The 115,343-nt window shown below is 32.5% G+C and carries 95 protein-coding genes, 2 tRNA genes, 1 pseudogene and 1 riboswitch (1 of these 99 running past the window's edge); of the genes and pseudogenes, 47 read left to right on the top strand and 51 right to left on the bottom strand.

What is annotated here, in order from left to right:
* Positions 1-333, bottom strand: the start of a protein-coding gene (locus tag OS188_RS10535; RefSeq protein ID WP_267148801.1) for an ATP-grasp fold amidoligase family protein. Its footprint begins 450 nt before the window's first position; only the first 333 of its 783 coding nucleotides appear in the window; it begins with the start codon at positions 331-333; its stop codon lies beyond the left edge, outside the window.
* 256 nt (positions 334-589) lie between these two features.
* On the opposite strand from OS188_RS10535, the gene OS188_RS10530 reads away from it, so the two are divergent.
* From OS188_RS10530 to OS188_RS10495, 8 genes are all read left to right on the top strand, one after another.
* Positions 590-1,681: a glycosyltransferase gene (locus tag OS188_RS10530; RefSeq protein WP_267148800.1), complete on the top strand. Its 1,092-nt coding sequence runs from the start codon at positions 590-592 to the stop codon at positions 1,679-1,681.
* 5 nt (positions 1,682-1,686) lie between these two features.
* The gene (locus OS188_RS10525; protein ID WP_267148799.1) at positions 1,687-2,892 is read left to right on the top strand and encodes a DegT/DnrJ/EryC1/StrS family aminotransferase; all 1,206 of its coding nucleotides are present in this window, start codon (positions 1,687-1,689) and stop codon (positions 2,890-2,892) included.
* A complete protein-coding gene (locus tag OS188_RS10520; RefSeq protein WP_267148798.1) occupies positions 2,889-3,479 on the top strand; it encodes a sugar transferase in 591 nt (196 codons plus the stop codon). Before OS188_RS10525 ends, OS188_RS10520 begins: the two co-directional genes overlap by 4 nt.
* A complete protein-coding gene (locus OS188_RS10515) occupies positions 3,476-4,468 on the top strand; it encodes a polysaccharide deacetylase family protein (protein WP_267148797.1) in 993 nt (330 codons plus the stop codon). Before OS188_RS10520 ends, OS188_RS10515 begins: the two co-directional genes overlap by 4 nt.
* A 395-nt stretch (positions 4,469-4,863) precedes the next feature.
* Positions 4,864-5,985: a DegT/DnrJ/EryC1/StrS family aminotransferase gene (locus OS188_RS10510; protein WP_267148796.1), complete on the top strand. Its 1,122-nt coding sequence runs from the start codon at positions 4,864-4,866 to the stop codon at positions 5,983-5,985.
* Positions 5,978-7,876, top strand: a complete 1,899-nt coding sequence (locus tag OS188_RS10505) for a polysaccharide biosynthesis protein (RefSeq protein WP_267148795.1) — start codon at positions 5,978-5,980, stop codon at positions 7,874-7,876. The genes OS188_RS10510 and OS188_RS10505 overlap by 8 nt, the downstream gene beginning before the upstream one ends.
* A gap of 20 nt (positions 7,877-7,896) precedes the next feature.
* Positions 7,897-8,688, top strand: a complete 792-nt coding sequence (locus OS188_RS10500; RefSeq protein ID WP_267148794.1) for a polysaccharide biosynthesis/export family protein — start codon at positions 7,897-7,899, stop codon at positions 8,686-8,688.
* Positions 8,689-8,713: 25 nt separating this feature from the next.
* The gene (locus tag OS188_RS10495) at positions 8,714-11,068 is read left to right on the top strand and encodes a GumC family protein (protein ID WP_267148793.1); all 2,355 of its coding nucleotides are present in this window, start codon (positions 8,714-8,716) and stop codon (positions 11,066-11,068) included.
* Positions 11,069-11,070: 2 nt separating this feature from the next.
* Here OS188_RS10495 and OS188_RS10490 read toward each other — a convergent pair whose 3' ends face one another.
* A complete protein-coding gene (locus tag OS188_RS10490; protein WP_267148792.1) occupies positions 11,071-12,243 on the bottom strand; it encodes a proline dehydrogenase family protein in 1,173 nt (390 codons plus the stop codon).
* Positions 12,244-12,336: 93 nt separating this feature from the next.
* On the opposite strand from OS188_RS10490, the gene aroB reads away from it, so the two are divergent.
* Both aroB and OS188_RS10480 read left to right on the top strand, forming a co-directional pair.
* Positions 12,337-13,404 carry a 3-dehydroquinate synthase gene (gene aroB / locus OS188_RS10485; RefSeq protein ID WP_267148791.1) on the top strand — a complete coding sequence of 356 codons (1,068 nt, stop codon included), beginning with the start codon at positions 12,337-12,339 and terminating at the stop codon, positions 13,402-13,404.
* A gap of 84 nt (positions 13,405-13,488) precedes the next feature.
* Positions 13,489-13,791 carry a hypothetical protein gene (locus tag OS188_RS10480; RefSeq protein ID WP_267148790.1) on the top strand — a complete coding sequence of 101 codons (303 nt, stop codon included), beginning with the start codon at positions 13,489-13,491 and terminating at the stop codon, positions 13,789-13,791.
* Between the two features lie 211 nt (positions 13,792-14,002).
* On the opposite strand, the gene OS188_RS10475 is transcribed toward OS188_RS10480, so the two are convergent.
* From OS188_RS10475 to pabB, 3 genes are all read right to left on the bottom strand, one after another.
* The gene (locus tag OS188_RS10475) at positions 14,003-15,997 is read right to left on the bottom strand and encodes a protein-disulfide reductase DsbD family protein (protein ID WP_267148789.1); all 1,995 of its coding nucleotides are present in this window, start codon (positions 15,995-15,997) and stop codon (positions 14,003-14,005) included.
* Positions 15,987-17,309, bottom strand: a complete 1,323-nt coding sequence (gene tilS / locus OS188_RS10470) for a tRNA lysidine(34) synthetase TilS (protein WP_267148788.1) — start codon at positions 17,307-17,309, stop codon at positions 15,987-15,989. The genes OS188_RS10475 and tilS overlap by 11 nt, the downstream gene beginning before the upstream one ends.
* 111 nt (positions 17,310-17,420) lie before the next feature.
* Positions 17,421-18,710 (bottom strand): aminodeoxychorismate synthase component I, encoded by a 1,290-nt coding sequence (pabB, locus tag OS188_RS10465; protein ID WP_267148787.1) that lies wholly within the window; start codon positions 18,708-18,710, stop codon positions 17,421-17,423.
* Positions 18,711-18,964: 254 nt separating this feature from the next.
* Here pabB and OS188_RS10460 point away from each other — a divergent pair, with 254 nt between their 5' ends.
* Positions 18,965-20,323, top strand: a complete 1,359-nt coding sequence (locus tag OS188_RS10460; protein ID WP_267148786.1) for a DEAD/DEAH box helicase — start codon at positions 18,965-18,967, stop codon at positions 20,321-20,323.
* A gap of 336 nt (positions 20,324-20,659) precedes the next feature.
* Here the strand turns inward: OS188_RS10460 and OS188_RS10455 are convergent, their stop codons facing one another.
* From OS188_RS10455 to OS188_RS10420, 8 genes are all read right to left on the bottom strand, one after another.
* A complete protein-coding gene (locus tag OS188_RS10455) occupies positions 20,660-21,547 on the bottom strand; it encodes an arsenite methyltransferase (protein WP_267148785.1) in 888 nt (295 codons plus the stop codon).
* A 271-nt stretch (positions 21,548-21,818) separates the two neighbouring features.
* Complete coding sequence (locus OS188_RS10450; protein ID WP_267148784.1) at positions 21,819-22,328, bottom strand: GreA/GreB family elongation factor; 510 nt, start codon at positions 22,326-22,328, stop codon at positions 21,819-21,821.
* A 224-nt stretch (positions 22,329-22,552) separates the two neighbouring features.
* A complete protein-coding gene (locus OS188_RS10445; protein WP_267148783.1) occupies positions 22,553-22,951 on the bottom strand; it encodes a GlcG/HbpS family heme-binding protein in 399 nt (132 codons plus the stop codon).
* A 177-nt stretch (positions 22,952-23,128) separates the two neighbouring features.
* Positions 23,129-23,968 carry a helix-turn-helix domain-containing protein gene (locus tag OS188_RS10440; protein WP_267148782.1) on the bottom strand — a complete coding sequence of 280 codons (840 nt, stop codon included), beginning with the start codon at positions 23,966-23,968 and terminating at the stop codon, positions 23,129-23,131.
* Positions 23,969-24,671: 703 nt separating this feature from the next.
* On the bottom strand, positions 24,672-25,538 hold the full coding sequence (locus OS188_RS10435) for an RluA family pseudouridine synthase (RefSeq protein WP_416236535.1): 867 nt from the start codon (positions 25,536-25,538) through the stop codon (positions 24,672-24,674).
* A gap of 159 nt (positions 25,539-25,697) precedes the next feature.
* The gene (lpdA, locus tag OS188_RS10430) at positions 25,698-27,098 is read right to left on the bottom strand and encodes a dihydrolipoyl dehydrogenase (RefSeq protein WP_267148781.1); all 1,401 of its coding nucleotides are present in this window, start codon (positions 27,096-27,098) and stop codon (positions 25,698-25,700) included.
* A gap of 288 nt (positions 27,099-27,386) precedes the next feature.
* Entirely contained in the window at positions 27,387-28,157 is a 771-nt protein-coding gene (locus tag OS188_RS10425) for a LuxR C-terminal-related transcriptional regulator (protein WP_267148780.1), read from the bottom strand.
* A gap of 40 nt (positions 28,158-28,197) precedes the next feature.
* Positions 28,198-28,656 (bottom strand): Lrp/AsnC family transcriptional regulator, encoded by a 459-nt coding sequence (locus OS188_RS10420; RefSeq protein ID WP_267148779.1) that lies wholly within the window; start codon positions 28,654-28,656, stop codon positions 28,198-28,200.
* Positions 28,657-28,821: 165 nt separating this feature from the next.
* On the opposite strand from OS188_RS10420, the gene OS188_RS10415 reads away from it, so the two are divergent.
* Positions 28,822-30,021, top strand: a complete 1,200-nt coding sequence (locus OS188_RS10415; RefSeq protein ID WP_267148778.1) for an aminotransferase class I/II-fold pyridoxal phosphate-dependent enzyme — start codon at positions 28,822-28,824, stop codon at positions 30,019-30,021.
* A gap of 150 nt (positions 30,022-30,171) precedes the next feature.
* Here OS188_RS10415 and OS188_RS10410 read toward each other — a convergent pair whose 3' ends face one another.
* Entirely contained in the window at positions 30,172-30,942 is a 771-nt protein-coding gene (locus OS188_RS10410; protein WP_267148777.1) for a phage tail-like protein, read from the bottom strand.
* 347 nt (positions 30,943-31,289) lie between these two features.
* Here OS188_RS10410 and OS188_RS10405 point away from each other — a divergent pair, with 347 nt between their 5' ends.
* The 10 genes from OS188_RS10405 to ribB all read left to right on the top strand — a co-directional run bounded on the left by OS188_RS10405 (position 31,290) and on the right by ribB (position 41,727).
* Positions 31,290-32,756: a Na+/H+ antiporter NhaC family protein gene (locus OS188_RS10405; RefSeq protein WP_267148776.1), complete on the top strand. Its 1,467-nt coding sequence runs from the start codon at positions 31,290-31,292 to the stop codon at positions 32,754-32,756.
* Between the two features lie 140 nt (positions 32,757-32,896).
* Positions 32,897-33,535, top strand: a complete 639-nt coding sequence (locus OS188_RS10400) for a peroxiredoxin (protein ID WP_267148775.1) — start codon at positions 32,897-32,899, stop codon at positions 33,533-33,535.
* 123 nt (positions 33,536-33,658) lie between these two features.
* Positions 33,659-33,967: a thioredoxin family protein gene (locus OS188_RS10395; RefSeq protein ID WP_267148774.1), complete on the top strand. Its 309-nt coding sequence runs from the start codon at positions 33,659-33,661 to the stop codon at positions 33,965-33,967.
* 7 nt (positions 33,968-33,974) lie between these two features.
* The gene (locus OS188_RS10390) at positions 33,975-34,232 is read left to right on the top strand and encodes a DUF6952 family protein (RefSeq protein WP_267148773.1); all 258 of its coding nucleotides are present in this window, start codon (positions 33,975-33,977) and stop codon (positions 34,230-34,232) included.
* A 389-nt stretch (positions 34,233-34,621) separates the two neighbouring features.
* On the top strand, positions 34,622-35,128 hold the full coding sequence (gene tpx / locus OS188_RS10385; protein WP_267148772.1) for a thiol peroxidase: 507 nt from the start codon (positions 34,622-34,624) through the stop codon (positions 35,126-35,128).
* Entirely contained in the window at positions 35,121-35,489 is a 369-nt protein-coding gene (locus OS188_RS10380; RefSeq protein ID WP_267148771.1) for a diacylglycerol kinase family protein, read from the top strand. The genes tpx and OS188_RS10380 overlap by 8 nt, the downstream gene beginning before the upstream one ends.
* 103 nt (positions 35,490-35,592) lie before the next feature.
* Positions 35,593-37,959, top strand: coding sequence for a DNA translocase FtsK (locus OS188_RS10375; protein WP_267148770.1), 2,367 nt, complete (start codon positions 35,593-35,595; stop codon positions 37,957-37,959).
* Positions 37,960-38,018: 59 nt separating this feature from the next.
* Complete coding sequence (gene lolA1, locus OS188_RS10370; protein WP_267148769.1) at positions 38,019-38,657, top strand: outer membrane lipoprotein periplasmic chaperone LolA1; 639 nt, start codon at positions 38,019-38,021, stop codon at positions 38,655-38,657.
* Positions 38,658-38,664: 7 nt separating this feature from the next.
* Positions 38,665-40,536, top strand: coding sequence for an LptF/LptG family permease (locus OS188_RS10365; protein WP_267148768.1), 1,872 nt, complete (start codon positions 38,665-38,667; stop codon positions 40,534-40,536).
* A 48-nt stretch (positions 40,537-40,584) separates the two neighbouring features.
* Positions 40,585-41,727: a 3,4-dihydroxy-2-butanone-4-phosphate synthase gene (gene ribB, locus OS188_RS10360; RefSeq protein ID WP_416236533.1), complete on the top strand. Its 1,143-nt coding sequence runs from the start codon at positions 40,585-40,587 to the stop codon at positions 41,725-41,727.
* A 311-nt stretch (positions 41,728-42,038) separates the two neighbouring features.
* Here the strand turns inward: ribB and OS188_RS10355 are convergent, their stop codons facing one another.
* The 3 genes from OS188_RS10355 to OS188_RS10345 all read right to left on the bottom strand — a co-directional run bounded on the left by OS188_RS10355 (position 42,039) and on the right by OS188_RS10345 (position 45,202).
* Positions 42,039-42,791, bottom strand: coding sequence for a hypothetical protein (locus OS188_RS10355; RefSeq protein WP_267148766.1), 753 nt, complete (start codon positions 42,789-42,791; stop codon positions 42,039-42,041).
* A gap of 567 nt (positions 42,792-43,358) precedes the next feature.
* The gene (locus tag OS188_RS10350) at positions 43,359-44,552 is read right to left on the bottom strand and encodes a DegT/DnrJ/EryC1/StrS family aminotransferase (protein WP_267148765.1); all 1,194 of its coding nucleotides are present in this window, start codon (positions 44,550-44,552) and stop codon (positions 43,359-43,361) included.
* Positions 44,553-44,572: 20 nt separating this feature from the next.
* The gene (locus tag OS188_RS10345; protein WP_267148764.1) at positions 44,573-45,202 is read right to left on the bottom strand and encodes an NAD(P)H-dependent oxidoreductase; all 630 of its coding nucleotides are present in this window, start codon (positions 45,200-45,202) and stop codon (positions 44,573-44,575) included.
* Positions 45,203-45,382: 180 nt separating this feature from the next.
* On the opposite strand from OS188_RS10345, the gene OS188_RS10340 reads away from it, so the two are divergent.
* Positions 45,383-45,467 (top strand) — tRNA-Ser (locus tag OS188_RS10340).
* A gap of 88 nt (positions 45,468-45,555) precedes the next feature.
* Here the strand turns inward: OS188_RS10340 and OS188_RS10335 are convergent.
* Both OS188_RS10335 and OS188_RS10330 read right to left on the bottom strand, forming a co-directional pair.
* Positions 45,556-46,107 carry a restriction endonuclease gene (locus OS188_RS10335; protein WP_267148763.1) on the bottom strand — a complete coding sequence of 184 codons (552 nt, stop codon included), beginning with the start codon at positions 46,105-46,107 and terminating at the stop codon, positions 45,556-45,558.
* A 90-nt stretch (positions 46,108-46,197) separates the two neighbouring features.
* Entirely contained in the window at positions 46,198-46,839 is a 642-nt protein-coding gene (locus OS188_RS10330) for a DUF6266 family protein (RefSeq protein WP_267148762.1), read from the bottom strand.
* Positions 46,840-47,319: 480 nt separating this feature from the next.
* Here OS188_RS10330 and OS188_RS10325 point away from each other — a divergent pair, with 480 nt between their 5' ends.
* Complete coding sequence (locus OS188_RS10325; RefSeq protein WP_267148761.1) at positions 47,320-48,498, top strand: hypothetical protein; 1,179 nt, start codon at positions 47,320-47,322, stop codon at positions 48,496-48,498.
* Between the two features lie 1,156 nt (positions 48,499-49,654).
* On the opposite strand, the gene OS188_RS10320 is transcribed toward OS188_RS10325, so the two are convergent.
* The 12 genes and pseudogenes from OS188_RS10320 to OS188_RS10265 form a co-directional block, all read right to left on the bottom strand.
* Complete coding sequence (locus tag OS188_RS10320; protein WP_267148760.1) at positions 49,655-50,119, bottom strand: hypothetical protein; 465 nt, start codon at positions 50,117-50,119, stop codon at positions 49,655-49,657.
* Positions 50,119-50,490 (bottom strand): helix-turn-helix domain-containing protein, encoded by a 372-nt coding sequence (locus OS188_RS10315; RefSeq protein WP_267148759.1) that lies wholly within the window; start codon positions 50,488-50,490, stop codon positions 50,119-50,121. The genes OS188_RS10320 and OS188_RS10315 overlap by 1 nt, the downstream gene beginning before the upstream one ends.
* Before the next feature lie 2 nt (positions 50,491-50,492).
* Complete coding sequence (locus OS188_RS10310) at positions 50,493-51,017, bottom strand: hypothetical protein (RefSeq protein ID WP_267148758.1); 525 nt, start codon at positions 51,015-51,017, stop codon at positions 50,493-50,495.
* Between the two features lie 69 nt (positions 51,018-51,086).
* On the bottom strand, positions 51,087-52,043 hold the full coding sequence (locus OS188_RS10305) for a PDDEXK family nuclease (RefSeq protein ID WP_267148757.1): 957 nt from the start codon (positions 52,041-52,043) through the stop codon (positions 51,087-51,089).
* A gap of 58 nt (positions 52,044-52,101) precedes the next feature.
* Positions 52,102-55,209 (bottom strand): type I restriction endonuclease subunit R, encoded by a 3,108-nt coding sequence (locus OS188_RS10300; RefSeq protein WP_267148756.1) that lies wholly within the window; start codon positions 55,207-55,209, stop codon positions 52,102-52,104.
* Positions 55,196-56,308: an AAA family ATPase gene (locus OS188_RS10295; RefSeq protein WP_267148755.1), complete on the bottom strand. Its 1,113-nt coding sequence runs from the start codon at positions 56,306-56,308 to the stop codon at positions 55,196-55,198. The genes OS188_RS10300 and OS188_RS10295 overlap by 14 nt, the downstream gene beginning before the upstream one ends.
* A gap of 616 nt (positions 56,309-56,924) precedes the next feature.
* Positions 56,925-58,472: pseudogene (locus OS188_RS10290) on the bottom strand (type I restriction-modification system subunit M); the annotation flags it as partial.
* 168 nt (positions 58,473-58,640) lie between these two features.
* The gene (locus OS188_RS10285; protein WP_267148754.1) at positions 58,641-60,893 is read right to left on the bottom strand and encodes a DUF3987 domain-containing protein; all 2,253 of its coding nucleotides are present in this window, start codon (positions 60,891-60,893) and stop codon (positions 58,641-58,643) included.
* A gap of 25 nt (positions 60,894-60,918) precedes the next feature.
* Positions 60,919-61,203 carry a helix-turn-helix domain-containing protein gene (locus OS188_RS10280; protein WP_267148753.1) on the bottom strand — a complete coding sequence of 95 codons (285 nt, stop codon included), beginning with the start codon at positions 61,201-61,203 and terminating at the stop codon, positions 60,919-60,921.
* Positions 61,203-61,505 carry a helix-turn-helix domain-containing protein gene (locus tag OS188_RS10275; protein WP_267148752.1) on the bottom strand — a complete coding sequence of 101 codons (303 nt, stop codon included), beginning with the start codon at positions 61,503-61,505 and terminating at the stop codon, positions 61,203-61,205. Before OS188_RS10275 ends, OS188_RS10280 begins: the two co-directional genes overlap by 1 nt.
* 89 nt (positions 61,506-61,594) lie before the next feature.
* Positions 61,595-62,944, bottom strand: coding sequence for a hypothetical protein (locus OS188_RS10270; RefSeq protein ID WP_267148751.1), 1,350 nt, complete (start codon positions 62,942-62,944; stop codon positions 61,595-61,597).
* A 28-nt stretch (positions 62,945-62,972) separates the two neighbouring features.
* Positions 62,973-64,271: a tyrosine-type recombinase/integrase gene (locus OS188_RS10265; RefSeq protein WP_267148750.1), complete on the bottom strand. Its 1,299-nt coding sequence runs from the start codon at positions 64,269-64,271 to the stop codon at positions 62,973-62,975.
* Between the two features lie 422 nt (positions 64,272-64,693).
* Between OS188_RS10265 and OS188_RS10260 the strand changes: the two genes are divergently transcribed.
* Entirely contained in the window at positions 64,694-65,308 is a 615-nt protein-coding gene (locus tag OS188_RS10260; RefSeq protein ID WP_267148749.1) for a hypothetical protein, read from the top strand.
* Positions 65,309-65,666: 358 nt separating this feature from the next.
* Positions 65,667-65,711, top strand: a riboswitch (PreQ1 riboswitch).
* Positions 65,712-65,715: 4 nt separating this feature from the next.
* A complete protein-coding gene (locus tag OS188_RS10255) occupies positions 65,716-66,348 on the top strand; it encodes a 7-cyano-7-deazaguanine/7-aminomethyl-7-deazaguanine transporter (protein WP_267148748.1) in 633 nt (210 codons plus the stop codon).
* A gap of 129 nt (positions 66,349-66,477) precedes the next feature.
* On the opposite strand, the gene OS188_RS10250 is transcribed toward OS188_RS10255, so the two are convergent.
* Positions 66,478-68,247: an aminopeptidase P family protein gene (locus tag OS188_RS10250; protein WP_267148747.1), complete on the bottom strand. Its 1,770-nt coding sequence runs from the start codon at positions 68,245-68,247 to the stop codon at positions 66,478-66,480.
* A 254-nt stretch (positions 68,248-68,501) separates the two neighbouring features.
* On the opposite strand from OS188_RS10250, the gene OS188_RS10245 reads away from it, so the two are divergent.
* Both OS188_RS10245 and OS188_RS10240 read left to right on the top strand, forming a co-directional pair.
* The gene (locus tag OS188_RS10245) at positions 68,502-69,062 is read left to right on the top strand and encodes a hypothetical protein (RefSeq protein ID WP_267148746.1); all 561 of its coding nucleotides are present in this window, start codon (positions 68,502-68,504) and stop codon (positions 69,060-69,062) included.
* A 125-nt stretch (positions 69,063-69,187) separates the two neighbouring features.
* Positions 69,188-70,066, top strand: coding sequence for a retropepsin-like aspartic protease (locus OS188_RS10240; protein WP_267148745.1), 879 nt, complete (start codon positions 69,188-69,190; stop codon positions 70,064-70,066).
* A 237-nt stretch (positions 70,067-70,303) separates the two neighbouring features.
* On the opposite strand, the gene OS188_RS10235 is transcribed toward OS188_RS10240, so the two are convergent.
* Both OS188_RS10235 and pdxH read right to left on the bottom strand, forming a co-directional pair.
* The gene (locus tag OS188_RS10235; protein WP_267148744.1) at positions 70,304-70,798 is read right to left on the bottom strand and encodes a CAP domain-containing protein; all 495 of its coding nucleotides are present in this window, start codon (positions 70,796-70,798) and stop codon (positions 70,304-70,306) included.
* 166 nt (positions 70,799-70,964) lie between these two features.
* Positions 70,965-71,612, bottom strand: a complete 648-nt coding sequence (pdxH, locus tag OS188_RS10230) for a pyridoxamine 5'-phosphate oxidase (RefSeq protein ID WP_267148743.1) — start codon at positions 71,610-71,612, stop codon at positions 70,965-70,967.
* 85 nt (positions 71,613-71,697) lie between these two features.
* On the opposite strand from pdxH, the gene OS188_RS10225 reads away from it, so the two are divergent.
* On the top strand, positions 71,698-72,126 hold the full coding sequence (locus OS188_RS10225; RefSeq protein ID WP_267148742.1) for a hypothetical protein: 429 nt from the start codon (positions 71,698-71,700) through the stop codon (positions 72,124-72,126).
* Here OS188_RS10225 and OS188_RS10220 read toward each other — a convergent pair.
* The 5 genes from OS188_RS10220 to pyrR all read right to left on the bottom strand — a co-directional run bounded on the left by OS188_RS10220 (position 72,119) and on the right by pyrR (position 75,334).
* The gene (locus tag OS188_RS10220; protein WP_267148741.1) at positions 72,119-73,027 is read right to left on the bottom strand and encodes a ribonuclease Z; all 909 of its coding nucleotides are present in this window, start codon (positions 73,025-73,027) and stop codon (positions 72,119-72,121) included. The genes OS188_RS10225 and OS188_RS10220 overlap by 8 nt on opposite strands.
* 64 nt (positions 73,028-73,091) lie before the next feature.
* The gene (locus tag OS188_RS10215) at positions 73,092-73,424 is read right to left on the bottom strand and encodes a ribonuclease Z (RefSeq protein WP_267148740.1); all 333 of its coding nucleotides are present in this window, start codon (positions 73,422-73,424) and stop codon (positions 73,092-73,094) included.
* A gap of 12 nt (positions 73,425-73,436) precedes the next feature.
* Positions 73,437-74,366, bottom strand: a complete 930-nt coding sequence (locus OS188_RS10210; protein ID WP_267148739.1) for an aspartate carbamoyltransferase catalytic subunit — start codon at positions 74,364-74,366, stop codon at positions 73,437-73,439.
* Positions 74,367-74,445: 79 nt separating this feature from the next.
* Positions 74,446-74,796 (bottom strand): hypothetical protein, encoded by a 351-nt coding sequence (locus OS188_RS10205; RefSeq protein WP_267148738.1) that lies wholly within the window; start codon positions 74,794-74,796, stop codon positions 74,446-74,448.
* Complete coding sequence (gene pyrR / locus OS188_RS10200) at positions 74,789-75,334, bottom strand: bifunctional pyr operon transcriptional regulator/uracil phosphoribosyltransferase PyrR (RefSeq protein WP_267148737.1); 546 nt, start codon at positions 75,332-75,334, stop codon at positions 74,789-74,791. The genes OS188_RS10205 and pyrR overlap by 8 nt, the downstream gene beginning before the upstream one ends.
* A gap of 469 nt (positions 75,335-75,803) precedes the next feature.
* Between pyrR and OS188_RS10195 the strand changes: the two genes are divergently transcribed.
* Positions 75,804-76,238, top strand: a complete 435-nt coding sequence (locus tag OS188_RS10195; protein WP_267148736.1) for a hypothetical protein — start codon at positions 75,804-75,806, stop codon at positions 76,236-76,238.
* A gap of 433 nt (positions 76,239-76,671) precedes the next feature.
* Here OS188_RS10195 and rpsA read toward each other — a convergent pair whose 3' ends face one another.
* Both rpsA and OS188_RS10185 read right to left on the bottom strand, forming a co-directional pair.
* On the bottom strand, positions 76,672-78,528 hold the full coding sequence (rpsA, locus tag OS188_RS10190; protein ID WP_267148735.1) for a 30S ribosomal protein S1: 1,857 nt from the start codon (positions 78,526-78,528) through the stop codon (positions 76,672-76,674).
* Positions 78,529-78,755: 227 nt separating this feature from the next.
* On the bottom strand, positions 78,756-78,911 hold the full coding sequence (locus OS188_RS10185) for a (d)CMP kinase (RefSeq protein ID WP_323370454.1): 156 nt from the start codon (positions 78,909-78,911) through the stop codon (positions 78,756-78,758).
* A 96-nt stretch (positions 78,912-79,007) separates the two neighbouring features.
* Here OS188_RS10185 and OS188_RS10180 point away from each other — a divergent pair, with 96 nt between their 5' ends.
* On the top strand, positions 79,008-79,607 hold the full coding sequence (locus tag OS188_RS10180) for a hypothetical protein (RefSeq protein WP_267148734.1): 600 nt from the start codon (positions 79,008-79,010) through the stop codon (positions 79,605-79,607).
* A gap of 41 nt (positions 79,608-79,648) precedes the next feature.
* On the opposite strand, the gene cmk is transcribed toward OS188_RS10180, so the two are convergent.
* The 3 genes from cmk to lon form a co-directional block, all read right to left on the bottom strand.
* Complete coding sequence (cmk, locus tag OS188_RS10175) at positions 79,649-80,353, bottom strand: (d)CMP kinase (protein ID WP_267148733.1); 705 nt, start codon at positions 80,351-80,353, stop codon at positions 79,649-79,651.
* 109 nt (positions 80,354-80,462) lie between these two features.
* Complete coding sequence (gene porQ, locus OS188_RS10170) at positions 80,463-81,482, bottom strand: type IX secretion system protein PorQ (RefSeq protein WP_267148732.1); 1,020 nt, start codon at positions 81,480-81,482, stop codon at positions 80,463-80,465.
* Positions 81,483-81,600: 118 nt separating this feature from the next.
* A complete protein-coding gene (gene lon, locus OS188_RS10165; protein ID WP_267148731.1) occupies positions 81,601-84,051 on the bottom strand; it encodes an endopeptidase La in 2,451 nt (816 codons plus the stop codon).
* 293 nt (positions 84,052-84,344) lie between these two features.
* Here lon and OS188_RS10160 point away from each other — a divergent pair, with 293 nt between their 5' ends.
* Genes OS188_RS10160 through OS188_RS10145 form a run of 4 tightly spaced genes read left to right on the top strand, consistent with a single transcriptional unit; the run spans position 84,345 to position 87,341 of the window.
* Positions 84,345-84,905 (top strand): RNA polymerase sigma factor, encoded by a 561-nt coding sequence (locus tag OS188_RS10160; protein ID WP_267148730.1) that lies wholly within the window; start codon positions 84,345-84,347, stop codon positions 84,903-84,905.
* A gap of 29 nt (positions 84,906-84,934) precedes the next feature.
* Complete coding sequence (locus tag OS188_RS10155) at positions 84,935-85,498, top strand: hypothetical protein (protein WP_267148729.1); 564 nt, start codon at positions 84,935-84,937, stop codon at positions 85,496-85,498.
* Positions 85,476-86,582, top strand: a complete 1,107-nt coding sequence (locus tag OS188_RS10150; RefSeq protein ID WP_267148728.1) for a DUF4097 family beta strand repeat-containing protein — start codon at positions 85,476-85,478, stop codon at positions 86,580-86,582. Before OS188_RS10155 ends, OS188_RS10150 begins: the two co-directional genes overlap by 23 nt.
* A gap of 45 nt (positions 86,583-86,627) precedes the next feature.
* Positions 86,628-87,341, top strand: coding sequence for a head GIN domain-containing protein (locus OS188_RS10145; RefSeq protein ID WP_267148727.1), 714 nt, complete (start codon positions 86,628-86,630; stop codon positions 87,339-87,341).
* Between the two features lie 68 nt (positions 87,342-87,409).
* Here OS188_RS10145 and OS188_RS10140 read toward each other — a convergent pair whose 3' ends face one another.
* From OS188_RS10140 to OS188_RS10130, 3 genes are all read right to left on the bottom strand, one after another.
* Positions 87,410-88,417 (bottom strand): hypothetical protein, encoded by a 1,008-nt coding sequence (locus tag OS188_RS10140; RefSeq protein WP_267148726.1) that lies wholly within the window; start codon positions 88,415-88,417, stop codon positions 87,410-87,412.
* 30 nt (positions 88,418-88,447) lie between these two features.
* Positions 88,448-89,746 carry an MFS transporter gene (locus tag OS188_RS10135; protein WP_267148725.1) on the bottom strand — a complete coding sequence of 433 codons (1,299 nt, stop codon included), beginning with the start codon at positions 89,744-89,746 and terminating at the stop codon, positions 88,448-88,450.
* 79 nt (positions 89,747-89,825) lie between these two features.
* Positions 89,826-90,656 (bottom strand): M48 family metallopeptidase, encoded by an 831-nt coding sequence (locus tag OS188_RS10130; protein WP_267148724.1) that lies wholly within the window; start codon positions 90,654-90,656, stop codon positions 89,826-89,828.
* A gap of 152 nt (positions 90,657-90,808) precedes the next feature.
* Here OS188_RS10130 and msrB point away from each other — a divergent pair, with 152 nt between their 5' ends.
* Together msrB and lpdA (OS188_RS10120) are read left to right on the top strand one after the other, a co-directional pair.
* A complete protein-coding gene (gene msrB, locus OS188_RS10125; protein WP_267148723.1) occupies positions 90,809-91,285 on the top strand; it encodes a peptide-methionine (R)-S-oxide reductase MsrB in 477 nt (158 codons plus the stop codon).
* Positions 91,286-91,586: 301 nt separating this feature from the next.
* The gene (lpdA, locus tag OS188_RS10120; protein WP_267148722.1) at positions 91,587-92,963 is read left to right on the top strand and encodes a dihydrolipoyl dehydrogenase; all 1,377 of its coding nucleotides are present in this window, start codon (positions 91,587-91,589) and stop codon (positions 92,961-92,963) included.
* A 96-nt stretch (positions 92,964-93,059) separates the two neighbouring features.
* On the opposite strand, the gene aroQ is transcribed toward lpdA (OS188_RS10120), so the two are convergent.
* Positions 93,060-93,485: a type II 3-dehydroquinate dehydratase gene (gene aroQ / locus OS188_RS10115; RefSeq protein ID WP_267148721.1), complete on the bottom strand. Its 426-nt coding sequence runs from the start codon at positions 93,483-93,485 to the stop codon at positions 93,060-93,062.
* 124 nt (positions 93,486-93,609) lie between these two features.
* Here aroQ and OS188_RS10110 point away from each other — a divergent pair, with 124 nt between their 5' ends.
* The 9 genes from OS188_RS10110 to OS188_RS10070 all read left to right on the top strand — a co-directional run bounded on the left by OS188_RS10110 (position 93,610) and on the right by OS188_RS10070 (position 102,880).
* Positions 93,610-94,647 (top strand): M28 family peptidase, encoded by a 1,038-nt coding sequence (locus OS188_RS10110; protein WP_267148720.1) that lies wholly within the window; start codon positions 93,610-93,612, stop codon positions 94,645-94,647.
* Positions 94,648-94,739: 92 nt separating this feature from the next.
* The gene (locus OS188_RS10105) at positions 94,740-96,308 is read left to right on the top strand and encodes a M28 family peptidase (RefSeq protein ID WP_267148719.1); all 1,569 of its coding nucleotides are present in this window, start codon (positions 94,740-94,742) and stop codon (positions 96,306-96,308) included.
* A gap of 176 nt (positions 96,309-96,484) precedes the next feature.
* A complete protein-coding gene (locus tag OS188_RS10100) occupies positions 96,485-96,838 on the top strand; it encodes a hypothetical protein (RefSeq protein ID WP_267148718.1) in 354 nt (117 codons plus the stop codon).
* A gap of 102 nt (positions 96,839-96,940) precedes the next feature.
* Entirely contained in the window at positions 96,941-97,333 is a 393-nt protein-coding gene (locus OS188_RS10095) for a DoxX family protein (RefSeq protein ID WP_267148717.1), read from the top strand.
* A gap of 112 nt (positions 97,334-97,445) precedes the next feature.
* A complete protein-coding gene (locus OS188_RS10090) occupies positions 97,446-97,859 on the top strand; it encodes a sulfur reduction protein DsrE (RefSeq protein WP_267148716.1) in 414 nt (137 codons plus the stop codon).
* A gap of 4 nt (positions 97,860-97,863) precedes the next feature.
* Positions 97,864-99,516, top strand: a complete 1,653-nt coding sequence (locus OS188_RS10085; protein ID WP_267148715.1) for a bifunctional metallophosphatase/5'-nucleotidase — start codon at positions 97,864-97,866, stop codon at positions 99,514-99,516.
* A 10-nt stretch (positions 99,517-99,526) separates the two neighbouring features.
* Positions 99,527-100,114, top strand: a complete 588-nt coding sequence (locus OS188_RS10080) for a TlpA family protein disulfide reductase (RefSeq protein WP_267148714.1) — start codon at positions 99,527-99,529, stop codon at positions 100,112-100,114.
* Positions 100,115-100,387: 273 nt separating this feature from the next.
* A complete protein-coding gene (locus tag OS188_RS10075) occupies positions 100,388-102,373 on the top strand; it encodes a monovalent cation:proton antiporter family protein (RefSeq protein WP_267148713.1) in 1,986 nt (661 codons plus the stop codon).
* Positions 102,374-102,445: 72 nt separating this feature from the next.
* A complete protein-coding gene (locus OS188_RS10070; RefSeq protein ID WP_267148712.1) occupies positions 102,446-102,880 on the top strand; it encodes a TlpA family protein disulfide reductase in 435 nt (144 codons plus the stop codon).
* 106 nt (positions 102,881-102,986) lie between these two features.
* On the opposite strand, the gene OS188_RS10065 is transcribed toward OS188_RS10070, so the two are convergent.
* The 3 genes from OS188_RS10065 to OS188_RS10055 form a co-directional block, all read right to left on the bottom strand.
* A tRNA-His gene (locus OS188_RS10065) sits at positions 102,987-103,062 on the bottom strand.
* A 76-nt stretch (positions 103,063-103,138) separates the two neighbouring features.
* On the bottom strand, positions 103,139-103,864 hold the full coding sequence (bshB1, locus tag OS188_RS10060; protein ID WP_267148711.1) for a bacillithiol biosynthesis deacetylase BshB1: 726 nt from the start codon (positions 103,862-103,864) through the stop codon (positions 103,139-103,141).
* Between the two features lie 92 nt (positions 103,865-103,956).
* Positions 103,957-105,108 (bottom strand): trans-sulfuration enzyme family protein, encoded by a 1,152-nt coding sequence (locus OS188_RS10055; protein ID WP_267148710.1) that lies wholly within the window; start codon positions 105,106-105,108, stop codon positions 103,957-103,959.
* 628 nt (positions 105,109-105,736) lie between these two features.
* Between OS188_RS10055 and OS188_RS10050 the strand changes: the two genes are divergently transcribed.
* Positions 105,737-114,778, top strand: coding sequence for a DUF8693 domain-containing protein (locus OS188_RS10050; protein WP_267148709.1), 9,042 nt, complete (start codon positions 105,737-105,739; stop codon positions 114,776-114,778).
* The last annotated feature ends 565 nt before the right edge of the window (positions 114,779-115,343 follow it).

Raw genomic sequence — 115,343 nt, 5'->3', positions numbered from 1 at the left:
TTCTTTTCCAATATAATAATAATTTTTACTTAATAATTTTCTAAATTTTTTATGAAGCTTTTTCCAATTTACTTTAGTCTTATCCCTGATAATTTCACCTCCAGAGCTATCATGGTTTGTCTTAATAATAAATGGTTTATCCGGCAAATTTGCAGGAACTAAATCATTTATATCGTAACTTTTAAAAACTAGTGGAATTAAAAATTGCTTTCCTATTTTTTCGGTTACGTATTCTCTAACTCTAATTTTATCTGCACAAATAGTATGTATATCTCTCCTATCATTTAATTTTAACCAGTTAATTTTCTCATTTAATGTTTTTGGGTTTTCCAAGTTAAGTTCTTTATGGAATCTTTTCTTATAATTCTGCTTAATAAATTTTTTTTCATCGATATAATGAATTCTATAAAATTGATGCAAGGAAAACAATTTGTTAATTATAAAATTAACAACAAAAGAACGATGATACAAATATCTAGCAACTTTCAACATAGAGTTATTTTTATTACTTCTTCTAATTTATAATATTTTTCAAAATGCGGAAAGCATATGTTAATTATTATTATAAATTTGAGAATAAAATCTATGTATGGTTAAAAAAATCTGTTTAGTTGGAGGCGAAGATGTGCATAAAAGAATTCTTTTGTCTCAATATTTAATTGAAGCGGGATTTCAAGTCACCATTGTGGGAACAAGTAATCAAGATTTTCCTAAACCTATTAACTATGTTTCATATAATTTAGAAAGAAGCTTCTCTCCTATTTCAGATTTAAAAACTGTATTATGGTTGAAAGATTTTTTTAAAAACAACCATTTTGATCTAATTCATACCTACGATACCAAACCAGCGTTTTTAGTCCCACTTTCACAATTAAAAACAAAAACACCCATTACTAGAACAGTTACTGGTTTAGGTACAATTTTTATGTCAAAATCTTTATCTAGTGCCATTTTAAGGAAAGTATACGTCTTTCTACATACTATTGTCAAAAACCGAGTTTATACTACCATTTTTCAAAATGAAGACGACAAAGATCTCTTTTTAAAGTACAATCTTATTACAAATAACAATTGTAGCTTAATATTAAGTAGTGGGATAGAACTCAAACTCATCTCACAACGTGCGAAGCGTAATAACAAACCATTTACTTTTATTTGTGTAGCCAGGTTAGTTTATGAAAAAGGTATTATCAATCTCTTAGAGGCCGCTAGAATTATTAACAATAAAGGCTACTCCTTTAAGTATTTAATAGTGGGACCGCTTGAAGAAAATTCAAAAAAACTAAATAAAGATATTCTTAATCAGTACGAAGACATTGTAGACTTGTTGGGTGCTAGAAACGATGTTTTACAATTATTGGAAACCTCAGATGCTTTTGTATTACCTACTTTTAGGGAAGGTTTTTCAAGGGTTTTATTAGAAGCAGCAGCTGTGGGCATACCTATTGTTTCAACTAATGTTACTGGAGTTAGGGATTTTACTCGCCATCAAAAAGAAGCTATTTTGGTAGAACCTCAAAACTCTGAAGATTTGGCAAAAGCCATGATAGAAATAGCTACTAACACAAAATTAGCAGATAAATTAGTCGAAAATGCCTTAAATCACGTTAAACTGTTCAGTCTTGAAAATGTTTCTAAGCAATATATAGCTATATTTAACACAGCTATTAATCATACTTAAAAACAATGAAAATCCCTTTTTCTCCACCATATATCAACAAGGCTGTCATTCAAGAAGTTAACAGTGCTTTAGAATCTGGGTGGATAACTACTGGTCCAAAAGTAAAACGTCTAGAAGAATTAGTGTCTAAATATACCTTGGCTCCAAATACCTTATGTGTAAATTCGGCTACCTCTGGACTCATGTTAGCCCTAAAGTGGTATGGCATTGGTGCGGGCGACGAAGTTATTATACCTGCATACACATATGCTGCAACAGCTCTAGCGGTTATTCATGTAGGCGCGACACCTGTTATGGTAGATGTGTCAGACGATTTCAATATGTCTGTAAACCATATGGAAAATGCCATTACAAATAAGACTAAAGCTGTTATTCCCGTAGATATAGCAGGATGGCCTTGCGACTATTCAGAAATTCAATCAACACTAAACAGAAAAAAAAGTCTCTTTAACCCTAATCATGAAAACCAAAAAAAACTAGGAAGAATTTTAATAATTTCAGATTCCGCTCATTCCATTGGCGCTACTTATAAGAAGGAATACCTAGGAAGCATAACAGATCTAACTGTCTTTTCTTTTCACGCAGTAAAAAACGTAACAACTGCCGAGGGTGGTGCTGTATGCTTAAATTTACCGGAGCCATTTATCAATCAAGATGAGTATAATTATTTACGTTGTTTTTCTTTAAATGGACAAACCAAAGATGCTTTTACAAAGTCTAAAGCTGGTGGCTGGAGATACGATATTATTTATCTGGGTTTAAAAATTAATATGCCAGATATTTTAGCTGCTATTGGAGTTGCTCAATTGCCAGAGTACTTCGAGAAAACACTAGAAAATCGTATTGAAATTTATGAATTTTATCATAATTTCTTTAAAACAAAGTCTTGGGCCATATTACCACCGTATAAGAATGATGATAAAACATCTTCTTGTCATTTGTATGCCTTAAGAATTAAGAATATTTCTGAAACTACCAGAGACATCATTATTGATAAGATAAGTAAAGAAGGTGTAGCCGTTAATGTACATTTCCAGCCCTTACCAATGTTGACAATTTTTAAAGACATGGATTATGATATTTCACACTATCCAATAGCATATAATAATTATAAATCTGAAATCTCTCTTCCTATTTATCCCCAATTAACCAATAAAGAGTTGGAGTATATTATTATCACAGTAAATAATGCCGTTGAATCTACAATATGATAAAAAGAGTTTTTGATATTGCTTTTTCTTTTTTCGGATTGATTTTATTGTTACCTTTATTACTAATAATTGCTTTTCTAATAAAATTAGAATCTAAAGGGCCTCTTTTCTACTTACAAACCAGAGTTGGAAGGTACAACAAGGACTTTAAGATTTTTAAGTTTAGAACCATGTTTGTTGGTTCAGATAAAAAAGGCTTATTAACCCTTGGAGATAGAGACCCGAGAGTGACCAAAGTCGGATACTTTTTAAGAAAATATAAATTAGACGAACTCCCACAACTAATTAATGTTTTAATCGGCAATATGAGCTTTGTTGGCCCAAGACCAGAGGTACGTAAATATGTAGATTATTATTCTCAATCAGATTTAATAATTTTAAATGCAAAACCTGGAATAACGGATTATGCTTCTATTATTTATAGAGATGAAGCAGAACTTTTAAAAGAAGCCAACAACCCTGAACAGTTCTATATAGAGAACATTTTGCCAAAAAAAATAGAATTAAATAAGAAATATATTAATAGCCCAGGTCTGATAACGGACTTAAAAATTATTTTAAAAACAATTCAAATTATTATTTCATGATGGGTGTTTCTAATGGTTATTTTATAATTTCTTTAGATTTTGAGTTACATTGGGGGATTTTTGATAAACGAAGTGTATCTGAATACCAAGAAAACTTAGAAAATGTTAAACTAGTTATTCCAAGACTTTTAAAGTTAGCCGATATATATAATATTGAACTAACCTTTGCCACAGTAGGTTTTTTATTTGCTAAAAACAAAGAAGAACTCATACAAAACAATCCCAAATTATTACCCAGTTATTCTCAAACTAAGTTTAGTCCCTATGCAACTTTAGATAGTATTGGCATCAATGAAAAAGAGGACGAATTTCATTATGCTTCTTCACTAATCGATCAAATTCAAGAAGCTAAAAAGCATGAAATTGGCACTCATACCTATTCTCATTATTACTGTTTAGAAGACGGACAAACAAAAGAGCAGTTTGAAGCAGACCTTATAGCCGCTATAACTGTTGCAAAGAAAAAAGATATTACAATTAAAAGTATAGTTTTTCCTAGAAATCAAGTAAATCACACTTATTTAGATATTTGTAAAAAACATGGTATTATTACATATCGTGGTGTCGAAAAACATAAAATGTATAATACTTTAGAAAGAATTCATCATAAAAAGCAATCTACAAGAGCTTTAAGGCTCACGGATTCCTTTTTTAATATTTCTGGGTATAACACTTATAAAGTAAATCAACTATTGGATGCCAATTCCGGGCTAGTTAATTTACCGTCTAGTAGTTTTTTAAGACCATATAGCAAAAACATTAAATCTTTAGAATCTTTAAAAATTGCTAGAGTAAAAAAGGCCATGACATATTCTGCCAAAAATAACGAAGTATTTCACCTTTGGTGGCATCCTCATAATTTTGGTACTTATATGGATGAAAATTTTTTTACAATTGAAGCAATTTTCAAACACTACAAAGAGCTAAACAATAAATTTAATTACAAATCTATAACAATGTCAAAATTAGCCGATTATGTAAATAATTGAATTGTTATATCGCCAGAATTAAAAGTTAAAAAAAACCACAACTTAGGCTGTAAAATATTAAATACAAACATCTTTAACACCAAACATAATTCTAACCTTTAAAACTGTTTTTTTTGTATATTTAAGTATTGACAAATAGCACACTTGCACTAAATCGATTTCTATCCTTATTTAATTATAGCAGTTATATCTATTATTTTTTTTAAAACACTAAGTTTGTTTGAAGGAAGTAACTTTTATGTATTTTCTATTCTGAAATACAAAGAGGGGTTTCAGAATAATAAATCATTTGGATCTATTTAAAATCCAAAACGTGAAAATTAGTAATTTATCGTATTTATTTGATGTTAGCTATATAAACATAGATATTTACGATAGTTAAAAATGCATATAATTTGAATTCAAAAATATGGCTGTCTTCACCACACATGAGTGGACAAGAAGACAAATTTATAAGTGAAGCATTTGCAACAAATTGGATTGCACCATTAGGGCCAAATGTTAATGGTTTTGAACAAGATTTAGAAACCTATTTAGAACAAGAGGTTCATGTGGCAGCACTAACAACTGGAACAGCTGCAATACATTTAGCTTTAATACTTTTAAATGTAACAAGAAATGACGAAGTTATTTGTCAGACAAAAACCTTTGCCGCTTCAGTAAATCCAGTGTGTTATTTAGGAGCCAAACCTGTTTTTGTAGATAGTGAATTAGACACTTGGAATATGTGTCCCGTTTTATTAAAACAAGCAATAGAAGATAGAATTCAAAAAGGAAAAAAACCTAAAGCTATTATTGTAATTAATTTGTATGGCATGCCACATAAAGTTAAAGAAATAGAAAACATATCGAAAGAGTACCAAATTCCTATATTAGAGGATAGTGCCGAAGCTTTAGGTAGCAGCTATTTTAATAGAAAATGTGGGACCTTTGGAGATTTTTCAGTGTTATCTTTTAATGGTAACAAAATTATAACCACTTCGGGTGGAGGGGCTTTAGTATCTCATAGTAAAAACACTAAAAACAAGACTGTGTTTTTAGCAACCCAAGCAAAAGATCCAGGTATAGAATATGCCCACTCCTCTATTGGGTATAATTACAGAATGTCTAATGTTTTGGCCGGAATTGGAAGAGGTCAAATGCAAGTTTTAGATAACTATGTTAATTTAAGGCGAGCAAATCATCAATATTATTTTAAACACTTAAATTATATTGACGACATAAGTTTCTTAAACGAACCCGAGGGATATTTTTCAAATAGATGGCTCACGGTTATTGTTTTAAAAACGAATAAAATGCGTGAAGATTTACTTCGTGCTTTAAATAATAATAACATAGAAGCTAGACCATCATGGAAACCCATGCACTTACAAACTGTTTTTGAACAATTTCCTAGTTATTTAAATGGGGTTTCGGAAGACTTGTATAAAAATGGATTATGCTTGCCAAGCGGCTCAAATTTAACAACACAAGAATTAGATAAAATAGTGAAAATAATTAAACAATATTTTGGATAAATTTATTAACATACTAAGAAATTTCTCTCATCAATACGCCTCTAAGTGGTTGGTGTTGTTATTCGATTTATGTATTGTAATTTTTACTTTTTTCTTAGCCTATATCATTCGTTATAATTTTGAAATGGTATTTGATATTCCCGTTTTTTTAAAACAAATACCTTTTGTTGCAATAGCAGCCATAATCAGTTTTTTAATAGTTAACTCTCATAAGGGAGTTGTTCGGTTTACAGGAATAAGAGATGTTATTAATCTTATAATAGGTATTAATATCTTAGCCACTATCCTTATTGTAGCCACTTTTTTAAGTAGGGAATTTTGTTTTGATGAAGTTTTTGATATTCCAGGCTCTATTATATACATACACTTATTATTAAATATCTTCTTTTTAGTAGGAAGTAAGTTTTTTGTAAAATCTATATATAGAAGTATTGTTACGGATTACGAAGAACAAAAATCTGTATTAATTTATGGAGCCGGAAGCTCTGGAATGATTACTTACGATGCTGTTTCAAACGACCCAAAAAGTAATATTAAAGTTGTAGGATTCATTGACGATAATGAAGGTAAATCTGGAAAGAAAATTGACCTTTTAAATGTATATAGTCCGGATAAGATTACTAAAGAATTTATAGCTAAAAATGGAATTGATGAAGTTATTATATCCATTCAAAGTATAGATTCTAATAGGTTACTTCAAATTACCAGTAATTTGTTTGCTTTAAATCTTAAGGTAAAAATTGTTCCTGCTGTAAAAAACTGGATCGATGGAGACTTAAGTGTTGGTCAAATTAAGGATTTAAACTTAGAAGACCTACTTGGAAGAGAGCCTATTAATATAGACAACCCTCTGTTAGTAGAAGAGTATAACAACAGTGTTATTTTTGTTACTGGAGCAGCAGGTTCTATTGGGAGCGAACTAGTTAGAAAACTATCTCGTTACCAATTTAAAAAGCTTATCTTAATAGACAATGCCGAATCTAACTTATACGATATTCAACAAGAACTGATTAGAAATAATATTACTAATGTTGAAGCTATTGTTGCTGATATTAGAAATAAGGTTCGGATGAATATTATTTTCGATATGTATAAACCAGATATTCTCTTTCATGCTGCTGCTTATAAACATGTACCCTTAATGGAACAAAATCCATACGAGGCAGTAAGTGTTAATGTTAGAGGTACCAGAAATTTAATCGACTTATCTATTAAATATGGAGCGGGTAAATTTATTTTAATTTCCACAGATAAGGCCGTTAATCCAACCAATGTAATGGGAGCTACAAAACGAATAGCCGAAATGATTGTTTGTTGTCAGAATAAGATTAGTTCAGGAAAAACGAAATTTATAATTACCAGATTTGGAAACGTATTAGGCTCTAATGGCTCTGTTATTCCATTATTTAAAAAACAAATTGAATCTGGTGGACCTCTAACAGTAACCCATAAAGACATTATTCGTTATTTTATGACCATTCCAGAGGCTGCTCAACTTGTTCTTGAAGCTTCAGCAATGGGATTAGGCCAAGAAATATTTGTTTTCGACATGGGAAAACCAGTTAAAATATTTGATCTGGCAATAGATATGATTACACTATCAGGCTACAGATATCCTGAAGATATTGATATAAAAATTTCTGGATTAAGACCAGGTGAAAAAATTTATGAAGAATTATTAGTTGACGGAGAAAACACCAAGCCAACTTATAACGAAAAAATAATGATTGCTAAATGTAAATCCGTTAACATTCCAAATATGGAGCTAAATATAGACGAATTATGTAAATTAGGACCTAACACTCAAAATATTGAAATTGTTTCCCAAATAAAGAATATTGTCAAAGAATATAACCCTAATAATACTAAGTACGACGTTTTAAACATTTGACTCTAGCTAAATTTTTAAATATGAAAATAAAGTTTATAAAATTATTCCTGCAAAAAATATTTTTAATTGCAATCATAGCTGTTTGTTCTTCTTGTGGGGTTTCTAGTAAAGATATTATCTACTTTCAAGACGAACCCTTGACAAGCATAAACACAGTCAGTTTTAACCCTGAAACTGTTTTTAAACCAAACGACTTGCTTTCAATTTATGTATCTGGTCCAGATCCTGAAACCGTAAGACCTTTTAATTTGCCAATTATTACATCCACTAGATCTTCGGTCAATGTGCAAGGAGAAACTAGAATGCAAACCTATATAGTAGATTTAGATGGAAACATAGAGTTTCCATTTCTAGGAACTATTAAAGCTGGAGGCTTGACCAGAGCTCAGTTAACGACTTATTTAAAGGAAAGAATTTCGGAACTTGTAAACGACCCAATTATTAATGTTAGACTTACTAACTTTACAGTTACTATACTTGGAGAAGTTAACGCTCCTGGAACTTACACTGTAGAAGATGAGAAAATATCACTTTTAGAAGCTTTAGGAATGGCAGGCGATTTAACCATACACGGAAAAAGAGAAAATGTATTTTTAATCAGAGAGGAAAATGGCGTAAAACGATTTACAAAATTTGATTTAACGTCTATAAACGTTTTAAATCAACCTAACTTTTATTTAGAACAGAACGATGTTATTTATGTAGAGCCAAATCCTGCAAAAATACGTTCGGCTTCATATAATCAAAACTATATTGTTATTATATCTGCTGTAGGTACATTAGCCACCATAGCAGCCATCTTAACAAGATAATTACTTTGTAAAGAAATAGAAAGACATGAATCAAAATATAGATTTCAAAGAAATATTAATGCCTTACATGTATAAGTGGAAGTTTATAGCCCTATGTGTTATTGCTGCACTTACTCTGGGTTTTCTTTATTTACGTTATGCAGACTATCAATATCAAGCTACTGCTAAAATTAAAATTAAAGAGAACGAAAACAACAATAGACTACCAGAAATTTCTCAAATGCAAAATTATGGTCTCTTTAGAAGAGAGAGCAATAATGTTTTAGATGAAATTGAAGTTATGAAGTCTCGGGTAATTATTGAACAAGCAGTAAAAGAGTTAAAATTTAATATTCAATATTTTGTTGAAGGACGCATAAAAGCTTCAGAAGCATTTAGCAGTCCTCCTTTAAATATCAATTTTAGTGCGCCAGATTCTATAATTCACAATATAGACACCACTTTTAATATTAAAATACAATCTAAAAATGACTTCCTATTAAAAGGAATTAATTTTTCAGAAAAGTTTTCATTTAAAAATGATGAAGATGCAGAATTAGATGATGAAGGCACAGTTTACTCCTTTGGAGAAAGTATTCCTACAAGTTTTGGAGCTATTACAATTACACCTAGAATTGGAGAATCTGCTACAAAACCAGGGGCTAATATTAAAATAAAGATTACGCCTATATCTAAAGTGGTTTCCAAATACAAAAGCAACCTTATTATCTCTAACCATGAATTGTCAAGTATTATTACCTTATCCATAAATGATAATGTTGCCGAAAAAGCAACTTTATTCCTTGACAAGCTTATTGAGAAATATAATTTAGATGTACAAAATGATAAACAAATGGTTGTGGATGCCACTTCTGATTTTATTAATAACAGATTGGAAATTGTTACTGAAGAATTAGGAGATGTCGATATAAATGCTGAAAACATTCAAAAATCTAATAAACTAACCGATTTAGCCACTCAGTCTAACATCTATTTAGAGAGTGAAAGAGAAAATGAAAATAGATTAGTGGAAACTGCCATGCAGATTCAGTTAATAGACTATATGAATCAGCATATTAAAGAGGACGAAACAGACTCCAAGTTATTACCTGCTAACATAGGAATTGCAGACGGTTCTATAGAGCAACTAACACAACAATATAATAACTTAGTTTTAGAAAAGAATAGACTATTAAAAAACTCAAGCGACAAAAATCCAACAATTGTTAACTTAACAACTCAGATTAACCAACTAAAATCTAATTTAACTCAAAGCTTATCCAACATGAAGCACACTAACGAAATGAATTATTCGTCGTTAGCGGAAGAAAATAGAAGAATTAGTTCAAGAATATATTCAGCACCTAAAAAACAAAGACAGTTTAGAGATATTAAGCGTCAACAAGATATAAAAGAAGGTCTTTATTTATACTTATTAGAAAAACGTGAGGAGGCTGCCATTACACATGGTGTAACATCTCCAAATGCTAAAATAGTTGACAAAGCTTTTGCCTCTAACAAACCTGTTGCACCAAAACAACCTATTATACTATTAACTGCCATAATTTTAGGCTTTGGATTTCCAATTGTTTTAATTTATTTATTTAATTTACTGGATGACAAGGTCCATAATATAAACGATGTTAAAAAAGAAGTAACTATCCCCTTTATTGGAGACATTCCTAAAACAGGAAAGAAAAACAAACTTATTTCTAAAATAGATTATTCCCCAAAAGCAGAAGCTTTTAGAATGGTAAGAACAAACCTGAAGTTTTTACTCCAAAATATTGAAGATAGAGCAAGAGTTATTTTTATTACTTCAACTACAAGTCAAGAAGGTAAATCTCATACGGCAACTAACTTAGCTCTGTCCTTATCGTTTACAGAAAAGAAAGTACTCTTAATAGAAACTGATATTCGTGTTCCAAAAGCAACAAATTACTTAGATGTTGATAATACTTTTGGCTTAACTAACTTTATTGGTAACAACAAGGTAAAAGTAAATGAAATAATTTTTAAACATAAGGATAATCCGTATTTCGATATTATTCCTTCCGGAACTATTCCTCCAAATCCTGCAGAATTACTTATGAACAAACGCGTTAAAGAACTCTTTGATGAGGTATCAACACAATACGACTACGTTATAGTAGATACAGCTGCAGTTGGTCTAGTAACAGATACGCTTCTAATAAGTAAATTTGCAGATCTTTTTATTTATGTGGTAAAAGCCAATTATATTACCAAAAAGCAATTACAAATTGCACAGCGTATGCATACCGAAAAGAGGCTGCCTAATATGAATATTTTATTAAATAGTGTAGACCACAAGAAGGGTTATGGCTACGGTTATGGATATGGTACTAAACCAGTTAAAAAGAAATGGTGGAAAGTATTTTAACCTTAGCCTTTTCTTCTAGCCTTTTCCTTAGATAATAACATAAGCTCTCTTCCTGTTTGTCCTGCTACAGAAGTATTCTCTTCGGCGCGACGTATTAAGTAGGGTAGCACATCTTTTACAGGACCAAAAGGAACATATTTAGCAACATTATAACGCAAATTAGCAAGATTAAAGCTAATATGATCGCTCATACCGTAAAGTTGTCCAAACCATACTCTGTTGTCATCTTTAGCAATTCCTTTTTCTTTCATTAAATCCATTATAAGATAACTACTTGCTTCATTATGAGTTCCAGCAAAAAGAGAAATATAATCTAAATTATCTAAAATAAATTTAGCAGCATCATTAAAGTTCTCATCGGTTGCTGCTTTGCTTTCGCAGATGGGTGTTGGGTAGTTTTTTTTAATAGCACGCTCATTTTCCTTCTCCATATAAGCGCCTCGAACTATTTTATATCCTAAATAGTATCCATTGGCCTTAGCATGTTCCAATTGTTTTTTTGCAAATTCCATACGGTCATGTCTATACATCTGTAAGGTGTTATAAACAATTGGTTTGTCAGTATTGTACTTTTGCATCAAGTTGGTCACTAATTCATCAACAGCATCTTGCATCCAGCTTTCTTCTGCATCAATTAGCAATTCTACGTCCTTTTCCTTAGCCAATTTACATACTTTTTCGTACCTATCTACTACTCTATTCCATTGCTCCTGCTCTTCAGCAGTAAAGGCTTTTCCTTCACCTTTTTTAGTATATAGATGTGGTTTCCCAAATCCAGTAGGTTTAAAAACAGCTATGGGCATAGCTTCTTTTTTCTCCGAAAAATTAATAATCTCAAGTGTTTTTTGCAATGCCGAATCAAAAAAGGATTCTACCTCTTTTCCTTCAACAGAAAAATCTAAAACCGAGCTCACGCCTTTCTCATACATGGCATCAATTACAGGTAAGCAATCTTTTTCGTTAATACCTCCACAAAAATGATCAAAAACAGTTGCCCTTATAATACTATCTACAGGTAATTTTGCTTTAATAGCAAAATTACTTAGTGCTTTACCTACCTTTACTAAAGGTTCGTAAGAAATCATCTTAAACAAGAAATATGCCCTGTTCAGTTCCGAGTTGCTTTTTAACGAAAAAGCGACTTCAGTATTATCGAAAAGTCGTTCTTTAGACATAGTTGAAAAATTATTCGCAAATATAATTATAGTATCCGTACATAATTGAAAAAATATACATAATTTTCGTCTCTTATTTTATCAAAAAAAATCATGAAATCAATCAGTACTCCTTCTTACTCAATTCACTTTAATTCAACTTGTTATACTGAATTAAACTCGCATTTAGAATCCGAAAATTATTCAAAAATTTTTGTTTTAGTCGATCAAAATACTCATGAGCATTGTTTGTCACATTTTTTAAGTCATTTAGAGACCAAAATTTCCATAGAAATTATAGAAATTGAAGCTGGAGAAATTAATAAAAATATAGAAACATGTTCTGGAGTTTGGCAAGTCTTATCCGAACTTGAAGCCGACAGAAAAAGCATTCTAATTAATCTTGGAGGAGGTGTTATAACAGATTTAGGTGGTTTTGTAGCTTCCACTTTTAAAAGAGGTATTGCTTATATTCATGTTCCAACTACCTTATTGGCTATGGTTGATGCTTCCGTTGGAGGAAAAACAGGTGTTGATCTTGGACATTTAAAAAATCAAATTGGCGTTATAAACACGGGGGAAATGGTTTTAATTGATACAAGGTTCTTAAAAACTTTGCCTCAAAACCAAATGCGCTCAGGACTAGCCGAAATGCTTAAACACGGTTTAATTTATAGTAAATCTTATTGGAACAACTTTGTGGCTTTAGACAATTTAGGGATGGATGATTTGGACCAACTAATTTATGAGTCGGTTGAAATAAAGAATTCCATTGTTGCTAAGGATCCGTTTGAAAATAACTTGAGAAAAACTTTAAACTATGGTCATACGCTTGGACACGCCATAGAATCTTATTATTTAAGCAATCCAAATAAGCCGGAGCTATTACACGGAGAAGCTATTGCCATTGGAATGATATTAGCAACTTATATTTCTACAAAGTTAAGTGGGTTTTCTTTTAATGAATGTGAAAACATAAAAGCAACCATATTAGATATTTTTGGACAAGTTAAGATTCAAAATGAAGATCTAAATCCTATAATTGAGCTCTTGAAATTTGATAAAAAAAATGAACATGGAAATATTAATTTTGTACTTCTTGAAGCTATTGGGAAGCCTAGAATAAATTGCTTGGTGGAAAACAAAATTCTACTTGATGCTTTCAAATATTACAATTCTTAATTTTCAAATGAAATAATTTGTAACTTTATAAAAATTGCTAAGGATTAAGGCTGTTGCTATTTATTAACTTAAACCCCTTAAGTAATGAAACGAGTTATAGTAGATTATAAAAAATTAACGCCGACACTTCTGAAATTACTTTCCGATAAATTTCCAGATGGTTATTATGATGGAGATATAATTACATTCGACAATCATAAGAATGAAACCATAGAAGCTGTTGAAGTTAAAACCGAAGATTGCATCTATCTAGTCAAGGTAAGTAGTAAACTGCATTATACCATGACTAATTTTGATGCCGAAGATGAACTTGAAGTGAATGAATTAGGACATGTAATTGTTGATGCCTTGCAACAAGCAGATACTTACAAAGACGAAGAAGAATAATTTGAGTCTCCTACAATCAAACATTGCAATTATTATCGCTAAAATATAAATGAGCAAAATAAATTTCTTTTAAATTGCTTCGCTTAGTCTCTTTTACTTCTAATGATTAAAGCTTCTACTTTTATCATTAAAAAACTAATGGTTACCTATAACATCACAAAAAAAAGACTGCTTTTCTAAGCAGTCTTTATATATTTAAAATCAAGAGATATTAATTCTTGAAACTTGATATTCCTTCTTTTAACCAATCGTAATATTCATTTACATCTGGCGTATAACCAACAGGAGCACTAATATCTTTACCTTCTAAATCTTGTATAATATATAGAGGTTGTGCATTTGTATTATATCTGGTTTGTTGAAATTCTAACCATTTTTGTCCATAGGTTCTAATTTTATTTCCGGTAAGTTCAGACTCATATTGTTCTTCTTTTGGCAATTTCGTTCTATCATCTACATATAAAGAGATAAGTACAATTTCGTTATCCAATAGTCCATAAACCTGATCTTCTACCCAAACCTGTTCTTCCATCTTTCTACAGTTTACACACGTTAAACCTGTAAAATCTAACATAACTGGTTTGTTAACTTTTTTAGCATAAGCCATTCCTTTGTCGTAATCTTTAAAGGCTATTAAGTCGTTTGGTCCAAAGTGAGCATCTTCAGGAAGATCTTTAGTAAAAAACTCTCCAGTAGTGCTGAATTGTTTTTTCATATACCCAACTCCATAAGGCGACTCACTATGAGAACTCATTGGTGGAGGGAACCCACTAATTAGTTTTAAAGGCGCTCCCCATAGTCCTGGAATCATATAAAAAGTAAAAGCAAAAGTTAACATAGCCATACATAATCTTCCTACAGACAAATGCTCTAAAGGCGAATCGTGAGGTAATCTAATTTTCCCTAATAAATACAAGCCTAGAGTACCAAAAATGGCAATCCATATGGCTATAAAAACTTCTCTCTCTAAGAAATGCCATTCTAAAACCAAATCGATCATCGATAAGAATTTGAATGCAAATGCCAGTTCTAAGAATCCTAAAACAACTTTTACGGTATTTAACCAGCCTCCAGATTTTGGTAAAGAATTTAACCAACTCGGGAAAAAAGCAAATAAACCAAATGGTAAGGCTATTGCCGAAGAAAAGCCTAACATACTTATTATGGGTGCAATTCCTCCTTTTGTTGCTGCGTCTAATAAGGCTGTTCCAGCAATTGGAAAAGTACATGAAAAGGAAACAACAGCTAATGCCAAAGCCATAAAAAAGATTCCTGCCACTCCACCTCTATTAGCTCCACTATCTACTTTATTTACCCATGAATTAGGTAACATAATTTCGAAAGCTCCCATAAATGAAAATGCAAATACAAGTAAGGCTACAAACATAATGGCATTAAAGGTTACTCCCGTTGAAAACTCATACATAGCATTACTACCAAAAAGAGCAGAAATAGCGGTTCCTAAAAGCGTATAAATTACAATTATGAAAAGCCCATATAATAAAGCATTTTTAATTCCAGCCGCACGTGTCTTACTTTGTTTTGTAAAGAAACTTACTGTCATAGGAATCATTGGGAACACACATGGTGTTAACAATACTAGGAATCCTAAAAAGAAAGCCGTAAAAAAGATTGACAATAAACCTTTACTTTCTTCTTCTACTTTAACTGGCGCTATGTCTTCTTTGATTACTGTTTCTTTTGGATCTTCAACATAATCATCAACATCTTCTGTAACCTGCGTAGCACTGGTTAAATCGAAATTTAATATTTTGTTTTGATATATACATCTAACATCGTCACATGCTTGAAAAGAAACTTCAACTTCAATAGATTTTAATTCTGGATCTATTATTTCAACTTTTTGTTTAAAGCTTGCACTTTTATCAAAATAATTGAGATCCATCTCAAAAACCTTATCGTATGCAGTAATATATTTACTTTCTTGTGTTTTCCCTACAAGGTTATATTTATCTACACGACTTACAGAGTCGTAGATAAATTCTGTAGGAAGCGCTCCTCCTTCAGGCATGTCCTGAGAATATAAATGCCATTTTTCTTCAATCTCAGCTTTAAAAACTAACTGGTACTCTGTTTCCGAAATTTTCTGGGTTTCAGCAGTCCAAGTTACGGGATTTAGCACTTGAGCTTGAGCACTTAAAACTGCAAAAAATAAAGTAATAATGAGGCCTAATTTATATTTCATCTTGAAGTAATATTTTAAGTATACGTTGTGTCTTATTAGTTATTTTAAATCGGTTATCTGCTCTGTAATTCAAAATCCAAACAATTTCCTGATTAGAGCATAACAACCAAACATTTTCTTTTTCTATCATGGAAAGTTTTTCATCTTTAAAAAACTTGCTCAGCTTCTTTTTCTTTTCCATTCCAAAAGGGTAAAAATAGTCCCCTTTTTCCCATTTTCGTATGCGTAATGGATAATTTAACAAATCTTTATCAACATAAATAGTTGAATTATTTGTTGCATCCATGCCTTCTACAGTTTCAAAGATCAAACTTCCTAAAGTAAAGTGTATATAATTATCTCCTTCGGAAATAGTTATAGTTTCAGGTTGTTCTTTAGTAGTAATACGTGTCAAAATTAGTTCACCCCTATTTTTTAGCAGACAATGTGATTTAGAAAAAACTTGTTTTCCTGTTTGAGCGTCTAACAAGTCTGTTATATCCTGCCATTCCGTGAAATGATAATCTTTTAAAATTTTATATAAATAAGGCTTAGGGTCTGATAAATTTTTAAGTTTTTCTACACTAAAATGAATTTCATCTTGAGATATTTTAGTTACAAGTTTTTCATAAAGCTGCTCAATACTATCGTTTAAAACAACTTTACTATCCTTTAAATGACTTATTGTTTTTTGAAAATTTTGAAGTAATTGTGGATTAATATCTTTTAAAATAGGAATCACATCATGTCGTAATCTATTTCTTAAATACTTTGTAGAAGCATTTGTCAAATCTTCGCGCCATTCTATATGCTTTGTTATGGCATATATTTCCAAATCTTCTCTTGAATAAATAAGTAATGGCCTAATAAATTGACCTTTCGTTTCTGGAATACCAAGTAATCCATCTAATCCTGTTCCTCGAGATAAGTTTATTAGAAAAGTTTCCAGATTATCATCTGCATGATGAGCAGTTAGTATATAATTAAAACTCTTTTGTTCTGCTAATTCTGAAAACCAATGGTAACGCAAGGCTCGTGCCGCCATTTGTGTAGACATTTTATGATCTTTAGCAAAAGCGTTCGTATCAAAATTTTCGATAAAAATGTCTACCTCTATGTCTTTGGCAAGTTGAGACACAAAAGCTTCATCAAGATCACTTTCTTCTCCTCTTAAATTAAAATTACAATGAGCTAAACTAATATTTAATCCCAATTGGTGACATAAATAAGTTAAAACAACACTATCTACGCCTCCAGAAATAGCTATAAGCAACCTAGCGTCCTTTAGAAAATTAAAATTCTTGTCAATATGACTCCTGAAATGATTAAGCATGATATTGTTCGAAATTTACAATTCTTCAAATATAAGTTCTTTTAAGAGTTTCGCAGGTATAACAATAATTGTTTTTACACTTATTAACTTATTGTTTCTAATGTTAATTCCCTATTCTAAAACCTCATGCATAGCTTTGGCTTTGATTAAACATTCTTCATATTCTTTTAAAGGCTCACTCTTTGCTGTAATAGCACTACCAACGGAAAAAGATAGATATTTCTTGGTTTTATTGTATAAAATACTTCTAATAATAACGTTAAAATCAAAGTCATTATTTGGTGTAAAATAACCGACAGCTCCAGAATAAATACCACGTTTGGTTACTTCTAAATCTTCAATAATTTTCATAGCCGATATTTTTGGAGCACCAGTCATGCTTCCCATTGGAAAGGTCGTTTCTATAACTTCTATTGGACCTGTTGTGTCTTCTATCTCCGACGTTATAGTAGAAATCATTTGATGCACTTGAGGAAACGTATAAACCTGACACAACTCTTCCACTTGCACACTCCCTTTTGAGGCAGTTTTAGATAAATCGTTACGAACTAAATCGACAATCATAATATTTTCGCTGCGCTCCTTGTCGTCTAATGCTAATTGTTCTTTTAGCTTTTTATCTCCATCAATATTTGTTGAACGTTTAGCTGTTCCTTTAATAGGTTGCGAAATTATTTTGCTTCCAGTTTTCATTAAATAGCGCTCCGGAGAAGCCGAAAGCACATACTTATCACCAAGTTTTAGATAAGTAGCAAATGGAGGTTTTGAAATATTATTTAGCTTTTTATATATTTCCAAAGGGTCAATAGTTGCATTTTCAGCATAATATTCATGACAAAAATTAGCTTCGTAAATATTGCCTCTGTGAATATGTTCTAACAGAGAATTTACCTTAGTTAAATATTCATTTTTAGGAATACGAGATTTAATATTAAAGGTTTTTGCTTTTTTATTTTGGCTACTATTCTCAGTTCCAACAATCTCTAATAAATCGTTCTCCCATTCATCAGAAACCATATTTAAATAGGTAACTTCAACAATATCATCTTTAAATAAAAATAACTTTTTAGGTTGAAAAAAATAGAGCTCAGGAAATTCTAATCCATCAAAATTTTGAGATTTTAAGTCTTCAACGGTATTTTTTAAATCGTAGGATAAATAGCCAAAAAGCCAATCTTTTGTAGTGCTTTGGTATTCTTTTAGCTTTAAAAATGATTCATAATCATCTGTTTGAATGCAAGTCATGGCATCTACGGCTAAAATAGCATCGAAATTGGAATGTGTTTGATGATATCCATTAGAATCCATCCAAATCACTTCATGAAATTGCTGGCTCCAAGTCAATAATTGTCTTTTAAAAACGTCTAAAGATTCTGGCCTATGTTTTTGTGTTGTTCTCAATACCACAAATTACTGAAAATTAAAACGGATTTAAAAGCTGAACGGCTTTTAGTTATATATTTTACACTATAAAATTGTAATATAATTACAATTCAAAACTAAAATACTTAAGTATTATTTAATAGAATATAATTAGTTCATCTCTATTGAAACCTATTTCTAAAACTTTTCAAATAACTTGTTCTGAGATTCCTGCCTGGGTAAGAATGTAGAATCCTAATAAAAATCTATCTTTGCAGCATATTAAAACACACATGAGTACATTTAAAGATTTAAATTTAAATACACCTTTATACAACGCCTTAGACGATTTAGGTTTTACACAGCCTACGCCAATCCAGGAAGAAGCATTTAATGTGGTAGCTTCTGGGAAAGATATAGTAGGGATTGCACAAACTGGTACTGGTAAAACTTTTGCCTATATGTTGCCCATTTTAAAAAATCTAAAATTCTCAAAACAGGACAATCCTAGAGTTTTGGTATTGGTTCCTACTCGGGAATTGGTTGTTCAAGTAGTTGAGGAAATAGAAAAACTTGCTAAGTACATCAATGTTCGCGTATTGGGAGTTTATGGTGGTGTAAATATTAATACTCAAAAACAAGCTGTTGCTCAAGGCTTGGATATTATTGTCGCCACTCCTGGACGTTTATACGATTTAGCTGTAAGCAGAGTGTTGCAATTAAAATCTATACAGAAATTGGTGATTGACGAAGTAGATGTTATGTTGGATCTTGGATTTAGGCATCAGCTTTTAAACATTTTTGACATTATGCCAGAGCGTAGACAAAACATCATGTTTTCGGCTACAATGACTCAAGATGTGGACGAATTAATATACGACTTTTTTATTGCTCCAGAACGCGTATCTATTGCTGTTTCTGGAACACCTTTGGAAAATATTTCACAAACCAAATATAAAGTTCCAAATTTCTATACAAAATTAAATTTGTTAAACCACTTATTAAGTGATACAGAGGAGTTTAATAAGGTTTTAATTTTTGTGGCTCATAAGAAAATGGCTGATAGGTTATTTGATGCTTTAGATCAAAAGTTTCATGAAGAGCTTTGTGTGATTCATTCAAACAAAACACAAAACTACAGACTGAGAAGTATTGAACAGTTTAGAGAAGGCTTTAATAGAATATTGGTGGCTACAGATGTGATGGCTCGTGGACTGGATATTGATAACGTCTCTCATGTAATAAATTTTGACACACCAGATTTTCCTGAAAACTACATGCATAGAATTGGAAGAACTGGGCGTGCAGAACGCGAAGGTCAAGCAATTATATTTTCAACAGAAAAAGAACAGGAGTCTTTAGAAAAAATTGAAGAGTTAATGCAAATGGAAATTCCGTTAGTGGAAATTCCTGAAACTGTTGTAGTTTCTACAGAGCTAATTGAAGAAGAGCGAGAAGTAATAAAAGAAAGAAATAACCCTTTACGACTTAGAAAAGATGAAACTAAAGGTGCTGCTTTTCATGAAAAGTCTGAAAAAAACCAAAAAGAAAATTTAGGAGGTTCTTATAAATTTAAGATTGCAAAGAAGTATAAAAAGCCTAAAACTAGAGGGGACAAAAACTACAATAAGCGTAACAAAAAGAAAAAGTAATTAAGGCCTTTATCCGGTTCTTATATACTCGTATGCAACCTATTGAGATTCCTGCATGCGCAGGAATTTAGAGGGGACAAAAACTACAATAAGCGTAACAAAAAGAAGAAGTAATTAAGGCCTATATCCGGTTCCTATATACTCGTATGCAACCTATTGAGATTCCTGCATGCGCAGGAATTTAGAGGGGACAAAAACTACAATAAGCATAACAAAAAGAAGAAGTAATTAAAAAATCCATCTTTAAAATTAAGATGGATTTTTTTTTGAAAAAAGTTTAAACTTTTTCTAATTCCTACAAACACCAGAGGCTCCTGCTTAAACAGGAATTTTTAATTAGCAACAACCAGTAGATGGCGTGCAACAGTCTGATGCCTCTATTTCTGAAAGATTCACTTTTGTTTTCTCTTTTTTAGTTCCTGCTTTTTCAGCATATACTGTAATACTAAAAATACCTGTATCTCCATTATTAAATGAATTTATTTCTTCTTGAGAAAGGTATTTGTTCAAAATATCATCAGGAATACTAATCGTTTTTTCTTTTTGGATTTTTATATTTTGAAATCCTTTGTCTTTTATTAATTGCAAGTATGCTTCTTTTTGAATAGCTCCTGCCACACAACCTGCATACATTTCAGCATCTTGTCTTAAAGCTTCTGGTAGTTCTCCTACTAAAACAATATCCGAAATACTAAAATGACCTCCAGGTTTTAAAACTCTAGAAATTTCTGCAATGACCTTTCCTTTGTTTGGAACTAAATTCAACACGCAGTTACTAACTATTACGTCTGCAACGTCGTTACTTACTGGCATGTCGTCGATATCGCCTGCTCTAAATTCAACGTTATTATAGCCTAACTTTTCTGCGTTAATTCTTGCCTTTTCAATCATTATTGGCGTAAAATCAATTCCAATAACTTTTCCTTCAGAACCAGTTTCATGTCTTGCAACAAAACAATCGTTACCAGCACCAGAACCTAAATCGATTACCGTATCTCCTTGTTTAATTTGCGCAAACTGAGTTGGAAGACCACAGCCTAAACCTAAATCGGCATCTTCTACATAACCAGTGGTGTCAGAATAATCATCCATCATAATGTTATATACCTTATTAGATGGTGTAGTAGCTCCGCAACAAGAGGATGCATTCTCTATTTTTCCCTGTTCAGCAATTTTGGCATAGCGTTCTTTCACAATGTCTTTTAATTCTTGTTCTTTTTTCATGACTGTTGTTTAATTGTGATTAAAGATTCCTTTTTTGAAGAAAATAATTTTGAGAAAATTGAATTAGACAATTTAATCATCTTAATTTTGACTCAATCTAATTGATTCATAAAACTTCATTGCAATATTACGATTAATCGTAAATACGATGAAATTATTTTAGTGAAAATTTTACTAATTTTTTAGTATCTAATTCTATATTGAAAAAAAAACGAGTGGAAATAAGCTCATCAATGCCAGAGTAGAGCACTGATATTCTAAAGCATTTATTTTATACCAGTGTATAATTAATATCTATTATTTCAAAAACTCTATCTGTAGCTGCTAGTTTTAAAACAGCCTTCTCTCCTACTTTCTTATTTGTTAGTATTTTGGCTATTGGAGAAATAAATGAAATTTTTCCTTTAGAAATATCCGCTTCATCCACACCTACAATTTGAAATTTTTGAAGCTTTGCATCGCTTCCAATTTTTAGAGTTACTAAAGCACCAAACCTAACTTCCTTTTGTGGTTGCCGTTTTAAATCGATAATTTTGGCAGTTGCAATTCGGTTATTAAGTAATTGCAATTTGGCGTTTATAAAATTTACAGCAATACGCTTTTCTTTTTCACTTGAAATATCTAAAGTCTCTCTTTCACTTATTAACCCTTGTCTTTCAGCTAAAAGCTCATCCATGCCAACTGGAGTCATATAGTTTGTTACACCTTCAGGCAAGTCTGCTCTTGGTGGAACCAATGGAATTTCTTCCTGATCTTCTTCTCTAACAAATCCTCTACTCATGTGTACTTTATTTTATGGATGTTGTTTTTAAAAACATCTTTTTATAACATATAAAAAATAACGAAATTCTCACAAAAAAATTAATATTTCGCTTCTATTTTTTATTGAAAGTAACTAGCCTTATTCACTTTCTAAAAATACTTTTTGTTAAAGCAAATAGACTAAAACAAAAAAAAAGGATAATTAAAAATCAATTATCCTCTTAAAAATATATTTACTGTGGTTTAAATAGATGTTGCTCCAGCTTCTGCAACTGCATGATCGTTTTCAACCGAACTTCCACTTACTCCAATAGCTCCAATTATGTCACCATTTACATTTTTTATAGGAATTCCTCCTGGAAAAGTAATTAATCCGTTGTTTGAATGTTCAATATTATATAGTGACCCTCCTGGTTGGGATAATTCACCTACAACTCCTGTATTCATATCGAAAAAACGAGCTGTTTTTGCTTTTTTTATAGAAATGTCTAAAGAACCTAACCAAGCACCGTCCATACGTACAAAGGCTACCAAGTTAGCTCCTGCATCTACAACAGCAATATTCATTTTCGTATCAATTGCTGCCGATTTTTCTTTTGCTGCTGTAATAACTTTTTCAGCTTGTGCTAATGTAATATTCATAATGTTTTGTTTTAGTATTGTTATTATTGTGATGCAAAAATACAGGAGATCATCAGGTTTTTATTTACTAAAATAGCTCAGAAACTTATGAAAAAAGGTCAAATTCGATGTATACTAATTAGAATCATCTTTTGCTCTTAACTGAAGTACATGAAAACTCTAGAAGTAAAAATATTTTTAGGAAGACGTTTTACTAGGACTAATACCGAATTTATTTTTATAAGCAATACTAAAATTAGAGAGGTTATTATAACCAAATTCTATATAAATATCTGATGGTTTCAATATTCCAGATTCAAGGATTTCTTTTGCTTTTTGAAGACGTTTATCTTTTAACCATTTTCCTGGAGACACTTTATAAATTTGAACAAAATGACGCTTGAAAGTAGACAGACTCATGTGACATAAAAATGCAATTTCTTCTAATTTTAAATTTGAATGAATGTTGCTTTCAACAATCCTTTTAAATTGCGAAATCTCATTAATTATTAAAGAATGCAAATAATATTTAAATGTGTTTCCGTATTTCTGAATAAGATAAAGCATCAATTCCTCAAACTTAACAGAAAGTAAATTTTCCATAAAAACGTCAGGCGCATGACTAATGGTAGAAAGGGAATTTAAATATGATGTTATATAAGCATCATTTTTAATTATAAAATATGGCGACTCCTCTTTTATTTTACCCTTATTAACCGAATGCTTTTCTAAAAACTCTTTCAATCTTCTTTCTGAAAAAAACAGGAGTTTACAGTTATAAATTCGATCTGTATCTAATAGTTCTGTCCACAGCCAATTTCCTTTTTTAAGTAATAAAGATTGGTTTTTGTTGACAGCTATAGAAGCATCAGCAAAATGAACTTGCTTCTTACCTACTTGCAAAAAGCTAAACATATTCATGCCCAGATTGACCTTACTTTTTACCACATCGTTTGTCATTTTGAAATCGTATACAAACAAATCTGGTTTTTCAGTTTTGTTAGTCATATAAATTTCAGGAATATTCTCAATGGGCATATGGCTTTATTTAAATTTATGTATTCGCCTTTTTAAAAGTCTAATTTACTAAAAAAGGTTTTGACAACTACTAATAACAACATTTAAAAAGGACCAACTCTAAAATCTAAAAATAATTAAGAAACTAGATTATTGTATTCTAGAAAGAAACAAAATTAATTAAGTGTTTCCTTTTTACAGGGTATAACATTTACTATTAAAAATTGCAAATTTTATAGAACATTGCGGTTTTTAAATGGGTTTAGAAATTATGGAAGCATTATAGTTACTATTTCATATTAGGTTGTAACAGTATAATAGACTGAAGCCACAATCTATTAGTAAAAAAAATCCCTCGTCATTTCTGAAAAGGGATTAGTATAACCACTTGTATTTCAAAACCTTCCTAACAATAACTTATTACTAAAATAAGTTTAGCTTCGAACCAATTTGGTTATATAAATAATTAATAGCAAAACTAATTATTCAAGCAACTAATATCTTTAAATTTTCTTAGGTTGGCAAGTTTTGAAAGTTAGTAATTCTGTTTATAATAAAAATATTCTTTCTACAGTTTTAACACATATTTTATCATTTACAAATAAGCATATTGTTATTTATGAGCAGGCTTTAACAATTAGTAGGACTTATAAGAAGGGGGTTTTAGCGTTATTGGAGAGGTTTTGAAACTTCGTTTTTAAAAATTTACTTTTATATTTTCTACCTACGTCATCTTACTAAATATCTTTTTAAACCTTTCAGTAAAATCATCTTTTAGATATATTTCTTCCTTTGTAAATGGATGTGTAAATTTTAAAGAATAGGCATGTAAATACAGACCTTTCCCGTTTAAAATTAGATTTTCGATGCCATAATCTTTATCTCCTAATATGGGATTGCCAATACTTGAAAGATGTTTGCGCAATTGATGTCTTCTTCCTGTAAGAGGTTCTAATTGTACCAAGTTGAGCCTACCAAATCTTTCTGAAGGTACAGTTTCGAAAACCGTATAATTAGTATGCGATTCCTTGCCATCAATTTCTGAAGTGATATTTCCGAGATTCTTCATATTACCAATAGTTACGGCATAGTAGGTTTTTACAACTTCCTTATTTTCAAATAGTTTATTTAATGCACGGATACTACTGCTTGTTTTTCCAACCAATAAGATTCCTGTCGTAGCAAAATCTAATCGGTGGACAGGCTGTGGTACAGCTGATTCTGGAAGGTTGCTTCGTTTTAAGTTTTGATTTAAAGCATTGGCAATGGTTTTAAAACTATTGCCGCTAACCAAAATGCCGGCAGGTTTATGTATGGCTGCCAAGTACTCATCTTCAAATAAAATATTCAATGGAAAGATTAGTTTTTTTTTCTTGCTGGCTTCTTCTGAAATAGATATACAAATGCATTCTCCTCCATGAATAAAAGTGGCCGAAGTAGCAACAACACCATCTACCGTAATATATTGTTTCTTTAATGCTTTTTTTAATGCAGATTTTGTTAAAGCAGCTTGAAAAATACCTACGCCATATTCTTGAAGTCGTATCGGGTTAACTAATTTGGGAACACTATGAGATTCAATTTGCTTGATATTTTTTTTATATTTTTTAGTTATAAAGGACACTTAAATGTAATATTAACAAAAGTTAATACAACTTAGCAATTATTCTTATATAATAAAAAAAGCAACCCCAAAAAGGATTGCTTTGTTTTACTATTTGCTCTTAACAGCTAAGCATAACAAATCTGTTTATATATGTAAAGCTCTATCTTCTGTAGCGGCCAATGCTGCTTCTTTAGTTGCTTCTGCAAAGGTAGGATGAGCGTGAGACATTCTTGAAATATCTTCAGCCGATGCTTTATATTCCATAGCTACAACTGCTTCTGCAATCATATCTGCTGCTCTTGCTCCGACCATATGAACACCTAAAACTTCATCCGTATTTTTATCTGCAAGAATTTTTACAAATCCGTCTAAATCCATACTAGCTCTACTTCTACCTAAAGCACGCATAGGAAACTGTCCTGTTTTATATTCTACTCCTGCTTCTTTTAGTTGTTCTTCTGTTTTACCAACAGAAGCAACTTCTGGCCAGGTATACACTACTCCAGGAATTAAATTATAATTAATATGTGGTTTTTGACCAGCAATAACTTCTGCAACAAAAGATCCTTCTTCAGAGGCTTTATGTGCCAACATGGCTCCTTTAACTACATCTCCAATAGCATAGATATTTGAAACATTAGTTTGCAAATTATCATTAACCTCAATTTGTCCTCTTTCTGTTAGTTTTACTCCTGCTGCTTCTGCATTTAAGCCTTCTGTATATGGACGTCGGCCAACAGAGACTAAACAGTAATCGCCTTTAAACTCTACTTCTTCTCCTTTTTTGTTATCTGCCTTTACAATGACTTCATCTCCTTTTCTCTCTACAGATTTTACTTTATGAGACGCATTAATTTTAAATTTCTGCTTCTTTAAAACCTTATTTAATTCTTTAGACAAACCGGCGTCCATAGTTGGAATAATTCGGTCCATATATTCAATAACAGTTACGTCTGCTCCTAAACGCTTGTAAACTTGTCCTAGCTCTAAACCAATAACACCACCACCAATAACAATTAAATGTTTAGGTATTTCAGTTAGTTTTAAAGCTTCAGTTGAAGTGATTATGCGTTCTTTATCGATATTAATAAAAGGAAGATTGGAAGGTTTAGAACCTGTAGCAATAATGATGTTTTTTGCTTCAATTTCCTCTTCTTTTTCACCTTTAATAAGAATATGAGTGGCATCTTTAAAAGAGCCTAATCCTTGATAAACATCGATTTTGTTTTTCTTCATCAAGTAATCAATACCTCCTGTAGTTTGGTCTACAACCGACTGCTTTCTGGCAATCATTTGTTTTAAATTCACCTTTACATCTCCTGGAATATCAATTCCGTGTTCTTCAAAATGCTTGATAGCATCTTCGTAATGATGAGAAGAGTCTAAAAGAGCTTTACTTGGAATACAGCCTACATTCAAGCAGGTTCCACCAAGTACTGAATATTTTTCTATAATAGCAGTTTTCATTCCTAATTGTGCGCAACGTATAGCTGCTACATAACCTCCAGGACCAGAACCAATAATGGCTACATCGTATGAATTCATATAATTGTTTTTTTTCAAGTTGTGTTAAAACGAGTACAAAAGTACAATTTTGATTTATGAATTGCGAATTACCTATAGAGAATTTACGTGATGAAAAATTAAAATCATGAAAAAAAGGAAATTATGAAATATGCGCTTTTCTGTAAAATACTACTAGGACAACACCAACAAAATAGTTAGGTTGCCCTAGTTTATCGTTAATTCTCCCTAAGAATTAATTAATAGCAATACAAATTTGGAATAATTTAGAGTTTCTTGCAATACTCAATTTGAGTAATTTTAAAAAAATTATATCAAATTTTTATTTAATTTAAGCAGACCTACTAACTCTCCAGTTGAGGATATATTTAACTTTTTGAGAATGTTTCTTCTATGAGTGTCTACTGTATTAGGACTAATATTGAGACATTCAGCTATTTGTTTACTAGACTTATTAATGGTTAACAATCTAATTACATCACGCTCTCTATTACTTAATCCACTAGTTAATTGCTTTTGGGAGAAGTTATTAAAATACTTAGTTTCATATTCATTTTTATCATTTAAAAATTTGGCAGTTCCTGTTATAGGCATTTTAATCTTAGCATCTAAAACTGTGTAATGTGCTAAACCAATAATCGGTTTTAAATCGGAGTCAAACTCTAAAGGCGTTGTATTTTGAACAATATTACAATAGGCGCCATCGGTGTTTTTAAGTCGGTAATTCCATGTATAGCTCATCCGTTGTCTTTGATCGATAGGAATATTTTCGAGGGTATAAACCATTAAATCGTTCAAAGATTTTAACCATAATTCTATGTCTTCTGGATGTATATAATTCCAAAAATAACGCATACCTTCTTTTAATAAGGTCTCTCTATTCAAGCCTATACAGGAACTCATGTTCTTACTTATAAACTCGAAGGTTAGGTTTTGTGTATTAGTAATACAAAAAAATGTAGAGCTATATGGCAAGTAAATATCTAACTCCATAATTTTTTTTATATGATGAGCTAAATCGGGATTATCGTAAGATTGAAAAATATCCTTATATATTTTATTTATGTTGCTTGCATACATGTACTAAATTTAAAACAAAAAAATTAAAAATTTAATATTATTAAATATTAATAGCTGTTCCGTGTTTAACTTCATTAATTACAAACATACTATGGGTACTTCCAATATGATGAATTGTTGTTAATTTATTGACCATAAATTCTCTAAAAGCCTCCATATCTTCTACAATTACTTTTAGTAAATAGTCGTAATCTCCACTAATATGATAACACTCCATAACCTCTTCCAAATTAGCGACCTCCTTTTCAAATTTAACAACGTAGTCTTGAGTGTGTTGAATAAGTTTGATGTGACAAAAAGCAACAAAGCTTTTTTCTACCTTTTCTTTTTTTACTAAGGCTACATATTTTGAAATAACACCTTGATTCTCTAATTTTTTAATCCGCTCGTAAACAGCTGTTACAGATAAATTTAACTTATTAGAAAGCTCTTTATTAGTTTGTTTACAATCTGTTTGAAGAAAAGAAAGCAGTTTTTTATCAATAACATCGAAACTCATTTTGAACATTTTTCAGATTAAATGAATAGAATTCAGTGAAACATAATTAATATTCTACAAATATATCCTTTTGTAGATTTATAATCTAATGATTACTAATACATTTGATAATTTCTCTAAAAAAAGCGATATTTACATCACATATAACTTAAAAAATATTTGATTATGGCTTTTAAACCAGCAAACAACATACAAGACTTACAATATTTTGGCGAATTTGGAGGAGTGAACCCTTCTATATCAGATTCTTCTACATATACATTTTTATCGGCTAAAACCATGTTCGACACGTTTGAAGGCAATGCCGATGGTTGTTATTTATATTCCCGACACTCTACCCCTTCTAATTTGTACTTAGGTGAAGCTCTAGCAGCAATGGAAGGTACAGAAACAGCAAACGTAACAGCCTCTGGAATGGGTGCCATTACCCCTGTAATTATGCAACTATGTGGTGCTGGAGACCATGTGGTTTCTAGTAGAACTATTTACGGAGGAACCTATGCATTTTTAAAGAATTTTGCACCTAGATTTAATATTAAAACAAGTTTTGTAGACATTACTAAATTAGATGTTGTGGAAGCTGCCATTACCCCAAACACAAAAGTTATTTATTGTGAATCTGTAAGTAACCCTTTATTGGAGGTTGCAGATATTGCTGGCCTGGCTAAAATTGCAAAAAAACATAATTTAAAGTTGGTTGTTGATAACACTTTCTCTCCTTTATCTATTTCTCCAATCCAATTAGGAGCTGATATGGTGATACATAGTTTAACCAAGTTTATAAATGGCTCAAGCGATACCGTTGGAGGTGTTGTTTGTGGAACACAAGAGTTTATTAACGAGTTACGCAGTGTTAACGACGGCGCTTGTATGCTTTTAGGAGCCACTATGGATAGTTTAAGAGCTGCTTCGGTTTTAAAGAATTTAAGAACACTTCATATTAGAATGCAACAACACAGTTTGAACGCCACATATTTAGCTGAGAAATTTGAAGGCTTAGGGCTAAAAACTGTTTATCCAGGATTACAGTCTCATCCATCACATAAGTTATTTAAGTCCATGATGAATGATAAGTACGGATACGGAGGCATGTTAACCATAGATGTTGGTTCCTTAGAGAAAGCCAATGCTCTCATGGAATTAATGCAAGAGAAAAATTTAGGATATTTAGCTGTAAGTTTAGGATTTTACAAAACCTTATTTTCTGCACCAGGAAGTTCAACTTCTTCTGAAATTCCTGAAGACGAACAAAAAGAAATGGGCCTAAGCGATGGCTTAATTCGTTTCTCTATTGGATTAGATGCTGATATTGAAAGAACTTTTAAAGTTATGCAAGATTGCATGAAAGAATTGAATATTTTATAATTAGAAAAAAATATGTATCACAAAAAGAGAGCTTCTTTAATGCTCTCTTTTTTGTTTTATTATGTTAAATGTAAGAGATAATTCTAAAAGAAGTACTTTTAAAATTTCGTACGGGGTTGAATTATTAGTTTAGCACTAAACTTTAAAGTATTAATCTGCTTGGATTAATTCGATGTTGAAAACTGCTGATTCATCATTAATTTCTACACTGGTATAAGAGATTGTAGGAAACACATATATTCTATCATCAGCATTTAAGTGAACCAGCTTAGTCATACTACAATTAGCATTTCCATTTATATATTCCACCTGTTCATGAGTACGCGAACCTATTACTTCGGTTGTATCTGTTGTGGTGGGACCTGTACCTACTCTCAACATAAAACCAAAAGTTGTCACAGAAGCTAAGACCCTTTTTACAACGCTTATAGAATAGGACACTCTGTATACTCCAGGAGTAATAATCTGAAAAGCGAGATGACGATTATTTGTATTCCCAGTAGAAGGGTAAGGAATCACTCCTTGATATAGACCTACCGAACCAAACCGGATAGGGTTATTTACGTTAATCGATTGACTTCCATAGCGAATAAAAACCTCCCCATAAACCTTTTCTTCATTATCGTTTAGGCGGCTCCATTTACTGCCATTCCAAAAGTAAAAACCGGGCCTCACAGAGTTTGCACCCAGATTTGTATGGGTATTATAAATTAATAAACTCTCTGTTGGAGCTGTAATAGTTGTTACGTCTATAGATGAAGTCAGTGCAATTCTTGGAATTAAAACACCAGCATCCGTACTTTCAATATCTAAAACAGAAGACGCATCTGGGTTTGTGGTACCAATTCCCACTTGAGAAAAAACCTCAAGAACAAAGAAAAATAACAGACTTAAAAGTAAGAAGCCTCTTTTGGAACCCATGACTTTAATAATTTAGTTACTCAAATATAAAACACTATAGCTAAAATTAACACTATAAAAGTGACATTTCGATAAAACAGGTAATTATTAGGCTATAACGTAAATATTAAGAAAGATTTGTCCTAATTACCTGTATAACTGAAACCTAATTAACACATATATAGTTATATCTTTTTTCTGAGGTTGTTATAGAATAAGTTTTAGTCCTTAAGTAAGTATAATGACTATACTTTGCTTTAGTCTAAGGATCTTCGAAAAATACTATTTGGAGGATCATGGTATTTAAAACAATTTGCATACTTAAAGTGAAAATCGTAACATTACAATCCGATTAAACTAACTAAAAAATGCAAGACGACAAAAACTTATCCGAAATTGATATAGAAGACCAAACAATTATAGATAATAAAGAGTTAAGTATATGGGAAGCTTTAATCCCCGTAATTCTTTTAATGATGATGTTAGCCTATAACATCTTTTACGCAGACGGAGAAGTTTTTGGAGAATATTCTAATCAATTTATATTATTAATTGGAGGTGGAATTGCTGCAATAGTCGGATTTTTTAATAAGGTTCAAGTTTCTCTCATGCTAAAAGAAGTCTGGGAAAACTTAAGGAGTGTTTTTGTTCCTATTATGATTTTATTCCTAGTTGGTGCATTAGCAGGAACCTGGCTTATTAGTGGCGTTATTCCCGCTATGGTATATTATGGCTTACAAGTATTAAGTCCTGCCATATTTTTACCGGCATCTGTTATTATTTGTGCTGTTATTTCCATTGCCACAGGAAGCTCTTGGACCACATCTGCTACAGTTGGTATTGCATTAATTGGAATAGGTAGTGCATTAGGTATTCCAACTGGAATGATTGCCGGGGCAGTCATTTCTGGCGCTTATTTTGGAGATAAAATGTCGCCTTTAAGCGATACTACAAACTTGGCTCCTGCTATGGCCGGAACAGATTTGTTTACGCATATCCGCTACATGAGCTTTACTACTGTTCCTACTGTAATAATAACTTTAATTGCTTTTAGTATTCTAAGCATGACTATAAATACTACTGGAAGTGCAGATTTAAGCGGACTTCTAACTAGTATAGATAAAACTTTCCATATTTCTCCCGTATTATTTGCTGTGCCATTAATGGTTATTGTTTTAATTCTATTTAAAACAAAACCACTTATTGCATTAGGTATAGGAGTTCTTTTAGCAGCTGTATTCGCTTATATTTTTCAACCTGATATTTTAGACGGCCTTGCCTCTAATAAACTTAATGCCATTGTGAATGCCATTCTTACAGACTCTCAAATTGTAACAGACAACAGTAAACTGAATGATTTATTTTCGGCTGGAGGCATGAAAGGTATGATTTGGACCATTCTTTTAATCTGTTGTGCTATGGTTTTTGGTGGTATTATGGACGCTATTGGGTCATTATCAAGAATAACTAAAGCTCTTTTATCTGTTGCCACAACAGTATTTGGGTTATTTGCGAGTACGGTAATTAGTTGCCTGGGATTAAACACCATTGCTAGCGATCAATATTTAGCGATTGTTATTCCAGGTAAAATGTTTAAAAAAGCCTATGAAGATAAAGGTCTCGCTCCAGAAAACTTAAGTAGAACTCTGGAAGACTCGGGAACGGTTACATCAGTTTTAATTCCATGGAATACTTGTGGAGCCTACCAGTCCGGTGTTTTAGGAGTTGGGGTAAGCGAATATTTTGTCTATGCTATTTTTAACTGGTTAAGCCCATTTACCACTCTATTCTTCGCGGCACTTCAAATAAAAATAAGACAAATAACAACAAAATAAACTTTTGTTATCGCTTTTTGCTTTAACTATAAACTAAATCTATCTTACGATAAAATATTAAGATTTAATTAGCCTTTAATTATGTCTTTCTAAACTATCTTTGCTGTAAAGAAATTTATTAATAATTAAACATAAAAAACATGGCATTTGTAGGTAGAAAATTCCCAAATTTAGACGTTGACGCAATGAACGAAATGGGAGACACTTTTAAAGTAAACGTTCTTGAAGAAGCAGTAAATAATAAGAAAAAAGTAGTATTATTCTGGTATCCAAAAGACTTTACATTTGTTTGTCCAACGGAATTACACGCATTCCAAGCAGCTATGGACGAGTTTACAAAACGTAACACAATAGTAATTGGTGCATCTTGCGATACTCCTGAAGTTCATTTTGCATGGTTAAATACAGCAAAAGACAATGGTGGTATTGAAGGAGTAACTTACCCAATTCTTGCAGATACAAACCGTAACTTATCTTCTGCTTTAGGGATTTTAGATATCACTAACGAAGAATACGATGAAGAATCTGGAATGGTAACTGTAGAAGGAGACAACGTAACATATAGAGCAACTTACTTAATTGACGAAGAAGGAACTGTATTCCATGAAGGTATTAACCATATGCCGGTTGGAAGAAATGTAAACGAATATTTACGTTTAATTGATGCTTATACACACGTTCAAGAAAAAGGTGAAGTTTGTCCTGCAAACTGGGAAGAAGGTAAAGATGCCATGGCGCCTAATGCAAAAGGTACTGCAGCATATTTAGCTTCTCACTAAAACACTAATTTAAGACTCAAATTTCAAACAAAAGCTGATAGATTTTAAGTTTGAAATTTGAGCCTTGAATTTTGAATAGCCTACCTGTCGGCTAGACAGGGAATTTTAAAAATTTAATAGGATATGGTACAAGAATTAAGTCAAGACAATTTACAAGATTTAATAAAGGATAACGACACGGTTGTTGTTCAGTTTTCGGCAACTTGGTGTGGTAATTGTAGAATTATGAAGCCTAAGTTCAAGAAATTAGCATCAGAAAACGAAGGAAAGACATTTGTTATCGCAGATGCTGAAAAATTTCCAGAATCAAGAAAGCTTGCAACCGTTGACAATTTACCAACTTTTGCAACCTTTAAAAAAGGAGATTTTGTAGGTCAGGTGCAAACAAACAAAATGGATGTTTTAAAAGAATTAGTTGATAACGTAAATTAATTTTAAAATGAAATTACCAGTAATAAAACACCTCACGCAATTCATTGAAGAAAACGATGAAGATTTTGTAATAGAAACAATTGAAACTCTTGAAGCACTTACCGAAGTTCCTTCTTTAAAAGATGAAGAACTTGACGTTATTGGCGAACTTATTTCCAATATGTATGGTGCAATAGAAGTCAATAAGATGATTAAAGAAGGTACGCCTAAGAAAGAAGCATTAAACAGCTTTATGAAACGTGTTCTCGGCTCTATCGATTCCTAGTAAAAATTTTATTGAAAATTAAAGCCTCTTAAATCAGTTTAAGAGGCTTTTTTATTTTCCCGTGCTCAAGAAGCTAATGGGTTTCATGTTTGTTCAGATTTGTTGATATATCTAATTTTTATCCTTGCTTTGTAAAACCCTGAACTTTTAATATTTAATTATTAACTTAGAAAAAGTCTAAATTTTTCTCTATAATTCACAAGAACTCAATAAAACCCTAACAAGGTTTTCTCTAGCAACAATTCAAGCCTTAGATTAGGTTTTAACAATACATTTATCCACTTTTTTCTTTAACAATTTTTAACATAGAGTCCATATAAATTCAGAAATCTATGGAACAAAACTCTTAATTATTTAGTATTTTTATAGAAACAAAAAATATAAATATTATGGCACAAGTAACTTTTCACGGAGATGCAATACAAACGTCTGGAACACTTCCAAACGTGGGGACTAAAGCCCCAAATTTTAAATTAACTTCTACAGATTTAAAAACTAAGTCTCTTAGCGATTATACTGGAAGTAAAGTTGTTTTAAATATATTTCCTAGTGTAGATACCGGAACCTGCGCTCAGTCTGTTAGACAGTTTAACCAAGAAGCAGCAGAATTAGACAATACCAAAGTATTATGTATATCTAGAGATCTTCCTTTTGCGCTAAACAGGTTTTGTGGAGCCGAAGGCTTAAATAATGTAATTTCACTTTCAGATTTTAAAGATGGTAATTTTGGTAAATCTTATGGTGTTAACTTTACTAATGGTCCCTTAGAAGCATTACTTTCTAGATGTGTGGTTGTTTTAGACGAAAATGGTACTGTAAAATATACAGAACAAGTTCAGGAAACAGCAGACGAACCTAATTATAAGGCGGCTTTAGAGGCTCTCATGGATGAATAAAAAAGAGTCGTTTTTTATAAATAGACTTAAAAGTGTAGGTTATGCACTTAAAGGCGCCTGGCTCTTAGTTAAAACCGAATCAAGTATTAAGATACAGTTTACCATTGGAGTTATTATAACTATAATTGGGTTTTTGGTTGGCTTAAGCCCTACCGAATGGATGATTCAAACCTTAACTATAGGTCTAATTCTGGCATTGGAAGGGATAAATACGGCCATTGAAGAAATGGCCAATTTTGTTCATCCAGAATTTCACCCTAAAATAGGACTTATAAAAGACCTAGCAGCCGGAGCTGTTTTTGTATTTGCTCTTACTGCCATTATAATTGGCTGTATCATTTATTTTCCTAAGTTTTTTTAAATACTTTTACCATTAGGATAAACGTTAGTAATTTGTATTTTTGCTGCATTGAGCAAAAAACTCAATTTAGAATTAATTCATTTCTGCGTTTCGGAAATTATATATGGCAAAAAAGAAAACAAAAAAATCAACTAAGCCTAAGTTTAAAGCCCCAAATTTCAAGTTGTCAAGCCAACAAAAACTTGTGCTTGGTAGCTTCCTGATACTTGTGGGTATTTTGCTTTTTATAGCCTTTACATCATTTCTTTTTACAGGAAAAGCAGATCAAAGTACATTAACAGAATTTACATCTCGAGAAGTTAAACCTGAAAACTGGCTCAATAAAACTGGAGCTTGGATAAGCGATTTCTTTATTCAACGTGGCTTTGGAGTTGCTTCTTTTATCTTTTCTGGACTTATTTTTCTTTCGGGAGTTTTTGTGTTAACAAATTCCAGCCTAAAAAAATTAAGAAGACATTGGTTTTGGGGTGTATTAATTATTATTTGGTTCTCAGTACTTTTAGGTTTTTTTTCTGAACAACTAGATATTTTAGGTGGAACCATAGGTTTTGAGATAAATTCTTATTTACAAGATTATTTAGGGGTAATTGGTACATCTCTCCTACTCCTTTTCTTACTCATCTCTTATTTAGCTATAAGATTTCATGTAACTGCAGATACCTTTAAGAACTTATTTCAGAGAGCTTCAAAAGACATTAAACAAGAATTTAAAACTTCAGAAGAAAACACTTCTGTTCCAATAGATAACGATTTAACTACGGAAGCAGAAGACATTAAGTCTGCTTTCGATTTAAAAGTAGAATCCCCTACCAAACAAAAAGAAGAGGTAAAAGAAACTCCTGCAAAACCTGCTTCTCCTAAAAAAGAAGTAACTGAAGAGGAACCAGAAATGAGTATTGAAGTTGAAGAAGTTGCTGAAGAAATTTCTGAAACTGACAACCTAGCTAATAAATTAGTCGAAGATTTTGGACAATTCGACCCTACTTTAGAACTTAGTAATTATCGATTTCCATCTTTAGACCTCTTAAAAAAATACGAAACTGAAGGGATAACCATCAACCAAGAGGAATTAGAAGAAAATAAAAACCGGATTGTTGATACCTTAAGCAATTATAAAATTGGAATTGCCAGTATTAAAGCAACGATTGGACCCACAGTAACTTTATATGAAATTGTACCAGAGGCAGGCATTAGAATTTCAAAAATAAAAAATTTAGAAGACGATATTGCTTTATCACTTTCTGCTTTAGGTATTAGAATAATTGCACCAATTCCAGGAAAAGGAACCATAGGGATTGAGGTTCCTAATAAAAATTCAACTATTGTATCCATGCGTTCTGTAATTGCATCACAGAAATTTCAAAAGTCAGAGATGCAACTACCCGTAGCTTTAGGAAAAACAATTAGCAACGAAACTTTTGTTGTAGATTTAGCTAAAATGCCTCACTTATTAATGGCTGGAGCAACTGGCCAAGGTAAATCGGTTGGGTTAAATGCTGTTTTAACATCTTTATTATATAAAAAGCATCCGGCTGAAGTAAAATTTGTACTTGTAGATCCTAAAAAAGTAGAATTAACTTTATTCAATAAAATTGAACGTCATTATCTGGCAAAACTTCCAGATAGCGAAGAAGCTATAATTACTGACAATACAAAGGTTATCAACACATTAAATTCTTTGTGTATTGAAATGGATAATCGCTACGAGATGTTAAAAAATGCCTTATGTAGAAATATAGCAGAATATAATGCAAAATTTAAAGCACGAAGATTAAATCCAGAGGATGGGCATCAGTTTTTACCCTACATAGTTTTAGTGGTAGATGAGTTTGCAGATTTAATTATGACAGCTGGTAAAGAAGTTGAAACCCCAATAGCTCGTTTAGCACAATTAGCTCGTGCCATTGGTATCCATTTAATTATAGCAACCCAACGTCCATCGGTAAACGTAATAACAGGAATTATCAAGGCCAATTTCCCTGCTAGAATAGCCTTTAGAGTAACTAGTAAAATAGATTCCAGAACAATATTAGATGGCTCAGGAGCCGATCAACTAATTGGACGTGGAGATATGCTTTATACTCAAGGAAACGATCTAATCCGTATCCAATGTGCTTTTGTAGATACCCCAGAGGTTGAAAAGATAACCGACTATATAGGCATGCAGAAAGCCTATCCAGATGCCTATTTATTACCTGAATATGTAGGAGAAGAAGGTGGCACAAGTCTTGATGTAGATATAGCCGATAGAGATAAACTATTTAGAGAAGCTGCCGAAATTATTGTAGTAGCTCAACAAGGATCAGCCTCACTTTTACAACGTAAATTAAAGTTAGGCTATAATCGTGCTGGTCGTATAATCGATCAATTAGAGGCTGCAGGAATTGTAGGTGGTTTTGAAGGTAGTAAAGCCAGGCAAGTTTTAGTTCCCGATTTAGTAGGACTCGATCAATTGTTAGAAAACGAATAAATTAATTAAGTAAATTCTTTCTTTTAAAGACAGAGAAGGAATACATAAAAATTATTTCAATGAAAAAAGTAACTCTTATTTTAGCACTTTTTATTAGCGTAGCCTCTTATGCTCAGGATAGCAAAGCCAAAGCTCTGTTAGACGAAGTTTCTCAAAAAGCAAAGAACTACGATAATATATCTATAGATTTTAAATACGCTTTAGATAACACAGCAGAAAACATCAAACAAGAAACCCGTGGTGATGTTGTTTTGCAAGGAAATAAATACAGGTTAAATATTTTGGGTGCCACTCGTATTTTTGATGGAAAAACACTTTATAGTATAAGTCCTGACGATGAAGAAGTAACTATTTCTACAGAAAACCCTAACGATGAAGGTAGCATTACTCCTAGTAAAATGCTAACTTTTTATGAAAATGGATATCAATATAAAATGGATATTATCCAAGATGTAAAAGGAAGAAAAATTCAATATGTAAAATTAACACCTATTGATTCCAACTCTGAAATAAAACAAGTCCTTTTAGGTATCGATGCACAAACCAAACATATTTATAATTTAATTGAAGTTGGTGAAAACGGAACAAAGACCACTTTAACTGTTAATTCTTTTAAAACAAACGAACCTATTTCGAAATCCTTATTTACTTTTGACAAGAACAAGTATAAAGATTACTACATTAACAAATTGGATTAAGTAACTTTTGAAGATTTTAGACCGATACATACTAACCTCCTATCTAAAAACTTTTATCAGCGTGTTTGTAATACTCATGCTGATTTTTGTTTTACAAACCATTTGGCTTTACATTAAAGAGCTAGCCGGTAAGGATTTAGATATGGTAGTGGTTGCTAAATTTCTTCTTTATTTTGCGCCAAAATTAATTCCGTTAGTTCTTCCTCTAACTATATTACTAGCATCTATTATGGTGTTTGGAAGTTTTGCTGAAAACTATGAGTTTGCAGCTATGAAATCTACAGGAATTTCATTGCAAAGAGCCATGAAAGGGCTTAGTATCTTTATTGTCGCATTAGGAATTACTACTTTTTTCTTTTCAAACAATGTCATTCCTTGGGCAGAATACAATTCCTATAATCTTCGGAAAAACATAGCTAAACTAAAACCTGCCATGGTTATTGCTAAAGGCCAATTTAATGAGGTTGGAAGTGAATACAATATTAAGGTGGCAGACAAAAGTGGAGACAGAGGCCAGTTTTTAAAAGAAGTGCTTATTCATAAAAAAGTAGGAAATAAATCTGGAAACTTCACCACCATCTACGCTAAAAACGGAGAATTAAAAGGAGAAGAAGAATCTGATATCTTACAACTAATTCTTTTTGATGGTTATTTTTACGATGATACTCCTCCAAAAAATTTTAAGAGCAGATTAAAAAAACCAATGACCAAAAGTCATTTCCAGAAATATACAATTAATGTTGATTTAACGAACTTAAACAAGATAGATTTAGAACAAAAAGATATTAGCGACAAGTACAATATGCTAAATATTAAAGACTTAAGCTATACTATTGATACTCTAAGAATAGACCAAGATAAAAATGTAAAAGAACTAGCATCGAATCTATATAACAGAAGTAACTTTCAACATTTAAACAAAGGAGTTACTGGTGCTAGAGAAAACACATATACAGGTAATATACTTGACCTCTATAACAATAAAAATAGAGTAGTGCTAATAGATTTAGCCACAAATACTTTTAAAAGTACGCAACAAGTTATTAAAAACAGAGAAGAAAGCATGAAAGCTAAAAGTATTTGGCTTAATAAGCATATTATAGCTCTTCATGAAAAATTAGCTTTAGGTTTTGCCTGTATAATTCTCTTTTTTGTAGGTGCTCCATTAGGTGCTCTTATTAGAAAAGGAGGTATTGGATTACCAATGGTTGTCGCAATTTTACTTTTCTTAACCTATCATTTTATAGGTATTTTTGCAAAAAACAGCGCAAAAGACGGAAGCCTTAATCCTATATTTGCTTCTTGGTTTTCTACCTTAATCATGCTGCCATTAGGAATATATCTTACTAAAAGAGCCACCGAAGATCGTGGACTATTTGAATTTGATCATATTATAGATCCTATAAAAAAATTATTGAAAATTAAGAAAAAAGAGGTTGAAACAGCTAAAACTAAGCTTCCAGAGGCTGTCCGAGAAATTATTGAAGAAACTCAAGAGGTCCCTCATGAAACACTTGTTCTTGTTGAAGATTATAAGGCAATAAGAAAAAGGCATGAGGATTATAAAGTTTATGCCAAATTCGCATTTATATTTTATATTATTGGCGCTGTACTATTACCGCTTTATTTTATCTTAAAAAATAACAAATTAGAAGAAATAGCCGAAGTTTGTCTTCATTTAAGTATTATATCCTTCTTCGTTTATTTTATTTACTTTATAGCTTCTACTATAAAGCAACTATCCATTTACAAATTAATAAAAACAAAAAGTGTTTCTAAAAACCCAATTCTATTAACTTTAGGCTTGGTTCTTTACCCTTTAAATCATTACCTAAGAAGGAACAAAATTAATGAAGACTTATCTGTTAGTTTAAAATAAGCCATATCTTTGCAACACATTTAATTATTGAACATGTCTACGCTAAAAATGTCAAAAGAAACTACAAAAATACAATTAAACACCATTGATGAAGCCATTAACGATATTAGGAATGGAAAGGTAATTATTGTTGTTGATGATGAAGATAGAGAAAACGAAGGAGATTTTTTAGCTGCTGCCGAAATGGTAACTCCAGAGATGATTAATTTTATGGCCACTCATGGTCGTGGATTAATTTGTACACCTCTTACGGAAAAACGCTGTAAAGAACTTGAGTTAAATCCTATGGTTCACAATAATACCGACCCAATGGAAACCGCTTTTACTATTTCTGTAGATCTAAGAGGAAATGGTGTAACTACTGGTATTTCTGCCGGAGATAGAGCCAAAACGGTAAAAGCGCTTGTAGACGATAATACCAAACCTTTCGAATTAGCCAGACCAGGACATATTTTTCCTTTGGTAGCCAGAGAAGGTGGTGTATTAAGAAGAACTGGACATACAGAAGCTGCTATAGATTTTGCGCGTTTAGCTGGCTTAAAACCTGCTGGAGTTATTGTGGAAATCATGAATGAAGACGGTACTATGGCCCGACTACCACAGCTTATAAAAGTTGCTGAAAAATTCGATTTAAAAATAGTTTCTATAGAAGATTTGGTAGCCTATAGAATGCAACATGATTCCTTAATTGAAAAAAAGGAGGATTTTGAAATGCTAACTCGATTTGGTGAGTTTAGACTAAGAGCTTATCAGCAAACAACAAATAACCAAGTACATATTGCTATTACCAAAGGTGTTTGGAATACCAACGAACATGTTTTAACACGTGTTAATTCAACATTAGTAAATAATGATATTTTAGGAACCTTAACCAATAATGCTGATAAGAAGTTAGACGACATGTTTAAGTTGATTAACGATGAAGGTAAGGGAGCAATTATTTTTATTAATCAACAGAATCAGTCTACCAATTTATTACATAGACTTTCTATTCTTAAAGAGAAACAGAACCATAAAGACCTAATAAAGGCTCCGAGTATTCAAATGGATCATAAAGACTTTGGGATTGGCGCACAGATACTTCACGATTTAAACATTCATAAACTACGCTTAATGTCTAATAGTGAGCAGACTAAACGTGTTGGAATGATTGGCTATGGCTTAGAAATTATTGATTATGTTACCTATTAATTTTAAGTGATTATAAGCTCATCAATATCATCTAGTACATTAGCTATTAAAATAAAAAAAAGGGAATTAGAACTAAATTAGTTCAAAATTCCCTTTTCACATCGATTAATAGCCTCTTTAATATTTTTCTATTTAAGGTTCGATTAAACTTGAACTTTAAATTAATAATTAACACTTATTTCTTAGTATTTTACTCAACTCTACCCCTTAATGTTACAATTACCAAAAGGTTAACATATAATTCGTAAATATTTAAAACTTAAACCTATTTTTGATTTTTTCTGAATTGAAACTTGAATATTCTCCAATTACTACTGTCTAACCCATTTCTGAATATATCCGGCTCCAGAATTATTAACATCAATTCTAAGCGTGTCGGCAACACCCAATTCCATAGTAGCAGGGTAATAATTATTATCGCTTCCTAATTCTTCATAACTAAAACTGTTATTATTTAAAGCATAAATGTCTTTCCATTTAAGGTCCCCTAAATCAAATCCAGATAAAGCTGGATCGGTAATAATACCATTATCGGCTTCTACATCTATTACCATATCGTTGTTCGTTGGATTATTTCCTCCAACACGAATCCAACTCCCTTGCAATACTTCCAGGTAAACAGATTGTGGTGTAAAATTAGCTTCTCGCACCCATTTTTGAAGATTCCCAGCTCCCGAATGGTTTACATCGACGCGTAAGGTATCGTCCACACCAAAATTTATAGTTGCAGGGTAGTAATTATAATCACTTCCTAATTCTTGATGTGTATAATTTCCTGAGCCTTGTCCAACAATATCCATCCATTTAATGTCTCCATCACTAAAACCTGATTGTTGTTTATCTGTAATAGTCCCTATATCTTCATTAACATTAATTTTCATCCCATTATTTGTTGGGTTATTACCTCCAATTCGAATCCAATCTCCTTGAATATCGTGTAGAGAAACTGAGGGTTGATTGTTATTGTTATTAGGATCAAGGGTTTCTTCGCTACAAGAAACAGATACTAAGGATAACGATAATAAAAGTAGTGTGATTTGAGTAAATTTTCTATAATTTTTCATTGTTCCTTGGTTTAATTTAACTTCAGTATTTGTTTATATAAGAATCTAATACAACTATGGTATCATGAATCTTCACTTATTAAGCAGTTTAATTTATTCTTTCTAGATCTTTAATAAACTATAATTAATGACTCTAAGAATTAAAATTCTCATATTAATAAAAGTGTTAATAATCTATTTTAAAATATGAATCACTTTATTGTTCTTTACTTTTAATAGCATACTTTTTTAAAGGTTAACATTTCTTTTGAAAAATTATGAAAGATCTAAAAGTTACCTGTTAAATTAAATATTGCTAAGAATTTTAGTGTGATTTTTAGAATGGTTAGATAAACTGAAAAAGAGCAGTAAGCCCTGTATCGACAATTATTTTGAAGAATGTTTAAATTATATATAAACATGCTTACCTTAACATATAGATAAGATGTTTGAAAAGCTCTCTATATGTTAATTGAATATTGTTTTTCGAGAAAACAGAAAGAAGAAAGTGTATCCAGAAAACAACCTTAAGCAACTTAAATTAACCAATTTGCTGCTTAAGGTTATCAAAGTATTTTTTATTGTTTATTATAAAACTGAAGAAATAGCTTTTACCATTAATTGAGCGCGTTCTATTACCTCTTCTTCTGTCCAAGAAAGTTTAATTAAACACGAGATATTTCTCCCAATATAATGATCTGATTGTTCAAAGGTTTTTGTTTGAAGATACTCTAAACCATTTTTAACTTCAATTGAAACTGGATACAAGGTTTTTAAATTCTTTAGGTGGTCCCATTTTCTAATATAATGCCAGCTATTATCGTAATAATGAAAACACCCATCAACTCCTGCTTCTTTTAGAGCTATTGAGGCTTTTCGAGACGTTTCTAAATCGGATAAAAAGAAACTTAAAAATGAATAACTTTCTTCGCCTCCTTCTGGAACAGTTCTAAAAGTGAGTTCTGGAATTGCCGAAAGCGCTTCACGAAGAATATTATAGTTTTTCTTTTGTATAGTAACAAATTCGTCTAAACGTCTTAATTGTGCTAAACCAACGGCAGCATGCAACTCTGAAATTCTGAAATTATATCCTAAAAACGGGTGCGTTTCTGCTCCACGGTCATTTCCTTTATGGTCATGTCCATGATCTGAATAATGATCTGCATGTGTATAATAAGTTTCGTTATTAGTTAATACTGCTCCACCTTCACCAGCAGTTATAATTTTCACAAAGTCTAGAGATAAACAGCCTAAATCTCCAATACTACCTAAGGGTTTTCCTTTATAAGTAGCTCCTGTTGCTTGAGAAGAATCTTCTATAACAATTAGATTATGTTTTTTACAAAGCGCCATTAAAGCGTCCATATTTGCCATACTTCCACACATATGGACGGGCATAATGGCTTTTGTTTTTGATGTAATAGCTGCTTCAACAGCCTTTGGATCCAAGGTTAAAGTATCGTCGATATCTACTAAAACAGGAATTGCACCCAACATCATTATAGCTTCAAAACTGGCAACAAAAGTAAAGGTTGGCATAATCACTTCGTCTCCAGAACCAATTCCAGCACTAGCCAAAGCTACAGAAACAGCTGCAGTACCACTAGAAACTAATTGCGCATGTTTTACTTGCAGTTTGCTTTCAAGTGTGCTTTCTAACTCTTTGGCTTTCCAATGTCCGTTACGCATCCCGTCAAATCCGTAGCGCATTAATACTCCATTATCCAACACATCGTTTAACTCTTTTCTTTCTTTATCACCAAATAATTCAAATCCTGGCATGGCTTTCTAATTTTTAAAATTTATAATTCAATAATACTGTCTGCAATTGTTTTTCTCACTTTTTTAAAGTCAGCAAACTTATCGTCGTCAGCACGATAACCTATTGGCAGTAACAACACCGATTTTAAACCTTCCTTTTCTAAGCCTAAAAGTTCATCGTATTTCTCGGGCATAAATCCTTCCATCGGACAAGAGTCAATACCTTCCATGGCACAAACAGTCATTAAATTTCCCAAAGCTAAATATGCCTGATTGACAGCCCAGTTTTCGATGTCTTGTTGTGTTTTGTTTTCAAAATTATCTATTAAAAAAGATTCAAAAGGTTTGAGAATGTCTTTGGGCGTATTTCTGATTTTATGAACTCGGTCGAAATAATTTTTTACGAATGCCTTATCGATATTTGTTTGAATACAAATTACAAGTAAATGAGATGCTTGAATAATTTGCTGTTGATTCATGGCATAAGGTAGTAACTGTTCTTGGAGCTCCTTGTTTCTCAACAAAATAAGTTTTATGGGTTGTAATCCATAAGAAGAAGCTGTTAAGTTAAAAGCCTGTTTAATAATATCCAATTTTTCAGTTGGCACTATTTTATTAGGTTTAAAAGCTTTTGTAGCATAACGCCACTGCAATTTGTTTATAATTCCCATGACTCTCTTTTAAATAAGAACAACAAAAATACCACTTGCTTTTTGTTTCAACTAACAGAAAATCATAATTATTATTGAGCTAAAAAAAACTTTAAAAATTATGGCTTATATATTTGATATAATGAAAAAGGATTCTATATTTGCACCCGCATTCAAGGGATACTTGATGAGATACGCAAAGGAGAAATGGCAGAGCGGTCGAATGCGGCAGTCTTGAAAACTGTTGAGGGTCACACCTCCGGGGGTTCGAATCCCTCTTTCTCCGCTGAAATAAAACCCTAACGATTGATAATCAATTAGTTAGGGTTTTTATTTTTAATATATCCCCACATAATCCCCGCTTTTTTTACAATTTATTCTTCAATATCTTCTGCCTGAAAACGTATTATCCATTGGACTAATTCATCTCTATCAACTAATTCACAATAATTTACTGAAGCCAATTCATAAGCTGCTTTTGAATAGTAACTATTTGTAATTACCATAGATTTATTGCAATCATAATAATTCATACCAGCAACAGCATCACTTACTGCTCTTCTCGAAACATTACTTTGTTGTCTTTTTACTTGTATTGCAATCTTATCATTTTCAAAAGTGGCTATTATATCAACACCAAAATCGTTAGATGCTTTGGTTACTTCAGCTTCGTAACCTTCATTAATTAATAATTTTTGAACATAATACTCAAACAAAATACCATCCATTTCATCAATTTCTGAAACAGATATGGCCTTAAAATATTCTTGTTTAGCTATTCTCTTTTTTCTTTCATTATATAAATAAATCCCTAAAAAAAATAAAGCTATCGGTACAATAATGTACCAATATTCAATCATAAAATAGCCAATCATAGCAATGAAACCTCCTAAAGCTATTAATCCATCTTGTTTTTTACTTGCCATTATGCTATATGTAGAAATGTAATTGATAAAAATAAGAAAACCGTTACAATTTAATGTAACGGTTTAATCGCTATTAATCTAGGATCACTTTTAAGATGCCGTACCACTACCTAAATAAACGCTATTTGATACTCTGGAGCCATCAGCTTCAATGAATGCCATAAACAACTCTACAGTGTCCCCTGCATAAGTTGAAGGTATAATTAAGGTTTCCGTTCCAACTGTTCTATCAGCACCTTCTAATTGCGAAATAGATTCTTTCTTTGTTGGATTATAAACTAACAACATCGCTTTATCAGTTGTATTGGCATTTCCTTCAGCAGAATTATCATCCCAACTGAATGTTACTTGACCTGCTGTAGACAAATCAGTACCAGGATTCAATACTCCAGATAAATTACCTCTACTCAAAAAAGCAAGCGTATAATCAACATTAAAGTTTGGTGCTATACCAGTAATGGCATTATTCAACACATAAGACATTGCAGCATTGAACTGTGTCATTTTCACCGCATAATTCTTATACCCTTTCTGCACGAATGCAAGATTTGGCTGTAAGAACTCTAACGTTACAGTAAATTTATTTCTTTGATTTACTTGTCCTACCGTTCTTGGATTAGCAACACTGGAAGGCTTAATTCTTAAATAATCAATTCCTTTCCAATTACCACCAATAACATTACCTACCTTTCCAGATAGTCCTCCTAAAATTCCTTGGGCTATTTTCCCCATAACATATAACAATTTTTAATTACTACTCATTCGGACTTGGTACGGACTTCATAAGGATTCAGCTCCTGTATGTTTATATAATAAATTACGGCAATATTTGAGGGTTTAGTCGTTCAAATTCATTGAATACCTTCTTTTACTTTATTTTATCCCTTTATTCTTCAGAAGGAATCAGTAATAATCAAAAACATAAACCCTTCCTATAATTTTTTTTGACAAAGAAAAAAAGAAAAAAGAAAGCCGAAAACTTGGAGCCGTGGCTATACTGTCAAGTTTTTTGGAAAAAATATTGCGAATGGAAAGGTTTTAAAAATAAGCACCTAAACATAGGTGCAATATTATTTTCAAAACCCGGAGGGCTTGAACTTTATAGTATAATAGCGTTGGCTGGAGGAAGGCTACTAAATTTGCTTGTTTTATTATTTTAAATTAAATTTAACGAAAATAACATATAAGACTTAAACTAGACGCATACGTAATATGAGTAAAAAAACTTATTCTTTTGAACACATGTTAAAAGTATACAATATAAAAGTGAACAGTCTAAATGATTTAATTGACGAAAAGTTTGAAGGAATTGTACCTGAAGAAATACCTGCTTCATTAAATAATGAAATAGCTATGCTATTAGGTGTACAACCAAAGAGACTTAATCCAATACCAAAGAAAAAGAAGGTTTTAAAAAAAGAGAAACCAAAAAGCTTAAAGAAAAAAAAAGAAGTAACTCCCAAAAAAAAAAAGAAGACTTATAAAACTGAAATAAGCCAGATTGAGAATTCAAAATATAAAGAAAAAATAGAGGAGTATTTTGAAGAGTTAAAGTCTAAAATCAATAATGCTAAAATCATGGAGGAAATAAATCAAGCATTTGAAGCCCTCCCTGATAAAATACAATACCTAAAAGAGGATTGTGAAAAAATCTATTTTACATGGAAAGATATGATTTTTACTACTAAAGGAGTAAAAGTAGATCCGAATATTGTTTACCTCACAATTAATATTGACGGACCAACTAAAATACTCAATGATATAAAAGTCTCCTATTTTCAGAGAAAATATGACAAAACTCTTTACAAAGTCTATATTAACAAAAACAGTAAAAAAATTGAATATTCCCTCTCGAGTGATATAAGAAAAATAAAGGATATAGTTTCGGAACATATAATTAGTAAAGAAACTTTAAGCAAAAAAACATCTACTAAACAAACTATTGGGAGCTATACTCACGATAATTATAATACTACAAAACAAATAAGTAATAAAGATATTGCACGATTATACCAAAGCAACAATTACATAAAAGAATCTTCAAAATTTCTAAAAACAAAGGACGCTGCTTTTGCATTATGGGAAAACAACAACTCTGTCTTTGAAGAAGCTATTTTATTCGTTTTTTACCGCAAAGTACATGTGTATGTGATATGGGAAAATATAAATGAAAATAGAGCATGCTATATTTTTAAATACAAGCCAAGTAATTTTAAGAAAAAAATAAATAATTTAAAGAAGTTCATAAATACAGATATTGAATACAAAAGATGGGATTTATTTAACAATAAAGGAAATACTAATTCTTTGAAGTATGAAGAGTATTACACTGTTATTCATGAATGTAAAGAGAGTTATAAAAGAAAATTACATTCCTATTTAAAAAATTAAGCTCAAAATAGACTTTAATTTAAATACTACTTAAATATATGCTTTTGGCAGGTAATCTAAAAGGCGCGAGCCGACTGCGAGATTAGCAAGGGTGGTGTGGTAATAGCACGTTGCATTTTAGCAAAAGTGCGTACCACAGCAACGGTTTACCGCAAGGGTGGCGGATTTTTTGATTTTTTAGGTAGTCAGATGTTACTTTATAAATACAACGACATAATCAAGTTTAGGTAAGTGCAGGGATTGAAAGAGGCAATGGAAGGTTTTGAGAATAGTTTTCATTTAAGGTTTTGCGTTTATGTAATTAAAAGAGCTTTGAGGATTTAAAGGGTTTGAGGGTTTATGTAGATTTATCTAATAGCCAAACCGTAATGTAAAAACTATTTAGCGTGGATGGAATTGCCGACTGAATGAGTTGCTCTTGCTTATTGTCAGCAAATGGGATAATCCGCAACATAAATGTTAGTTCAGGTTGATGTTAATTGTAAGTTTTGTTAATGCAATTATTAAATATTCTTTAGTAGCATTGCGGTTATCTTATTTGCCATTGAATTGGTTCAAAAAATGTGACACCCGCAGACCCACATGCTTACTTAAAACAGATGTAATTGAATTTAGGTATTTTCAATTATAGTATTAATAAACTTTAAAAGATAAAATCATGTGGGTTTTGCCCGAAGCGACCCGCAGGCTCGCATCATATTAAGTAGCGGTTGCCCCTTAATAAATTATTTCAGCACATCGTGCTGACCTTATTGGATTTTAAGGGGCAAAAGTAGCTACGGGTGAGGAAGGAGAGCATGTGTGCAATAAAACAAATAAATAGTGCCAACGAGGATGTGCCACCGCAGTGGTGCTATTTATGGTATATGCAAGCTTTTTTAAGGTTATGCTATTATTGATTATGAGATTGTTTCACTGCGTTCGCAATAACATTTATATTACAAATTGGCTTGCAGATATGTTTTGTGGAACAAAATAGAACGACTGACGAACACCTTATTACCTGCCCTTCCTGCTTATTCTATATATTATGAATATTCAAATTTCAAATATTACTTCTTTACAAAAAATCCGTTTACTTTTAGGTTTACCCATAAACATAATTATATTATTTTCTAAAAATCATCGCAAAGTTGATTTAGGTAAGTTGGTGTATTTATGAATTACCACTATTACTTTTTTGCTGCATGGATAGCATTTTTTGAGGAGAAACTACAGGTAGAATTATCCCTTGCATATTGGTATTAGACAACCTTTCAAAAATAATACCTCTAGCTGTTGAAAAACTAATACCTAAAAGCGTAGCAATAAGGACTCCAGTAAATATTGGAGAATTATCTTCCTTTAATTGATAATACTTATTTAACTCATCAATTTTAAAATGAAAGTCGAAAACAAAGCGTGCTTTAGCATCAGAGGACACCTCATCATGGATTAAATCTAGAAACAACCCTATTTTTACCCTTTCATCTTTTAAATTATGCATTGTTGTTTGTGCTATGTTTATATTGAAGTTATTATCTCCTTTTTGAGATACATCCTTAATAGCACTTTCCACAATATTAATGTGAAATAGGTGTATTTTTTCTGGGTCTATTTTAATCTCTTTACCTTTACTCATTAGCTTGCTTCGCTATAATTGGTTTCCTCATAATCATTGATAGCATCTTCCATACCACCAGGAATAGATCCTAAATAAACGTATTCGATTTCTTTTATTGGCTCAATATTAATTAGGTTAATATCTAAAACCTCTTCCATTTTAGTAATACTCTTTAGGGTAAGGTTGTGCAAACCAGATAGCCATTTAGATATTTCAGAAGGTTTTTTACCTAACATTTCAGCAAACTGTTTTTTCTTGATACCACGTTCTTTTAAAACAGCGCATACTTTTTCAGTTATAGCCAAATTTCTTTCAATAAATCTATCTATTTCAGTATTTTTATTAGCTTCTAACCAATTGTCTAATATGTTGTTTTTAGGAAATTCCATAATTAATAAAAGAGTTTAAAGTTTTTGTCACAATTAATTAAAGTACAATCATCATTCCAAACTATATCGTGATTTTTGAATGCTTCATCTATTGCTTTTGTAAGTTGATTAGCCAATAAGAAATGAGGTTTCACATTTGGGCAGTCTTGAGCTTTATTTGCTGTTTTAATATCACCACCAAACAAAAAAACTACATTCTCATTAGCTCTTAAACAATACAATCTTAATGTATTGTTTTTCTTTTTGCCATTTTCAATGTAATACGGTTTTTTGTCTTTGCCCACAGGTGGTAATGCTGAAGTGTCTGCGATGTAAGCTTCATTTCTGAAAAAACGTTTTTGTGCTCCATACTTTTTTCCAATTACTTGTATCCATTTTAAAATATGGTATAGTTTGTTTTTGTTTTTAAGCTCATGCTTTTTAACAAACTCTTCGTACAAGGTCTCTTTATTATCGTTTAATATAACAGAGTAATATGCTACTCTATTATACTTAAACAATGGTTTTATGTGTGCAAAGTTATTCACTTATAAGTTAATTTACAAATATTTTTCACTTTTAAGTTAATTTTAAGACTATTTATAGTGGTTCTATTACTATACTAAATTGTTATATTTCTGCTTAATTAGGAACATTAAATAGTCTATATCTGTGTTTTTATTCCATTTTATAACATAAACATTCCCTTTAGTGCCACTCTTCCATTCCCATGAACGCTCTGCTGCAATACCTTTTGGGTCGTCGATATCAAAGTAATTCTTTGACTTTGTACCATCTATATTTAGGTTTCCTCTAGGAATATCAATTGGAATAGCTGATTTTCTAAAATGAAAATAGGCAATTGCTTTGTTGTTAGCTGTTAAACTTATATAGTGCTTTTTGGGGTTTATTTCAATATTGTCTAAAGCAGTCAATCGTTGTTTTAATTCATCCCACATTGCTCCCATTTCGCTATTAGTTTTATTTAGATGATATTCTTCATCAAAAACTTTCACTTCCTTATTTACACTACTAATAACATTTTGTGTTTTTTGATTGGATAAAGAATCTATACTTTCTTTAGAGGTTGATTGATGCTTATTAAGAATAATTACGCCATTAGTAAATCTTTTTATTTCATAGAGTTCAAAAGGAAGGTTTTTAAAATTAACACTATCCTTTTGGTAGGAATTAAAAGATGGCGACACAAAAATAATCTTTGACTGGCTCCAATCTACATCTTCAACCCGTAACACTTTATTAAAATGCTGCGATAGTTCTAATAAAAAATCAGATTTGTTATTCAACAATAACTGTAAATAGGTATAACCTTGATCTATCACAGAGTAGCTGCTTCCTTTCTTGTACTCTATAATAACAAAGGAATTATTATCAGAATCATAGCATAATGAGTCTATACGGTATTTATCTACAGTAAATTCTGTTTTAACAAATTCAAGGTTAAACAATTCCTGTGTATTAGTTTCAATTAAGTCTTGTATATCTTTTTCTAACTTAAAAGGTTTTGAAGTAATACTTTCTAATTTGTTATTCTTTACATTATATAATTCCATTTTTCTATTTAATTTAATATTAAGGTCTAGAAATACCGTTTATAAATGTGCTTAATCATTATAATTGCCCTCCTACACCTTTATACTTATCAATAAAAGCCGATATTTTTTGAAATACACTTTGCTTTATTTTTAGGTATTGCGGGTTTAAAGGACTCATTTTAGGTAAAATACCATTCAGTTCTGTGCCATTTTCACTAGCATATTCACGCTTTAATGATGTTAAGATATATCGTTTTGCAGCTTCTTCATTTAAATTCTCATTTGTTATTAATGCTGAAGCTTCTGTTTTCTGTTTTCCTTGTGCATAAGTAAAGAACGCATCTATAATAGTTGCTTTTTCTTTTATATCATCCAAATTTGTATCATTAATAAAATCTACTATTAAGCCTTCTTTTGCCCTATTACCGATACTTGCTCGAATTACACGTCTTATTTCTTCTACTAGCTCTTCCTTGTTTTTAGATTTCTTATTATTCTCAAAAATTAACTCAAGTATATAATCTAAATTTATTTCTTGCGATTTTAATAAATCGACTTCAAAAACTACATCATCCCAATCGATGTCCGATTCTTCTGCTCCTTTACCTTCTTTCTCACGTCTTAACCAATCGCGAATATCATTATAAGTAGAACGATAATCCTGAATGGTACGTTCGGCAAGTAGCTCTATTTGTTGCATAACAGCTATATCTTCATCTGTTACAAAGTGTGTTTCTTTAAATGCTTCAACAGCTTCTGGGTCGTTTATGTCTATACTTTGTAATTCTTTTAGATTGGCAAATTCATCGTAGTTTTGAAGTATGTTTTCTACACGTAAATATTCACCAAAAAGTTTAGAAAAAGCCTTCTTATCTTTTTCTGTTACAATTTCATCTGGGTTGGGAAACTTTTCGTTCAGTTCTTTTACCACCTCAACATAACCACGTCGTGCTTTTCCTGTTGCAATATCTGTAAACCCTTCTAGATATTCTTTATAGCTTTTCTCTAATACTACATTTCTTGTACTACTATCCCCAAAAAGTGTAATTGAATCTATAGTGGCTTGTTCTAAATCTCTAAAGGTTACAATATTACCAAAAGTCTTTGTAGCATTGTATATACGGTTAGTACGTGAAAACGCTTGCATTAAACCGTGATAACGCAAGTTTTTATCTACAAACAATGTATTTAATGTTGGCGCATCAAAACCTGTTAAGAACATACCTACCACAATAAGTAAATCTACTTCTTTTGCCTTAACGCGTTTGGCTAGGTCGCGATAATAATTCTGAAATTCTTTACTATCAACACCATAACTTGTTTTAAACATGTTGTTATAGTCATCAATAGCTGCTGTTAAAAACTCTTTTGCGCTCAAATCCATTGCTGCTGGCTCAAAAGATTCATCTACTATTTCACCAATAGCACTTTGTTCTTCATTGGCTGCAAAAGAAAATATAGTAGCTATTTTTAATGGTTTATCACTACCCTTTTGAAGCTTGTTTAATTCTTCGTAATAACATTTAGCTGCATCAACACTGCTCACTGCAAACATGGCATTAAAACCACTATTACCACCTTGTGTACGGTGTGTTTTTTGCCTATAATGTTTTAAGATGTATTTAGAAACTTCCTTTATTCTTGTTGGATGAAGTAAAGCTTTTTTATTTTCTGCTGCACTTAATTTTTTTTCGTCTATCTCTGTTTCTATTTTTCTAAATTTCGGCCTTACATCGTTATAATCAACCTTAAATTTTAATACTTTCTCGTCTCTAATAGCATCTGTAATAACATAGGAATGTAATTCGCGACCAAATACACTTGCTGTAGTTTCAGAACCTAAAGCATTTTGAGGGAATATAGGCGTACCCGTAAACCCGAATTGATAATACTTTTTAAATTTCTTTTGTAGATTTTTTTGTGCCTCACCAAATTGAGAGCGATGTGCTTCGTCAAATATAAACACGACTTGTTTTTGATATATAGACAAGTCACTTTCACTTTTTATAAGGTTATTTAGTTTCTGAATGGTTGTGACTATAATCTTATTATCATCCTTTTCAATATTTCTTTTTAAACCCGCTGTACTATCAGACCCATTCACACTATCTGGTGAGAAACGTTGATACTCTTTCATGGTTTGAAAATCAAGGTCTTTTCTATCTACAACAAAAAACACTTTATCAATAAAGTCTAGTTTGGTTGCTAGTCTTGCTGCTTTAAAACTTGTAAGCGTTTTACCAGAGCCGGTAGTATGCCATATATATCCACCACTTTCTGTTGTAGCCCAGTTTTTTGCTTGAAAAGAACTCGCAATTTTCCATAACATGCGTTCAGTGGCAGCAATTTGATAAGGTCTCATTATTAAAAGCGTATCACTTACATCAAAAACTGAATAGTTAAGTAGTATATTTAATAATGTGTGTTTTTGAAAAAATGTTGCTGTGAAATCTTTTAAATCTTTGATAAGTGTATTGTCCGCTTTTGCCCAATTCATAGTAAAATCGTAACTATTTTTATCACGTTGTACTGTGTTAGCAAAATAACGACTGTCTGTACCATTGGAAATTATAAACATCTGTAGGTACTTAAATAGTGAGTTATCTGTATTAAAGCTCTCTTTGGTATAGCGATGTACTTGGTTAAATGCCTCACGAATAGCTACACCTCTCTTTTTTAATTCTATTTGTACTAATGGTAAGCCATTTACTAATATAGTAACATCATAACGGTTTGCATCTGTGCCTTTTTGTTTGAATTGCGAAATGACTTGTACTTTATTGCGAGCTATGTTTTTTTTATCTACCAGATAGATGTTTTGGATATGCCCATCATCAAACACAAAATCGTGGATATAATTATCGTGTAATTTCCTTGTTTTATCGACGAGGTTATCACTTGGTTTATCTAAATATTCTATTACAAAACGTTTCCATTCTTTATCTGTAAATTGCATATCATTAAGATCTTGCAAATGCACACGCACATTATCCAACATACGCTCCTGATTGGTTATTTGAGGGATAAATTCGTAACCTTGATTTACTAAATCTTTAATTAATTCCTTTTCTAAATCTGCCTCTGTTTGATAGCTTGCAGGTGCTTCATTTAGTTCTGAAAACTTTTTGTATTTATCTAAAACAATAAAATTGTTTGATTCTGCTATGGTTTTATATTGTTTCATTTTGTTCTGCTTTCCAGTAATTATAATTAGTTGTGAGGTGATTTAATAAAAAACTTACCGTTTGTTTCTCTGGTTCTGTAGGCTCTGGTATTGCTTCGTTTGACAACGTTGAATGACTTGTAAACTGAATTACACGATTATAGTATGTTTGTTTATCATCAGGTAATAATTCTGACCAACGTGGATAGCCTAAAAAATTTGCAGTTTTCTCATATAGGTTTCTTAATAGTGTAAAATGATATTTCTGAATACTATTATTTACAATGGCATCTTCAATCGTATTTTTTAAATGAATATGATATGAAAAACTTTTATTGGAATCTCCTCGTTTTACAGGAATATTATATGACCCATCTTCAAATTTATTTAACATATAACATGTCTTATTCCCTATTTCATTAAATAGCACGTTATAAAACAAAGGATTATGTGTTGTTATTATGAACTTTAAGCCAGAATCACTTGATTTTATTAATTCTGCAATATTTACAGCAAGTTCTATTAAATGATCATCATCTAATGAACTCACTGGATCATCAATAAATACATACTCTAAATGATTAAATTGTTCCGTATCACGTTCATTTTCTTCCGAAATATTCAAAGTACTTATAGCTTGCTCTAACAGGCTATAAAATATACTCCATATAAAACAACTTTCTTCTCCTTTAGAAATTTTCACATAATTTGAATCAGAATCATCACCGCGCTCAAAAGAAAAACGAACTTCAGAAAATTCACTATTAAAATTAGGTGTTAATTTATCATTTGTATAACGCTGGAAATGAGCTGTTATATTTGGTTCTTGACCTTGGTCTTGGAGCACCCAATTTGTATATCCATTAGGCTGTATTATTAATTTCCTATCTAAATCATTATCCAAATCATTATCCCAATAAAATAAATCTTCTGTAAAAGCATTATAATATAAAACTTTAGATTGATACTCTTCTTCCGAATCAACCTCTTTTGGGGATATTAAATTTTTAAACTCCCGTGATAAACGTGTTTTACCCGTACCATTAAAAGCGTAGATTAACTGTACTTTTTTTTGACTGTCTTTTAGTGATTGTGCTATTTCTGTTAATGACTGCCTCATATACTTATACTTCTAAACCATCTTTTGAGAATGTTAGCAGTTTATTTCTATAATATTCATATTGTATTTGCCTTGCTGAAAGCTCTGCTGAAAGCTCTGCTGAAAGCTCTGTAAATTTATTTAAGGCATCAACTATTTTATTTTGAATATTTAATGATTTTTCTGGTTTATTGGGGCAAGGTATTGGGATTTTTTTTTGGCTATATTTACTAATCCACTGTCTCTTATGGTCACCTTCCACTAAACCACTTGGTAGCGTGTTGAGCCAAAAGTAAATATACCTTAATGATATTTTAGTATCATCTTTAGAAGTTATCATTTTCATTGCAGATGATTTCACTTTAAAATCAAAATCAACCCATTTATTAGCAGTAGTAAAATCATCAAATATGATTACTGGATTTTCTGAACCTTTGTAAATACCATTAGTTTCATCTGTGTAGCCAAGAATAAAAGTTTTACCTGCTGTTAAAACTGGGGTCTTATATTTATCACTATAATCAGTTGAACTAACTCTATAATTACCAGGCTGCTCATAATTAGTAACATCTCCAAGTGGCATCCATTCAAAATCAACACCATCAACTAACTTTTCCATAAAGTTTGCGCTATTATCGGAGTCTATATCTTTAACTAATATCTCAATATTTTCACGTAGCTTATTTATATTTTTTACAGTATCTGACACTTTGTTATTCAGCTCATTAACATCAATGTCTTTTTCTGTTTTTTTTGCTTTAACATAAGTACTTACTGAAAGATTGTAATTCTTTTCTGCTATTTTAGAATTGTCTATAGTTGTGGTTACATGTGCAACTTCTTCTTTCGTATCGAATAGTTGGATAACCTTTTCAATATGATTATCATACAATACATTATTATTTGTTTCTTTTTTAAAGAACTCTTCGCCTGTAGCATCTATAAACTGTGTTTTTGTATCGGTTTTATGTTTAGATAAAACTAAAAGTGTAACCGCTATTGTAGTACCATAAAATAAATTAGGTGGTAAATTGATAATGGTTTCTACATAGTTATTATCGACCAAATACTTTCTAATTTTCTGTTCTGCGCCACCACGATAAAAGATACCAGGGAAACACACCAAAGCTGCTCTACCTTTGCTTGATAAATAGCTTAATGAGTGTAATACAAACGCAAAATCAGCTTTAGATTTTGGCGCTAACACTCCTGCAGGAGCGAAACGGTCGTCGTTAATTAACGTAGGGTCGGCACTACCTTTCCATTTTATAGAATATGGTGGATTAGACACGATGGCATCAAACGGTTTATCGTCTCCTAATTGTGGGTTCATTAAGGTATCACCCAACACAATATGAAACTTATCGTAGTTAACGTTATGTAAAAACATGTTCATACGTGCCAAGTTATAGGTAGTGTGGTTTATTTCTTGCCCAAAGAAACCTTCTTCTATAATATGGTTGTCGAAGTGTTTTTTAGCTTGTAAGAGTAACGAACCAGAACCTGCAGCAGGGTCGTAAATTTTATTGATTTTATCTTGCTTGTGCATTGCTAATTGAGCAATGAGTTGCGATACGTTTGTTGGTGTGAAAAATTCACCACCAGACTTACCTGCATTGGCCGCATATTTATGAATAAGAAATTCATAGGCGTCACCAAAAAAATCTATTTTGCTATCTTTAAAATCGCCGTCTAGTTTTAAGCCTGCCACACCTTTTAAAACATCGGCTAATCTGCTATTTTTGTTTTCAACGGTATTACCTAGTCGGTTACTTGTGGTATCAAAATCGGCAAATAGGCCTTTTATATCCTCTTCTGATGGATACCCATTTGCAGAACTTTCTATTGCATTAAATATAGCTGCTAAATCTGTATTTAGATTATCGTTATCGTTTGCATTTTTTACAACATTTACAAAAAGTTGACTTGGATAAATAAAATACCCTTTGGTTTTTATGGCGTCGTCTTTTATTTCTGGTGTAATTACATCGTCTGGGAGGTTAGCATAATTTACACTTTCATCACCAGCTTCAATATAATCGGTAAAATTCTCACTAATAAAACGGTAAAAAAGAGTTCCTAACACAAAGTGTTTGAAATCCCATCCATCTACTGAACCACGTACATCGTTGGCTATTTTCCATATTTGATTTTGTAATTCGGCTCTTTGTGCTGTGCTTGTCATTTATTGATTTTATGATGTTTTGTTCCAAAGTACGGAACTGATTTAATTTTTGTGGTTTTTAAGTCATTCTAATTGTTAAAAATATAAATCTAATTGACTTTAACCTAACTGAAAACCATAATTTAAATGTGTTGGTTTGCAGATTGCAATGATTGCAAGGTTTGCAAATTATTTTTGTTTTATGTAGTAACCTGATTTAGGCTTTGTTAGATAACCAGCCTTTTCTAATTTGGCAAGGTGGTAATCTACAGTTCTTGCTTGAATGTTTAATGTACCTCCAAGTGTTATGGCTTGTTTTCTTTCAAACTCTTTTGGTAAATGTTTGTAAAAATTCATTTTTGGATCATTGGGTTTAAATTCTATACTACCTTCTTGATTAGGTAAGTTTTTATAAACCAATAAACTGTGTTGCAGGTATATGTCTGCTAAAATTAATGCATTATTGAAATCTTCATCAGTACATTGTAAATCTACATCTTGTATTTGACATTCAAACTTTCGCATTGCTGTAAAAATCATGCATAATCGATAAACAATTAAACCTAAACGCTTTACTACACTCGTTGCATCTTGACTTACTAAATTGTAGATTCTAAACAAATACTCATCAAATAGCGGATTGAATTTATCCCATTGTTCATCAGATAAATGAATGGTTGTTGGTGACGTTTCTAAAAACCTAACCATTCTGTACACGTAATCTGAAAGGTTATTAAAATGCTCCGTTAAATTAACCGGATTGGATTTTGGTGATGGGTCCAGCCATACGGGATTTGATGCAAAGACATAAAATATAAATCTACTGAACAAACCATCTTCTGCCGATTGTACGATGTTTAAAATTTGATTTGGTGTTCCTGATAGAACTACCGATAATCTCGGGTTATCAATTTCGAAATACTCATTATTGGTTTTCCTTGATATTGATATTTTCTCATGATGGTAAGCTTTTCTTAATAAATCTGAATACGAACCCCAATCGTTTTTAAAGGTCTGACCTAATGTATCTGCTTCGGTTTCGCATATAATACCGAAGCCTTCATTGTCCTCTAAATGCTTAATGATTTTTGCATTGCTTGTATTGGCAGGAATATAAACTACTTTAAAAGGCGGTTCTTCTGGTGGATCGGGTGGCTGTTCTCCTTTTTTAAGGTATTTTTTAGCATGTTTATGAACATCCATTTCCTTATTAAACTCCTTTTCAGCTTCTCTTGAACCCGATATTACCGCTTGATGATATTTATCGGCTAACATTTTAGCAAAGGTTAATGCGCCTTTACCTGATGCTGGTGGTGCTAATAGAAATGAAAACAGATTAGGATAAACCACCTTTCCACCATATAATCCTGTAACATTTGGTAGGCATCCCGAAATAATTGAAAGTGCACCGGTAAGAAAAACATCTTTTTCTCTGTTGTCTTTTAAGACTTTTATCCCTTCTTTTAATAAGACTGGTAAGCTATTAAATACACTTTCTGGGATATTTGGTGTGGATGCCAATAATGAAAGGTTATCAATACTTTGTTGTTCTTCTTTTTTAAATTCTTTATTACTTACAGTATTTGCAAACTTTGCAAACTTTGCGAAGTCTTGAAAGTTGTTTTTATAGGCACTTTTTATAGAACTCTTTATTTCATCTTCATTTAGGTCGAAATTAGTCAAACAAAAATCTAAAGCATCTGCTTCTATAATACCAAATCGATTAGCATTAGAAGCAAAAAGATAGATGAAATTATTCCTATTACCTTCAATATATTGTTCTTTTTGTTCTGTAAATTTTAGGCAGCGTTCTAATAAATCAAAAGTGGTTAATTGTGTATTGTTACTGTTTGGGATAGTGCTTTTGTCTTTTATAGGAGCTTCTTTAGCAATCATCGATACTGCAAATACGTCTGCATCATTTTTAATAAAACAATCTTCATCGTAAGACACAAAACACAATCTGCAAATATCTTTTCCAGAAGTATCAATATCAATATTTAATGCTCTTTCGTAGTAGGCTACAACTTGATTGTAGGCTTCTTTATGATGCTCTTTTTTAGAATTTACTTTGACTATGATTTTTAAGCCTTTACCACTTGGACTAATAAATGACGCATAGGTATATGGTGCTAATCGGGAGAGATTTATAATTCCCTCTAGTTGTGAATCGGAAAGTTTATCTATATCCAGGATAACATATTGGCTATAGGTCTCGACTTTATCTATACTTCTTCCATTAGTAAATGTCCCGGACACTGTAAATGCCAATAATTGCTTTTTTAGTTGGTCTGCATCTTCTTTTTGATCGTTATTAATTTTAGTTCTTATAGCTGTTATTTCAGCTTTGTAAGTCCCTTGCTTAATATCCTTAAGGATTTGTTCTAAAGGTATATCCTCAACCTTATGAATGAAATTTTTAAATATTGAAATATTTGGCATCTTATGTAGCTTAAAAGTGAGTGAATTATTTAGTGGTAATTGGCTTATAATTATCGTCTAATAGCTTATTGATATCGCTTAAACGGTAATAAATTTTATTACCTATTTGCGAAAAGGCTATGACGTTATTGTCTCTCCAATTTTGTGCTGTTTTATGGCTTATTTTGAATAGCTGTAACAAATCGGCATTGTCTAGCAAAATAAGCTCTGGGTCTTGTGTTATGTTGTTTTCAAGCTTGTTTACAAGCGATTGAAAACGTTCATATAACTTATTCCATTCTTGAATGGAGACGTCTTGAAATGGATCCATTATAGCTTATTTTTTACATTATTAATAGCAATTAACGCCTGGTCTATTTCATCGGTTTTGTACCTAATGAGATTTCCTAATCGGTAAGGTTTTAGTATTCCTTTTTTATTCCAATCGGTAAGGGTAACTAATGATACTTTAAGGATTTTTGCTACTTCCTGTCGGGTGAGATATTCGGGAGGTTTAATGGGTTGGAAATTTTGAGCAATGACTTTTAATTCTGCTCTAACATCGTTAATGATGTCTTCTTTTAATTCGGAAGGTGTGATACCGAAAACTTGTGTAATTTTACTTTGTTCCATCGTGATACGTTTTGTTGTTCTACGATGCTAAACTATAGTGAAACTAACTGTTTCGGGTTATTGGAGTGACTCCAAAAGGTACTCCATGGTTACTCCAAGTTGTTCAAAATATCATCTATTTTATCGATATCTTTTTGGTGGGTTTTGCCTAATTCTTTTGGGCTTTTGTCAAGGTTTTGAATTTTAATTTTTATATTTTTAGAGTTTAATCCACATATTCTGCTTATCAGTTCAGACTGTCTTACTTTGGATGCATTTTCAATTTTTGGATGTGAAAAGAAACCTGTTTCTTGAAGAAGTAAAACAATTTGATTAGTGGTTAATTGCTTTTCGCTTTTATATTCAACCTCTGGTATATCTTCACTTTTATTTTCTGTTTTTCCTAAAATAATTTCTGTGCCCCAACCTTTGTAATTACCCGTGCTCTCATCTATTAGAGATGTTTCTTCATTAGTTATTAATATATAACCAAAATGTTCAAGCTTTTTAGATAAAAACTCTATTTTTCTTTTTAGGGTAATTCGATATCGATCGCTATAATCTACATATTCATTGTAGTTATATCCAGATTTACCAATAATTACTCTGTTATCATAAGGTTCTGAAAAATATTTCACTTCTGACAATAAAAACTCAAATTCATTTGCTTCAGGAACTTCCATCAAATAAAGTTCTTTTCTAGTTTCAAAATGGTTGATATAGACTTCAGAAGGGCAATCAAAATAAAAATAATCATCTTCTCTTGATTGATTATATAAATCAGAAATAAGTTCCTTTATTTTATCTTTTGTAAAATCAATTTCATATTCAAATTTTAGCTCTATTGGTGTGTGGTCAGCAAAAATATCATTGCCAAAAATTGCTTCAATCTCTTTTGACATTTTATAATTTAACTCTTTTAAATCTTCAAAGCTTTGAATTATTGCTTCTGCAATCGCCTCTGAAACTAAACTTTCCTTTTTTATATTTTCATCATCAAAATTACTCTTTTTAGATTCCAGAAATGAAATTAATTCGTTAGCATAATAGTTTAAAAAATAATAAAGTAAGTTTTCTTGAGTTCCTCTCAAATAATCATAATTATCATAATATTCGTCATAAGAAAGCACAACATCAATAGTACTATTAAGTTCATGTGGATAATCGGAGGTGATTAATTGTTCTATCGAAATATTTAAGTTTTTTAGGATGTGGTAAATTTTACCTAAACCATATTCTTTTAAATAGTCTTGACTTTTAATTTCATGTATTTTTAAATCTAAATAGACATCCTTTTTCTTTTCATCTATTTCTAATAAATCTTTAAGGACCTCTTTTTTAATTTCAACTATACAAATCTGTAACATTCTTACAACACCCATTACTGAATGCTTTTTTAAAATGTTAGTATCCCCTATAAGTTTGCAAAACTTCTCAAAACCATAATAATTTTCACTCATACAATTCTAATATAGAATCCTAAATTTATTAAACCTTTTTCATTTTAAGTTGTTCTACTTTATTTTTTTTGTTTTGTTTTAACCAAAACTCCTGAAGTGTTTTTGCGTTTTCTTTAGGCGTTATTTTAATATACTTTAAGAATTGTGCTTCTGTTTGATGACCTGTAATAGCCATTATAACCATATTAGGCAGTTTACCATATAAGTTAGAAGCGAAGCTTCTACGACATATATGAGAGGTTACAAGCTTATACATTGGGTAAATTCCTTTTTCTTTTCTTTTGGTTTTAGGGTTTATCATACTGCCTTCTATTTTTTGTTTAAACCCTGCTTCTTCACAGACATCCTTAATATGTAAATTGAATTTTTGGTCTGATATTCTTCTTGGGAAACCATTATGCTTTTTTAATATTTCCTTTACTTGTGGGTGCATTGGAATAATAACGACTTGTTGTGTTTTTTGTGTTTCTATTTCAATAAAACCTTCTTTTATATTAGTGGCTTTTAATCTTAAAAAGTCTGAAACTCTTAAACCCGTTCTTAAACCTATAATAAACAAGTCCCTTGCATTTTCTAAACGCTCAACACCTTTGTAGTCGTGATTGTATATTTTATTGATTTGCTCGTCTCTTAAATAAATACTATCTGCTTTTACTTTAGGCGCAAAGAATTTAGGGTGATTGATATGCTCGTGAACCGGTAAGCCTTGAAGTTTGGCGTCTCTCGCCATTGTTTTAATTGTTCCTATATAATTACCTACGGTTCCTAAATTGATTTTTTGGTCTTGGGTTAAATAGTTGACAAACCTATCATAAAACGTTAGGTTTAAATCTGTGAATTTTAGTTTTGTTTTAAACTTCTTTTCATACTCTATAATCTTATTCTTGGTAGTTGTGTATTTTGTAATCGTACCAGAACTTACAGGCTTGTTTTTACCTTTAATAATTCTTGAGGGTGCTAATTCAATAAATCGCTCTACAAATGGTAGAAAAAATACCTGGTCTATTGCATCATCATTTACAGGTCTATTGAAATGATTAGCAATTTTAGTTTTTAGCCAATCCCTATCAATATAAACTCCTTTAGAATTATCTGAATTAAACTCCGTTATAATAAAGTTTTCGAGTTCAAATAGATGTAGGTTTACTTCGTCTTTGTATGTAGCATCGTTTATATTTTTAACTTTTTGCTTTGCTTTACTCCAATGATTTGGAAGGACCTTTAAATCTGTTGAAGCTGTGTAGTCGAACTTTCTGCCGTTTTTGAATCGCAATAAAATATTGGAATATCCTTTCGTGCCTTTTACGAGGTAATTAATAGTCGCCATAATGTAGTAATATCTTAAAAGTGAGCAACATAAAGATACAAAAATATCCCCACATTATCCCCACAATAAGCATATTTACACATTATTTACTTAATGAAATTTTGATTGAAAAAACACTACAAACCTTTATTTACAAGGGTTTTCAGAGGTTTTAGGCAAGTATGTGATATATAGAAAAAGGGCTGGTGGGTTCCTCTTTCTCCGCTTAGAGATTAACAAATCTCACCAAAAGCCGATAAACACTATGTTTATCGGCTTTTTACTTTTTCCACTTTACCATCTAAAACCATTAGCATCGGTTCACTATTCGGTTCACTATTTACAAACCAATAAAACACAATCAACTGTTTATTAATCAGTTAGATGTTAATCCAATAATTAACGCAACCAATCTAACATTTACACATCTATAATAAAAAGATATGTTGAAGAAACTGTTTAAAATTGTAGTCATATTACCTCTTTTAATGTCTACCCAATGTAATGAAGATGATGTTCAAAGCACTTATATTTCCAATACCCATAAAGTTAGTGTTAGTCCACAGGAAGAAACTATTTCTATTAACGATACAATTTGGTTAGAAGGAAAAGTTTCCTCTAGGGTTTTTGATACTGCAATTAATGATTCTGTTTTTACTGAATCGGTACAAAACAATAGAATTTCTGTTATGAAATTTATTCAACCAACACAATCATCAAACTGTAGAGACGGAATTGATAATTTTGAATTAATAACCGAATTAGGCGAATTGAATTTTTTAGCAAATTGCGAAAATGGAGAAATCGTTGTAAACTCAGAGCTTGGTGCCGATAACTCGTTTTATAGTTATAAGATTGGTTTAAGAGCGTTAACTAGTGGAGATTATGTATTAAGTTGGGACCATAGTTCAGTATCTAATGAAAACCGACATGCGTATATACTCAATGAATACCCATTAGAATCTCACCCTGATCAATTAGGGTTTGACAAGTGTGGGGATGTTTCCTGGAGATATGCAAACGAATCTGATAGGGAATACTATTTTAGGGTAGAATAAAAATATTTATCCATTAAAAATGATTCTGAAACCTATACCTGAATCTATAAAATTATTAAATCTTCTAATAGAGTAGTTAACTTAGATTTTTTTTAAAAAAGCTGTCAAGAAAAAACCTAAAACTCCATCGAAACTCAATCATCTCTTGAGGGGTCTAGAGTATTATCTGTATCTATAAGTGTAGTTATTTTATACATCACACCTTTTAAAAAGGTCTCTATATTTTTCGTTTTTAAAATATATTAAGACAAAGCATTTCATATTTTGATGAAAACTATAATTCTACTGCTTTTTTTCTTCAACAGTATAAAAGCAATTAAAAAGTAGCTACCTTGCAACCCCAAATTTGCAATAAATTGGGTATGTGGTTCGAAATTCTCCCACGTTAAAAAACTAAGAAACTCTTTATGCATTCTATAAAAAACCAACGATTGGTATTATTACTGGTCGGATTTCATATTCTTATTATTGCATCAAGCAACTATTTGGTCCAGTTCCCTATATCTATATTAGGATTTAAAGCTACTTGGGGTGCTTTTACCTTTCCGTTTATTTTCTTGGCAACAGATCTCACGGTGAGGCTTTTTGGAGCGCAATTAGGACGTAAAATAATTTTTTACGCCATGTTTCCTGCTTTAATTGTTTCTTATTTAATTACGGTTGGCTTTAGAAATGGTATTTGGCTTGGGTTTAGTGCTTATACCACTTTTAACCTTTTTGTAGCGCGTATTGCCATTGCTAGTTTTTCTGCTTATGTGGTTGGTCAAGTATTAGATATTTTTGTTTTTAATAAACTTAGGCAGCATAAACAATGGTGGCATGCACCTTTGGCTTCAGGTATTTTTGGAAACTTTATGGATACTCTTACCTTTTTTACTATTGCTTTTTACAAAACATCAGACAGGTATCTTGCAGAGAATTTATTTGAAATTGCAACAGTTGACTTTATTTTTAAAGTGATTATCAATGCCTTATTTTTTCTTCCACTTTATAAGATTATTCTAGATCGGGTACTAAAAAAACTACAGAATAGAATATAAAATAAAACTTGTTATTTATATTTAAATTTCTGATTAAGCCTTCAGAAATAAGATAGAACAATTACTCAATAAAAAACCCTGAGAAACTATCTCAGGGTATATATTTAATCTTAAGAAAAGAGTTTCTTATTACAATGGCGAAACTAGGTCCTTAAACCATGTTTTTACATCTCCTTCTAAATGAGGCATTAACTTTTCCTGAACTAACTTGTGGTAAGTATTCAACCAATCTATTTCTTCTTGAGAAAGCAGATTTTTTACAATTATACTTTTAAAGAAAGGACATAAGGTTAATGTTTCAAATTCGTAAAATGTATTCCATTCCGTTGTCTTCCAGGTATTAATTAGGATTAGATTTTCATGGCGAATCCCATATTTTCCTTCTACATAATAGCCTGGTTCGTTAGATAATACCATTCCCGCTTGTAATTCTACCGGATTAAGGTCTTTACGAATACTCATGGGACCTTCATGTACGTTTAAAAAGCTACCAACACCATGTCCTGTTCCATGGTTATAATCTTTTCCTTCCTTCCATAAAGGCATCCTTGCTAAAGAGTCAAATTGAACTCCTCTGGTTCCTTTAGGAAATTTAACTAATGATAATTGAATCATCCCTTTAAGTGCCAAGGTCGCATCCTTTTTAAATTCATCTGAAACTTCACCCAATGGAAATGTTCGTGTAATATCTGTTGTACCTTCTAAGTACTGTCCTCCTGAATCAACTAAAATACTGCCATTATTTGTAACTTTAGCACTTCCTTCTGCTTTGGCTGAATAATGAATAATGGCGCCATTACCTTTATAACCTACAATACTGTCAAAACTAGGGCCTATAAAGTTCTTTCCTTCGGCACGAAATTCATGTAGTTTTTTACCAATGCCATATTCATCTAAATCTTCTTGCCCTACTGTATGGGTTAACCAATGAAGAAACTTCACCATGGCAACCCCATCACGGACCATTACAGTTCTAAAACCATTTTGTTCTGTTTCATTTTTAATGGCTTTCATTAAATGTCCAGGAACCGGTTTTACAACAATATTATTTTCATTTTTAACTGCTTCAAAAACTGACTGATTACAATTTGGAGCTATAAGAATGGATTCTTTATTTAATTCCCCCAGATAATCTAAGAAACTGTGATAAGGTTTCAATTCCACCCCCACTTTCTTCATGAGATTCTTAGCTTCATCATCCAATTTATCTAAATCGACAAATAGGTAACAAGTTTCCATTGTAAGTAAAACATAAGCTAAAAATACAGGATTACATTTCACATCGCTCCCTCTTAAATTAAGGGTCCACGCTACATCATCTAAACTGGAAATTACATGTGCTGTAGCTCCTTCAGCCTTCATTTTTTTACGAATTGCAGTAATTTTATCGGTTACTGATTGTCCTGCACGTTCCATAGGTTGAACAAAAACAATGTTTTTACTTGGTGCTGGACGATTAGTCCATACATTTTTTAGTAAAGGCAAATCTTTAAGATTGCGTTTCTTTTTAGATAATTTACTTTCTAAAGCTTTCCAATTAGCATGTGAAGTGGCTATGCCATTTACAGCTATTGTTGCACCTTCAGTGGTTTCCGAAATAATCCAATCAATATATTCTGGTGTACCTTCCACTCCATCTTTAAATAGATCGATACCTGAACCTTCTAACTCTTTTGGAGCTTGAGTAAAATAACGTCCATCTGTCCAAAGTCCGGCTTTATCTAAAGTAATAACTACAAATCCAGCTGAGCCAGTAAACCCAGAAAGCCAGGTCCTTTCCTGCCATTCGGCTGGCAGATATTCGCCCATATGCGGATCGGCAGAATAAACGATAAAAGCATCGATGTTGTTTTTCTTCATTTCAGTTCTTAGGGAAGCTACTTTTTCTTTGGCTGTCATAAATGATAATTTTTAGAAATCGAAAGTTACGGAAAGTCGGTTGTATTTGAAAAAGAAGAAAGATGTTTAATACTTTTTTAACTGATTTTAAACTAAGGCTTCCCTTTTTAGCCTTTTTATTACAAGCAGGCTTATTCCATTATAGATGAAAAACCCTGAATTGTATAACAGTAAAAACTAATTATTTGTTTAGTTTTTAATCCAAAAAAAACTCCTATTTTAGATGCCTGAATAGAACTATCTACAACCTACTTATGAAAAATATTCTTGTAATAATTACCATTATTTTAACTTCTTTTCAAGTTAAAGCTCAAATAATAAAAGAAAAATCTATTGACGCCTCTATTGGTTTTGGATTAACTTCCCCTTATGACGATGTGGATATAACTGGAACAGGGTTTTATCTTCAAGGTGAATATGTACTTAAATTAGCCAGTTGGGTGGATGTTAGACCTTATGCAGGTTTAATTTTAACAAAACCACAATCTGATGATAACCAAGAATATGGACCAGATTATAAAGCTACTACAAAAGCCTTTTTAATAGGTGGAAAAACAAGAATTAAAGCTCCCATTCCTTGGGTTGCTCCGTATATTGAATTTGGTGTTGGCGCCTCTATGGGTTCTTTTGAAACTTATACACCATACACGAATTTAGAAGATAATGGCCTAATTGTGCATATTCCCTTTTCTCTTGGTTTGGAATTAGGTAAAAAGCATAATTTTGATGTTGCTTTCACCTACTATTATCATCCAAGCATGCAACAGTTTGCTGGCGCATTTGCATTTGGATTATCCATTCCTTTATCCTCCTAATTAAACTTTTTGGAAGGGTTTATCAGAAAAAAGGACTTTATTCAAAAAGAAGACAATTGTAAATCTATGTTACAAAAGTTGACATAATTCGTCTTAGATATATACAAACCATTCTAAACGCAATTATGAACAGATTAATTACCATTTTTCTATTTCTTATTACAGGCCTGAGTTTTTCGCAAAATAAACTAAACAAACAGATATCAATTCCGTTCACATTAACCAATAACGGACATATAATTATTTTATGTGAAGTTAATGGAGTTCAAGGGAATTTTGTTTTTGATACTGGAGCAGGAATGAACCTGCTAACTAAAAAGTTTGCTGATAAAGTAGTGGATTTAGAGAAAACATCACATTTTACGACAGGACATCGGGCAACCGGTGAAGAAATTCAATCTGATTTATGGAATTCTAAAACCTTAAAAATAGCAGATTTCACAATACACAAACAAGTGTTTGCTGTCTATGATTTCGAGTTTCCATTAGACGGGCTCATCTCTTTAGTTCCTTTTAAAGACAAACAAATTACTATAGATTTTGAGAATAAAATGTTGAATATCGAGTCTGATAAATCCCTGGATGACTTAATTAAAAATAAAGATTTTGAAATGCCTATTTTAATTAAAAATAACAAGGATATTACAATAGATATAGCTACTTATATAATGATAGACGATAAACTTACTTTATTAGTAAACTTAGATAGCGGCGCTGGTTTTGGTGTTTATAGATTCAATTCTAGATATATGACTAATTTAAAAATCGATCCCACTCAATTAAAAAGCGAATACAAAAACAGCTATTTCAAACCAAAAGAAGGAAACACATTTTATTATACATTATTATCTAAAATTAGCGACGAAAATAATAATGCAAAAATATTAGATTCTAAAGTAACATTTATTGACGGTCTTATCTATGAAGGCATTATGGGGATAGATTGGATTGGCAAAAAAATTACCATTGATATTCCAAATAAAAGATTAATAGTTAAGAAGTGATAGCCCATTTGACTATAAGCTTCTTTATTTGCCATAATATCCGCTTCTAAGAAGAATATCTCTATCAATCAATTTACATAGACCCTATGTCTATTGAAAGAAAAAAAACCACTTTCTATCCCTTCACTCAAGAAATTATAGTACAAGTGGTTTTTTAATTGCTATTAATTAGATTGAGGGATCTATTAATAAAAAAATAATATAGCTTACATATTAAATTTAACTATTCAATGGGATTTATTTTTTGACAAAGATATTTGTATAATACCATTTACCTTCACTATTTTGTTCTGCTGAAATATCAAAATCTGTAAAATCTCCTACAATAACTTCTTTATGTCCAGGACTATTTATCCAAGCATTTACAACAGACTCCGCTCTTGTAAAACCATATGCCACATTTTCTGATACTTTATGAGCTCCTGCGTTATTTACTAAATAGCTTTTTCGTTGGTAAAAATTATCGTGAGAAACGTTGTCGGTTGCAATCATATAGTCGGTATGCCCGTATGCTTGCGACTTAATTACTGCCATATTATTAAGGGTGTTTAAACCTAAACTTAATCTGTAATCGTTGATTAAATCAAGGATTTCAATTTCTATTAGTTTGGTTTCAGGAACTTCAACGTTAGTGTGAACATTACTTTCGGTTTCATCAAGACTATCTGTCGAACAGGAAAACATGAGCATGGCAAATAATACCATAACTGGTAGAATAGTAGGCTTTTTCATTATGTAGGTAATTTAGATTTGGTTTAGCTAATATAAATTCCTAAATAGAAAAAACTGTTAACAAAATGTTAAAATCGATAAAACGCATGTATTTTATCGGTTTTTTAAACATTTAATCGATGAAATACAGGTTTAAGAAGTGAATTTCAGCATTTCATCGTAAAAATCATGGAGATAGTCGGTTTTTTACCCAATTGTATTCAGAATCCAAAATATATCGAATTCTATCGTGCAATCTATTAGGTCTTCCTTGCCAAAACTCAATCTCTACAGGCTCTACAATAAAACCTCCCCAAAAATCTGGTCTAGGTATTTCTTTGCCTTCATACTCCTGCTCTAATGCAATTAATTTCTTTTCTAACACCTCACGATTTGCAACAACATCACTTTGGTTGGATGCTAGAGCCCCCAACTGACTGCCTCGAGGTCTGGATTCAAAATAACCATCACTTAAGTTTTTTGCAATTTTTTTAGTTTTTCCTTTAATAATTATTTGTCGTTCTGCCCCATGCCAAAAAAACGATAAACACACGTTTGGGTTTTTTAAGATTGCCTTGCCTTTTTCACTATTATAGTTGGTAAAAAAGATAAACCCTTCATACGTATATTTTTTTAGCAGTACAATTCTTCCTTTTGGAAAACCATCGAGCCCCATAGTTGAAATAGTCATGGTATTAGTCTCTATTTCTGGAAAAAACTTATCTACTTCAAAAAACCATTTTTGAAATAATTCCATAGGGTTTTCTGGAGTGTCTTCTAATAACAACTCGTATTTCTCGTAGGATTTTCTATAATTGCCTAAATCTCCGTCCATTCTTTTAATTTTGTTAGGTTTTCTTCTGTAAATACTTTTTTAAATAAACAATTTCCACTAAATTACAGCTTTGTTTTAGTCCCCAATGAAATTTGAAAACAGTAAATATTCTAAACTTCTTAGAAACTCAAAAATAGAGTTTTCTTTTGGGACCTTTTTCTTTTTAGATAAATTTATTATCTCTGAATTAAATGAAGGAATCCATTTTAATTGGGATAAAATTGAAATAGTTATATCTGCAATTGCCGAACATTACGGCGATAATTTTAAAGTTGGTTTTATTTCTAACAAAGTTAATTCTTATTCTATTGAACCACATCTTTGGGTAAGATTTTATAAAGAATATGATTTTGTTCTTGCTAGTGCCATGGTAACTTATAATCCTTTTGGGTATAAAAATGCCACTCTAGAGAAGCATTTTTCCGAAAAAAGTCTTAAACGCTGTAAAAGCTTAGAAGAAGCTGTTGATTGGATATTAGGTCTGGAAGAATTTAAATTACAGGAGTCTAACTAAAATCAAATTCTTTCCCATCTTTTGCCAATTCTACTTGTTTAAAAATAGTTTGAGCTTCCAATTTAAAATCGTTTAAATCATCATACCTAGTGGAAAAATGTCCTAATATTAAGGTCTCTACTCCTGCTTTTTCTGCAATAGTAGCCGCTTGTTTAGCCGTACTATGTTTGGTGGGGATAGTTAATTTTTTATGTTTTTCTAAAAATGTAGATTCATGATATAATACGGTTGTTCCTTTTATGATATCAATTATCTTTTCATTATAAGCCGTATCGCTACAAAAAGCATAACTTTTAGGTTTTTGAGGATCTTTAGTTACGGTTTCATTCTTGATTAATTCTTCATTATTATTAAACACATCAAAACCTTGTTTCAACTTATTATAATAGGCCTTATCGATATTTGCATTCAATGTAGCATTTATATCTAATTTTCTTTGTCCTGGTTTTTCCTTAAAGAGAAACCCGTTGGTATAAACTCTATGAACTAAAGGAATAGTGTGAACTTCTACGCGATCGTCTTCAAAAATTAATTCAGACTCGTTCGAAGTTAATTCATGAAAAATAAGCGGATAATTGGTCCAGGAACCAGCTAATTTCATTTGAAGTGTTATAACTTCCTTTAACCCTTTTGGTGAATATATATGAAGTTCAGTTTCTCTGGTAAGCAACCTAAAAGTAGAGATAAGTCCAACCAAGCCAAAATAATGATCTCCATGTAAATGCGAGATAAAAATATGCTTGATTCGGTTAAATTTCACTCTGTTTCTGCGTAATTCAACCTGAGTTCCTTCGCCGCAATCTATTAAAAAAATATGGTTGTTTATTTCTAATACTTGAGAGGTTGGATTGGTATTAACACGAGGGATTGCACTATGACAGCCTAATATAGTGAGTTTCATTATAGCCTTTGTTATAGATTTGTTTCTTGGTTAGTTCTTGTAATAATAGCTAAACAGAAAACAATTAGAAGCCTAAATCGCGCTCCATCTCTTCCATCTCAATAACATCGTATGCTTCTTGCAGGGTTGGAACTACTACAATCTCGTCTGGCATTTCATCTAGGTTTACTTTATCTGAAACTACTACAAAAGAATTTTTAGAGTTTCTATGTGTGTTAGATAGTTGTAAAAACTCCACAATATCTTGTACGGAAAGCGGTTTTAAACTTGTTAATGCAACAATGATATTATCATTTTTATAACGTTTATAAACCACATCTAGTTTTTTTACTAACTCTATAACTGAGGCTTTTTCCTGAGTAATAATGGTAATATTACCTTCTTTATCTATAATCATAGTTTTATGGTTTTATTGTTTAATCTTTGAAGCTAATAAATAAATTACAGCCATCCTAACAGCAACTCCATTTTGGACTTGATCTAAAATAATAGCCTGTTTAGAATCGGCCACATCACTTGTAATTTCAACCCCACGATTTATTGGTCCTGGATGCATAATTGTAATTTCCTTATCTAAAGAATCTAACATTGCTTTGTTGACTCCAAACTGTTGCGTATATTCTCTGGTAGAAGGGAAATAACTAATTTCCATACGTTCATTTTGCACCCGAAGCATATTTGCAACATCGCACCAATTGAGCGCTTTACGCAAATTAGTTTCAACTTTTACACCTAGCTTTTCAATATGTTTTGGAAGTAATGTTTTAGGGCCGCAAACCATGACATTCGCGCCTTGTAATTTTAAGGCATAAATATTCGAAAGTGCTACCCGACTATGTAAAATATCTCCAACAATTACAATATTTTTACCAGTTACTCCTCCCAAACGTTCTCTTATAGAATAAGAATCCAATAAAGCTTGAGTTGGATGCTCGTGGGCTCCATCTCCGGCGTTTATAATACTTGCTCCAACATGTTGAGACAAAAACACACTTGCACCAGGATTGGGGTGACGCATAACAACCATATCTACTTTCATGGCAAGTATGTTGTCTACTGTATCTATTAAAGTTTCTCCTTTTTTTACTGAAGATTGCGAAGCTGAAAAATTAATTACATCTGCCGACAGTCTTTTCTCCGCTAATTCAAATGACAGTTTGGTTCTTGTGGAGTTTTCAAAAAATAAATTTGCAATGGTAATATCTCTAAGTGAAGGTACTTTTTTTATGGGTCTATTAATCACTTCTTTAAAATGATCGGCAGTTTCAAAAATAAGTTCGATATCTTTTTCCTTAAGATATTTTATTCCCAATAAGTGGTTGACACTTAATTCACTCATTTTACTCGTGTTTATTTTCTGTTCCTATTACTTATTCTAAATTGGATAAATATTATTTTTCTTAGCAAGATAAAACCATCTATTCCAAATCTTTTAACTTTAGTTCAAGTTCGCTATAAGATCCGTCTTCTTTATTAAAACGCAAATACACGTTGGCATTTTGTAAAAAATCAAATTTTAAAAGCATGGGTTTCATAATCTTAAACAAGTCTTCCGCATTCTTTCCAAAGGCAAAAAGTCGTCCATCGGTATTATTGTCATTCACTTCATGTCCATCATAACTTCCAATATCTTCTGGAATCTTTTCAAAAAGCATCATATCTACTTCATGAATGTTCTTTAAACTCTTAAAGGGTCCAAAAGAAACAATAACTTCATCTCTGTTTTCAGAGATTTTCTTATCAAACAAAAATAACTCTTCGCTATTCATAATTTTCTACTAAATAAACCGCATCTTCTCCATCATTTTCTACCCAATTCACCTTTACTCTTTCATCATTTATAGCATCTACCTGTCGGCCTCGATAATTAGGCTGAATGGGCAAGTGCCTGCTAAAACGTCTGTCTATTAGGGTTAATAGTTCTATTTCGTGAGGTCGACCAAACGATTGAATAGCTGTAAGTGCTGCACGAATACTTCTTCCCGTATATAAAACATCATCAATAAAAACAATTTTTTTATCTTCAACTAAAAAGTTTATTTCTGTTGTATTGGCCTCCAATGGCTTATCTCCACGTCTAAAGTCGTCACGAAAAAACGTAATATCCAAATGTCCTAATCGTACATTTTTTACTTTATACTCGTTCTCTAACATGACTGCTAAACGTTTAGCTAAAAATTTTCCACGGGGCTGAATACCTATTAAAACGGTATTCGAAAAGTCTTTATGATTTTCAATAAGTTGGCATGCCAATCGATGAAGAATGATGTTTACCTCTTTGGCGTTAAGTAACACTTTTTGACTCATATACTGTGTAGACGTATTTGATAAACAAAGTTACGGTAAAAATATTGCTTGTACAATGCTTTTATAATACAAAGCTTTTTATAAAATTACTAGAAGCTAAATTCGCTTATTTTACCTGTTAAAAATTGCTTTAAAATAATAAAAATACATTTCTATACAAGAATATGAAATTGCATATTTAAGTAAACTGATAATTTACTAATAGTTGTGTTTACTTATGATAGTAGTGATGTAATATTAGGAATAGTTTCCTTGCTTTTTATTTTTAGGAATTTATCCTGCATCAATAGTACCATTAAGTCTTGATATTGCTTCTGATGTAGTTTTTAAATTAGCAACTTCTACTTTATACATGTCTATAAGGAATGCAAATAGACTTTTAAATTCTACAATAATTTATTAGTTTATTGCCTTAATAGCTGAAAAAATAATTAAATTCACATCTATAAAATTTTTAAAATAAACAATTATGAAAAAAATCACATTTTTATTTACTATGGCACTAATGATAAGCGTCGCAAGTGTTTTTGGGCAAGCTAGAAAAGAACTAAACTTTGGTTTGGTAGGTGTTAACTATGAGATACCGGTCCACAAGGATGTTACAATTGCACCAGGCGTAGGAACAAATTTTGATTTTGATTGGGTAACTTTAGGGGTTAAAGCTAATTACTATTTTGATAACCTTTTTGGAATTACCAATGCTGCTTGGGATGTTTATGGAGGTGCTAACGCTGGTTATGCTATTTATACAGGAGACCATGATTGGGACCATGATAGTGGTATTGATATAGGACTTCAAGTTGGAGGACGTTGGTTCTGGAATGATAAATGGGGACTTTATGCTGAATTTTCAGGAGGTATAAATACCGTTATGCCAGCTATTGGTGTTACAATGAAACTATAATACTAATTCTGTTTTATAAAAAATGCCTTGAGAGATTTACCTTCAAGGCATTTTTTATATCTAAATTTAAAGTTTAGTACTCTGTTTTTATGCCTCGCAAAATTTAAACGAAATAATATCTTCAATAAATAATAACACTGGTAATAACGTCTCAAGCATAAATATATATCTTCATATTCTCAACCTATTCTGTACGTCTCTCTAACTTTTATTCAATTTCTTAAGTTAAAATTGGGTTCTAAGACATTTAAAATCTCTTAAAAAGCATTTAGATAATAATCTTCCACGTTTTATATATGTTTGAATTTATAAAAAACGAACCTTTTAATTGATTAAAAAGAAGATTTAAAACGCACATAACTTATAGAGTTTTGCTATAAAAAAAGCCTTCATAGTTAAATGAAGGCTTTAGTATTATAATATGAATGAGAGATTATTTCTTCCCGTCCATTTTATCTTTAAGAGCTTGTAAAGCATCGTTAGCGTCACCTAATGTAGGTTTTGCTTCGGCTGCCTGAGACTCTTGTTTCTTAACAGCGGCTTTTACATTAGCAGCTTCTTCTTCTCTAAAAATAGCAGTATGAGAAGCAACTACACGTTTAAACTCTTTATTAAATTCAATGATTTTGAATTCTGCAGTATCTCCTTTACCAAGTTTCTTTCCATCTTCTTTTTCAAGGTGACGAGAAGGAACAAAAGCAACGATATCTTCGTTAAATTCAATAGTTGCACCTTTATCTACAACATCAGCAATTTCTGCAGTGTGAACTGTATTTAAAGCGAACTCAGTTTCGTATTTATCCCAAGGATTTTCTGTAGTTTGTTTGTGACCTAAACTTAATTTACGTCCTTCTACATCTAATTCTAGAACTACTACGTCTAATGTATCTCCTACATTACAGAACTCACTTGGATGCTTAATTTTCTTAGTCCAAGATAAATCAGAGATATAAATTAATCCGTCGATACCTTCTTCTAATTCAACAAAAACACCAAAGTTTGTGAAGTTACGTACAATTCCTGAATGTTTAGAACCTACAGGATATTTAGAAGTAATGTCTGTCCATGGATCTTGAGTTAATTGCTTAATTCCAAGAGACATTTTACGATCTTCTCTATCTAAAGTTAAGATTTGAGCTTCAACTTCGTCTCCTACAGATACGAAATCTTGAGCTGAACGTAAATGTGTAGACCATGACATTTCTGATACGTGAATTAAACCTTCAACACCATCAGCTACTTCAATAAATGCACCGTAATCTGCAATTACAACAACTTTTCCTTTTACTTTGTCTCCAACTTTAATGTCTTCGCCAAGAGCATCCCAAGGATGTTTGCTTAATTGTTTTAGACCTAATTGGATTCTAGATTTATCTTCATCAAAATCAAGAATAACTACGTTTAATTTTTGATCTAACTCAACAATCTCGTTTGGATGGTTAATTCTAGACCAAGAAAGATCTGTAATATGGATTAATCCATCTACACCTCCAAGATCAATAAACACACCGTAAGAAGTAATGTTTTTAACAACACCTTCTAAAACTTGTCCTTTTTCTAACTGACCAATAATTTCTTTCTTTTGTTCTTCGATATCAGCTTCGATAAGAGCTTTATGAGAAACAACAACGTTTTTAAATTCATGGTTAATTTTAACCACTTTAAATTCCATTGTTTTGTTAACGTACTGATCGTAATCTCTAATTGGCTTCACGTCAATTTGAGAACCTGGTAAGAATGCTTCAATTCCGAAAACATCTACAATCATACCTCCTTTAGTTCTACACTTAACAAAACCATTAACGATTTCACCATTATCATGTGCAGCGTTAACACGATCCCAAGCTTTAATTACACGAGCTTTTCTGTGAGATAATATTAATTGTCCTGTTGCGTCTTCACGAACATCAATTAATACTTCTACTTTATCTCCTACTTTTAAGTTTGGATTGTAACGAAATTCGTTTAAAGAAATAACTCCTTCAGATTTTGCGTTGATGTCAATAATTGCATCACGATCTGTAATATGAATAACTTCTCCTTCAACAACTTCATCATCTAAAGTGTCAACGAAATTTTCAGCTACTAATTTTTCAAATTCTTTTAATTGAGAATCTTCAACTTCATCAATACCTTCTTGGTAATTGTGCCAGTTAAAATCTTCTAAGAATTTTTCTGGGTTTTTTTGAGCTTCAGATACTTCTGGAGCTTCTACTGTTTGAGTTTCAGTTGCTTCAACTGCTTTTGCTTCAGTTGCTTCAACCTCTGCTTTTTTTGCTTTTTCAGCCATTTAAGTAAATTAATAATGCTTTTACAAACTTTGCTCTTTATAGATATTGTAAAGACATTATGTTTTGTATTCTGTGATGTTTACAGAAAATTTAAGCAAATAACACACAGAAGTGTTAATTTAAATTTGTTTCGTTCCCTTCTAATTTCTGTCTCTTCGCTAAAAGGAGTGCAAAATTAACGATTTTGATTAAAATAACCTAATGTATTTTTCTAAAAATTAAAGCTTTAGTCTATTTCTTTCTGCTTTGTTTCAACTAGTTGTAGTATTTTGTTGAATTGTTGGTCTAAATATAAACTGGAATTATCTATTTCTATGGCATCTTCTGCTTTCTTTAATGGAGAATCTTTTCTATTAGAATATATAAAATCGCGTTCTTCTATCTATTAAGACTATAAGCTTTATGTTTATTACTTTTTATTTTGATGACATTTTTTATTGTTTTCGATATAGGTTTATAACCAATATAATTAAACTATATGAAAACTTTAAAATTATTTGTAGTATGCCTATTATTTTTATCTATTTGTTCCTGCAGTAAAGACGATGACTCTAACGAAGACGACATAAAACAACAAGTTGAAAACTTTGTAACTCCAGAGTTAATCCAAACACTACAAGAATTAGGCTTTAATTTTAATGACGGAGAAGACACACCCAATATTGAAGGTAGATTTTATTACGATCCCAACGAATTAGCAGCTAGTAATGTACCAAATGATAACCCTATTGGGTCAGTTTTTATAAGCTTAGAAGTTGAATTTTCTGAACTAAAACCAGAACAACGGCAATTTACCTTGAAAACAAAGGAAGGTACAAATAGCCAGTCTGAAGCTGTTACCAACACGTTCTACTCTGGAATTGGTAATAAATTCTCAGCTTATGCAAAACTAGATGTATCTACTGAAGGAGGAGTTATTACAATATTATATGCGTTTTCAGGCACCATTATGGAAAATGGAATTACCAACGCACAAGAAGCACTAATTATGCTAGATGATAATGGTGTTGATGGTGTAATTGAAAACACACAAGGAAGGCTATTTAAGGACTCAGATGACTTAGCTGAACGACAATAAGATATAGTTTACAGAACATTCAACCTACAGGTAGTACATAGTTAATTATCTGTAGTTGATTTTTCAATTTTTTCCACCGATAAAGCTATTAGGGTTTCTAACTGTCCTTCAATAGTTAAATCTGAATTATCAATCTCAATAGCATCTTTTGCTTTTACTAAAGGAGAATCTTTTCTATGTGAGTCAACATAGTCGCGTTCTTCTACATTTTTTAAAACATCTTCTAAAGTAACATCCTCTCCTTTTTCTATAAGTTCTTGGTATCTTCTATTGGCTCGTGTTTCTGCCGAAGCAGTCATAAAAATCTTTAGTTCAGCATCTGGAAAAACAACGGTTCCAATGTCTCTTCCATCCATAACAATTCCTTTGTTTTTTCCTAATTCATGCTGTTGTTTAACCAACAGTCTTCTCACTTCTGAAACTTTGGCAACCTGACTAACGAAACTAGAAACTTCAAGGGTTCTAATTTCTTTTTCAACATTAACTCCATTTAAGTAAACTTCAGAAAAACCAACTTCTGGATTGAATTTAAAGCTGATTTCAAGCCTATCTAATTGATTTATTAAGGCCATTTTATCAAACTGATCTTCATTTATATAACCTTTTTGCATTGCAAACCAAGTAACTGCACGATACATGGCACCAGAGTCCACATAAACATATCCTAAATGTTTTGCTAATTGTTTAGCGACCGTACTTTTTCCGGTTGAAGAAAACCCGTCGATTGCAATAGTAATTTTATTCATGTGTCATGTTTGAAGTGGCGAAATTACTGAAAAATAGCTAAGCTAAGAAAAGAAATATTTTATGTGAATTCTTATTTAACGTAAAGCTCTCTTAACTATTAGCTTTTATCTATCTTAAATCTAATTGCAAACCAAAAAAGTTAGCATTTCCAGCACTGGTATATCTGGCATGTGTAAAGCTAAAACGCAGCTTATTTAGTCTTAGTCCAAATCCTGCCGAAATTCCCGAAAAATTTCTTTGATCCAATATTTTAAGCTCCTGTCCTCTTCTAAAGTTATAACCTAATCTAATATTAAAAATGCCGTCTGGAAAAATTTCGGCTCCAACAATGGTATGGTTTAATACATTTGTAAAAAAGCCAACTTCTTCTTGAGTTTGATTACCTTCTAAATCTGTTTCTGCTCGTGCAGGATTGGATACGGCAATAGGCCATTTCTGTAAATTTTCAAAAGTTAAGTGCCAACGGATGGGAACATGTTCTAAGGTTTGCGACATTCCGAAAGCTATTTCTAAAGGTAAGGGCTCGTTTAATCCAGCATAGGTAGTAATTTGCATTCCCGCATTTCTTACAACTAAAGTTGCTTGAAATTCTAAATCCTCATTTATATAAATAAATCCAGCATCTAAAGCTGCTCCAAAAGAATTATACTGTTCTAATTTAGAAGTTATTAATTTAATATTTCCTCCTACATAAAAATTAGAATACCCCAATTGTGTGGCATAACCAAAGGATAATGCTGCTTCGTTTCCTGTAAACGAACCTGTAGAATTCCCATTTTCATCGTACCCATCAAAACTTCCATAGTTAATATAATTTACACCCATATGGAAAGTCTGTGTTCTTCTGTCCAAAGTATAGGCATAGGCTGCTGTACCATAACTAATACCTCCTAAATAACTGGTGTAATTTAAAGCTAATTGATTGTCCATTTCTACATTTATAGTAGCAGGATTGGTTAGACCTTGAGTAACATCGTAATCGATATTAGTAAATACTTTACCCCCTAAAGCAGCTTGACGAGGAGACGACACTAAGTTAAGAAATTGATAAGTGGTTTCGCCTCCAACTTGAGCAGAAACAAAAGTGCTGGCGAGCATAATAAAAATTATCGTAATTTTCTTAAACATACATGTGTTTCGTAAGAAGGTCTATCCTAAAACGGTTGCAAGTATAATTTATTTTTAAATGATAAAAAAAACCTCGAATATAATTTCGAGGTTTTGTTTCTTTTTAAGGGCAACCGACTTAAAGTTTCTTCGCATTAACCACTTTTTGATTGGTAATGGCAATTTTTATGACATCACTCATATCCGAAACATAATGAAACGTTAAGCCTTTTAAATATTCCGGTTTAATTTCTTCTATATCTCTTCTATTGTCTTCGCAAAGTAGAATCTCTTTAATTCTAGCACGCTTAGCTGCCAATATTTTTTCTTTAATTCCTCCAACAGGAAGTACTTTTCCTCTTAAAGTAATTTCTCCAGTCATGGCGAGGCTCTTTTTTACTTTCTTTTGTGTAAATAAAGATACTAAAGACGTGAGCATAGTAACACCGGCACTTGGACCATCTTTTGGTGTTGCACCTTCTGGCACGTGAATATGCACATTGTATTTCTCAAACACATCTGGATCTAAATCCAATTCTGAAGCATTGGCTTTTATATATTCCATGGCAATAGTAGCAGACTCTTTCATAACCTTTCCAAGGTTTCCAGTAACTGTTAAATTACCTTTCCCTTTAGATAATATCGATTCTATAAATAAGATATCTCCTCCTACTCTAGTCCAGGCCAGACCTGTAACTACTCCAGCTACATTATTGTTTTCGTATTTATCGCGTTCTAATTTTGGACCACCCAGAACCTCTATAATATCTTCATTAGAAATTTTAATATTATATGTTTCTTCCATAGCTATATTTTTAGCCGCATAACGTACCATTTTAGCTATTTGCTTTTCTAAACCACGAACTCCAGATTCTCTGGTATAACCTTCAACTATTTTCTCTAATTGAGGTTTTGCTATTTTTAAATCTTTATCAGATAATCCGTGCTCTACTAATTGTTTTGGAAGTAAATGACGTTTTGCAATTTCTACTTTCTCTTCAATGGTATATCCTGTAACATTAATTATTTCCATTCTATCCAACAAAGCAGGTTGAATAGTTGAAAGACTATTACAAGTGGCAATAAACATAACTTTAGACAAGTCGTAACCCATTTCTAAGAAGTTATCATGAAATTCGCTATTTTGCTCTGGATCTAAAACCTCCAGCATGGCTGAAGATGGATCTCCTTGATGAGAGCTTGAAAGCTTATCTATCTCGTCTAAAACAAAAACCGGATTAGAAGTTCCTGCTTTTTTTAAGTTTTGAATAATACGTCCCGGCATAGCACCAATATAAGTCTTTCTATGACCTCTAATTTCAGCTTCATCTCTTAAACCTCCCAAGGACATACGTACATATTCTCTCCCTAAAGCTTCGGCAACAGACTTCCCTAAAGAAGTTTTTCCAACTCCTGGAGGTCCGTAAAGACAGATAATTGGCGATTTCATATCGTTCCGTAATTTAACGACAGCTAAATGCTCAATAATTCTTTGTTTTACATCGTCCAATCCGTAATGATCTCTATCTAATATACGTTTAGCACGTTTTAAATCGAATTTATCTTTACTGTATTCATTCCATGGTAAGTCTAAAAATAAGTCCAAATAATTACGCTGGATAGAATATTCTGCAACCTGAGGATTCATACGTTGCATCTTTGCAGCTTCTTTATCAAAATGTTCTGCAACTTTTTTACTCCATTTCTTAGATTTGGCACGAACTTTCATTTCATCCAATTCCTCATCATGACTTACTCCACCTAATTCTTCCTGAATAGTTTTCATTTGTTGGTGAAGAAAATACTCACGTTGTTGCTGGTTCATGTCGCTTTGAACCTTTAACTGAATATCGTTTTTAAGTTCCAATTTCTGAAACTCAACATTCATATATTTTAAAGTAGCTAAAGCTCTTTCTTTTAAATCGTTTATCTCTAATAATGATTGCTTTTCTTTTACAGAAAGATTCATATTAGAAGACACAAAATTTATTAAAAACGAGTTGCTTTCAATGTTTTTAATTGCAAAAGAAGCCTCACTTGGAATATTTGGACTGTCTTTAATAATTCGAAGTGCTAAATCTTTAATAGATTCAATAATAGCGTCGAACTCCTTATTGTTTTTTGCTGGTCTTGCCTCAGGAACCTCACGAATAGTTGCATTCATGTATGGTTCTTCTGTAATAACTTCGGCTATTTTAAATCTTTTCTTTCCTTGAATAATTACGGTAGTATTACCATCAGGCATTTTTAAAACTCGTAAAATTCGTGCAACTGTTCCTGTTTCATTGATGTCTTTGGCTGTAGGATCTTCAACTTGCTCGTCCTTTTGAGCTACAACACCAATAACTTTACTGCCTTTGTTAGCATCGTCTATCAATTTAATAGATTTGTCTCTGCCAGCAGTAATAGGAATAACTACTCCAGGAAATAAAACCGTATTTCTTAAAGATAAAATAGGGAGTGTTTCTGGTAACTTTTCGTTTGATATTTCTTCTTCGTCCTCGGGAGTCATTAAAGGAATTAATTCTGAATTTTCATCAAACTCCTGAAATGACAAACTGTCAAGGTTAAATAAATCTCTTTTCTTCATATTTTTTATTAGGTCATTCTGTCATTAATCAACTTAAAAACAAAATGTATATCTTATTTTATATTTTTCAATTTCACGCTAAAACACTTATCATTAGCCTTTTGGCTATTAAAAAGGATTTTATCTACTTCTAAAAGTCCAATTAATATGCCATACTCTAAATGGCCTTTAAAACTTTTAACATTCCAAGTTAATCTACAAAACTTATCATTTTTAAAAAAAATTAAAATATTTTTATAAAAACTGTAACAGTTTTACTTTAACATCCTCTTTATAATAACAAACTGTATTATTTGTCTCTAACCCATCAAAATATAGAACAGCTCATTGCGCTGTGCAAATCTGGAAACCAGCTTGCGCAGTTGGAGATTTATAACAGGTATTACAAAGCCATGTTTAATGCGGCTTACAGAATTGTAAAAGATCGTTTTGAAGCAGAAGACGTTATGCAAGAAGCTTTTCTCCTAGCTTTTACAAAACTTGAAAGTTTAAAAGATGAAGCCACTTTTGGGGCATGGTTAAAACGAATTGTTATTAATAATAGCCTACATCATTATAAAAAAAACAACAAATATGAAATCAGCTCTTTTGATGATGTGAAATATAAAATTGAAAGTGAAGATCAAGGAGTTTCAACAGACTACGAGTTTACTAATTTGAAAGCAAAACAAGTACTTGAAACCTTAAATTCTTTAAAGGAAAATTACAGAATTACGCTAACATTACACTTAATTGAAGGATATGATTATGAAGAAATAGGAGCTATTTTAAACATAAGTTATGCCAATTGTAGAACCACAATATCGAGAGCTAAAGAAAGTTTAAGACAAAAATTAGTGGCGCTTAACATTTAGTTAAAATAATAATAATAATAATAATAATTATGAACAAGGATAAAATTGACAAACTGTTTGATGATTTAAAAGACGGATTTGATGTTGAAGAACCAAATTCTGGACATAGTAAACGTTTTTTAGATAAACTGAACGCCCAGAAAACCTCCAAAGTTTCAAAAGTTTCTAAACGCATTCAGCTTTGGAAACCTATGGCTGGAATTGCAGCAACACTACTTTTAGTTTTAACTTTGGTTCTTGCTAACAAGCCTCAAAACAAAGTTCGAGACCTGGCAAGTGTGTCTCCAGAAATGGAAAAAACCCAAAGTTTCTTTACAAGTACAATTTCTGAAGAGTTAAAAAAACTAGAAAGTAAATCGAATCCAGAAACTAAGGTGCTAATTAATGATGCATTAATTCAAATTAAAAAACTAGAAATAAATTATGAAAATCTAAAGATAGATTTAACTAAAAGCGGAGATGATAGTCGTGTAATTTTTGCCATGATAAAAAACTTTCAAAACCGAATAGATATTTTACAAAACACTTTAGAACATATAGAAAATATTAAAAACTTAAACCGTATAAGTAATGAAAGCAATTCAAACATATAAATTTTTCTCGCTTTTTTTTCTAATCCCAATTCTCAATTTTGCGATAACAGATTCTGTGGGTCCTTCATTCTTGAGAGAAAAACATACCAAGGAGAAGGTTATTAAAAAATCGTTTAACGTAGCTTCAAACGCCACATTAAAGATAGATAATAGTTATGGGAATTTAGATATTGTTTCTTGGAATGAAGACAGAATTGAAATTGTGGTTACCATTACCACAAAAGGAAATGATGAGGAAAAGGTACAACGTAAATTAGATGATATTTATGTAGACTTCTATGGCTCTAGCAATCTGGTTTCTGCAAAAACCATTTTTAATAAAAGTAGATCGAATTCTTGGTGGAGCTGGGGAGGAAGCAATAATGTCAATATGAGTATTAATTATGTCGTAAAACTACCTATTACCAATTCTATTGATTTAAGTAACGATTACGGCAGCATTAATGTAGGGAAACTGGAAGGACAAGCAATAATAAAGTGCGATTATGGAAAAATTACAACCAAAGAACTTATGGCAGATAACAACAGAATTAGTTTTGACTATACTTCCAACTGTTATTTTGAATACATTAAAAGTGGTGAAATAAATGCCGATTATAGTGGGTTTACTTTAGCAAAAGCAAAAAATATTAAACTAAATGCCGATTATACATCTTCAATTATTGAAACCGTTGAAAACATTAATTATGTATGCGATTATGGATCTGTTAAGATAAATAGAGCCAATAATATTCAAGGAAATGGCGATTATTTAACCGTTGTTATTGGCGATGTTTATAAAAACGTAAGTCTAGATGCCGATTATGGCTCTATAAAAATTGGAAAGATGACTTCCAATGCCGGAAATATTAATATTGATTCGGATTATACGGGAATAAAAATCGGTCATGCATCAGACTATCATTTCAATTTCGATATCGAGCTGGAATATGCCTCTTTGAGTGATAGTGGCGACTTTCATTTCAACAAAAAACGCGAAGAATCTGGAGAAAAATACTATTCGGGATATTATGGCTCTTCAAATTCTGGCAATTCAATAAAAATAGAATCCGAATACGGAAGTGTTAGTTTTTATAAGAACTAATTCCAATAGATAATTACTCAAGACTCTAATAATAAATCAAAAATTATGAAAAAAATAATTCTTATCGCAGCTGTGCTTCTATCAACTTATAGTTACGCGCAAAAAATTAAAGGCAACGGAAACCTGACAACCCAAACAAGAACTACAGGAAATTACGACGGTATTAAGTGTTATGGCTCTTTCGACTATATTTTAGTAGCAGGAAACGAAGGAACTATTACCCTGGAAGGTGAAGAAAACCTTTTAGATTATATAATTACTGAAGTAAATGGAAATGATTTAATTGTTAAACAAAAAGACAGAGTAAATCTAAGACCAAGCATGAATAGAACCATAAAAATAACGATTCCTTTTAAAGATATAAGTACTGTATCTTTATCTGGTTCTGGAGATTTATGGAATACTCATACCATTTCTGCAACTAACTTTGAGGCTCATTTAAACGGTTCGGGAGATCTTAGTTTAACCCTTGCTGCAAACACAGTAAAAAGTAGTTTATCTGGTTCTGGAGACTTAACATTAAAAGGACAAACTGATAGTTTAAAAGTTAATGTTTCTGGTTCGGGAGATTTTGAAGGGTCTAAATTAGCATCCAATCATACGGATGTATCTCTGTCAGGATCCGGAGATGCAGAAGTAGTAAGCAACATATCTTTAAAAGCAAGAGTTTCTGGCTCTGGAGACATTGAATATAAAGGAAATCCAACACAAGAAGACACTAGAGTTAGTGGTTCTGGAAGTATAAGTAAAGATGATTAAGATAAGAATTGTGTTTTAATAAAAAACCCGAAGCAAATGCTTCGGGTTTTATTTTATTCTAAAATTATTTAATCAAAATATGAATCGTCTAATGAATAGTCGAATGTTCCATTAATACAGTCAAATGGTCCTGTTTCTTCATTAGTATCTACAAAGTATCTGGTATATTGAAATTCGAAAGTACCACGAATTACGCGAGTTGTTAAATTAAACTCTGTAATAGTAATTGTTCCTCCCTCTAATTCGTAGGCCTGACTGTTTCCATCTCCATTATTATAAATAACATTATAATGTGTATTAACATCGCCAGAACTAGCATGAGCTACAGATGTCTGTAAAGGATAAGTCCCAACTGCCCAATTAGATTGAGGAATATGTAGGTTTATTTCTTTTGTATATTCATTAGGAACAATTTCAGCATAGGTACTATTACCTTGAATTTTAATATAATCATCATCGTTAGCATAACTATAAGTTTCCATGGATATGGCTTTTTGAAACATATTATATCCGTTTGGTTTTAAGTTGTCAAATTGCTCTCCATCAAGGTTTGCTGTCATTAAAGCTTCTCCATCTGTAGTTCCTCCAGTTGTACAATTTAAAGTATCTATTAGAGTTTGTAAACTTCCATCCATATCTCCACAAGCATTGATTTCATTGACTAGGGCTGTTTTATATGCATTACATAGAGCTGTATTATCTGGATCTGCTTGGTATTGGGCCTCGGCAGAAAGTGTTACTAATTGCGCATCTTGACAAGCTGAATCTGAAGGCTCGCAATCTAAAGTGTCTAGTGTTCCTTGTAAGGCTCCATCTGTATCCCCACAAGCAATAATAACACCTTGCAAAGCATTTGCATAAGCCACACATATAGCTTCAAAACCTACATCTTCTGGAGAGGCATTGTTATAATTGGTAGTCGCAGTTATTAAAACTTCAGTAGCTTCTTCGCAAGATCCTACTCCTCCTCCATTATCAATAATTCCTGGATCAATAGGTTCGTTATCACAAGCCGAAAACACAACTAAGAATAATGAAAATGATAAATAAAGAGCTGATTTGAGGTGTTTATTCATAATAAAAAATTTAAATTAGTATTTAATTATTTAATTCTGTCGTTTTTCTGGCACTCGGAATAATAAAATAATGCCCACTAAAAAGAAGACAAACAAAAATAGGATGGCGTTTCGCATACTTCCTGTTACCTGGTCTATGGTTGCAAAAATGATCATTCCAATAACGATTCCTATTTTTTCTGCAACATCATAAAAACTAAAATAAGAGGTTGTATCCTTTGTATCTGGTAAAAACTTAGAATAAGTTGATCTGGCTAAGGCTTGAATTCCTCCCATTACCAAACCTACTACCCCGGCTGTTATATAAAATTGAAAAGGAGTCTCCACAAAATATGCTGCAAAACATAAAGTCATCCATATAATATTTACACTAATAAGCGTTCTAATATTTCCGAATCTTTCAGAAGCTCTAGAAGTTAAAATTGCTCCAAGGATAGCCACTATCTGAATGACTAAAATACTCACAATTAAACCCATTGTCTTTTCGTCGGCATCGGCCCAGGCAATTTCTTCTTCACCAAAATAAACAGCCACCAACATAATGGTTTGCACAGCCATACTAAAAACAAAGAAAGCTCCTAAATATCGTTTTAATCTGAGATCTTCTTTTAACTGATTCCAAACTTGACGCAATTCTTTAAAGCCATTAAGCACAACATTTCTGGTTACCTTTTCGCCATTAGAAACTCCTTTTGGTAATATATAGAAGGTGTATTGTGCAAATAAGATCCACCAAACACCAACCATAACAAAAGACCAACGCATCATTTCCATTTTTGCTTCTCCGGTTTCCTGACTCATTACCATAGCTAAATTAATAAGCAGTAAAATAACACTTCCTATATACCCCAGAGAAAACCCTCTAGCACTAATTCTATCTTGTTGCTCTGGAAATGCAATATCAGGTAAATACGAATTATAGAAAACCAAACTTCCCCAATAACCAATCAATCCCATAAAGTAAAACAGAAGGCTCATATAAATATGTTCTAAGCTAAACCAGTATAGACCAATGCATCCAAGACCTCCCACATAACAGAAAAATTTCATAAAACTTTTCTTATTCCCAACATAATCGGCAATTCCAGATAATAAAGGTGACATAAATGAAACCACAAGAAAGGTAAAAGCAGTGACAAAGGTTATTAAGGCTGTACTTTTAAACTCAAAACCAAAAGCATTTATATGCTTAATCTCACTTAAAAAAAGCGCTGAATAGAAGATAGGAAAAATAGAAGACGCAATAGTTAATGTGTATACTGAGTTTGCCCAATCGTAAAAAGCCCAAGCATTCAGTAGTTTTTTACTTCCTTTTTGAAGTTCTGCCATAGAGTATTTTTAAATAAAAAAAGCTGTTCACAAATTAGAACAGCTTCGAAAATAAGTAAATATTTTAAAATATTCCTTTTTAAAATTTAGTAATTGGTCTAAAACTTGTTATTCCAAACTTTTTGGCTTCAGCTACTGCCATGGGTACTAAAGAAGTAATTTCCTGAATCCTAGTATCGTTAGATGGGTGTGTACTTAGAATTTCTGGAGGAGCTCCACCTCCACTATTTGCTTTCATTCGCTTCCATAATTCGGCAGCCTCACTTGGGTTATAACCTGCAATAGCCATCAAAACCAGGCCTATTTTATCAGCTTCGGTTTCATGACTCCTACTAAAAGGTAACATCACTCCTACTTGAGCTCCAATTCCATAATACTGATTAAAAGCTGCTCTATCATTATCATTTTGAATGGCAATATTTCCAGCCAAGGCCACACCTTGCTGAATATAATCTGCACTCATACGTTGTTGTCCATGGTTTGCCAAAGCATGTGCTACCTCGTGTCCCATAATGGCAGCTACTCCAGTTTCGCTTTCTGCAATTGGAAGAATGCCTGTGTAAAAAACAATTTTACCTCCTGGCATACACCAAGCATTCACCGTTTTATCGTCTATAAGTTTATATTCCCATTGGTAATCTTTTAAATACCCCGAATAACCATTTGCATTCAACCAACGTTCAGCTGCTATAGATATACGTTGCCCAACTCTGGTAATCATTTCAGATTGGGAAGTCCCAGTCACTACTTTGCTTTCCTTAAGCACTTGATCGTACTGCTGAAAAGCTGTTGGAAATAATTGCGAATTTGGCACCAATGCCATAGTTTGTTTTCCAGTAAATGGATTTGTGGAACAAGCCGAAACGACTAACAACAAAACCAAGATACCTAACATCTTTTTTAATCTCATTTTTAATTTTTTAACTGAATTTAAAATTACAAAAATCATTCCTTTATAAAAAACAGGGATAATTTTGTTTAAACAATTTTACTATTTAGATTGTAAAGTTAAGAATAGTTTCACGACTGAAAGTGTATCAATCCATAATAAATTTAATCCAAATGAAAATATTTATAAGTTTCCTTTTAGTAATAAGCATGCAAAGTTGTATGGGTCAAGAAAATAAAAAAACGACCACTAAAAACTCATTTAAAGTGACTAAAACAAAAGCCGAATGGAAACAGGAATTAAGTCCTCAAGCCTATTATGTTTTACGAGAATCTGGTACTGAAAGAGCATTTTCTAGTCCTTTAGATAAAAACTATGATGAAGGTGTTTACGTATGTGCTGCCTGCAAAACTCCTTTGTATAAAAGTGAAAACAAATTCGATTCTGGAACCGGATGGCCAAGTTTTGATAGAGTTATCTCTGGAAATGTGGCTTTCTCGAAAGAAGGAAACGGTTATATGGGTATTGAAGAGCATTGCGCCACTTGTGGCGGACATTTAGGTCATGTGTTTAACGATGGTCCTAAAGAAACTACGGGAAAAAGACATTGTATAAATGGGGTGGCATTAGAGTTTATTCCTAAATCTTAACCCGAAATTAATTATCCCTAAACTAGGACTAACTTTTTAAATATAGTTATAGTCTAGAAATACTTCAAAAAAGACAAAAACTCAGTGAATATTTAAGAGAGTGCTTTTCTACAGATTTACTTTTAAGTTGCAAATTGATACAAAACCAAATCGAATCCTACTTGTTTCTTCATTAAATCCGGCTAAATTCCAATAATTAAAGAGCCAAACATCTTTTTAAAATTTTTAGAAAACATCATTTGTTATATGAAATATACTTTTTGTACCTTCGTAACTTCAAAAAACGACTAAAAAATATACGATGAGTAAATACGATATTATTGTTCTTGGAAGTGGTCCTGGTGGCTACGTGACTGCTATTAGAGCATCTCAGCTAGGTTTTAAAACAGCTGTAATTGAAAAAGAAAGTCTTGGTGGAGTGTGTTTAAATTGGGGATGTATTCCAACAAAAGCACTTTTAAAATCTGCTCAAGTTTTTGAATATTTAAAACATGCTGACGATTATGGCCTGTCTGTAAAAGAATTTGATAAAGATTTTGATGCAGTCGTAAAACGCAGTCGTAATGTTGCTGGAGGCATGAGTAAAGGCGTTCAGTTTTTAATGAAAAAGAACAAAATTGACGTAATTGAAGGGTTTGGTAAACTAAAACCTGGAAAGAAAGTTGATGTGGACGGTAAAGAATACAGTGCAGACCATATTATAATAGCTACTGGTGCGCGTTCTAGAGAATTACCAAGCTTACCTCAAGATGGAAAAAAGGTAATTGGTTACAGAGAAGCTATGACTTTGTCTGAACAACCAAAGAAAATGATAGTAGTAGGTTCTGGAGCCATTGGTGTGGAATTTGCTTATTTCTACAATTCTATGGGAACGGATGTAACTATAGTAGAATATTTACCAAATATAGTTCCTGTTGAAGATATTGACGTTTCTAAGCAATTAGAAAAAAGCTTTAAGAAAAGTGGAATAAAAATTATGACTTCTGCCGAAGTAACTAAAGTAGATACTTCTGGAAACGGAGTAAAAGCAACAGTTAAAACCTCTAAAGGAGAAGAAGTTCTTGAAGCTGATATTATTTTATCTGCCGTTGGAATTAAATCGAACATTGAAAATATTGGTTTAGAAGATGTGGGAATTGCTGTAGATAGAGATAAAATCTTAGTAAACAATTACTACCAAACTAATATTCCTGGATATTATGCCATTGGAGATGTTGCTCCTGGACAAGCATTAGCTCACGTAGCTTCTGCTGAAGGAATTTTATGTGTTGAAAAAATTGCTGGACAACATGTTGAAGCCTTAGACTACGGAAACATTCCTGGTTGTACTTACGCTTCTCCTGAAATTGCCAGTGTTGGTTTAACCGAAAAACAGGCGAAAGAAAAAGGATACGAAATTAAAGTTGGAAAATTCCCATTCTCGGCTTCTGGAAAAGCAAGTGCTTCTGGCGCAAAAGATGGATTTGTAAAAGTTATTTTCGATGCTAAATATGGCGAATGGTTAGGCTGCCACATGATTGGTGCTGGAGTTACAGATATGATTGCCGAAGCTGTTTTAGGTAGAAAATTAGAAACTACCGGACACGAAGTTTTAAAAGCTGTCCATCCACATCCAACCATGAGTGAAGCTGTTATGGAAGCTGTTGCAGATGCTTACGGCGAAGTAATTCACCTATAGAAAAACAAAATTGAGTAAGTATATAATTAAAAAGTTCCGAAATTTTCGGAACTTTTTTTATGGACTATAATGAAATCTATTTTCTTATTTAAAGACTTACAACGGACTTAAAAAACTCTGTAAAGCCAATTCATAACTCTGTAGGCCAAAACCAACAATAACACCTTTGGCATACGGAGCAACATAAGACTGATGTCTAAATTCCTCGCGTTCAAATGTGTTGGAAATATGCACTTCAACCACAGCTGTTTCAATGGCTGCCACTGTATCACCTATTCCCACAGAAGTATGTGTATAAGCGGCCGCATTTAAAATAATCCCATAATAAGAATAACCAACCTCTTGAAGTTTATCGATAATTTCACCTTCAATATTCGATTGAAAATGTTCTAATTCTATTTGTGGATAGCTTGCTTTAATAGTTTCAAAAAACTCATTAAAGGTCTGACTTCCATAAATTTGAGGCTCACGCTTTCCTAATAAATTTAGATTTGGCCCGTTAATAATGATGATTTTTTTCATCTGTAATTCTAGATTTTGGATTTAAGTAAAGATAGTAAAAAAGCGCTCACATGCTACAAAAACAAGATAAGCACTTCCTTTTATCAACTTTTTTTCTTTTATTTGATATATAAGCTACCTATTTATGAAATTATTCCTAATTGCCTCTATCTTCACTATGGTTGGCTCCTGCGCTACAACTAAGTACAGTACAAAAATTCAAACCCTTAAAGACAATATAAAAATAACCGATAGCACCACTATTATTCAATATGCTAACACTATAAAAGCTTCAGAGTTAAAAGACTTATTATACGCCTTTGCTGGGCCAGAATTCGAAGGCCGTGGCACAGGTGAAAAAGGACAAAAAGATGCTGCTAATTTCTTAAAAACCTATTATCAAAAGGAAGACATCTCCTCTCCTATTAACGATTCTGTGTACTACCAATGCATTCCAGAAACTTACTTTTCTAAAGATATAAATGCCACAGAAAATGTTTTAGCCTTTATTAAAGGAGTAGAAAAACCAGAAGAGGTGCTAATTATTTCTGCTCATTACGATCATCTTGGAGTAAAAGACAGTCTGGTTTATTTTGGAGCAGACGATAATGGTTCAGGAACTGCTGCCCTATTAGAAATTGCTCAAGCTTTTAAACAAGCAGAAACAGAAGGCTTTTCCCCAAAACGCTCTGTTCTGTTTATGCATCTTACTGCCGAAGAAATTGGCCTTGAAGGTTCCCGTTTCTATACAGAAAACCCTGTTTTTCCTCTAAATGAAACTATTGCCAATTTAAATATAGACATGGTTGGAAGAGTTGATAAAACTCATAAAGACAATCCCAATTATCTGTATTTAATTGGAGCAGATAGATTGAGTAAGGAGCTACATCTTTTATCTGAAAAAGTAAATGAAACTTTCTATAATCTTACTTTAGATTATAAGTATAATGACGAAGACGATGTCAATAAATATTACTCCAGAAGCGATCATTTTAATTTTGCTAAACACAATATTCCAGTTATTTTTTACTTTAATGGAGTGCACGAAGACTATCATAAATCAACGGATACAGCAGAAAAAATAAATTATGAATTATTAGAAAAAAGAGCCAAATTAATATTTGCTACAGCTTGGCAGCTAGCCAACAGACAAAATAGACTTTTTTTAAACGAAAGCATGTAAAATCAAGTCTGCAGCTGTTAAAATTTCTTAAAATGAGCCTAACAACGAACTTTGTTTGGCTATTTTTGTTTTTATAACTAAAACTTACATCTATGAAAAAAGTGTTTTTAATGGTTTGCTGCGTGGGATTATTATTTTCCTGTGGTAGTCAAAAAGCCGAAACTACAAACCCAACTTCTACAGTACAAACCACCACTCCATTGGACGTTAGCAAATATGGAGCAACAATCACTTCTGCCGAATTAAAAGAAGATTTATACATTTTTGCTTCAGACGAATTTGCCGGAAGAGGAACTGGTGAGGAAGGAGAGAAGAAAGCTGTTAAATTCTTAAAAGATCATTATGTAGCCTTAGATGTTCCTTCTGCTCTTCCTAATAATAACTATTTTCAAGAAGTTCCTTTAGAAAAATCAGCTGCACCAAATGTTACTCTTAATGTAAATAACAAATCGTTTACTTCAATTGAAGATTTTGTATCTGTTACCTCTGTACAAGACGGAACTTTAAATACGTCTGAAGTGGTATATGCTGGTTACGGAATTGAAGACGAAGCTTACTCGAGTTATGAAAATTTAGACGTAAAAGGAAAAGTGGTTCTAATCCGCTCTGGCGAACCAAAAAATACAGATGGTAATTTTTTAATTACAGGTACAAGCAATGCGTCAAAATGGTCTAACGCTTCTCAAGCATATAGAGCAAAACGCGATGCTGCCAAAGAACTTGGTGCTAAGGCTGTATTCTTTTACTATCCAGAAATTTATACGATGGCTGCTGCAAGATTTGGCGGTTCTAGTGGGTCTTTTTCTTTAAGAGAAAACAACGAAGACATGTATTACTTTCTAATCAATACAGATTTAGCAAAAACCTTATTGCCTAATATTGAAACTACCGTAGATAGTCAAGTAATTGATATGCCAATTCAAATGACTTATAAAAGTAATTCTACTCAAATAGTAGGGGAAAATGTAGCTGCTATTATAAAAGGTTCTGAAAAACCAGAGGAAATTATTGTTATTTCTGCTCATTTAGATCACGAAGGTGTTAAAAATGGTGAAATTTATAATGGTGCAGACGACGATGGTTCTGGATCTGTTGCGCTTATTCAAATAGCCAAAGCTTTTAAAGCTGCACAAAAAGACGGGCATGGCCCAAAACGTTCTATCCTGTTTTTACATGTTACTGGTGAAGAAAAAGGACTTTTAGGTTCGCGTTATTATACAGATTTTGACCCAATTTTTCCATTAGAAAATACAGTGGCAAATTTAAATATTGACATGATTGGACGTGTAGATCCTAAACATGAAGATAAAAACAATAATTACTTATATCTAATTGGAGCCGATAAACTGAGTACAGAATTACACGAAATTTCTGAAGCTGCAAATAAGAAATACACAAACATTGAATTTGATTACACCTATAACGATGATAACGACCCAAACCGTTTCTATTATAGAAGTGATCACTATAACTTTGCTAAAAACAATATTCCAGTTATCTTTTATTTTAATGGTACGCATGCAGATTACCATAAACCATCAGATACGCCGGATAAAATTAGATACGATTTGTTAGAAAACAGAACCAGACTTATATTTTATACTGCCTGGGAATTAGCTAATAGAGACCAAAGAATTGTGGTTGATAAAGCCAATGAATAACTAATATAAAAATTAAATTTAAAAAAGCTTTCCACACTTGGAAAGCTTTTTTTATATCCTGCTTCTAATATTTTTTTGACCTTAAATAGATAAAGAAATGTTAAAGCTTCATAAAAAGCATTTTATGTAACTCTTGTTACAAACTAATACTACAAAGACTTCTATATTTGTTCTTAATGCAAAACATAAAGCCATATATAGCCCTAATTCTTTTAACCGTATTCTTAACAAAGAATACTTTGGTTGATGCAAAGCTATTGGTGTCCTTCATGTCTAGCAACGACATTACTTTTGTAAATCCGTTTTGCAAAAAAACACAAGCAAAAAATTCTGAAAATCAACATTTTGTTTCACAAGACTCTCAAACAACTGTAATTCCATTTTCTACTTTTTGCACCCCTCAGTTTCACTTTGAAACACTAATAACAGATATTCCGTTTAAAAATCAATTTTATCCGGATACTAATTTCATATCCCCAAAAACTTACCAGGTTTTTAAAGAACCTAATTTCCCTCCTCCAAAAGTTTAATTTTTTATCGGTTTTACATTTTTCTTGTTTTCACAAAGACTTCGCAACTTTATATGTCTTTGGCTAAAACATTATGCCTAAACTATTTTTAAATTAAACGTCATGAACACACATATCCCTGTGAGTTTAAACTCTATTAAACTCCTTAGAATTATGCTTAGCGGTATTTTTATTATCGCTGGAGCCAGTCATTTATTAAAACCAGATAAAACTGCGCAACGTATAGAAATGGCTAGTTTTAGTCAGTTTGCTCACTTCTTTGGCAATCCCACAACCTTGGTTATCCTTTCTGGAATAGTCATGCTTATTGCCGGTATTAGCTTTGCCATCGGGTTTAAAACCAAATGGAGTGCTCTAATCTTACTATTAGTACTTATTCCAATAACAATTACTGTGCAAATAGGACAACTAACCACTATGGGACCTTTATTTAAAAACATTGCCATTTTTGGTGGTCTCTCATTTTTCATTTTAAACCAAACTCAAAAAAAATAACTAACTAAAACCGGCTCTAAATCGAGCTTGTTTTATACATATTAACTCAAGATGACTTTTATAGACAAATCACTTTTTTCTATATCTGGTTGTCCTAATAAAAACTAAATACATGAAATCATATCTCATTAAAACCTTAATAATTGCCTTATCTATCTTCGGATTGACAAATATGCAAGCTCAAAACAAAACTCGTAGCTATGTAGTTATGACCACAAAAGTGCAGCAGATTAAACCCATTTTAATAGCTGCTGAAGCGTTGAAACTAGAAGACGGAAAGCACTTTGGCGATTTTCAAATTATTATTTGTGGAAAAAATGTAGCTGATGTTACAGATGCATCAAAAATGAATGAATTTATAGCAACAGCCAAAACTATGGGAGTTACCATAAACGCCTGTGGCTTCTCGTTAAACAAATTTAAGGTAGAGCGTTCTAGCTTACCGGAAAGCATTCCAATAGTGGAAAACGGCATTTTACATTTTTTACAACTTCAGAAAAAAGGATATTTAAACTTAAGCTTATAAACAGATGAAAAAAATAAATAATATTATAAAATTAACATTGGTCTTGGCTGTTTTCAGTTTATTCAATTGCGAAAACAAATCGGATAAAAAAATAGCTCAAAACATTCAAGCCAAAGACACATTGTCCATTACCATTTTACAAACAGCAGACATCCACGGACAATTAGATAGTCATCCAGAATTATTCTGGGAAAACAATCAAATAGCATTTAAAGAACGAGGTGGAATGGCACATATTAAAACCATTTTCGACCAGGAACGCAAAAATAACCCAGGAAGAGTTCTTGTGGTAGATGGAGGCGATTTAATTCAAGGCAGTGGCTATGCACAACTCTCTGAAGGTGCTGTAATGACAGACATTATTAAAGCTATGGATTACGATCTTTTAATTCCTGGAAACTGGGAAGTGGTCTACGGAAAAGACATTATGCTCGAGGTAATGAAAGGCTATGACACCCAAATTATTGTTCAAAATATGTTTGACGAAGTATCGAAAGATCCTATTTTTCCAACGCATTGGATTAAGGAAATAGATGGTATTAAAATGGGCTTTATTGGAATTAACGATCCAGATGTTCCCGTGAGACAAAATCCAATTTTTAGCGAAGGATTGACTTTTAGCGATATTGACGACAATTTAGAACTACTTATAAATAATCTAAAAACCGACGAAGAGTTAGATTTGCTTTTCTTAGTAACTCATTTAGGCATTTTTAAACAAGTGGATTTAGCTAGTAACGACATTGCTAAAAATGTAGATTATATTCTTGGAAATGATACCCACGAACGCGTGAGAGAACTTATTCAGGGAAAATATGCAAAAGTTACAGAACCTGGTGCTTTTGGGTCTTTTGTTGGTAAATTAACCTTACATTTTGTGGATAATAAATTAGTTAAAGACGATTATGAACTAATAGATGTTGACCCTGAAATATATCCTGCAGATCCATACATTCAATCTTTGGTAGACAAAGCAAAAGAACCATATCAAAAAAACTTGGAAACCATTATTGGTTATACAACCACGCCTTTATATCGTTATTTAACGGTAGAAAACCCTATGGATAATATGATTACAGATGCTGCAAGATGGAAAACTGGAGTAGATATTGCAATTTCTAACGGGTTTAGATTTGGAAACCCTATTGTACCTGAAAATGGAGAACCTGCAGCTATTACACGAGCTAATTTATGGAATCTTATCCCAATTAACGAGAAAGTGAAAACTGGAAAAGTTACCGGTTTACAAATTAAAAATTGGCTTGAAAAGGAAATGCATAATGCCTTTGCCCAAAATCCAACTGAACGTTTTGGAGGTTGGCTTGTTCGATTTAGTGGAATGACGGTCGATTTTAATAGCCAGAACCCGAAAGGGGAACGTATTAAATCTATTGAAGTTAATGGAGAACCTATTAACGACCAACAGTATTATACCATTTCAGCTTGTGTAAGACCAGGAGATCCAATCGATAATTTATGCAGAATTGCCAATGTAAACGATGTGGAAGTAAAAGATTATACCATTCATGAAGCGGTAGAAGAATATCTTAAAGTTCATTCGCCAGTATCTCCTACTTTGGATAAAAGAGCTTACTGCGATTTCTTAGGTGAAAATTCCTTTTCTACTGTTCCTGGAACCAATTATGAATTCAACTAATAATAAACATATGAAAACTGAAACTAAAAAAAGCCTGATTCAATATGCCATTTTTGCTGCTATAGCACTCACTTTATACCTTACTGGCCTGCACACAGAGGTTATTGGGTTTGCACAACGTGGCATGCTGGCTACAGGAATAATGAAACCAGATTTATCGGAAAACACCTTAGCCTTGAATTCAAATACTAAAGCCGATTTAAACTTTAAGTTAGTAAACTCTAAAGGCGAAACCATCCATATGCAAGACTTAAAAGGAAAAGTTATTTTTATGAATGTTTGGGCTACCTGGTGTCCTCCTTGCGTTGCAGAAATGCCTGGAATTAACAACTTGTCCAAATCTATGGAAAATGAAAACGTAGCCTTTATTATGCTTTCTTATGATAAAAAATTTGAAACAGCTAAAAAGTATAAGGAAAACAAAGGTTTTAATTTCGATGTCCACAGTTTACAAAGTCCTTTACCCGATATGTTTACTTCTAGAGGAATTCCTGCCACCTATGTTATTGATGCACGTGGCGAATTAGCCCTAACTCATATTGGAATTGGCGACTATGACACGGATGAATTTCGAGAATTCCTGAAATCTTTAATGTAAAACATGTTTATAATAATTCCCCGGTTTTTCAAAGATTGGGGAATTCTTTTTTTAATACGCTTATTTAATTAGACCCGTATTGGTTATAAAAACTTCTTTTTTTAGATAAGCAATTTCAATGTTTGTATCAAATAACAGCTCAAATACTTACAGAAATAAGGTCTTTCTAACCTCAATCTTCAATTTTTACAAATAACCTTCAAAAAAAATATCTCTTAAAAATTAAATGACTTATTTTTATCCCTCATTTAAGCTTTTAATTTAAATTACAGAATGCATATACCTTTATTACAAGACATTTTAATTCTACTAGGGTTTTCGGTTATCATTGTTTTTTTACTACAACGTGCCAAAATTCCTTCTATTCTTGGTTTTCTAATTACAGGTGTTATTATTGGTCCTTATGGTTTAAGTTTAGTAAAAGCCGTAGAACAAGTAGAAGTTATTTCAGAAATTGGTGTCATTCTCTTGCTTTTTGTAATTGGAATGGAACTTTCTCTAAAAAAACTGGCAGCTATCAAGAAAACCGTTTTTATTGGAGGCTCCATTCAAGTAGGTCTTACAGTTCTAATTGCGGCTGGCTGCTATTATTTAATGGGAAATAGTTGGAACGAATCTATTTTTATAGGTTTCTTATTCTCTTTATCAAGTACAGCTATTGTTTTAAAAGTGTTTCAAGATAGAAACGAAATGAACACATTACATGGAAAAAATGCCTTAGGAATTCTTATTTTTCAAGATATTATTGTTGTTCCAATGATGCTGTTTACACCCATTATGGCCGGCGAAAGTACGAATGTAACAGCTAGCATTTTAACCTTATTGATTAAATCTGCTGTGGTAATAATTATTACTATTATTAGTGCCAGATATGTGGTTCCAAAACTAATGTATGCCATTGCAAAAACTAATAATAAAGAGCTGTTTCTATTAACTACTATTACCATTTGTTTTGCCGTTGCTTTTTTAACTTCTCAGGCAGGATTATCTCTGGCTTTAGGTGCTTTTATGGCTGGCCTAATTATTTCGGAATCTGAATACAGTCACCAAGCAACAAGCATTATTTTACCGTTTAGAGAGCTGTTTATTAGCTTTTTCTTTATCTCGGTAGGCATGTTATTAGATTTAAGCTTTTTCTTCAATCATGTAGGTGTTATTATGTTATTGGTTTTAGCTGTTTTAGTTGTTAAATCTTCTGTTACGGCTTTAGCTATCGCCGTGTTAAAATATCCGTCGAAAACAGTTTTAATTACCGGATTATCCTTATTCCAAATTGGGGAATTTGCTTTTATACTCTCTAAAGTAGGAATTGAATATAATTTACTGTCGGCCGAAACAAACCAGTACTTTTTAGCTGTGTCTATTGTTTCCATGCTATTAACTCCTTTTGTTATTATTTTTTCTGAAAACTTTGCGGAAAAGTTCTTAAATACCCGAATTGTAAAAGCTATGTCTTCTACTCCAAAAGATCCGTTTAGTGCGTTGAACGACGATTTTGAATCAGAATTAAGTAACCATCTTATTATTATTGGATATGGTATTAATGGAACTAATTTAGCCAAAGCTTCCATGCATAGTAATATTCCTTTCGTGGTAATAGAGTTAAATGCCAAGACTGTAAAACGTGAAAAAGAAAATGGAATTCCCATACTTTTTGGCGATGCTTCCGAACCTCATATTCTAGATACTGTTAATCTGTCTAAAGCACGTTCTGTTGTAATTGCTATTTCCGATGCTGAAGCTACCAGAAATATTATTAGAAGTGTACGAGAAATTAGTCAATCTGTGTATTTAGTAGTAAGAACACGGTATGTAAAAGAAATTCCAGAACTTATTGCTTTGGGTGCCGACGATGTAATTCCGGAGGAATTTGAAACGTCCATAGAGATATTTTCAAGAGTACTTCACGATTTCCTAATCCCGGAAAATGATATTTCTGAGTATATTGATTTAATTAGAGCCGATAATTATGAAATCTTTAATTCGAAGAAAAAGCTGCCTAAAACCTTTAAATCCACTAAAATACCTAATGTAAATATTACCTGTTTACGTGTGAATGTGGATAGCGGAAAAATTATTGGAAGAACTCTTAAAGAAATGAATATTCGCAAAAACTACGGCATCAATATCTTGGCTATAGAACGTAAAGATGATGTTATAGATCATATTCAGCCTAACGAAAAACTCTATCAAAACGACAAATTATATGTTAGTGGTAGACAAGAAGCTATTGAAGAATTTCATCGGGCCTTAAATTAAAAAATTAATGACAGATTGCGGGTATGGACCGATCAAAGGTACGGACAGGTCGCGACCTGTCCCTTCAAAAACATGACACAAATAGAAAATATCGACCTAATCACTTTAGACGAAGAACCTATTAATTTAATAGACACTTACGCCAAGAAACCGTTATTAATTCTCTTTTACAATAACCAGTGTTTAGGTTGTACCGGGCGCGCTATTCCATTGGCATACGAATTATTACAAGCCTATCCAGATCTTTCCGTTGTGGGAATTCACAGTTCCTTCGGAAATCAAAAATTTACAAAGGAAGATGTGTTAGACATCTTTACTTCCAAAACACTTCCTTTTCCTATTTATTTTGATAAACATCACAAATGGTTCGACTTTTTTAAATGCGAAGGCACACCTCATTGGATCTTATTAAATAATAAAGCTGAAGTTTTTCGCTCTTTTTATGGCTCTCAAGAAAACTCACAAAACAGATTGTATTATGCTATTGAAGAGCTTTTAAATAAATAAACATTCTGTACGGACAGGTCCTGACCTGTCCGTAAACGCGACCTGTTCCAATAAGAATATATAGAAACAAAAAAAGCTTCACATTTCTGCGAAGCTTTTATTTTTTGGGTGGAAGACGGGATTCGAACCCGCGACCCTTGGTACCACAAACCAATGCTCTAACCAACTGAGCTACAACCACCATTTTAATTGGTCTGCAAATGTAATAGATTTCCCCTTTTTAACAAAGCCTTTTTGCAATATTATTTTTAATATTTTTTATTTTAAATCAAACAAGCTGTTAATCACCGGATAACGTTCTACTGTAAAGCCTTCGGCAAAATCAACTCCTACTAATCTTCCAAGGTCTTGAGCTCTATAAGTAACACTGTCTGTAAAATTCTTGTTCGAAATAGGCGTTTCTGGTCCTTTGTTTTCCGGATTATAAAATTGTGTTTTATAAGCCATAACAGATTCTAGCTTTTTAGGCATAACTTCAGAAATGTCTACCACAAAATCTGGTTCTATAGGTTGCCATTGAATATAATGATATACTTGTTTTGGTCGCCATGGTTTTTGCCAAGTTTCATCATCTTCATCAAACTTGGTATCTATTTTTAATAAACCACTTAAAAAACAGGCCTGACTTACTAATGTACTCCCCTTTCCATGATCTATATGTCTATCTTTAATAGCATTACACAAAACGATATCTGGCTGATATTTTCTCAGAATTTTAATAATTTCTAGTTGGTGACTCCTATCATTAATAAAAAACCCATCGGCAAATTCTAAATTCACTCGAATACTAGCTCCTAAAATTTTTGAAGCAGCAGTAGCTTCAGAATCTCTGGTTTCTGCTGTTCCACGAGTTCCTAATTCTCCTCGTGTTAAGTCGATAATCCCAACTTTTTTACCAGCTGCTATTTCTTTGGCTAATGTACCTCCACAACCCAATTCTACATCATCTGGATGTGCTCCAAACGCCAATATATCTAATTTCATTTATCTAATTTTTCTTTTATAATTTTCTTTTCAACGTTCACAACCAGAATCGGTCTAATAATAGTGCTTATTCTAAATACAGTAAAAAAGATTTATTTAATTTGTTTTATAGCTTGTTCAATATCGTGTATCAAATCCTTTTTCGATTCTATTCCTACAGAAAAACGTATCAAACCATCTCCAATTCCTAATGTATTTCGCTCTTCCGGACTTAATAAACCATGCGAAGTTACAGCAGGTAAAAGCATAGTACTCTCTACCCCTGCCAAACTCATAGAAGGTTTAATTAATGTTAGTGCTTTTAAGAATTTAGAAGCGTTTAAGCTATCGGCTAACTCAAAGGAAATCATGGCTCCATAACCTGTCATTTGCGCTTTAGCTAATTGGTGTTCTGGATGAGATTTTAAACCAGGATAATACACACGTTTTATATCTGTATTTTTATCCAGAAACTTCGCTAATTTCTTAGCATTTTTATTTTGAGCTTTTACGCGTAAGGCTAGAGTTTTCATGCTTCTTTCTAACATCCAAACCATAAAATCGCTCAAACTGCCACCTAGATTTTTTGCTACATTCCATATCCTATCTATATGCTCTTGATTGGCTGCCACTGCTCCTGCTAAAATATCGCTGTGTCCTCCCATATATTTGGTGGCCGAATGGATTACAATATCAATTCCAAAATCAATGGGATTCTGAATAATAGGACTCGCAAAGGTATTATCTATACTAGTAACAATTTGCTTCGATTTTGCCAATTTGGCAACCGCTCCAATATCGGTAATAGTTAACAACGGGTTAGAAGGGGTTTCAATATGAATCAATTTTGTATTAGGCTGAATGGCTTTTTCAATATCTGCAAGCTGATAACCTTCTGTAAAAGTGAATTCTATACCATATTTAGGAAGTTCTTCTCTAATAAAATTACTGGTTCCTCCATAAAGCGGATTCTGTACCACAAGATGATCTCCAGCCTTTAAAAACGCAAGAAAAGTGGTACTTACAGCCGCCATTCCTGAACCAAAAATCAGGGCAGCTTCTGCATGTTCTAAAGCTGCTATTTTCTTAGATAAATATTCTTGATTTGGCGTGTTAAAATAACGCGGATATCTTTTAACATCCACATCTTCAAATTGGTAAGAAGTGGACATAAATATTGGCGAAACAGCACCTTTAAACTGCGTATCGATAATTTCGCCAGTATGTGTACAAATAGTATTTATTCCTAAAGATTTAGAAGCCATAACATGATTGTTTAAGCTTATAAAATTAAGGAAATATGTGTTGTAAATAAAATAATAACAACAAAAAAGGAACTTGAGTTTTACTAAGTGAAAACAGAGATATAAAAAGAAACTAATTCTAAGGAAAGGAGTTTTTGTTTCTACATAAGACTAAAACTGAGCCTTTCTTTTGTTCAACATGTATTGTCTATACACCATACTTAGCTTTCTACGAGAACTCTGAGTATTACCATCTAATTGCAGAAACACAAGCAAATCAGGATTATTTATCTTAGTTCATATTATTTCTATCAAAAAGAGCCTGATTCAACAAAAAAACCAAGTGTTTTAGATATCGTCTAGCAATCAGACTGTTAGTAAAACCTGGCTATACAAGCATTCTTCTACATAAGCATAGAATATTTAACTCTAAAATACTAACATCTTTTTCAAGGCATTCACTTTATATGATATTCAAAGTTTAATTAAGTGTTTCACCGATTTTATTCTTTTTAATTTGCTACTTAAATTATTTTCGTATTTTTGTTATTCCCTCCTATAGTTAATAGCAAAAATCATTTAATAGAATTATTAGTATCAGGCCTATCTTATGTTTAAAAAATATGAGATACACTTTAAACCAACCCTTATGATGAAAAGACTAGCTATTTATTCGCTTATTTTAACTGTTTTTATTAGTGGTTTTAATAGTCACTCACGAGAAATTAATAGTCCCAATCCCTTATTTAATCAGACTTCCACATTTTTTAACGACTATCAGTCCTTAAGTAAGTATGTCTCTTTGAGACCGGATTACAGGGATTCATATCGTGCGGCAGATGCTAACTGTCAACCCATTACAGTATATTTAGATGCCACTGGAAATATCAGTATTAGCGAAGATGCTGTCAATAATGGTAGTACGGGTATTGGACCATTAGATTTCGATACAGATATTACAAATTTCGACTGCTCTAATGTTGGATCTCCAGTTACTGTTACTCTAACCGTTACTGATAATGGAGATGGTGGTGATACAGATACATGTACTGCAATCGTTACTGTTTTAGATAATTTACCTCCTATTACACCAACCCTGAACCCAGTTACTGTAGATTGTACCGGAACACTAATTACTCCAACAACTACCGATAACTGTGCTGGAACCATTACAGGTGCTACTACAGATTCATTGGCTTTTGTGGAAGGTGGAAGTACAATTATAAACTGGACTTTCGATGATGGGAACGGAAACTCAATCTCTGTGCCTCAAACTTATAATTATGACGATACAACCCCTCCAATGCCTGCATTATTAGGGGTGATTAGAGGCGAATGTTCTGCTACAGCAACGGCACCAACCACAAGAGATGCTTGTGCTGGATTCATTACTGGAACAACTTTGGATCCTCTTACATACAACACTCAAGGACCACATACCATTACCTGGACTTTTGATGATGGCAATGGAAATGTATCCACGCAAACGCAAACAGTGATTGTAGATGATATTACGGCTCCTACTCCGGATGTAGCAAATTTACCAGATGTTACTGGGGAATGTTCTGCTACAGCAACGGCTCCAACGGCTACAGACAATTGCTCTGGTTCTATTACTGGAACAACTTCTGATCCTCTTACATACAACACTCAAGGAACTTATACTATTACTTGGACCTATGATGATGGTAACGTAAATACATCTACGCAAACGCAAACAGTGATTGTAGATGATATTACGGCTCCTACTCCTGACGTGGCTACTTTACCTGATGTTCCTGCTCAATGTGAAGTTACTGCGCTTACTCCTCCAACTGCTACCGATAATTGTGGTGGAACGGTAACAGTTACTAACGATGCTATGCTTCCTATTACTACCCAAGGTACAACAGTAGTAACTTGGACTTACGAAGATGCTGCTGGAAATACATCCACACAAACGCAAAACGTAATCATAGAAGATGTCACGGCTCCTACTCCTGACGTGGCTACTTTACCTGATGTTCCTGCTCAATGTGAAGTAATTGCCTTAATACCTCCAACTGCTACTGATAATTGTGGTGGAACGGTGACTGTTACTAACGATGCTACCCTTCCTATAACTACCCAAGGTACAACTGTCGTGACTTGGACTTACGAAGATGCTGCTGGAAATACATCTACGCAAACGCAAAATCTGGTTATTACAGATACAACAGCTCCTGTAGCTGATCTTGCTACTTTACCTGATGTTCCTGCCCAATGTGAAGTTACTGCGCTTATACCTCCTACTGCTACCGATAATTGTGGTGGAACGGTGACTGTTACAAATAATGCAACTCTGCCTATAACAACTCAAGGAACAACAGTAGTAACTTGGACTTACGAAGATGCTGCTGGAAATACATCTACGCAAACACAAGACGTAATCATAGAAGATGTCACGGCTCCTACTCCTGACGTGGCTACTTTACCTGATGTTCCTGCTCAATGCGAAGTTACTGCCTTAACAGCACCAACTGCTACTGATAATTGTGGTGGAACGGTGACTGTTACTAACGATGCTACTCTTCCTATTACTACCCAAGGTACAACAGTAGTAACTTGGACTTACGAAGATGCTGCTGGAAACACATCCACACAAACGCAAAATGTGGTTATTACAGATATAACAGCTCCTATAGCTGATCTTGCTACTTTGGCTGATGTAACTGATCAATGTGCAGTTACTGCGCTTACACCTCCTACTGCTACCGATAATTGTGGTGGAACGGTAACAGTTACTAACAATGCTACGCTTCCTATAACTACCCAAGGTACAACCGTAGTAACCTGGACTTACGAGGATGTAAACGGAAATACATCTACGCAAACACAAAATGTTGTAATTATCGATAGTACAGCTCCAACCTTTAACTCCTGCCCTTCAAGCGTTTCAAGAAACAACGACTCTGGAGCCTGTGGAGCTATAGTAAATTTCACCATCCCTACAGCAACAGATAACTGTGGAACAGCTGCTGTAACACAAACAGATACAACAGGATTAACTACTGGAGACGAATTCCCAATTGGAACAACTATTTTAGAATATACCGCTACTGATACTGAAGGAAACAGTACTGTTTGTACATTTTCCATAACAGTTACAGATTCAGAAGTTCCAACCATTGTTTGTCCTGCTCCTGTAACCGTAAACGCAGATGCTGATTGTGAAGCTACCGCTGTAACTTTAGGAACGCCAACGACTAATGATAATTGTGGTGTATCAACCGTAACGAACAACTTGGCGAGCCAATTACCTTTACCTGTTGGAACACATACCATCACTTGGACAGTGACAGATACAGCTGGATTAACAGCAACTTGTACCCAACAAGTAACGGTTGTTGATAATACACCTCCTGTAATTACTTGTCCAACACCTAATGCCTTTTATAATACAGATGCTGGACAATGTGAAGCTACTTTAACTTTTAATGCAACGGCAACAGATAACTGTAATGGATCTCCACTTATTTCCTATGAAATTACAGGAACTCCAATAACTTTCCCTTACAATTTCCCTGTAGGAACAACAACAGTAGATGTGATTGCTGATGATGGTAACGGACTTACTTCTAACTGCGATTTTGACGTTGTTGTTCAAGATAATGAAGCACCAACAGTTGTTTGTCAACCAATAACAATTACTTTGGATGCAACTGGAAATGCAACTATAGTAGAAGATGCCGTCAATAATGGCTCAACCGATGCTTGTGGTGGTTTATTATTTGATACAAATATCACAGATTTTGATTGTTCTAATATAGGCGTTAATAACGTGATACTTACAGTTACAGATATTAATGGGAATTCAGCTACCTGTAATACCACAGTAACTGTTTTAGATAATGTTCAAGGGGCAACGGCAACAATTACATCATCTCCAACTTCACCAATATGTAGTGGGACTCCGGTAACATTTACGGCTACTGGTGCTAATTTAGGTGCTAATCTTTCTTACCAATGGTACCAAGGTGGTACAGCAGTTGGTACAAATAGCGCAACTTATACAACAACAAGTTTAACAAATGGTGAAAATGTTTATGTGGAAATCACCTCGGGTCCTTGTAATACAGTTACTACAAGTAATACCATTGTAATGACAGTGAACCCGTTATTACCTGTCGCATTCACATTAAATAGCTCATCAAATCCAGCTTGTACTGGTGAAAATGTTACTTTCTTTGTAACAGGTTTAACAAATGGAGGTGCCACACCAAGCTACCAGTGGTATGTAAATGGAACGCCTGTTGGAGGAAATACAAACTCCTATAATTCTACAGCTATTAATAATAATGATGTTGTTTCTGTAGATGTAAGCTCAAGCCTAACTTGCGCAAATCCAGTTCCAGCTTCGCAAAGTATTACAATGACTGTGAATCCCGACGTAACTACTAATTTGACATCAGCTAATGATGTACAAACAGTATGTAATGGAACTGCAATGACAGATATTGTTTATAACATAACAAATGCTACCAACGCAACCATTACTGGAATCCCTACTGGAGTAACTGGAACTTATAATGCGGGAACGTTTACCATAAGTGGTACACCAACTCAAGTAGGTGTTTTTAATTATACCATTAATGCAGTAGGTTGTGGAAATGTAACTGCAACAGGTACGATTTCAGTAGGACCTGATGCTACTATTGACTTGATTTCACCTGATGCTTATGAAGGTTTATGTAATGGAACCCCCCATTCAAACCCCATGACCCCTATAGAATTCCAGTTAGGTCCTGGTGCAACAGGATACACTTTAACAAGCACACCTCCATTACCTGCAGGAATAACAGACACTTATAATGCAGGAACAGGTGTCATTACTATAAATGGTTCAACTACACAAGTTGGTACATATAACTATACAATAACAACAACCGGTTGTGGCCCAGAGGATACTATAGATGGAGTTATTAGAGTTTTTGATGGACCACCAGTAATTAATGGAAGTATAAATAATACAGGATGGTTACCAACAAATATATGTGGCACACCCCAAACGGTAACATTTTCATTACCTTTTAACTCTAATATTGAATATTATGATTGGAGTTTTTCAAGTGCTAATTTTCAAATTGTCTCAACGGATTCAAACTCAAACAGTATAGATGTATATATTACAGAAACAAACTGGACTATTGATCACTCTGTCACTGTAACGGCTCATAATCCATGTGGTACAGATACTGCTTCAGAATGGATTGTTTTACTTGAATTAAATTCAGGAGAAATTGATGCTTATGCTCCAGACGATACTCATGTTATTTATGTTTGTGAAGATACAGAATCTATTACCATGTCTGGAGATTCTGGAGGCTTAAATTACAGTGAATGGACTTGGGATGATAACGGTGCTGGTGGAGAATTTTCATTAGAAGATGTGGGTGAAATATGTGAAGATGTGTGCACTGGTGTAGAAATGTTTGGAGGCTGTTGGTTTGGAAGCTGGGAAACAGTATGTGAAGATATTACAGATTATACTGTTAATAGTGAATATACACTTCCCGATGATGCCCATGGAGGTCAAATAATAACCATTTCCATGATTGGAGATTTAGATTTATGTGCTCCCATAATTAGCAACCTTGAAATCCACATATTAGAAACACCTGAAGCTATTATATCAAGTCCAAGTGTTGTTTGCCAAGGTGATGATGTAGTTGTTACAGGGACACCAAATACTACCGTTTCCTATACAGACGGAACAAATTCAGCAACCTTTCCTTTGGACGCAAGTGGTACTGCTACTTTTTCTGGTTTACCAGCAGGAACTTATACTCTAACCTCCGTTGAATATACAGGTATTACTTTACATCCAGATAGTGTTGGTTGTACAACTACGATAACTGGAGAATCGGTGACCATTAATGAACCTCCTACAGTAGATGCTGGTTTAGATGCTACAATTTGTGAAGGAGATGACTTAAACTTAACTACAGTTGGAGCTGTACTTGGTGGTACTAATCCTTCTGGCTCATGGTCTTCATCTGGAAGTTCTGGAACAATTTCTGGCGGCATTTATACGCCAAGTTCAGTAGATATTTTTAATGGTTCGGTAACTTTGACATACACAAACACACCTAGTGATGGAATATGTCCAGCGGTAAGCGATACCATGGTTGTGACAATCAATCAGGCTCCAACTGTTGACGCTGGAGTCGATCAAACAATTTGTAGTAGCGATACGGTTACCATGACAGCTAGTTTTGGTGGTTCTGCAACTTCTGGAACTTGGTCTGGTGGTACTGGAACATTTAGCGGCAATGCGCCAAATGCTACCTATACCCCAGGTGTTGGAGAAACAGGAACAGTTATTTTAACTTATACCAGTAACGATCCTGCTGGCCCTTGTAATTTAGCTATAGATACTGTAGAAATTACAATCGATCAAGGAGCAACAGTTGATGCTGGAACAGATCAAACAATCTGCGAAGGAGATACTGTCAATTTAGCATTGGCAACTTTTGGTGGTTCTGCCACATCTGCTTCATGGAATACAAGTGGTACTGGTACTTTTGCAGGAAACATCTATACACCTAGTGTTGCTGATATAAATAATGGTTCAGTATTACTAACTTATACAACTAACAATCCTACAGGCATATGTAATGCTGCATCAGATTCTATGTTAGTAACAATTAATCCTGCACCAACGGTATCAGTTGGTACCAATCAATCTGTTTGTTCTACTAGTAACACTATTAATATGAACGCCACTTTAGGAGGTGGAGCAAGTTCAGGTACTTGGTCAACATCTGGCGATGGTAGTTTTAACAACGATAATCCAAATGCTGTATATACATTTGGAGCTAATGATATAACGAATGGTTCAGTAACCTTAACTTATACTACTAACAATCCTACAGGACCATGTATTGCAGCTAATGATAGTTTTGTAGTTAGCATCATTCCTTATATTACTGCAAATCCAACCTATACGTTTGCTACAAATAATGGAGATTGTTCAGATACTGTTATCAACTTGAATGCAGATGGTACAGGAACTTGGACTGCTGTGTCCGTACCTGCCGGAAGCCCTTTTACTTTCTCAAGTACAACAGATCCCAATGCAACTTTCACTGGAGAAAGTGGTACGGAATATAATATTACTTGGGAAGTAGATAATTTGGCTCCTTGTGGCGATAATTCTGCGACTACAAATGTGGTATTCACTGATTGTGGCAATCAAATAGATTTTGACGGTGCAGACGATAGCGTTAATTTTGCTAACAACTATAATCTTCCTACTAATTTTAGTATTGAAGCATGGATTAAACCAAATGCTATTAATGGTAGTATTCAAACGATTTTATCTAAGCGAAATGCCACTAATTTTGCAACCGGTTACGATTTGAGATTGGTTAATAATACCATCTCCTTCCGTGCAAATGGTTCAGCAATTTCTGCCAATGGGATAACTTCTAATAGATGGTATCATATTGCGGTAACTTATAATGGAACAAACTACACCTTATATGTTGATGGTGTTCAAAGAAATAATACTACAGGACCAAGACCAACATCCAATACCTTTAATATGTTGCTTGGAGCCATGTCTCGTACAAATAATACACCCACAAATTATTTTAATGGATGGATAGACGAAGTTCGAATTTGGAATACCAATTTAACTACAACTCAAGTTCGTCAAATGATGAATCAAGAAATAGAAAACAATGGTGGTCTAGTTCGTGGTTCAGAAGTTCCGCTAGATATTTCAGGTTTAACATGGGGTAATTTAATTGCATATTACCAAATGAACCAGGGTACAGATATTGCTGGAGGTAATTTAAACTCGAGTGTAGGTGTACCAGGAGTTCTAAGAAATATGACTTCAGATCAAGGAGAATCTGCACCTTTACCTTATGTAAGTGCGCAAAATGGACTTTGGGAGACTTCTACAACATGGGAAAATGGGGCTGTACAAATGTTACCAAATACCAATGGTGTTGATTGGAATATTGTAAGAACCCAACACAACGTAACTTCTGGCAACAGAGCTACAACCCTACTTGGTTTAATAGTGGATAATAACAGATACACCATTAACAACAATCAAGAATTACACGTAAATAACTATTTAAGAATTGATGCGGGTGGTGTTTTAGATCTAGATGGCGAGTCACAATTATTGCAACCTACAGGAAGTATTGTAGATTATGCTGGAAATGGAGCTTTACATCGGGACCAACAAGGAACCTCAAACTTATATAACTATAATTATTGGAGTCCTCCAGTAAGTTCAAATGGAGTAGAATACCAAGTTGGTTCTGTATTATATGACGGTCCCGATCCTGTTAATTGGACTCCAGATCACAACGCTACTGGAAGTAACAACCCTGTTACTCTAAGTAGTAGATGGTTATATTTATATAGAAATAACCCGGCAAATACTTATAACGATTGGTACAGAATTAGCCCAGCAGACAACGTTCCTGTAGGACTTGGATATACTATGAAAGGTAGTGGTGTTGGACACTATATAAACGATGACCAAAACTATACTTTTGTAGGCAAGCCAAATAACGGACCTGTATCGGTTCCTATTACCGCTAATTATGAAGCTCTTGTAGGAAACCCATATCCTTCTGCCATTGATGTTGATCAATTTATAGATGATAATGTTGGAAATATTACAGGCTCTCTATATTTCTGGGAACACTCAATAACAAATCAAACACATATTCTAGTGGATTACCAAGGTGGTTATGCTGTAAGAAATAGAACAACGGGGATAGCTGCTACTAGTCCTCCAGGAATTAATGGTATAGGTGCAGCTGGTGTAAAAATTCCACAACCTTATATCGCCGTAGCCCAAGGATTTTATGTTCATGCAGAATCAAGTAACGCTAATGTTTTATTTAATAATAATCAACGTGCGTTTAGAACTGAATCTGGAGGTTCATCAATATTTTTCAGAACTGGTTCTGAAGAAGATGCAAACAGAGATGAGCAAACAGAAGATTTGATTAAACTTATCCGTTTAGATTTTACTTCACCAGAAGGTGCAATTAGACATTTAGCTTTAGGTTTTACACCTAATAATGAAGCAACAGAAGATGTTGACTATGGCTACGATGCTAAAAATCTAGATTATTACCCTAGCGACATGTCCTTCATCATTGAAAATGAAAAATATGTCATCCAGGGAGTCGGCCAATTCGATGTAGATAATATGTATCCAGTAACCCTAGATTTAGGAATTGAAGGAAACATCCAAATCGAATTAGATGAATTGGAAAACTTCGATGAGGAAATTGATGTGTATGTATACGATGCCTTATTAGGGACTTATTCTCGTATCAATACGGTGCCATATCAAATTACATTAGACGCTGGAAGTCATGCCAACAGATATTTTATAGCCTTTAAGGAAGATGCCACCTTAGATGTTGTAGATGAGCAATTCTCTGATGTCTTGGTTAATTATTTAAGCGCAAGCAATGAAATTTATATCCAGATACCAACATATATGGACATCAAACAAGTGTATTTGGTAAATATGTTAGGACAAACCGTAAGATCTTGGAATGAAACCAATGCGCCTCTATCTCATGAAAGTAGGCTTCCAGTTAAAAACATTTCGGAAGGAACTTATGTTGTTAAGGTAAGGACTTCAGATAATGCACTTATTAATAAGAAAATTGTTGTGAAACAAGATTAAAAACTCTTAAATATATTTTAGAAAAAAGCGATCCTTAGAGGTCGCTTTTTTTTTGGGCATTTGGCTTCGTTTATTCCCTAACCAAAATTAAATTGATCCATATCAATTGGAACCTTAAACGTTAATGGCACCCATAGGTTGCCTTTAATGAGGCAATGAAATCATGAATATGTACATACCTGCCAAAATCTTATCCCTAAACGGACAGAAAAACAAATAACCATAATTTAATTACCTATATATTATGCCGAATCGAACAATAAAAACATCTATGTCTGCCTGCCTGCCCCTTACTAGATTTCAACATTCCCATGCTAATACCTAAAAATAATACAATAATAAAAATCTATTCGGTATCTTTAGGCTAGCCTTACCGTGCCGTTAGGTACGATATATCGGTAACAATAAAGCATAGTATACAAACTGTGCCGTCAGGTACAACATATCGGTAACAATAAAACATAGCATACAAACCGTGCCGTTAGGTACAACATAACGGTAACAATAAAACATAGAGCACACATATTGTGCCTTTAGGCACGACATATTGGTAGATAACAACGTA

Source organism: Xanthomarina sp. F1114, from assembly GCF_026410255.1.
Classification (GTDB): Bacteria; Bacteroidota; Bacteroidia; order Flavobacteriales; family Flavobacteriaceae; genus Xanthomarina.
This window is presented reverse-complemented; position numbering and strand designations above follow the sequence as displayed.

Excerpts from the sequence above, each read along its gene's own strand:
- OS188_RS10530 (WP_267148800.1), top strand. The coding sequence starts at position 590 with ATGGTTAAAAAAATCTGTTTAGTTGGAGGCGAAGATGTGCATAAAAGA.
- OS188_RS10525 (WP_267148799.1), top strand. The coding sequence starts at position 1,687 with ATGAAAATCCCTTTTTCTCCACCATATATCAACAAGGCTGTCATTCAA.
- OS188_RS10520 (WP_267148798.1), top strand. The coding sequence starts at position 2,889 with ATGATAAAAAGAGTTTTTGATATTGCTTTTTCTTTTTTCGGATTGATT.
- OS188_RS10515 (WP_267148797.1), top strand. The coding sequence starts at position 3,476 with ATGATGGGTGTTTCTAATGGTTATTTTATAATTTCTTTAGATTTTGAG.
- OS188_RS10500 (WP_267148794.1), top strand. The coding sequence starts at position 7,897 with ATGAAAATAAAGTTTATAAAATTATTCCTGCAAAAAATATTTTTAATT.
- OS188_RS10495 (WP_267148793.1), top strand. The coding sequence starts at position 8,714 with ATGAATCAAAATATAGATTTCAAAGAAATATTAATGCCTTACATGTAT.
- OS188_RS10490 (WP_267148792.1), bottom strand. The coding sequence starts at position 12,243 with ATGTCTAAAGAACGACTTTTCGATAATACTGAAGTCGCTTTTTCGTTA.
- aroB (WP_267148791.1), top strand. The coding sequence starts at position 12,337 with ATGAAATCAATCAGTACTCCTTCTTACTCAATTCACTTTAATTCAACT.
- OS188_RS10480 (WP_267148790.1), top strand. The coding sequence starts at position 13,489 with ATGAAACGAGTTATAGTAGATTATAAAAAATTAACGCCGACACTTCTG.
- OS188_RS10475 (WP_267148789.1), bottom strand. The coding sequence starts at position 15,997 with ATGAAATATAAATTAGGCCTCATTATTACTTTATTTTTTGCAGTTTTA.
- tilS (WP_267148788.1), bottom strand. The coding sequence starts at position 17,309 with ATGCTTAATCATTTCAGGAGTCATATTGACAAGAATTTTAATTTTCTA.
- OS188_RS10460 (WP_267148786.1), top strand. The coding sequence starts at position 18,965 with ATGAGTACATTTAAAGATTTAAATTTAAATACACCTTTATACAACGCC.
- OS188_RS10455 (WP_267148785.1), bottom strand. The coding sequence starts at position 21,547 with ATGAAAAAAGAACAAGAATTAAAAGACATTGTGAAAGAACGCTATGCC.
- OS188_RS10450 (WP_267148784.1), bottom strand. The coding sequence starts at position 22,328 with ATGAGTAGAGGATTTGTTAGAGAAGAAGATCAGGAAGAAATTCCATTG.
- OS188_RS10445 (WP_267148783.1), bottom strand. The coding sequence starts at position 22,951 with ATGAATATTACATTAGCACAAGCTGAAAAAGTTATTACAGCAGCAAAA.
- OS188_RS10440 (WP_267148782.1), bottom strand. The coding sequence starts at position 23,968 with ATGCCCATTGAGAATATTCCTGAAATTTATATGACTAACAAAACTGAA.
- lpdA (WP_267148781.1), bottom strand. The coding sequence starts at position 27,098 with ATGAATTCATACGATGTAGCCATTATTGGTTCTGGTCCTGGAGGTTAT.
- OS188_RS10425 (WP_267148780.1), bottom strand. The coding sequence starts at position 28,157 with ATGTATGCAAGCAACATAAATAAAATATATAAGGATATTTTTCAATCT.
- OS188_RS10420 (WP_267148779.1), bottom strand. The coding sequence starts at position 28,656 with ATGAGTTTCGATGTTATTGATAAAAAACTGCTTTCTTTTCTTCAAACA.
- OS188_RS10415 (WP_267148778.1), top strand. The coding sequence starts at position 28,822 with ATGGCTTTTAAACCAGCAAACAACATACAAGACTTACAATATTTTGGC.
- OS188_RS10410 (WP_267148777.1), bottom strand. The coding sequence starts at position 30,942 with ATGGGTTCCAAAAGAGGCTTCTTACTTTTAAGTCTGTTATTTTTCTTT.
- OS188_RS10405 (WP_267148776.1), top strand. The coding sequence starts at position 31,290 with ATGCAAGACGACAAAAACTTATCCGAAATTGATATAGAAGACCAAACA.
- OS188_RS10400 (WP_267148775.1), top strand. The coding sequence starts at position 32,897 with ATGGCATTTGTAGGTAGAAAATTCCCAAATTTAGACGTTGACGCAATG.
- OS188_RS10395 (WP_267148774.1), top strand. The coding sequence starts at position 33,659 with ATGGTACAAGAATTAAGTCAAGACAATTTACAAGATTTAATAAAGGAT.
- OS188_RS10390 (WP_267148773.1), top strand. The coding sequence starts at position 33,975 with ATGAAATTACCAGTAATAAAACACCTCACGCAATTCATTGAAGAAAAC.
- tpx (WP_267148772.1), top strand. The coding sequence starts at position 34,622 with ATGGCACAAGTAACTTTTCACGGAGATGCAATACAAACGTCTGGAACA.
- OS188_RS10380 (WP_267148771.1), top strand. The coding sequence starts at position 35,121 with ATGAATAAAAAAGAGTCGTTTTTTATAAATAGACTTAAAAGTGTAGGT.
- OS188_RS10375 (WP_267148770.1), top strand. The coding sequence starts at position 35,593 with ATGGCAAAAAAGAAAACAAAAAAATCAACTAAGCCTAAGTTTAAAGCC.
- lolA1 (WP_267148769.1), top strand. The coding sequence starts at position 38,019 with ATGAAAAAAGTAACTCTTATTTTAGCACTTTTTATTAGCGTAGCCTCT.
- ribB (WP_416236533.1), top strand. The coding sequence starts at position 40,585 with ATGTCAAAAGAAACTACAAAAATACAATTAAACACCATTGATGAAGCC.
- OS188_RS10355 (WP_267148766.1), bottom strand. The coding sequence starts at position 42,791 with ATGAAAAATTATAGAAAATTTACTCAAATCACACTACTTTTATTATCG.
- OS188_RS10350 (WP_267148765.1), bottom strand. The coding sequence starts at position 44,552 with ATGCCAGGATTTGAATTATTTGGTGATAAAGAAAGAAAAGAGTTAAAC.
- OS188_RS10345 (WP_267148764.1), bottom strand. The coding sequence starts at position 45,202 with ATGGGAATTATAAACAAATTGCAGTGGCGTTATGCTACAAAAGCTTTT.
- OS188_RS10335 (WP_267148763.1), bottom strand. The coding sequence starts at position 46,107 with ATGGCAAGTAAAAAACAAGATGGATTAATAGCTTTAGGAGGTTTCATT.
- OS188_RS10330 (WP_267148762.1), bottom strand. The coding sequence starts at position 46,839 with ATGGGGAAAATAGCCCAAGGAATTTTAGGAGGACTATCTGGAAAGGTA.
- OS188_RS10325 (WP_267148761.1), top strand. The coding sequence starts at position 47,320 with ATGAGTAAAAAAACTTATTCTTTTGAACACATGTTAAAAGTATACAAT.
- OS188_RS10320 (WP_267148760.1), bottom strand. The coding sequence starts at position 50,119 with ATGAGTAAAGGTAAAGAGATTAAAATAGACCCAGAAAAAATACACCTA.
- OS188_RS10315 (WP_267148759.1), bottom strand. The coding sequence starts at position 50,490 with ATGGAATTTCCTAAAAACAACATATTAGACAATTGGTTAGAAGCTAAT.
- OS188_RS10305 (WP_267148757.1), bottom strand. The coding sequence starts at position 52,043 with ATGGAATTATATAATGTAAAGAATAACAAATTAGAAAGTATTACTTCA.
- OS188_RS10300 (WP_267148756.1), bottom strand. The coding sequence starts at position 55,209 with ATGAAACAATATAAAACCATAGCAGAATCAAACAATTTTATTGTTTTA.
- OS188_RS10295 (WP_267148755.1), bottom strand. The coding sequence starts at position 56,308 with ATGAGGCAGTCATTAACAGAAATAGCACAATCACTAAAAGACAGTCAA.
- OS188_RS10285 (WP_267148754.1), bottom strand. The coding sequence starts at position 60,893 with ATGCCAAATATTTCAATATTTAAAAATTTCATTCATAAGGTTGAGGAT.
- OS188_RS10280 (WP_267148753.1), bottom strand. The coding sequence starts at position 61,203 with ATGGATCCATTTCAAGACGTCTCCATTCAAGAATGGAATAAGTTATAT.
- OS188_RS10275 (WP_267148752.1), bottom strand. The coding sequence starts at position 61,505 with ATGGAACAAAGTAAAATTACACAAGTTTTCGGTATCACACCTTCCGAA.
- OS188_RS10270 (WP_267148751.1), bottom strand. The coding sequence starts at position 62,944 with ATGAGTGAAAATTATTATGGTTTTGAGAAGTTTTGCAAACTTATAGGG.
- OS188_RS10265 (WP_267148750.1), bottom strand. The coding sequence starts at position 64,271 with ATGGCGACTATTAATTACCTCGTAAAAGGCACGAAAGGATATTCCAAT.
- OS188_RS10260 (WP_267148749.1), top strand. The coding sequence starts at position 64,694 with ATGTTGAAGAAACTGTTTAAAATTGTAGTCATATTACCTCTTTTAATG.
- OS188_RS10255 (WP_267148748.1), top strand. The coding sequence starts at position 65,716 with ATGCATTCTATAAAAAACCAACGATTGGTATTATTACTGGTCGGATTT.
- OS188_RS10250 (WP_267148747.1), bottom strand. The coding sequence starts at position 68,247 with ATGACAGCCAAAGAAAAAGTAGCTTCCCTAAGAACTGAAATGAAGAAA.
- OS188_RS10245 (WP_267148746.1), top strand. The coding sequence starts at position 68,502 with ATGAAAAATATTCTTGTAATAATTACCATTATTTTAACTTCTTTTCAA.
- OS188_RS10240 (WP_267148745.1), top strand. The coding sequence starts at position 69,188 with ATGAACAGATTAATTACCATTTTTCTATTTCTTATTACAGGCCTGAGT.
- OS188_RS10235 (WP_267148744.1), bottom strand. The coding sequence starts at position 70,798 with ATGAAAAAGCCTACTATTCTACCAGTTATGGTATTATTTGCCATGCTC.
- pdxH (WP_267148743.1), bottom strand. The coding sequence starts at position 71,612 with ATGGACGGAGATTTAGGCAATTATAGAAAATCCTACGAGAAATACGAG.
- OS188_RS10225 (WP_267148742.1), top strand. The coding sequence starts at position 71,698 with ATGAAATTTGAAAACAGTAAATATTCTAAACTTCTTAGAAACTCAAAA.
- OS188_RS10220 (WP_267148741.1), bottom strand. The coding sequence starts at position 73,027 with ATGAAACTCACTATATTAGGCTGTCATAGTGCAATCCCTCGTGTTAAT.
- OS188_RS10215 (WP_267148740.1), bottom strand. The coding sequence starts at position 73,424 with ATGATTATAGATAAAGAAGGTAATATTACCATTATTACTCAGGAAAAA.
- OS188_RS10210 (WP_267148739.1), bottom strand. The coding sequence starts at position 74,366 with ATGAGTGAATTAAGTGTCAACCACTTATTGGGAATAAAATATCTTAAG.
- OS188_RS10205 (WP_267148738.1), bottom strand. The coding sequence starts at position 74,796 with ATGAATAGCGAAGAGTTATTTTTGTTTGATAAGAAAATCTCTGAAAAC.
- pyrR (WP_267148737.1), bottom strand. The coding sequence starts at position 75,334 with ATGAGTCAAAAAGTGTTACTTAACGCCAAAGAGGTAAACATCATTCTT.
- OS188_RS10195 (WP_267148736.1), top strand. The coding sequence starts at position 75,804 with ATGAAAAAAATCACATTTTTATTTACTATGGCACTAATGATAAGCGTC.
- rpsA (WP_267148735.1), bottom strand. The coding sequence starts at position 78,528 with ATGGCTGAAAAAGCAAAAAAAGCAGAGGTTGAAGCAACTGAAGCAAAA.
- OS188_RS10180 (WP_267148734.1), top strand. The coding sequence starts at position 79,008 with ATGAAAACTTTAAAATTATTTGTAGTATGCCTATTATTTTTATCTATT.
- cmk (WP_267148733.1), bottom strand. The coding sequence starts at position 80,353 with ATGAATAAAATTACTATTGCAATCGACGGGTTTTCTTCAACCGGAAAA.
- porQ (WP_267148732.1), bottom strand. The coding sequence starts at position 81,482 with ATGTTTAAGAAAATTACGATAATTTTTATTATGCTCGCCAGCACTTTT.
- lon (WP_267148731.1), bottom strand. The coding sequence starts at position 84,051 with ATGAAGAAAAGAGATTTATTTAACCTTGACAGTTTGTCATTTCAGGAG.
- OS188_RS10155 (WP_267148729.1), top strand. The coding sequence starts at position 84,935 with ATGAACAAGGATAAAATTGACAAACTGTTTGATGATTTAAAAGACGGA.
- OS188_RS10150 (WP_267148728.1), top strand. The coding sequence starts at position 85,476 with ATGAAAGCAATTCAAACATATAAATTTTTCTCGCTTTTTTTTCTAATC.
- OS188_RS10145 (WP_267148727.1), top strand. The coding sequence starts at position 86,628 with ATGAAAAAAATAATTCTTATCGCAGCTGTGCTTCTATCAACTTATAGT.
- OS188_RS10140 (WP_267148726.1), bottom strand. The coding sequence starts at position 88,417 with ATGAATAAACACCTCAAATCAGCTCTTTATTTATCATTTTCATTATTC.
- OS188_RS10135 (WP_267148725.1), bottom strand. The coding sequence starts at position 89,746 with ATGGCAGAACTTCAAAAAGGAAGTAAAAAACTACTGAATGCTTGGGCT.
- OS188_RS10130 (WP_267148724.1), bottom strand. The coding sequence starts at position 90,656 with ATGAGATTAAAAAAGATGTTAGGTATCTTGGTTTTGTTGTTAGTCGTT.
- msrB (WP_267148723.1), top strand. The coding sequence starts at position 90,809 with ATGAAAATATTTATAAGTTTCCTTTTAGTAATAAGCATGCAAAGTTGT.
- lpdA (WP_267148722.1), top strand. The coding sequence starts at position 91,587 with ATGAGTAAATACGATATTATTGTTCTTGGAAGTGGTCCTGGTGGCTAC.
- aroQ (WP_267148721.1), bottom strand. The coding sequence starts at position 93,485 with ATGAAAAAAATCATCATTATTAACGGGCCAAATCTAAATTTATTAGGA.
- OS188_RS10110 (WP_267148720.1), top strand. The coding sequence starts at position 93,610 with ATGAAATTATTCCTAATTGCCTCTATCTTCACTATGGTTGGCTCCTGC.
- OS188_RS10105 (WP_267148719.1), top strand. The coding sequence starts at position 94,740 with ATGAAAAAAGTGTTTTTAATGGTTTGCTGCGTGGGATTATTATTTTCC.
- OS188_RS10100 (WP_267148718.1), top strand. The coding sequence starts at position 96,485 with ATGCAAAACATAAAGCCATATATAGCCCTAATTCTTTTAACCGTATTC.
- OS188_RS10095 (WP_267148717.1), top strand. The coding sequence starts at position 96,941 with ATGAACACACATATCCCTGTGAGTTTAAACTCTATTAAACTCCTTAGA.
- OS188_RS10090 (WP_267148716.1), top strand. The coding sequence starts at position 97,446 with ATGAAATCATATCTCATTAAAACCTTAATAATTGCCTTATCTATCTTC.
- OS188_RS10085 (WP_267148715.1), top strand. The coding sequence starts at position 97,864 with ATGAAAAAAATAAATAATATTATAAAATTAACATTGGTCTTGGCTGTT.
- OS188_RS10080 (WP_267148714.1), top strand. The coding sequence starts at position 99,527 with ATGAAAACTGAAACTAAAAAAAGCCTGATTCAATATGCCATTTTTGCT.
- OS188_RS10075 (WP_267148713.1), top strand. The coding sequence starts at position 100,388 with ATGCATATACCTTTATTACAAGACATTTTAATTCTACTAGGGTTTTCG.
- OS188_RS10070 (WP_267148712.1), top strand. The coding sequence starts at position 102,446 with ATGACACAAATAGAAAATATCGACCTAATCACTTTAGACGAAGAACCT.
- bshB1 (WP_267148711.1), bottom strand. The coding sequence starts at position 103,864 with ATGAAATTAGATATATTGGCGTTTGGAGCACATCCAGATGATGTAGAA.
- OS188_RS10055 (WP_267148710.1), bottom strand. The coding sequence starts at position 105,108 with ATGGCTTCTAAATCTTTAGGAATAAATACTATTTGTACACATACTGGC.
- OS188_RS10050 (WP_267148709.1), top strand. The coding sequence starts at position 105,737 with ATGATGAAAAGACTAGCTATTTATTCGCTTATTTTAACTGTTTTTATT.